We start from the raw sequence: 115343 nt of genomic DNA, 5'->3' as shown, positions 1-115343 counted from the left end.
TCGGAGCCAATGCGAAGGTGTGTCGCACCGGATCGGATGGCCGCTTCGAGGTCCTGGCTCATGCCCGCGGAAATGCCGGTAGCGTCCGGATACACGTCCGTCAGCCGGGCCGAGATTCGTGCAAGCTTCTCGAACGCGCGGACCGGATCCGCGCCGAGCGGGGCTACCGCCATGACGCCTGCGAGCCGAAGCCCGTCGGCGCCTGCCAGCCGCTCCGCCAGCACGGGGACGTCCGCAGGGAGCGCGCCGCCCCGGTGCCCGTCGGCGTCGTCGTCGAGGCTGACCTGGATGTAGCAGTCAAGCGGCCCGCGTCCGGTGCGCTCGTGTTCGGCGGCCATGGCTTTCGCCAGGGCCCCGGCGAGCTGGGGCCTGTCAACGGAGTGCACGGCGGAGGCGTACTTCACGACGGACTTGGCCTTGTTGCTTTGGAGCTGTCCGATGAAGTGCCAGCGGAGTCCAAGGTCGCCGAGTCCGGCCGCCTTGTCCGCGGCTTCCTGGTCCCGGTTTTCGCCGACGTCGGTGATGCCCAGTGACGCAAGCCGCCGAACGTCCTCGGCGGGGTGGAACTTGGTGACGACTATTAGCTGCGGCGCCGCGTCCTGCCTCCCGGCAGCCGCGACGGCGCCGTCGATCCGTTGCCGGACGGCGGCGAGGCGCTCCCGGAGCTGCGCCAGCCGGGGATCGGACTGCTCAGTCATCGATGCCCGCCACCGTCTTGTCAGCGAACTCAGTCCTGTCAGCGAACTCAGTCCTGTCCCCGGAACCGGTCCAGACCAGGCCGGCGAACCGTCCGGTGTGGGGGTCGCGGCGGTAGGAGAACAGTTCGTCGTCTTCGAGGGTGCAGCCGCCGGAGTACTCGACGGCCACGCCGGCTGCTTCCAGCTGGTGGCGGACTCCGGCCGGCAGGTCCAGTCCGGGCGTCCCGCGGGAGGTCTCGCACCAGGTCCCGGGGACGATCGTCCCAACCTCAGCCCGCATGTCGGCCGGAACCTCGTAGCACCGGCCGCAGACGGAGGGCCCGATCCACGCGCTGATCTCGTCGGCTCCGAGCTCCCGCATCCGGGCCACCGCGGCGGAAACCACTCCGGAGGCGACGCCGGGCCGGCCGGCGTGCACGACGCCGAGCACCGGCTCTCCCCCGGCGGCGCTGCCCACCAGGACCACGGGGACGCAATCCGCGACCATCACGGCCAGGGCGGCGCCGCGGGACACCATGGCATCCGCCGTCGGGACAGGAATGGCTGGAGCGGGATCGATGGTGGCGACCTCGCTGCCATGAGCCTGGTTCATGTACTGGAAACCACGGGCGCCCAGGCCCGCGGCCCGTTCAAGTTCGCGCCGGCGGCGCCGGACGTCCGCCGGATCGTCGCCGACATGAAGTGCCAGATTGCCGGCGGCGGCGTTGCTGAAAGCAACCCACACGCCAGGCCGGACTTCCGCCCGCCACGAAAACACTCGAAACCCCAAATCGCCGCCAAACTCTTGTACCGGACTTCGATCCTACGAGAAAGCACCATGGCACTGCCAACCGGCAGTGCCATGGTGCTTCGGGACCTTACTTCAGGAAGTCGGGGACATCCAGGTCATCCGAGTGGCGGCCGGACAGATCCGGTTCCACAACGGAGGGCAGGTCGACGTCGAATCCGGAGTCCGCCGGCACCGCGGACGGGCGCTGCTGGCCCCAGCCGCCGAGGCCGGACGCTCCGACCGTTGCGTGCAGCGGCTGGACGTGGGCCGAGGCGGGTGCCTGCGCGGGCGCCGGGGCCGGGGCTGCCGGGCGCTGCGGCGCGGTCTGCGGCAGTGACTGGTCCATGGACGGCGAGGTGGCCTTGACGTCGTCGAAGCCGGCTGCGATGACCGTGACGCGGGCTTCGTCACCGAGGGCGTCGTCGATGACGGCGCCGAAGATGATGTTGGCCTCCGGGTGGGCTACCTCCTGGACCAGGCGGGCCGCTTCGTTAATCTCGAACAGGCCGAGGTCCGAGCCGCCCTGGATGGACAGCAGGACGCCGTGTGCGCCGTCGATGGAGGCTTCGAGCAGGGGCGAGGCGATGGCGAGCTCCGCGGCCTTGACGGCACGGTCTTCGCCGCGTGCCGAGCCGATGCCCATCAGTGCCGAACCGGCACCCTGCATGACCGACTTGACGTCGGCAAAGTCGAGGTTGATCAGGCCAGGGGTGGTGATCAGGTCGGTGATGCCCTGGACACCGGACAGCAGGACCTGGTCGGCGGAACGGAACGCGTCAAGGACGGAGACGTTGCGGTCGCTGATGGAGAGCAGGCGGTCATTCGGGATGACGATCAGGGTGTCGACTTCGTCGCGGAGGGCGTCGATGCCGGCCTCGGCGGAGCCGGCGCGGCGGCGGCCTTCGAAGGTGAAGGGCCGGGTGACGACGCCGATGGTCAGCGCGCCGAGCGAGCGGGCGATGCGCGCCACGACGGGTGCGCCGCCGGTTCCGGTGCCGCCGCCCTCGCCGGCGGTCACGAAGACCATGTCTGCGCCGCGGATGACCTCTTCGATCTCGTCGGCGTGGTCCTCGGCAGCCTGCTTGCCGACCTCAGGGTTCGCCCCGGCACCCAGCCCGCGGGTCAGCTCGCGGCCGACGTCGAGCTTGACGTCGGCATCGCTCATCAGCAATGCCTGGGCATCGGTGTTGATGGCGATGAACTCGACGCCGCGGAGGCCGACTTCGATCATGCGGTTGACTGCGTTCACGCCACCGCCGCCGATGCCGACGACCTTGATGACGGCCAAGTAATTCTGCGGAGCTGCCACGTTACGTGTCCCTTGTTCGTGTTCTATTGCGAAAACTGATTGGAGTCGGACTTGAAGCCTTGAACGTTAACCTTCGAGTTGAAGGTTATAGTTATGTCAAGTAACTCATGTCTGGAACGGTATTTCCTATGTAGGGGACATTCAATAACCGGGGCCGCGTGTCGCGGGAATACCGGCCAAATAAAAAATGTGGTGCGTCCGGACGCTAGCGGGTGACAGGGTGCCGGGGCACGCTGACATCGTAGATCCGCACCGGGTTTTTCGGGTCGGCGGGAACCTTAAGGAGGGCGGCCAGGACCCGTGCCTTGAGTTCCTTCTCCCCCGCGTTTCCCCAGATGATAGTCTGCCCGTCAACAAGTTTAAGTTCGACGGCGTCCGCGGACTTTGCTGACGCGTCGGAAAGCTTGGCGAGCACGTCTGCCGGAAGAGCGCCCAGCACCCCCGTAATGGCGTGGAACAGCTCCGGAGCCAGGACGCCCTCGCCGGCGTCAATGACGGGAAGCGCCACCGAAGCGTCCTCCGTGGTGGCACTGAGCGGGATGCCCTCGGCGTCCACCAGTTGCAGGCCGTTCCCCTGCTTGAGCTTGGCCACCGGGACGCGCTCGGTGATGCGGACCGCCAGCGTGGCGGGCGGGCGCGCTTGGGTGGTCACCGCCTTGATCTGGACAAGCGGCTGGAGCAGGGCCGTGACGTCCGCGTCGCTGATCTGTGGCAGCGGCTTCCCCTCCAGCGGCGCCAGTGCCGCCTGCACCTGTTCCGCGCTGAGTAGCTTTGTGCCCTCCACGGTGACGGTCCGCAACGCCAGCACCGGAGTGTAGACGGCCGCCAGAACGATCGCCGCGACGAGCGCCGCCAGAACTCCGAGGGTGCTCAGGACGATCCTTTTCCGCCGCTTGGCCTTGGGCTCCGGGAAGGACAGAATGTTGTCCTGCTGCTTGTCAGGAGCACCGGAGGCAACGGCACGGCTGCCCGGCGCGGGTTCGGCCTTCGACGCCGAAATGACGTCCGCCGGCATTCCGCCCGGACGGTCCGGATCTGACCGGCGGACGCCGGCCTTGTACGTGGGGCGGCGGGTGCTAGCCACCGGCTGCTCCGGATTCCGGTGTCCCGGCCAGGGCTTCTACGATGAGCGGGCCGTAGGCGGTGACATCGCCGGCTCCGGCCGTCAGCACGATGTCGCCGGGGGATGCCGCGGCCACAAGGGCCTGAACAGCGTCCGCGCCCGGGCCCACGAGCCGGCCCCCGGGCCCAGGTGTTCGGCGATCAGCTGGCTGCTGACGCCGGGGATGGGGTCCTCACGAGCCGGATAGATGTCCAGCACCAGCGCCGTGTCCGCGGCGGTGAGCGCTTCGGCGAAGTCGCGGGCGAATTCGCGGGTCCGGGAAAACAGGTGCGGCTGGAAGAGCACATGCACCTTGTGCCCGCCGGCTACGGAGCGGGCGGCGGACAGCGCGGCGCGGACCTCGGTGGGGTGATGCGCGTAGTCGTCGTAGACGCGCACGCCGCGGCCCGCACCCTTGAACTCGAAGCGCCGCGACGCCCCTGAAAAGTGCGCGAGGGCTCCGGCCGCGGCCCCGGGATCGACGCCGAGTTCCAGCGCGACGGCGAACGCCGCGGCGGCGTTGAGCGCGTTGTGCCGGCCGGGAACCTGCAGGTCGACGCCGAACCGGCCCCCGGCGGTTTCGATCCGGACATCGCCGGGACCCCCGTCGTGCAGCTTCACTTCGGCGTCGTCGGCGGTGCCGTAAAGGACCACCCGGGTGTTGCCCCGCTCGAGCGTGCGCCGGGCCAGGGCCCTGGCGCCGTCGTCGTCCGCGCAGGCCACCAGGACGCCGTCGGCGGGCAGCAGTTCGGTGAAGCGGTCGAAGGAGGCGTAGACGGCTTCGGCGGTGCCGTAGTGGTCCAGGTGGTCGGGCTCGACGTTGGTGACCACCGCGATCTGCGGGCGGTAGTTCAGGAAGGACCCATCGGACTCGTCGGCCTCGGCGACGAAGATGCGCGAGCTGCCGGAGGCGGCATTGACGCCCAGCGCCGGGACGTTGGCGCCGATCGCGAAGGACGGATCGAGTCCGGCGCCCTGCAGCAGAACGGTAACCATCGACGTCGTGGTGGATTTTCCATGCGTGCCGGCAACGGTCACGACGACGTCGTCCGCCATTGTGGATGCCAGCGCCTCGGACCGGTGCAGCACGGGCAGCCCGGCGGACCGTGCCGCGGCCAGTTCGGGGTTGTCCGGACGGATCGCTGAACCGGCCACGACGGTTTGCGCGTCGCCGAGGTTGGCGGCGGCGTAGCCGACGTGGATCCGGGCACCGGCGGCGGCGAGCTCGGACATGACCGGGAGGTCCTTGGCGTCGGAGCCGCTGACCGGGAGGCCGCGGGCCACCAGGATGCGGGCGACGGCGGACATGCCCACTCCGCCGATGCCGATGAAGTGGACCCTGCCGAGGGACTCCTGCGGGCGCACGGCCTGCGGCTCCGGCTGGTTTTGGTGCTGGGTCATGGCGTTACCGCTTCCTGCTGTGCTGTTTCGAAGAGGCTGCCTTCGACGACGCTGCCGCTTCGAGGACGAGATCGGCCATCCGCCGGTCTGCGTCGCGAATGCCGAGCTCCCCGGCGCTGGTTGCCATCCCGGAAAGCCGCCCGCCGTCCAGGAGCAGCGGGATGATGTTCCGGCGCACCCACTCCGGGGTGAACGCGTTGTCCGCCACGATCAGGGCGCCGCCGGCGTCCACCAGTCCGGCGGCATTGAGGGCCTGCTCGCCGTTGCCGATCGGGAGCGGCACGAACACCGCGGGCACGCCGACGGCGGCCACCTCACAGACAGTCGCAGCTCCGGCGCGGGCCAGCAGCAGATCGGCGGCGGCGTAGACCGATTCCATCCCGTCCACGTATTCCACCTGCCGGTACCCGGGTGCCGCGAGCGGCTTGCCGTCGGCATCGTGGACTGACTTGTCCCGCCCGGTGAGGTGCAGGGTCTGGATCCCGGCTTCGGCGAGGGCACTGACGGAAGCCGCGATGGTCCGGTTGATGCTCTGGGCTCCCGAGGAGCCGCCGGTGACGATGAGCGTGGGCTGCCGCGGATCGAGGCCGAGCGCGGTCCGGGCAGCCGCCCTGGCCGCCGCACGGTCCAGGCCGGAGACCTCCCGGCGCATGGGCATGCCGACGTGGAGGGCTCCGGGGAGCCTGGTGCCGGCGAAGGCGACGGCGACTCGTGCGCCAAGCCGCGCCCCCACGCGGTTCGCGAGTCCCGGCCGGGTATTGGCTTCATGGACAACGATCGGAATGTTCCGTCGCCGGGCGGCGAGGTACATGGGCGTGCAGACGTATCCGCCGACGCCCACGAGCACATCGGCTCGGGCCTCGTCGAGGATCACCCCGGCCTGCTTCACGGCACCGGCGAGCCGGCCGGGTAGCCGGAGCAGGTCAAGCGACGGTTTGCGGGGAAAAGGGACCCGACTGATGGTGGCGAGATCCACCCCTGCGGCCGGTACCAGCCGGGCCTCCATCCCGTTGGGGGTGCCGACGGCGAGGAGCCGGGCGCCGGGACGGGCTTCCCGGATCGCGTGCGCGATGGCGAGGAGCGGGCTGATGTGCCCGGCTGTTCCGCCGCCGGCGAGGACGACGGACAAGGGCGACTCGGTACTCATGAAGGCTTATTTCCGCTTTCGTGCTGGGTTCTTGGGTGCTGGGTTCCGGGCCGGATTCCTGGCTGCCGGATTCTTCGGCGCAGGATTCGTCAGCGCAGGATTGGCCGGCGCGGGATAGGACGGCGCCGCGGTCTTCGGTGCCCCATGCTGCGGGGCGGGGCTGGATGGTGCGGTGTCCGCGTTCCGGGCGGCCCGGGCAGCGGCTCTTTTTCGAAGGGATCTGGCGAGGCCGGCCGGGCCGAACCGGAACATCCCCTTGGGCTGCATGCCGGGCGCCATCTGCGCCCGGGCCAGAGACAAGACTACGCCGATGGCGCAGAGCGACATCAGGAGGGCCGAGCCGCCGTAGGAAATGAACGGCAACGGGATGCCCACCACGGGAGCCAGGCCGGTGACGACCGCCATGTTGACGGTGGCCTGGCCGAGCAGCCAGACCATGATGGTCCCGGCAAGGACCCGGTGGAACATGTCCTTCTGCGCCACGACGACGCGGTAAATGGCGGTACCCAGGATACCGAACAGGACCAGGACGACGAGGGTGCCGATCAGGCCGAGTTCCTCGCCGATGATGGCGAAGATGAAGTCGTTGTGGGCCTCCGGAATCCAGCTGTACTTCTGCCGGCTCTGCCCCAGCCCCACCCCGAACCACCCGCCGGAGGCGAGACCGTAGAGGCCGTTGGTCGACTGGTAGTTCAGGTCCGAGCCGTCGGCGCAGGTCTGGCCGGTCCAGGACAGGATGCGGCAGACGCGGTTGGGGCTGGTGATGGCCAGCACGGCCGTGGCGGCGCCGAGTACGATCCCGCCGATGCCGAAGATGTAGAGCCGGACTCCTGCGAAGAAGAGTGCCGCGGCGGTGATCATCATGACGATCATGGCCGTACCGAGGTCGTTGCCGGCGAGGATGAGCCCGATGACGAGCGCCGCGACCGGGCCAACGGGAATCAGTGCGTGCTTGGACTGGCTCAGGAGCTTGGCCTTGGCGCCGAGTACCGTGGCCATCCAGAGCGCAAGGGCCAGTTTGGCCGCCTCGGATGGCTGGAACGTGAAGGGTCCGATGTCGATCCAGTTTTTGTTGCCCAGGGCGCTGCGCCCCATCAGGAGCACCAGGACGAGCAGGGCCAGCGCCAGGAGAATTGCCAGCCACGCGAACCGCTTGAGCCAGACGACATTGACCCGCGAGAGCAGGAACATGCAGAAGAGCCCGATGGCGGCGAACATGCCCTGCTTCATGGCAGCCGAGTAGGGCGACTCCCCCGCCGCGATGGCCTCCACGCTGGAAGCCGAAAGCACCATCAGAATCCCGATTGCGGTCAGTGCCAGCGTGGCGCCGAGGATCAGGTAATACGTCGAGCCGTTGCGGGACTTGCCCGTGCCTTCCAGCGCGGACCAGAATCCCCGCGACCAGCCGCGGGCCCTGCCCAGGGGCGAGAGCCGCTTGGCGGGCACCGGTCCGGCGGCCTGGCCCGGCGCACCGGGTGCTTTCCCGGATGGGGACTGGGCGGCGCCGGGCTTGGCCGGGGTGCGTGTGGGCGTGCTGACCATTGTTACTCCTCGCTGGTCTGAGCCTGCCCTTCCACGAGCTCGCGGACAGCTTCGATGAAGGCGTCGCCACGGTGAGCGTAGGAAGAGAACTGATCCATGGATGCAGCCGCCGGGGCCAGCAGCACAGTGTCCCCCGAAGCGGCCAGCTGCGCGGCCGCGGCGACGGCCTGGGCCATCACAGTCTCACCAAAAATCGGCGGTGGGCCTGCGTCGGCATGGGCCGGTCCGGCAGTCTGCACGTCTTCAGTCTGGCCCTTCGCCGGCCCGATCACGGGGACATCCGGCGCGTGTCGCTGCAGCGCGGACAGGAGGTCGCCGGAGTCGGTACCGATCAGCACCACTGCCTTGAGCCGCTTGGCCTGCTCCCGGACCAGCGCGTCGTAGTTGACGCCTTTGGAAAGCCCGCCGGCGATCCAGACGACGTGGTCGAACGTGGACAAGGAGGCGGCCGCCGCATGGGGATTGGTGGCCTTGGAGTCGTTGATCCAGAGCACGCCGTCGTGGCGGGCGACGACTTGGATACGGTGGTCGCCCGGCAGGTGGTTCAGCAGGCCCTGGCGGACCGCGGAGGGCTCCACCCCGTAGGCCCGGACCAGGGCGGCGGCGGCGAGGGCGTTGGCCACCATGTGCCGGGGGGCCACCGGGCCCAAGTCGGCGATGGGGGCCAGCTCCACGGCGCTGTCCTTGCGTTCGGCGATGAACGCGCGGTCCACCAGGAGCCCTTCCACGACGCCGACCATGCTGATCGCCGGGGTAAGCGTGGTGAAGCCCACGGCTCGGCACCCCTCCACTACTTCCGCTTCCTCCACCATGCGTTCGGTTTCGACCTGCTCCGCGTTGTAGACGCACGCCTTTTGGGTGTTCTCGTAGACCTTCGCCTTGTCGGCCAGGTAGGAGGCGTAGGAGCCGTGCCAGTCCACATGGTCTTCGGCGACGTTGAGGCACACACTGGCGACCGGCGACACGGAGTGGCTCCAGTGCAGCTGGAAGCTTGAGAGTTCGACGGCGAGGACGTCGTATTCCACCGGGTCCCGGAGGGCGTCCAGGATCGGCGTGCCGACGTTGCCGACGGCGAGGGCCTTGAGCCCGGCGGCCTGCAGCATGGACTCGGTCAGGCCCACCGTGGTCGTTTTGCCGTTGGTGCCGGTGATGGTCAGCCAGTCCGCGGTCTTGCGGCCTTGGCGTTCGCGGACCCGCCAGGCGAGTTCGACGTCGCCCCAGACAGGGATGTGCGCCCGTGCGGCGGATGCCAGCAACGACTGGTCCGGCCGCCAGCCCGGTGAGGTGACGATCAGATCCGGTTTTTCGCCGTCGATCTTGGGAACCGTGAGGACGGCTTCCTCGCCCAGCAGCACGTCCACGGCGCCGACGATCCGGAGCGTGTCCGCCTGCGCATGCGCCTTCGGGCTGGTGGCGGCGTCCACCACCACCACCCGGGCGCCGAGTTCGATCAGGGTGTCGGCGGCGGCGAAGCCGGAGACGCCGATGCCGGTCACGACCACGCGCAGGCCGGTCCAAGCCGAATCCCAGCTAACCAGGTCCTTCAGCCGGGGTGACGTGGTGAGCGCTGCGGGAATGGGGCCGGTCACAGGAGCACCACCCATTCGGCGTAGAAGATTCCGAGCCCCGCGGCGACGAACAGCCCGCAGAGGATCCAGAACCGGACAACGACGGTGACTTCCGCCCAGCCCTTAAGTTCAAAGTGGTGCTGGAGCGGGGCCATTTTGAAGAACCGCTTTCCCTTGGTGATCTTGAAATAGCCGACCTGGATGATGACGGACAAGGTGATCAGGACGAACAGGCCGCCAATGAAGCCGAGCAGCAGTTCGGTCCGGGAGAGGATCGCGAAGCCGGCGACGGCGCCGCCGATGGCCAGCGATCCGGTGTCTCCCATGAAGATTTTCGCCGGTGAGGTGTTCCACCAGAGGAAGCCCACCAGGGCGGCGCTGAGGATGGCAGCGAGCAGGGCAAGGTCCAGCGGGTCGCGGACGGAATAGCAGCCGCTGCCGGCCTGCCGCGGGGAGCCGCAGGCCTGGTTGCTCTGCCAGATACCTATCAGGGTGTAGGCCCCGAACACCATGATGGAGGCACCGGCGGCGAGCCCGTCGAGGCCGTCGGTGAGGTTCACGCCGTTGGTCGCCGCAGTGACGATCAGGTTCGACCAGAGCACGAACAGGATGGCGCCGAGCACGGTTCCGCCGAACGCCAGGTTCAGCCACGGGATGTCGCGGACCAGGGAGATCTGGGTGGACGCCGGGGTGAGCCCATTTTCGTCGGGGAACTGCAGCACCAGGACGGCAAACGCGATCCCGACGGCGGCCTGCAGGATCAGCTTGGCTTTGACGTCCAGGCCGAGGCTGCGCTGCTTGGAGATCTTGATGAAGTCGTCGAGGAATCCGACGAACCCCATACCGACCATGAGGAACAGCAGGAGCAGTGCCGAGGCGGAGGGGCCCGGTGAGGCCGGGTTGATCATCCACATGATCAGGTGGGTCAGCCCGTAGCTGGCGAGGACAGCGAGCACCACGATGGTGCCGCCCATGGTGGGGGTGCCGCGCTTGGTGTGGTGCGTGGTGGGGCCGTCATCGCGGATGAACTGCCCGTAGCTCTTGTGGACCAGGAGCCGGATGAACAGCGGGGTGCCCACGAGGGCAAAGAGCAGGGCCAGGCCGGAGCCCATCAGCAGTGCAATCACAGCAGCGCACTCCCTTCAGTGGCGGTTCCGGCCGGTTTTCCAGCCGCGGATTCGGCGGCATGGGCAGCAGCGCCGGCGGCGGGGCCGCCCGGGGCTTGTGGAGGCAATGCTATCCGATCGCCCAGGTGGCGCAGCCCGATGCTGTTCGAGGACTTGAAGAGCACGAGGTCCCCCGGCTGGAGTTCGGCCTGCAGGAGCTCGTAGGCCTCGTCGGCGGACTCGGTGAAGACGCATTCGTCGCCCCAGGATCCTTCGTTGACCGCGGACACGTAGAGCGACCGCGCTTCCCTGCCCACCACCACCAGCCGGGAGATGTTGAGCCGGACCACCTGGGTGCCGACGGCCATGTGCTCGCGGATGGAGTCCGGGCCCAGCTCGAGCATGGCGCCAAGCACCGCCCAGGTCCGGCGGCCCCGGCCGAGGTCGGCGAGGGTCCGCAGGGCTGCCCGCATGGATTCCGGGTTCGCGTTGTAGGCATCGTTGATGATGGTGACGCCGTCGGCCCGCTCGGTGCGTTCCATCCGCCACCGGCTCGCAGCTGTCTGCGCGCTCAGCGAGGCGGCGATCGCTGCCGGGGCGATGCCGGCGGCGTGGGCTGCTGCTGCCGCTGCCAGCAGGTTGCTGATGTGGTGGGCCCCGATCAGCCGTGAGCTGACGTGGTGGCCGGCGGTGTCGCCCGGCAGGAAGAGCTCAAACTCGGGGTTTCCGGAAACGTTCAGTTCAACGCCTTCGGCCCGGACATGCTCGGCACCGGCTCTGTATGTACCGGCTTCGCCGGGACGGCCGGCGCGGGCGGGCTGGGCGGAGTAGCCGAGAACGGCGGCGCCGGTACGCTCAGCCATGCCGGCGACGCGGGCGTCGTCCAGGTTCAGGATCGCGGTGCCTTCGGCCGGGAGGGCCTCGACGAGTTCGCCCTTGGCGATGACGATGTTCTCCACTCCACCGAATTCGCCGGCGTGCGCTGTGCCGACGCCAAGTACCACGCCGATGTCGGGGCGGACCATGTCCGCGAGGTAGCGGATGTGTCCGACACCGGTGGCGCCCATCTCGATCACGAGGTAGCGGGTGTCAAAGCCCGCTTTGAACACGGTCAGTGGAACGCCGACCTCGCCGTTGTAGGAGCCCTGCGGGGCGACCGTCTTGGCTCCAGAGCCGTTGTCGCCGTCGCTGCCGGCGGTGAGGATGCCGGCCAGCAGGTCCTTGGTGGTGGTCTTACCCGCGGATCCGGTGATGCCGATGACGGTCAGCGGTGCGCCTTCGGCGTTCCGGCGGGCCCGGATCCTGCGGACTGTCTCGGCGGCGAGGGCCCCCATGGCGAGGACGGAGTCCTGGACGACGACGGCCGGGTAGTTCCGGCCGTCGGCGTCGGCGACGTCGTGCTCCACAAGGGCCAGAACTGCGCCGCGTTCGAAGGCGGCGCCCACGAAGTCGTGTCCGTCGGCCGCCTCGCCTGGCTTCGCCACGTAGAGGGAACCCGCTGCGGCTTCACGGGAGTCGGTTACCACGGAGCCGGGCGTGATGCCCGGTTCAGCAGCCAGCCGGCCGTTGGTTATGTCGGCGATTTCCGCCGCTGTAAGTGCAATCATCTCGGTTTAGGACTCTATCCGCTGGTCTTGGAGAACGGTGAATCCCCGTGCTGTCAAGGCGGAGCGGAGCTCCACCCTGTCGTCGAGGGCGAAATTGACACCCTTGACTTCCTGCCACACTTCATGGCCCCGCCCCGCGACCAGGATGGTGTCCTCCGCCCCGGCGAGCTCAACGGCCCTCCGGATGGCGGCGTCGCGTGGGAAGACCTCGACAACCGTGCACCCCAGGCCCTCACGGTTCTTGGCCTCGAGGGCTCCGGCCAGAACGTCCGAGCGGATGCCCGCAGCATCCTCGTCGTGCGGGTCGTCGTCGCTGACAATGACGGTGTCCGCGAGCCGGGCGGCGATGGCGCCCATCGCCGGGCGCTTGCTCTGGTCGCGCTGACCGGTGGCGCCGAAGACGACGATCACCTTGGAGCCCGGAACAGGCGAGCGGACGGCTTCGAGGGCGCGGGCCAGGGCATCGGGGTTGTGGGCGAAGTCGACCACCGCGGCGGGTGCGGTGGAGATGAGCTGCATGCGGCCCGGAACCGCAACCGTGAAAGGATCCTTGGCGTCGAGGGCGGCCTGCACCGCGCCGGCGTCGTGCCCGCCCGCGAGCACCATGACCGTGGCGAGTGCGGCGTTGGCCACGTTGAAGCCGCCCGGAAGGCCGGTGTGCACGCGCAGGGCGGTACCGTTCCGGTGCTGCAGGGTGAAGTCGGTCCCCAGCCCCTGCGGCGACTGACCGGTGACCGTCCAGTCCGCTGCGGTTCCCCCGTCGACCTCGGCTGCCGGCGGCGCGGTGGAGAGGGTGGTGACCGGAACTCCGGCCGACGCCGCGAGCCTCCGGCCCCACTCGTCGTCGACGGTGATCACCGCGGCGCCGGCGCGCTCTGCCGTGAACAGCCGGGCCTTGGTCTGGAAGTACTCCTCCATGCTGCCGTGCAGGTCCAGGTGGTCCTGGGTCAGGTTGGTGAAGCCAACGACGTCGAACACGACGCCGTCCACGCGGTGGAAGGAAACGGCGTGCGAGGAGACCTCCATCGACGCGGCGTCAAGGCCGCGTTCGCGCATGAGGGCCAGCAGGGCATGGACATCGGTGGATTCCGGCGTCGTAAGCAGGCTTGGGATCGGCTCCCCGCCCGCGAGGATCTCGATGGTCCCGATCAGGCCGGTCTTCTGGCCGAGGGCACCCAGCAGGGCGTTGATGAAATAGGTGGTCGTCGTCTTGCCATTGGTGCCGGTGACGCCGAAGAGGGCCGGCGAGGCGGCGTCGCCGGTCTGGCCCTGGTAGATCAGGGCGGACAGGCGGCCGACCAGGCTGCGGGGTTCCGCGGCCAGCAGTACCGGGACGGAGATGTCGTTCGAGAGCGCCAGCAGCCGCGCGCCGGCGTCGTCAGTGAGCACTGCAGCGGCCCCGGCTTCCACCGCTTCGGAGACAAAGTCCGCGCCGTGCCGGGTGGCACCCGGCAGGGCGACGTACAGGTCGCCCTGCTGGACACTGCGGGAGTTCAGGGAGATTCCGGTGACCTCCACCGTGCCGGACGCGCCGGGAACGGTGACGCCGAATGACTGCCCGATGGTTGCCAACGGCACGGCGGCGACGGCAGTGGGCCGGAAAGCCGAGGTGGAATCCGGGCCGGACGGCGCGGCGGAATTCTCTGGGGCGTTGAGCTCTGACAAGGGAATCTCCGTTTGTGGTGCGAGTGGATCTGGTGCTGCGCACGGAGGATGCTCCGGCCCGCAGGCGTCGTATGGGTACTGAGTGCTGGGTGGTGCGGGCGCTACTTGGCGAACTGCGGCAGCCGGGCGGGCTCCCCGGTGGACGGCTGGACGTTGAACGTCCGCAGCGTCTGACCCATCACCGAGCGGAATACCGGGCCATTCGAGATGCCGTAGATATCACCCTTGGGCCGTTGCAGGACTACTCCAACAATAAACCGCGGATCGTCCATCGGCGCCATCCCCACCATGGAGGCGGTGAAACCGCAGAACCCCGATTTGCCGTCATCGCACGGCGACTGGGATGTGCCGGTCTTCGCGCCCACCCGGTAGCCGTCGATGCCGGCCTCCTTGATCTGGCCCTCTGTCACGGCACTTTCGAGGATGTCGCGGACCTGCTTGGCCGTGTCCTGGGACACGACCTGCCGCGGCTCCTGCGCCGGGACCTTTTCCTCGGTGCCGTCAGGGTTGATGTAGCTGTCGATCAGCCGCGGCTGGAGCATCACGCCGCCATTGGCAATGGTCTGGAAGGCGCGGACGGTCTGGAGCGTGGACTGGGAGACGCCTTGCCCGAACAGCACCGTGTATTCCTGCCGGCCGTCCCACTCGTCGGCCGGGGTCAGGATGCCGGTGGCTTCGGCCGGAAGACCGATCTGAGGGGCTTCCCCGATGCCAAACTTCTGCAGCCAGTCGTGGCGCTGGTCCTTGCTCAGCCGCTGCCCGGCCATGACGGTTCCGGTGTTCATGGACCAGCCCAGGATGCCGGCCAGGGTCCGCTGCTCGGTGCCGTGGACAAAGGCGTCGCTGAAGGTCTGGCCGTCCACCGTGTATGTCGGCGGAATGGTGAACGTGTCGAGCGGGCTGGACTTGCCCTCCTCGATCAGCGCCGAGGCGGTAATCATCTTCTCTACCGACCCGGGCTCATAGGCGGCGGTGACTGCCCGCACGCCGCGGTCCTCCGGGGCGGACTTTCCGGGGTCGTTGGGATCCGGGGTGTTGGTGTCCGCCATCGTGATGATGTTGCCGGTTTTGATGTCCGAGATGATGATGACGCCCCATTCGGCGCCGAGCTTGTCCCGCTGGCTTTGGATCGCCTGCTGCGCGAAATACTGGAGATCCGAGTTAAGCGTGAGCTTGATGTCCTTGCCGTTCACGGCCGGGGTCAACTGGTCCACACCTACCGGGATCCGCAGGCCGTCCGCGCCGATCTCGAAGAGCCGCTTGCCGGGCGTGCCCTTGAGGATCTCATCCTGGGTCTGCTCGAGCCCGGCCTGGCCGGTGGTGCCATCCCGCAGGAAACCCACAATTCCGCCGGCAACGGCCCCGTTCGGGTAGACGCGCTTGCTGGTCCCTTCGCTCACGAGCCCGGGGATCTGCAGTTTGGAGATCCGGTCCTCGATGTCCGGCTTCAGGTCCTTGGCCACGATGTAGTACCGCTTGGTGCCGGTGAGGGCGTCCCGGACGTCGTTCCGGTCCATGCCCAGCAGCCCGGCGAGCTCGGTGATGCCCTGCTCCCGGGAGACCTTGACGATCTCGTCTTTGCCCTCGTCGAGCCGTGGGAACGACTCGGTCTTGGTGTTGACGGTCTGGTCGACCACGATGTTGTACCGGATCACGCTGCTGGCCAGCACGGTGCCGGCGGAGTCCAGAATGCTGCCGCGTTCAGCCGGGAGTTCTATCGGTGTGAGGCGGTTGTTCAGTGCCGCCTCGGCCATGCCACCGACGTCGAGTCCCTGGACGAGGAAGAGCTTGCCGCCGACGACGAGCAGGAGCGTGAGCATGAGGCCGAGTCCGAGCCGCAGCCTGCGTGTGGCGCTCGGCACTTTAGCCTTGCGTGCCTTGCGGGTTTTCTGCGCCACGATGTTTCCTTGCTGCTTGCCTGGCTGGTGTTCGACCTGGTTACTGTCCCGGAACCCTCTGGGCGGGGGGCGGGACGGATCCGCCATGGAGTTCGACGGCAGGTTCGGCTGCGGCTGCCGGCGCGGCGGGTTTCGCCGCCGTGCGATCCGCCGCCGTGGCGGGGGCTGCAGCTGCTGCCGGAACGTCGGCCACGGGTTTGCGGTTCACGAGTGGCTCGTTGCTGGTGGGGGGCGGGACGACGGTGAGCTGGCCTGCGACGGCGGGCGCGGCGATGACGGCGCCCGGGGCGTCGCCCTTCACCGCGGCCTTGGCCTTGCCCGTGACGCTGAGGGTGGACAAGTCAATCTGGCCCTTGCCCGTGGAAGCGACCATGCCGAGCTCGGTCGCTTTGGCGGCCAGGTTCTGGGGGGCGTCGAAGTTCTGCACCTGCTGGGTGAGGTCCTGGTTCTGCTTGGTCAGGGTCAGCTGGTCGCTCCGAAGCTGGACCAGCTGGTACTGCGCGCTGGACACCGAGATGTTGAGGACCAGCACCACCATCAGCGCCACTGCGAGGATGCCGAAGCACAGCACCACAAACGGGGCGCGGCGCTTTCGCGGAACTGAACGGACCAGTGCAAGCGGAGTGCGGGCCTTGCGGGCCGGACCCGGGTTCAGCCCGGGCAGGGCCCGGGCGGTAGCGCCGGTGGACGCGGGGTATCGGTTGACGGCGGCGGTGCTCATGCGTCTCTCCTGGCTCTGATGCGTTCCACGGCGCGGAGCCTGGCGGAAGCTGCGCGCGGGTTTTCGGCGATTTCGGCGGCGGTGGGCACCTCCGTGCCCTTCGTGAGGGTCTTCAGTTCGGCCTTGTGCTCCTCGAGCTCCACCGGGAACCCCAGCGGGGCGGAGGATTTGGAGCCGGCCTGGAAGAAGCCTTTGACGATCTTGTCCTCGAGCGAGTGGTAGGACATCACGACGACGCGGCCGGTGACGGCGATGGCGTTGACTGCCGCGGGGATCGCGCGCTCCAGCACATCGAGTTCCTCGTTGACCTCGATCCGGAGCGCCTGGAACGTGCGCTTGGCAGGGTGTCCCCCGGTCTTCGCGGCACCGGCCGGGACAACCCCGCGGATCTGCTCGACAAGCTCACCGGTGGTGGCGAAGGGCTTCGCGGCGCGGGCGCTGACAATCCGGTTGGCGATCCGGCCGGCGAACTTCTCTTCCCCCCACTTCCGGATGATCCGGACGAGGTCCTCTTCGCTGTAGTTGTTGACGACGTCGGCGGCGGTCTGGCCCCGGCTGGTGTCCATCCGCATATCGAGCGGGGCGTCAAAAGAGTACGCGAAGCCGCGTTCCCGCTCGTCGAGCTGAAGGGAGGAGACGCCCAGATCCATCAGGACGCCGTGGACCTGGCTGAAGCCAAGGTCCTCCACGACCTCCGGGATTTCGTCGTACACGGCGTGGACCAGGTCAATACGATCGGCGAAGGGCTTGAGCCGCTCCCCCGCCAGGGCCAGTGCTTCCTCGTCACGGTCGATGCCGATCAGGTGGAGATCCGGAAACCGCTGGAGCATGGCTTCGGAATGCCCGCCCATGCCGAGCGTGGCGTCGATGACCACCGGGGTTTCGCCGCGGCCACGGGCGGCCTCGAAAGCAGGTGCCAACAAATTAATGCACCGGTCCTTGAGGACCGGTACATGGCGTTCGGACGTGGGCTTGGAGTGTGAGTCAGTCATGCCTGCGTCCTTTCCTTGTCGGGGGGCTTCCGGGTGTTCGCTGCGCTGCCGCGCGTACGGCTTCTTAATCCAGATCCCCATCCGCGCCTACCCTGCGTCCGCCTGGCTCCGGGGAAGTGAGCCAGGTGAACAGCCGGATGGGCGGCTGGAGATCTCGATCAAGAAACATGGCGTGCTGGTGGTCGCCGGGAGCTAGAGGATTCCCGGTATGGCGTCGTCGGTCTCCGAGAAGGCTGTTTCCTTTTCGGCCAGGTACTCATTCCAGGCTTGGGCGTCCCAGATCTCCGCTCGGGTTCCGGCACCGATAACGGCCAGTTCCCTGCCGAGTCCTGCGTATTCCCGGAGCGCCTGCGGAATCGTCACGCGCCCCTGCTTGTCAGGTACCTCGTCTGAGGCTCCAGAGAGAAAAACCCGGATGTAGTCACGCGCCTGCTTGTTGGAGATTGGCGCCTCCCGCATCTGCTCGTGAACCCGACCGAATTCCGCCTCACTGAAGACGTAGATGCAACGCTCCTGGCCCCTTGTGAGAACCAGCCCGCCGGCCAGTTCCTCGCGGAACTTGGCGGGAAGGATGATCCGGCCCTTTTCGTCCAGACGTGGCGAATGTGTGCCGAGAAACACGGCCCACCGCCTGTCTGATCGTAGGAAGCCCAACGTCCCCTGTGCTGCCACTACCCTCTTACGTCCTCCACATTACTCCACATCCCTCCACAGTCAACGACACGCGGCGGATATTTGACTCTTTTAGGGGCAGCAGAGCGGTTCCGTCCCCCGCCGGGGCAAGGAATCGCACCCGGTGGTGCAAAGTGGAGGAAATTTGGGGTCCGGCGGCCCGGAGTTCCGGGGCGTGTCCGCGAACCGGGCCGGTCGCGGGGTTCCGGAGTGCTAGGAACTGCCAAATCGCCCCGTTTAACGGCAAAAGACCCGCCGAAGCGGGTCTCTTGGTGCCTCCGGGTTGCCAAGGTGGTGGGGAATGGAGGCGGTTCCCGACGTCGGAGTCCCTAGGGGTCCCCCCGGTGCCGTTCGTCCCAGCGTTCCTCCAGGTTGCTCATGAATGAACTCCGTGACTTCCCGGGCTTTCCTGCGGTTCCACCGGACTTGCCCTTACCGGGAACGGAGCTGCGCATGGTCGCGAAGTAGACGCCCGCTCCCATTACCACAAATCCCAGTACCCCGACCGGAATGCTCTGGATGGTCACCCCAACCAGCAGGAGCAGGACGCCCGCCAGTGTGGCCAGCACCCCAATCACCAGGTGGCGGGTAGACCATGAACGTCCCGGATCCGAGCCCATTGAGCTGGCGAACTTGGGATCGTCCTCATGCAGCTGCTTCTCAAGTTGCTCAAGCAACTTCTGTTCGTGCTCCGAGAGCGGCATCACGACCTCCTTAAGTCGGCCAACGTCCAGACTTGACGTGGCCAGTGTCCCTAAACCCATAACGACCGGGATTCCGGAGAGGTTCCCGTTCGCCGTCATTGGCCGAATCGGGGCGTCCCCACGGGGTGTTCCTCGGTCCCTTTTGGGAGTTCTGCTGGTCACGCATCAGCCCGAACGCTCGTTCCAGTCGTTCCAAACTTTGTATATATAAGGATAGTTTGTTGCGGGCAGTTCTGAAAGACGCTGAACCAGTCCGCACGCCGGAACTGCTACCTGTGAGGCGGGTTGTCAGCCGGCATCCCGGCCGGGGTCCAGGAGTCGGGCGGGCAGCACTGATTTTGTTCCGAATTTTCGGGTCACGGCGTCCAGGGCCTGCTCGGCTGCGCGCCAGTTGTCGTCCCGGCGGTCCAGGCTCAATTGCAGCGGTGCCTGCGCCGCTTCCTCCAGCTGCTCGGCCCGGATGCCGACCAGCCGGACCGTCATCGGCCGGTCCCCAACGGATTCCAGGAGCTGCACTGCCACGGCATAGAGCAGCTGGGCGCTGTCGATCGGGGTGCCCACCGTCCGGCTGCGGGTAATGGTGGAGAAATCCGCATACCGCAGCTTGAGGGCAACGGTACGGGCGTGCATGCCGGCGCTGCGGAGCCGCTCGGCGGTGCGGTGCGACAGGCGCAGCAGTTCCCGGTGCAGCAGCGCGTCATCGGCCGTGTCCACCGCGAAAGTCTCTTCCGCCCCGATGCTTTTTTCCAGCCGCACCGGGGTTACCGGACGGGGATCGATCCCCCAGGACAGGTTGTAGACGTGTTCGCCGGAGGCACCGAGTGCCTTCCGAAGCGACGGCAGCGGCGAGGCGGCGACGTCCGCCACGGTGCGGATTCCCATCCTGGCCAGCACCTCAACGGTCTTGGCGCCGACGCCCCAGAGGGCGCTCACCGGCAGGCTGTGGAGATAAGGCACCGTCTCGTCCGGCCCGATCAGCAGCAGGCCGTCTGGCTTGCACCGGGTGGAGGCGATCTTGGCCACGAACTTGCTGGCCGCGATCCCCACGGACGCCGTGATCCCCAGTTCCGCATGGACCCGGGTCCTGATGAGCTCGCCGATCTCCCGGGGCGGGCCCAGCCGGCGGATTGCTCCGCCGACGTCGAGGAAAGCCTCATCCACGCTCAGCGGTTCCACCAGATCGGTGATCGAGCCGAAGATGGCCATGATCTGGCCGGACACCTCGTAGTACAGCTTGTGGCGCGGCTCGATGATGACGGCCGAGGGGCACATGCGCGCCGCGACCACCATCGGCATCGCTGAGCGCACGCCGAACTTGCGGGCTTCGTAGGAAGCGGAAAGCACGACGGACCGGTCCGCGGGGTACCCAACGATGACGGGCTTGCCCTTGAGGTTTGGCCGGCTGCGCAGCTCCACCGAGACGAAGAAGGCGTCCATGTCCACGTGCAGGATACTGCTGCGCCGGAGTTCGCGAAGGCTCGCTTCAAGCTGCTGTTTATCCTGGTCCGGCCCCACGGCATCAATCCTATGCCCCGGTACTGACTAAACTGGAGGCTGAATCCGGCGTCAACACCAGGAGGAAAGTCCCTGTGAAGGTTTTTGGAGAGCGCAAACGTGCTGCGGTTGCCGTTTTTGCGGCTGGCACCCTAATGGCCCTGGCCGCCTGCACGCCCGCCCCGGGGACCGCTTCCTCGACCGCCCCGTCAGCCCCTGCCGTCGCCTCGACCGCGCCGCCGACCACCACGGCCCCGCCCAGTCCTTCCGCCGAACCCGGCACCTCGGCCACGGTAGGGGCCCTGGTTCCGGGATTCCCGCAGCAGCTGTTGCCGCTGATGCCCGGCGCAAAGGTGGTCTCCAGCAGTTTCGACAAGACGACCGCGCCTGCCACGGTGGCACTGGTCGGCAGCATTCCGGCCCCGGCCGCCAACGTCCTGGCCTTTTACACGGCGCAACTGGAGGCTCAGGGCTTCAAAGCCGTCCCGGGCGAGACCGTGGGCTCCGTCCCGTCCAAGGATTTCCTGCGCGGTGACAACGAGACGGTCAACATTTCCGTGGTGGAAACCGCCGGCGTCTCAACCTTCACAATCGGCGCGAACGTCGCTGCCGAGTCCGTCAAGTGACTCTCGCGGAGCAGCTGCGCGTCGAGCAGACGGGCTACGTAGCCGCCGTCGCGGGCAAGCTCACCGATTTCCTGTCCACCCGCCAGGCCGTCATGTCCTCCATCTCCCAGGACATCGATCCGCTGATGGGCTCCATCTCCAACCTGGTCACCGGCGGCAAGAGGTTGCGGGCACTCATGTGCTACTGGGGCTGGCGCGGGGCGGGCGGGGAGCCCGGCGCCGGCGAAGTGGTCACAGCCGGGTCGGCCCTGGAACTGTTCCAGGCCGCCGCCCTCATTCACGACGACATCATTGACCGCTCCGACACGCGCCGAGGCGGGCCCAGTGTGCACCGGCGCTTCAGCGACCTCCACGAGACCCAGGGCTGGGCGCTGGACCGGGAACGGTTCGGCCACGCGGCGGCCATCCTCACCGGAGACCTGTGCTTGTCCTTCAGCGAGGAGTCGTTCACGGAAATCGGGGAGCGGGCCGCTTCGGGCAGCCGGGCACGGCTGATCTTCAACCTGATGCGTGCAGAGGTCATGGCCGGTCAGTACCTGGACATCCTGGAAGAGGTTGCCGGACCGCGGCGGGACCGGGCCGGCGCTGTCAGCCGGGCACAGTCGATCATCCGCTTCAAGTCCGCGAAGTACTCCACCGAGCACCCCCTGGCCCTGGGCGGGGCGCTGGCCGGCGCGTCGGACGAGCTGCTTCGCGGCTATTCGGCCTTTGCCCTCCCGCTGGGCGAGGCCTTCCAGCTTCGGGACGACGTGCTGGGCGTCTTCGGCGACCCGGTCACTACCGGCAAGCCTGCCGGGGATGATCTGCGCGAGGGAAAGCGTACTGTCCTGGTGGCGTTTGCCCTGGACCAGGCCACGCCGGCCGAATCGGCGTTCATCGATGCCCGGCTGGGGAACCCCGAGCTGGATGAGGCGGACATCGACGAAATCCGCCGCATCATCGTTGACTGCGGCGCACTGCACGCCACAGAGGTGTTGATTGAGGAGTTCGGACGCGCGGCCTTCGCGGCCCTCGATCTGCTGCCGCTGGAGGAGCTGCCCAAGACCGCGCTGCGCAAGCTGGCCGAGGCCACGGTCAGCCGAACGGCCTGACACGCCTCCAAGGGGACCGGGCTGCCCCCGGCGGGTCCGCAGACTCGCCGGGGAAAATGCGTGCTACCAGGCCAGGGACTGTGCCCGGCGGCGGATCTCCGTCTTGCGCCCTTCGCGGAGGGCGTCGATCGGGCGCCCGCGGAGCGACTCGTCCGGAGTGAAGAGCCAGGTGATGAGTTCCTCGTCCGAGTAACCTGCGTCCGACAGGACCACAACGGTGCCCTTAAGGCTCTCCACCGCGTGGCCGTCCTGGATGAATGCCGCGGGCACCGAACGAATCCGCCGGTCACCGATCCGCAGGGCCGCCAGGGCACGTTCATCGAGGAGCGCGTGGACCTTCGTAATGGAAACATTCAGAAGCTGGGCAACATCGGGCAGGGGCAGCCATTCGCCCACAAGGCTTTCTACAGTACTCACGGATCAAGATTGCCATGGCGGATGCTTCTGCGCCTAGTCGTGGCCCGGCGCCAACTGCCGCCGCCCCGGGCCTCGTGCGGACACCCGAGGGCCACCACGGCCAAAGGACCCTTGTAATGCCGTCCCGAATCAAGGCCCTATTAATCAGCACATTCTGCCCGACACTCCCGAAGTGTTTGTTTGCATAATGTCCGACTGTTCTTGTGCTAACCACCAATTCATGAGAGATTCACATAGATCACATTTGTAACAGCATTAACATTGGTCACACTGGTAACGCCAGTAACACCGGCCTGACCCGCAGCGTTCGCCGCTGAGAAGAGGATCTTTCCCATGACGACGTTCCGTTCGCCGAAGCACCCGGCGCGGCCCAGCCTGCCATTGATTGCGGCGACGACGGCGGCCCTTCCCGCAGTCGTCCTTTCCTCCCTGGCGGTTGCCCAGCCGGCGTCAGCGGAGTCCCGCACCCGGTCCATCCCGGCCACCCTGGCCGCGGCCATGCGCGCCCAGGCCCAGGCCGCAACCCAGCTGGTGTCCGCCCGCATTCCGTCCAGCTCGGTCTCGGCGGCCATCCCGAGTTCAATGCGTCCGGCCCAGGCCTCGGCCCCGGCCGAGTACACCATCGAGCGCGGCGACACCATCAGCGGAATCGCCGGGAAGTTCGGCCTGGACACGAACGCCGTGCTGTCCCTGAACAACCTGCAGGCCAACACCATCATCTACCCGGGGCAGAAGATCAAGCTTGGCGGGGACGCACCGGCAGAGGCTCCGGCGGCACAGCCGAGCGCACCGGCATCCACCGGTAGTTCCTACACCGTGAAGCCGGGCGACACCCTGGGCGCGATCGCAGCCCGGCATGGCGTCCAGCTCTCCGAGGTCTTCGGATGGAACGGCCTGAACATGGGCTCCATCATCTACCCGGGCCAGAAAATCCAGCTCGGCTCCGGCGGCACAGCCCCCGCCCCGGCAGCCCCGGCTCCGGTGGCGCCGGCTGCGACTCCGGCGGCCACCCCGGCCGCACCCGCCTCGGGTTCGTACACCATCAAGACCGGCGACACGCTCTCGGGAATCGCAGCCCGGAATGGCGTCAAGCTCGCCGACATCCTCTCCGCCAACCGGCTGACCATGAGCACCATCATCTACCCCGGCCAGAAGCTGGTGCTTGCCGGTGGGTCCATCGCACCGGCTTCGAGCCAGACTCCGGCGCCGAGCCAGCCTCCGGCGACGGTGACTCCGCTGGTGCCCAGCACCTTCCTTGGCTTCACCTACCCGGAAGCGGTGGTCAGCTCGGCCAACCAGAACAAGGCCTTGCTCAACGCCGCCCCGGTCCCGAGCCGGGAGCAGATGAAAGCCATCGTGGCCGATACGGCCCGCCGGATGGGCGTGGATTCCTCCCTGGCACTGGCCTTCGCCCATCAGGAGTCGGGTTTCGACCAGCGCGCGGTGTCCCCCGCCAACGCCATCGGCACCATGCAGGTGATCCCGTCTTCGGGCGAGTGGGCATCTGACCTCGTGGGCCGCCAGCTGAACCTGCTGGACCCCTACGACAACGCCACCGCCGGCGTCGCCATCATCCGCCAACTGGTCCGCACCAGCAGCGACCTGGACAACGCGATCGCAGGCTACTACCAGGGCCAGTATTCGGTCAGCACCAACGGGATGTTCGAGGACACCAAGCAGTATGTGGCCTCCATCAAGGCCCACCAGCAGAACTTCGGCTAGGTCCCGGGACAGGTCCACAGGATAGAGACGGAGCGGCCCCCCGGCGTTTCTGCCGGGGCTCCATGAAGGATAACGATACGGGTCCGGATCTCATGTTGATCCGGGCCCGTTTCCGTGCAACGTTTAGGATCGTAAGGTGCAGGAAAACACGTCGGACCCTCTCGTTGGCACCTTGGTGGATGGCCGGTACCTGATCCAGTCCAGATTGGCCAGCGGCGGCATGTCCACCGTCTATCTGGCTACGGACCGCCGGCTCGAGCGCGATGTGGCCCTCAAGGTGCTGCACCCGCACCTCGCCGGAGACCCCCAGTTCCTGGACCGCCTCGGGCGCGAGGCCAAGGCGGCGGCCCGGCTGTCCCACCCTCACGTCGTCGGGGTCCTCGACCAGGGCGAGGACGGCCGGATCGCGTACCTCGTCATGGAGTACATCAAGGGCCACACCCTGCGGGACGTTCTCAAGCAAAGAGGTGCGCTTCCGCCGCGCCTCGCCCTGGCCCTGATCGCCCCCGTGGTGGAAGGACTCGGTGCCGCCCATGCCGCCGGCCTGATCCACCGGGACATCAAGCCCGAAAACGTGCTCATCGCCGACGACGGCCGGATCAAGGTCGGGGACTTCGGACTTGCCCGGGCAATCTCCACTTCCACCAGCACGGGAGCCCTGATCGGTACGGTGGCGTATCTCTCCCCCGAACTGGTTCTGGGAAAGCAGGCCGACGCCCGCAGCGACATCTACTCCGTCGGCATCATGCTGTACGAGATGATCACCGGCCGGCAGCCCTTCGACGGCGAGGTGCCCATCCAGGTGGCCTACCAGCATGTCAACTCAACCGTGGGTGCCCCCTCGGAGCTGGTCCCGGGCCTGGCCGAGGAACTCGATGAGCTGGTGCAGTGGTGCACCGCGAACGATCCGGACAAACGGCCCGTGGATGGAAACACGCTGCTGTCCGAACTCCGGCACATCAGGACCAACCTGAGCGACGCCGAACTCGATCTCCAGCCTCCGGCGGCGCATCCGATTCTCCCCGCCGTGCCTCCGCCGCCCGGCCCGCCCGCCGTCGGCCGCCCCCCTGAGGGCGGCCGCGGGAACGTTGTCCCGAACGAGCCCGCGGACGACGGAGACCCGCATTCCCGGACCGAGGTGCTCGGCGGGACCCAACGGCCCACCGAAATCATCTCCCGCGGCAGCAATCCCACCACGGTGATGTCCGCGGCTCCGCGGCGCCCGGCCTACGGCCCGCTCTCCGCCCCGGACGAGGTTCCGGACCGGGACACCTACGGCGCCGACTCGTACGGCGACGACGGTCCTGGCCCAGCGGCGGGTCCCGCCAGCAAGCGCACCCAGCGCAAGCTGGACCGCGATGAGGAGAAGGCACGCCTGCGCGCCGCGGCCACCCCCGTCCGGAGCCTGCGTGCGGGCAATCCCCGACGCCGGGGGCTGCTGTGGATCCTGCTGCTGGTTCTTGCCGCGCTGCTCGCCGCCGGCGCCGGCTGGTTCTTCGGGATGGGCCCCGGCTCCCCGGGGACGATTCCGCAACTGGCCAACAAGACCGTGGCGGAAGCGCGGCAAGTACTGAAAACCGCCGGCTTCCAGTTCACCACCGAGGATGATGTCTATGACGACAACGTCTTGCCGGGGCTCGTCGTCGGATCAGAACCCGATGCCGGAGAGGTCATCCGCAAGTTCCAGACAGTGTCCCTCGCCGTCTCCAAAGGGCCCGAGCTGTTCCCGCTGCCGGAGCTGACCGGGAAGACCCTGGACGAAGCCAAAACAGCGCTCAACGGTGCCGGGATGGCCTTGGGCAAGATCACAGAGACATTCGACGAATCCGCGGCCGCCGGAACCGTCCTGGCCCAGGCCCCCGCCAACGGCACTCCCGCGAAGCACGGCACTCCGGTGGAGCTGACCGTCTCCAAGGGACCGCAGCCCATCCCGGTTCCGGATGTCCGCGGCCAGGAGCAGGAGGACGCGGTGAAGGCCTTGGAAACAGCCGGACTCAAGGCCGTGATCTCCCCGGAGACCGTCAATGACCGCAGGGTCCCCAAGGGCTCCGTGTTGGCCCAGGACCCGGCGTCCGGGAACCTGACCAAGGGCGGCGCCGTCACGCTCACCATTTCCAAGGGGCCGAAATTGGTCCAGGTTCCAGCGGTATTCCGGATGTCCGAAAAGGATGCAGAGAAGGTGCTCAGAGATGCCGGATTCGAGGTCGAAGTGAAGTACGCGTTCGGTGAACCCGTGCTCGGCATTGTTGCCGGTCAGGACAAGGTGGGGCTGGAGCCCGAGGGTTCGGTAATCACCATCACGGTCACGTGATTCACTCAGCCAAAAAAATCGGCCCCCGACGCTCGGCATTGCCGAACATCAGGGGCCGGTTCCTTGCTGGAAACCCTCAGCGCTTGGACAGGGCCCCTGCCACCAGGAAGGCCATTTCAAGGGACTGCATGTGGTTCAGCCGGGGATCGCAGACGGATTCGTAGCGGTCCAGGAAGGACTCCTGGTCCACCGGGTCGGCACCGCCGAGGCACTCGGCCACGTCGTCGCCGGTCATCTCCACGTGCAGTCCGCCCGGGACGGTGCCGAGGGCGTGGTGGACCTCGAAGAAGCCGCGCACCTCATCGATGACGTCGTCGAAGTTTCGGGTCTTGTAGCCGTTGGGCGAGGTGACCGTGTTGCCGTGCATCGGGTCGGTGACCCACAGGACCTGGGCGCCGGAGGCGGTCACGCGCTCCACCACGCGCGGCAGCTTCTCGCGGATATTAGCCGCCCCCATCCGGGTGATGAAGGTCAGGCGGCCCGGCTCGCGGTCCGGATCCAGTTTGTCGATCAGCCGCAGGGCGTCGTCGCCGCTCGTGGACGGGCCCAGCTTCACACCGATCGGGTTGCGCACGCGGGAGAGGAAGTCGACGTGCGCGTTGTCCAGCTCGCGGGTCCGCTCGCCGATCCAGAGGAAGTGCGCGGAGGTGTCGTACGGGAAACCGGTCCGCGAATCGATCCGGGTGAGGGCGCGCTCGTAGTCCAGCAGCAGCGCCTCGTGGCTGGCGTAGAACTCGACGCGCTTCAGCGCTTCGAAATCGGCCCCGCAGGAGGCCATGAACTTGATGGCCCGGTCAATGTCCCGCGCCAGCGACTCGTAGCGGGCGTGCGCCGGGTTCTCCGTGAAGCCCTTGTTCCACTGGTGCACCAGGCGCAGGTCAGCGAAACCGCCCTGGGTGAAGGCCCGGATCAGGTTCAGGGTGGAGGCGGAGGTGTGGTACGCCTTGAGCATCCGGCTGGCGTCGTGCGCGCGGGTCTCGGGGGTGAAGTCGTAGCCGTTGACGATGTCGCCGCGGTACGCCGGCAGCGTCACGCCGTCGCGGGTCTCGTCGTTGGAGGAGCGCGGCTTGGCGAACTGGCCCGCCATGCGTCCCATCTTGATGACCGGCATGGCCGCACCGTACGTCAGGACGACGGCCATCTGGAGGATGGTGCGGACGCGGGCGCTGATCTTGTCGGCCGTGGCGGCCTCGAACGTTTCCGCGCAGTCGCCGCCCTGGAGCAGGAACGCCTTGCCCTGTGCCGCAGCCGCGAGCCGCTCCCGCAGGATGTCCACTTCACCCGCGAAGACAAGCGGCGGCAGGACGGAGAGCTCCTTGACCGAGGCTTCGAAGACTGCCTGGTCCGACCAGCTCGGCTGCTGGGAGGCCGGCAGGTCCCGCCAGCGGTCCAGGCCGGGATAGTTGGCTGCACCGCTCTGGGCGGTGCTGGTCAGGGAAAAGGCCGAAGGCGCAGATAGCTCAGTCACACTCTAAGGATAGTTGCCTGCGAGGGTTCCCTGGAGCCGTCCGTCATTGACCGCCCGGAGGCCGTCACACACTACCGGGTGTTGCCCTGTCGCCCTTAGCTCCGTCTTCAGGCTTTCCGGTTACTTTTCCGGCTAGCCGAAGCTTGACGGCGGCGGCGTATTCGTCCACGTATTCCTGGCCGGAGAGCCGCATCAGGGCATACATGATCTCGTCAGTGACAGATCGCTGGATCAGCCGGTCATCTTCCATGCCGTAGTAACGGCTGAAGTCGAGCGGCTCTCCGAAGATCATCCCGATGCGCCGGATATTGGGCACCCGCTTGCCGATGGGCTGGACCTTGTCCGTTCCGATCATGGCCACCGGGACCACCGGGACCCGTGCCTGCAGGGCCAGCCGTGCCACGCCTACCTTGCCGCGGTACAGCCGCGCGTCCGGGCTGCGGGTGCCTTCGGGATAGATCCCCAGGAGCGAGCCGTTCTTCAGCACGGCCATGCCCGCGTCGAGCGACTGGGCCGAGGCCGCTCCCCCGGAACGGTCCATCGGCAGTTGGTTGGTCAGCCGGAAAAAGGCCGCCGTCAGTTTGCCCTTGATTCCCTTGCCGGTGAAGTACTCGGATTTTGCCAGGAACACAACGGGGCGGGGCACCATGAGGGGCATGAAAATGGAATCCGAGAAGGAGAGGTGGTTCGAGGCGATGATGGCCGCGCCCTCGCCGGGAACGTTATCCAGGCCCTTGACCCAGGGCCGGAACAGCGTCTTCAGCACCGGCCCGAGAACGAACGTCTTCATGAACCAATAAAACACGGGTGTACCTCTCCGGAAGGCGTCCGGCGGGCCCTTCGTCGGGTCCGGCCAGCACTTCAATGACACCCTACTCTAGTGAGTTTTGCGCCGAACAGTGACACCATGGGCACATGACCGGAAGCAGCACTCCCCTGGCGCCCGCAGCGTTCAGCTACCCCGGCCACGGCGCCAACGCGGGCATCGGGGTGGCGATCTGCCACGGCTTCACCGGCAGCCCCCTCAGCATCCTTCCCTGGGCCCAACATCTGGCCGACCAGGGCTTCGCCGTGTCCGTTCCGCTGCTGCCCGGCCACGGCACCGATTGGCGCGACCTTGCCCGCCACAGCTGGCAGGACTGGTACACCGCCTTCGAAACCGCATACCAGGAACTGGCCGCGGAAACCCGGGAGTGCTTCGTAGCGGGGCTCTCCATGGGCGGCACCATCGCCCTGCACGCCGCGGCCCGGCATCAGGTCGCCGGAGTCGCCGTCGTCAACCCGGGGCTGAGCTTCTACGACCGCAGGGTGCGGTACATCGGGTTGCTGAAGTACCTGCAGCGGACCACGGTCCCGGTCCAGGAACAGAACCCGACGGCGGCGCCCACCGAGGACGGCGACTACTCACTGACACCGCTGGCGGCCGTCCACCAGCTGAGCCGACTGTTCCGGGCCACAGTAAGGGAGCTCCCGGGCGTCGAGGCCCCGGCCCTTGTCTTCAAGTCGGACACGGACATCGTGGTCCCGCCGTCCTCCCTGGAGCTGCTCCGGCGCCGTCTTGGCTCCCGCGACGTGGAGGTGGTCCCGCTGCGGAACAGCGGCCACGTGGCCACGCTCGACGTCGATGCGCCGCTGATCTTTGAACATTCCAGCCGATTCTTCCTGCGGCACGCAGCCGCAGCGTCCGCGTCGGCTTCCCCGCCGTCGGCCACAACAGCACCGGAGAGCCCATGAGCACAAGCCCCGACCATACGCCGTTCAGCGCCCAGTTCACCGGCGCTGGCCCCCGGACCGGCGTCGTGCTGTCCCACGGCTTCACCGGCAGTCCGCACGGCGTCCGGGACTGGGCACGGTCCCTGGCCGACGCCGGCTACGCCGTACGGATGCCCTTGCTCCCCGGCCATGGCACAAGCTGGCAGGAGTTGGCCCGCACTCGGTGGCAGGACTGGCACGGCGCCCTCGACGCGGCGTACCTCGACCTGGCGGACGAGTGCGAGCACATCGTTGTAGCCGGCTTGTCCATGGGCGGTGCCCTGGCGCTCCGGATCGCTGCCACCCGTCCCGTGGCCGGCGTCGTGGTGGTGAATCCCGGTCTCGTGATTGACGACCCCCGCGCCCCGCTGGCCGGCATCCTCAAGCTCGTGCTCAAGAGCACACCGGCCATCGCCAACGACATCCTCAAGGAAGGGATCAATGAGGGCGCCTATCCCCGCACCCCGGTGGCCGCCGCGCATGAGCTCAACAAGATGTTCAAGGACACGGTGCGGCTGCTGCCACGGATCACCGCGCCGGTCCGGGTCTACCGCTCCGCCGTGGACCATGTGGTCTCCGATTCGAGCATGCTGGCGCTGCGCCGGGGGCTGACCCACGCCCCGCTGGAGGTCATCCGGCTCGAAAACAGCTACCACGTGGCTACCATGGACAACGATGCGCCCGAGATCTTCCGCGGCTCGGCGGAGTTTATCCGCTCGGCAGTTGCCGCCGGCACGCCGGACGCGGCCCACGCTAGCCCAAAGGACACGGCAGATGACTAGACCGGACCCCACCTCGCCGGATTCAGGGGCCAACCAGGACGACGCCGTCTGGCTGGACCTTGTGGCCAGGCTTGAAGGCGGCCCCGGCCCGGCAGACCCGAAGGACAAAGCAGCCGGCGACCCCGCCGGGGACGCCGCTCCGGCCCGGCCGTTCAGCGACTTCGACCCCCTGGGACTCTCCGGAGCCCCGCCTATCGAGCTCTCCGCCAAGGAACGGCTTGCCCGAACGCCGGACCCAACAGGCGGGCCGGGCCCGGGCTCCTCCGCCCGGGATTCTGCTGACGATCCGGAGGCTTTGGCCGGGCCCCGGGACTACGAGGCCGACGACGATGACGGTGCCTTCGTGCCGGAGGAGCCGCCCAGCCTGGCCGGCGCGGACCCGATGACAGTGCTGGCCTGGCTGGGCGCCGTCGGCGGCCCGATCGCCCTCCTGATGTCCGCCATGTTCTGGCGCTCCGCCCCGCTGATGGCCATCCTGGGTATCGTCGCGGCCTTTGCAGCGTCGGTGGTTTTTTTGATCATGAAGCTTCCGGGCGAGAAGGACGAGCACGACGACGGCGCCCGCGTCTAGAACGGGTCCTCCCTGGCTGTGCTGTTGCCGCGCTGTTGCCTTAGCTCTCCGGGCGCCTTAGCTGTGCATGCGGCTGCTGACCCGGGACAGGTCCGCTGCCCCGATCAGGCCGGCATTGGGACCGAGCGCCGCGAGTTCGATCCGCGCCGCCGGACGGAACCCCCGTCCGGTCAGGTTCCTGGCGAAGGCTTTCCGGGCCGGTGCCACGAGCAGCTCGCCGGCGTCGCAGAGGCCGCCGCCGATGACGAAGGTTCCCGGATCCAGCGCTGCGGCCAGGTTCGCCAGCCCCAGCCCGAGCCACTCGCCAACCTCTTCCAGGAGTTCGCGTGACGTGGGATCCCCGGCCTTGGCCAGATCCGTGACGATCACGCCCGTGATGCTGTCCACCCGGCCGTCCACGGCCTTGAGCAGCTCCTGGGCCACCGGCGAGTTGGCGGCCGCCAGCTCGCGGGCCTCCCGGCCGAGCGCATTGCCGGAGGCGTACTGTTCCCAGCAGCCGCGGTTGCCGCATTCGCACCGGTGGCCCCCGGGCAGAATGATCTGGTGGCCGAATTCCCCCGCCACGCCAAAGCGGCCGCGCTCCAGCCGACCGTCAATCACCATCGCGCCTCCGATGCCGGTGCCAAGCGTGATGCAGACCAGCCGGTTCTCCCCCCGCCCGGCCCCGAAGCGCCACTCCGCCCAGCCGGCCGCATCGGCGTCGTTGGTCAGCAGCACGGGACGGCGCAGCAGCCGCTGCAGATTGTCCCGCAACGGCTCATTGCGCCAGGCCAGGTGCGGGCTGAACAGCACCGTCCCGCCGTCGAGGTCCATCCAGCCGGCGGCACCGATCCCGACGGACCAGATCCGGTGCCCCCGGCCCAGTTCCTCGACGAGTTCCACGATGACCTGTTCCACTGCCCGGGGGTCATTGCCCGGGGTCGAGCGCCTGGCCTGGCTCAGGATCCTGCCCTCGGCGTCGACCACCCCGGCCGCGACTTTGGTGCCGCCGATGTCCACGCCGATGGCGAGACCTTTCCGCCCGAGCCTCAGGTGCTCACGCAGCCCCTGCCCCGCGACGGCTCCAGCGGTTCCCGCGGCCGCGCCGTCCCGGATCCGTCGCCGCCAGGCGGCAGGCCTGCGGTAGGGGGCGGGCTGCGGGCCGGGCATCGGTGTGTGCATGGTTCCATATTCTATTCGCCGGGCGGCCCGATTCCGCGGACCTCCCGGTCCAAGGCGCTGCCGGTCGAGACCTGTTTAACCATAAAGTTACCGGCGAGTAGTGGTACGGGACACAATCGGCGCAGCCACATACTAGGCTTAGCAATACCCGCTGCGGGTCTATGGATATCAGAGGAGCTATCGTGCGAGAAATCAGTGTCCCGCCACAGGTGATCGTCCCCCCGGAATGGAACGTCACGGACTTGGTGCTGCGCCAGGCCGCCAAGGCGTCGAATCCGGCCCTGTTCTCTCGCCTTGATGCTGCGGGCCAGTGGCAGGACGTCCGGGCCACTGATTTCATGGCCGACGTGTCACTGCTCGCCAAGGGCCTGATGGCCAGCGGCGTCGCCGCCGGCGACAGGGTCGGCATCATGTCCCGCACCCGGTATGAATGGGCGCTCATCGACTTCGCCATCTGGTTTGCCGGCGCCGTGTCGGTTCCCATCTACGAGACCTCCTCCCCGTCCCAGGTCGCCTGGAACCTGGGTGACTCGGGCGCCGTGGCCGCCTTCGGCGAATCCGCCCACCACGAGGACATCATCCGCCAGGCCGCGACGTCCGAAGGCCTGACCTCGCTGGCGCACGTCTGGCAACTCGAGGGCACCGGCCTGGATGAGGTCCGTGCGGCGGGCGCGGGGATCAGCGACGAAGAGCTGGAAGCCCGGCGCAGCACGGCGGGCCTGACAGACATCGCCACGATCATCTACACCTCCGGCACCACTGGCCGCCCCAAAGGCTGCGAACTGACGCACGGCAACTTCGTGGAGCTCTCCGAGAACGTGCTGGCCACCTCGCTCGGCCTCGTGGTGAACGAAACTGCCAAGACGATCATGTTCCTGCCGCTGGCGCACGTCTTCGCGCGCTTCATCTCGGTGCTGGCGGTGGCGGCCGGCGTCACCGTCGCGCACACCCCGGACATCAAGCACCTGCTGCCGGACCTGCAGAGCTACCAGCCCACCTTCATCCTCGCGGTACCGCGGGTCTTCGAGAAGGTCTATAACTCGGCCCTGACCAAGGCCGAAGACGGCGGCAAGGGTGCCATTTTCCACCGCGCCGCGGACACCGCGATTGAGTACTCGCGGGCCCGGCAGAGCGGCAAAGTCGGCCTCGGGCTCAAGGTCAAGCACGCGGTGTTCGACAAGCTCGTCTATGGCAAGCTCCGCGCCGCGATGGGCGGGCACGTGGCGCACGCCGTTTCCGGCGGCGGCCCGCTGGGCGAACGCCTCGGGCACTTCTTCCAGGGCATCGGCATGCAGATCCTGGAAGGCTACGGCCTCACCGAGACCACGGCCCCGGTCACGGTGAACACGCCGGAGCTGATCCGGATCGGCACCGTCGGCGCCCCGATTCCCGGGAACGCCGTCCGGATCGCGGACGACGGCGAAATCCTCGCCAAGGGCGTGTGCGTCATGCACGGCTACTACCAGCGTGACGACCTCTCCGGGGACGCTTTCGAGGACGGCTGGCTGCGCACCGGCGACATCGGCCAGCTGGACGAGCAGGGGTTCCTGACCATCACGGGCCGCAAGAAGGAAATCATCGTCACCGCCGGCGGCAAGAACGTCGTGCCTGCCCTGCTCGAGGACCAGATCCGCGCCGACGCGCTCGTCTCCCAGGTGCTCGTGGTCGGCGACAACCGCCCGTTCATCGGCGCCCTCGTCACCCTCGACGAGGAGGCCCTGCCCGGCTGGCTGAACCGCCACGGCCTGCCCGCGTCGACCAGCCTCGCTGAGGCGACCGGCAACGCGGTCATCAAGGCCGCGGTGCAGGAGCTCATCAATTCCGCCAACCAGTCGGTATCGCAGGCCGAAGCCATCAAGTCATTCCGCATTGTGCCGGCCGATTTCACCGAGGCTTCCGGCCACCTGACGCCGTCCATGAAGGTCAAGCGGGCCCAGGTCATGAAGGACTTCGAGGACGTGATCGAGGAGATGTACAGCTCCCCGCGTCCCACCCACGCGTAAAGACACCAGCAAGGGGACCCTCCGCCACACCGGCGGAGGGTCCCCTTTTTTCGTCCAGCTCCGGGCCGGAGCCCGGTGTTCAGGCCCCCGTTACTCGACGACCAGGAGCAGGTCCCCGCCCTGGACCTGTTCCACGGCGCTGATGGCGAGCCGCGACACGGTGCCGGCCACCGGCGTCGTGATCGAGGCTTCCATCTTCATGGCCTCGATCGTGGCGACGGTGTCGCCTGCCTTGACCGTGTCACCGGTCTTGACAGTCAGGGTGACGGCACCCGCGAAGGGGGCAGCCACCTGGCCCGGCTGGGTGGCGTCGGCGCGTTCGGCCGCCTTGACATTGCTGACCACGGAACGGTCGCGGACCACCACCGGGCGGGACTGGCCGTTGAGGGTGCACATGACGGTGCGCATGCCCTTCTCGTCCGGTTCGGAAACCGCTTCGAGCGAGGCGATCAGGCGGACGCCCTTCTCCAGCTCGATCTCATGTTCCGCGCCGCGCTGCAGCCCGAAGAGGTAGTCGCGCGTGTCCAGCACCGAGAGGTTGCCGTACGTTTCGACGCTCTTCAGGTAGTCCTTGGTCGGACCCGCGAAGAGCAGCCGGTTGAGGGTCTGCTGCCGCGTTTTGGAATCGGAGCCCAGCGCGGCGCTGTCCTCGGCACTGAGCTCGACGTCGCGGACCTTGACGGTGCGGCCCTGCAGCGCCTTGGTGCGGAAGGGTTCCGGCCAGCCCCCGGGCGGGTCGCCCAGTTCGCCGGAGAGGAATCCGATCACCGAGTCCGGGATGTCGTACTTCTGCGGGTTCTCGTTGAAGTCCGCGGGATCGGCATTGAGGCCGACGAGGTGCAGGGCGAGGTCGCCAACTACCTTCGAGGACGGCGTCACCTTCACGAGCCGGCCAAGGATCCGGTCCGCCGCCGTGTACATGTCCTCGATGGCTTCGAACCGCTCTCCGAGGCCCAGCGCCATTGCCTGCTGGCGCAGGTTGGAGAGCTGGCCACCGGGGATCTCGTGCTGGTAGACGCGTCCCGTGGGGCCCGGCAGGCCGGACTCGAAGGGTGCATAGACCCGCCGCACGGCTTCCCAGTAGGGCTCCAGCGCGCACACGTTCGCGAGGCTCAGTCCGGTGTCGCGCGGGGTGTGGGCCAGCGCGGCCACGAGCGCCGAGGCCGACGGCTGGCTGGTGGTGCCGGCGAGCGAGGCCGACGCCACGTCCACCGCGTCCACGCCGGCGTCCACGGCAGCCAGCAGTGTGGCCAGCTGGCCGCCTGCGGTGTCGTGGGTGTGCAGGTGGACGGGAAGGTCGAACCGTTCGCGCAGGGCACCGACAAGGCGCGCGGCGGCCGCCGGGCGCAGCAGCCCGGCCATGTCCTTGATGGCCAGGATGTGCGCGCCGGCGTCGACGATCCTCTGGGCCAGCTCGAGGTAGTAGTCGAGGGTGTAGAGCTTTTCGTCGGGATCCAGCATGTCCGCCGTGTAGCACAGGGCGACCTCCGCGACGGCAGTGCCTGTGTCGCGGACGGCCCGGATGGCCGGGGCCATCTGGTTGACATCGTTGAGGGCGTCGAAAATGCGGAAGATGTCGATGCCCGTTGCGGCGGCCTCATTAACGAATGCGACCGTGACCTCTTCCGGGTACGGCGTGTAGCCCACGGTGTTGCGGCCGCGCAGGAGCATCTGCAGGCAGACGTTCGGCAGCGCCTTGCGCAGCGCGGCCAGGCGGTCCCAGGGGTCTTCGCCCAGGAACCGGAGGGCGACGTCGTACGTAGCGCCGCCCCAGGCCTCGACGGAGAGCAGTTCCGGGAGGAGTTTGGACACGGCAGGGCCGGCCGCCACCAGGTCGCGGGTCCGGACCCGGGTGGCAAGCAGGGACTGGTGCGCGTCCCGGAACGTCGTGTCCGTGACGGCCACGGCGTCCTGGGCCCGCAGGGCCTGGGCAAACGCTTCCGGTCCCAGTTCCTGGAGCCGCTGGCGGGAGCCTGACGGGGCCGCGGAGTCGTCCGTCGCGGGCAGCTTGTCGGCGGGGTCGCTGTGGACCGTGAGCTCGCCGTTGGGCTTGTTGACGGTGACCTCGGCAAGCCAGGTCAGCAACTTGGTGCCGCGGTCCGCGGAGACCCGGGCCTTCAGCAGCTGGGGGCGTTCGTCAATGAACGAGGTGGCCACGTTGCCGGCCACAAAGTCGGCATCGTCGAGCACGGCCTGGAGGAAGGAGATGTTGGTGGACACCCCGCGGATGCGGAACTCCGCCAAGGCGCGGCGGGCCCGGGCCACGGCGGCCGGGTAGTCGCGGCCGCGGCAGGTGAGCTTGACCAGCATCGAGTCGAAGTGGGGGCTGATCTCGGCACCCGAGTAGACGGTGCCGCCGTCGAGCCGGACACCGGCGCCACCGGCGGAGCGGTAGCCGGTGATCTTGCCGACGTCGGGCCGGAAGCCGTTGGCGGGGTCCTCGGTGGTGATGCGGCACTGCAGGGCTGCGCCCTTGAGCTGGACGGTCTCCTGCGAGAGGCCCAGGTCCGCGAGGGTCTCGCCGGCGGCGATGCGCAGCTGGGCCTGGACGAGGTCGACGTCGGTCACTTCCTCCGTCACGGTGTGCTCGACTTGGATGCGCGGGTTCATTTCGATGAACACGTGCTGGCCGGCGCGCTCCCCGACCGTGTCGACCAGGAACTCTACGGTGCCGGCGTTGACGTAGTTCAGCGCCTTGGCGAACTTCACGGCGTCGCGGTAGAGCGCCTGCCGGATGCCTTCGTCCAGGTTCGGTGCCGGGGCGATTTCGATGACCTTCTGGTGGCGGCGCTGGATGGAACAGTCACGCTCGAAGAGGTGCATGACGTTGCCCTCGGCGTCGGCCAGGATCTGGACCTCGATGTGCCGGGGGCGCAGCACGGCCTGTTCGAGGAACATCGTAGGGTCACCAAAGGCGGCGTCTGCTTCACGCATTGCCGCCTTCAGGGCCTCGGGCAGGCCCTCCCGGGTATCCACGCGCCGCATCCCGCGGCCTCCGCCGCCGGCAACGGCCTTGGCGAAGATGGGGAAGCCGATCTCGTCGGCTGCGGCGATGAGTTCGTCGAGGTCCTTGGACGGCTGGCTGGACTTCAGGACGGGGACGCCGGCCTTGCGGGCAGCCTCAAGGGCGGCCACCTTGTTGCCGGCCAGTTCCAGCACCTCAGCGGGCGGACCCACGAAGGTGATGCCGGCTTCGGCAGCGGCCCGCGCCAGGCGCGGGTTCTCGGAGAGGAAACCGTAACCGGGGTAGATGGCATCGGCCCCGGACTCCTTGGCCACACGCACTACCTCGTCGACGTCGAGGTATGCCCGGACCGGATGGCCCTCTTCGCCGATCAGATACGCCTCGTCGGCCTTCTGGCGGTGGATCGAATTACGGTCCTCGTTGGGGAACACGGCTACAGTCTTGGCGCCGAGCTCGTAGCCGGCGCGGAAGGCACGGATCGCGATTTCGCCGCGGTTGGCCACCAGAATCTTGGAAAACATACTTCTCCTGCATCATTGCGGGCGTATCGGTAAGTGCTCACAGTGTCTAAGACCGGCGTAGCCAAACACAAATCATTGTGGCCACCATCACAGCATTATGCGTCACGTAGGACCCCTGCGCGCAAGACCGCCGGCCGGCCGGCGAGTGCTTCCGGACGATCTGCCGCCCCTCCACCCGATGAGACTGGAATCGACGGACGGTCAACATATGATGAGGGTGTGGGTGGCGCATGCTCGCCCCGGCTCCTTAGAACGCAGGAGCCGGCAGGACCCCGTCCCGGCAACCGGCGTTAGGTATTGGTTTTTCACGTGCAAGTAGTCAGCATCAGCAGCCTCAAAGGCGGTGTCGGTAAGACATCGGTGACCACCGGATTGGCGTCCGCAGCGATGGCCGCCGGCATCCCCACCCTCGTCGTCGACCTTGACCCCCATGCGGATGCGAGCACTGCCCTAGGAGTCCGGCCGACGGACCAGCTGGATATCGGCAGGATGCTCAAGGCACCCCGGCGCGCGCGCCTGGCCGAGAACGTCGTTCCCAGCGGCTGGGTGGAGCGGGCGGGAAACAACGGCTCCGCCCCCGCCGTACTGGATGTTGCCGTCGGTTCCGCCTACACCGGCATCTACGACCGGCCGGACCTTGGCCGCCGCGACCTGCGCCGGCTCTCCGCGGTGCTGGCCGGAGCCAGCGGCTACGAGCTGGTTCTGGTTGACTGCCCGCCGTCACTGAACGGACTCACCAGGATGGCCTGGTCCGCCAGCGACAAAGTCACCCTGGTGGCAGAACCCGGGCTTTTCTCCGTTGCCGGCACGGAGCGCACGATGCGGGCGATCCAGCTGTTCCGCAAGGAATTCGCCCCGAACCTGACCCCTGCGGGCATTGTCGCCAACCGGGTGCGCAGCGGTTCCGCCGAGCACACCTTCAGGCTGTCGGAGATGCAGTCCATGTTCGGTGACCTGCTTCTCGCCCCGCACATCCCGGAACAGGCCAACTGGCAGCAGATCCAGGGCGCTGCCCACTCCATTCACCACTGGCCCGGCGACTCGGCAAAGAACGCCGCGGCGCTGTTCGATGCGCTGCTGGCGAGCCTGCTGAAGTCCACCGGCAGCGTCCGCAACCGCAGCCAGCGTTAGGCCCGCTTCCGGCATCTGCGCCTGGACAGGCAGCAGCCGGGGACAGACAACAAAGGCCGCCTTCCGAAAGAAGGCGGCCTTTGCTGTGTGTGTCTGGGTTATCCAGGTCAGCCGGTCTTACGGGTGGCCCGGCGCTTGCTGAGTTCGTCGTCGGGGAAGGACTGGACCGCGGCGTGTTCGCTGGGAAGCGCCGCGAGGCTGCCCTCGACTTCACGCCAGACCCTGCCCACGGCAATACCAAAGACTCCCTGTCCGCCCTGCACGAGATCGATGACCTCGTCAGCCGAGGTGCACTCATAGACGCTGGCGCCGTCGCTCATCAGCGTGATCTGGGCCAGATCCTCGACGCCACGTTCGCGCAGGTGTTCAACGGCCGTGCGGATTTGCTGGAGTGAGACGCCCGTATCCAGGAGCCGCTTGACGACTTTGAGGACCAGGATGTCCCGGAAGCCATAGAGCCGCTGCGAGCCCGATCCGGCGGCACCGCGCACGGCGGGTTCAACGAGCCCGGTCCGGGCCCAGTAGTCCAGTTGGCGGTAGGTGATGCCGGCGGCCTTGCAAGCGGTGGGCCCGCGATAGCCCGCGTCTTCGTCCAGGACGGGAAGATCCTCGGTGAACAGCAGACCCTGGGCACCGCTGGCGGGTACGGCTACGCCAGCCGTCGAGGGGTGCTTGAGCTCGCCCGCTTCGCCTTTCGGACTCACGTGGATCCTCCTTGTCATGGCTCCCCGAGGGAAGGTGCAGCATCACCGGTCAGCTGACCGGCTGAGTTACCAACACACGGAGCAAAGATCATCCGTGTAATTAGCCGGGCTGCACATTCCAGTGTGACTTGCGCGGCTGTTGTATGCAATGGGAACTTGTACCTCCGACGTTAGGCCCGCCGAAGCCCAAGGTCAAAGACGTTCGGCTTATTCGGGGGGCGTGTCGAAAGTTTCATCCTCGACTTTAACCTTAACGGAGGCTGTTACCGGCTCAGCCGGCGAAGTCCTCGGGTTCGACGTCGTCGAGGAACTCGCGGAAGCGCCGCAGCTCGCCTTCTTCATCCACGGCCGGGCCGGGGTGGGTATCCTCGCCCTCGTCGTGTTCGGTGATGCGGACGCCGGCCTCGTCCATGACGGCGTCGGCGCACCAGATCCGGCATTTTGCGCGCAGCGCGAGGGCCAGCGCATCGGACGCCCGGGAGCTGACGGTGGTGCCGTTCTCGAACTGGAGCTGGCCATAGAAGATGTTGTCTTCCACCGCCACGATGTTGACACTGACGATGTTGTGCCCCAGGGACTCCACGACGTCCACCAGCAGGTCGTGGGTCATGGGCCGCGGCGGGACCACACCCTGCTGGGCCAGGGCAATGGCGCTGGCTTCCGGGGTGCCGATCCAGATCGGCACGTGGCGTTCCCCGTGGATCTCCTTAAGCAGGACCAGCGGCTGGTTGGACGGCAACTCGATCCGCACGCCTACAATCTCCACCTCGATCATCAGATGTCCATTCTCGAAATGCGGTCCTGGACCAGGGCCCGGTGCAGCGAGAGGCACAGCTCGCTAAGTTCCCGCGCAGCCTCGGCGGCGCGGGCCTGGGAGGCGGCGTCCTTCCGCGAGGTCAGGGTCGCCACCGCACGCTCCACGAGGCCGAATTCACGGTCGGCGGCTGCCTGGAAGGGCCGCAGGTGACGTGGTTCCAGGCCGTGGGTCTCCAACTGCACGCAGGCGCGGGCCACCTGGAGGGCATTTTCGTCGAACTTGCCGTTGACGTGTCCGATCAGGCCATAGCTCAACAGCGACTCAAGCAGGGGAACGCTGGCACCGGACTCGGTGCGGAGCTGTTCTTCGCTCAGCCGCCGCACCCGGTTCTGCAGCTCGGAGGCCAGTTCCGCGGACACGATCCGTGGAGAGACCGTGACGCCCGGGGGCAGGTTGTCCGGGCGTTCGCCGCGGTCGATCGCGTCAAGGTAGTCCTTGATGACCTTCAGCGGGAGGTATTGGTCGCGCTGCAAGGACAGCACGAAGCGCAGGCGCTCGACGTCGCTCTCCGCGTACTGCCGGTACCCGGCGGGTGTCCGCTGCGGGTTGATGAGGCCCTTTTCCTCAAGGAACCGGATCTTCGACGCGGTCATGTTAGGGAAATCGTCGCTCAGTTGAGCCAGGACTTCCCCGATGTTCAGGACCTGGGGTCCGCGCCGTTCCGCTTGTGCCATTGCCACAGGCAGCTACCCCGGAATCAGTTGTTGCCTGCTGCGCGGGCAGGGCTCAGGTAGAAGGTGAGGCGGAACTTCCCGATCTGCACTTCGTTGCCGGACTTCAGCTCAACGCTGTCGACGCGGTCATGATTTACGTAAGTGCCGTTCAAGCTTCCGGTGTCCACAACTTCGAAGCTGCGTGCCGTGCGGCGGAATTCGACGTGGCGGCGTGAAACCGTGACGTCGTCGAGGAAAATATCGGCGTCCGGGTGGCGGCCCGCCGTCGTGATATCTGAATCCAGCAGGAAGCGTGCGCCGCTATTCGGCCCGGAGTGGGCGATCAGCAGGGCGGAACCAAACGGCAACGACTCGACGGCCGTCCGCTCGTCGGCGGAAACCTTCGGAGGGATGGTGGGTTCGTCGCGCACCGGGGTGAGGTTGATCGACGTGGTCTCCGAAGCTTTCACTCCACGCGCGCCGCGACGGTCACCTGTGGCGTTCCGTTCGTGCCCAAACATTGAATCCTCCATTCGTTGCAGGTGTCCCGCCTGCAAACAACGCATGCCGTCCGGAAATGCCTGGCAGATCCGGTACGGCCCCGGGCGGGCCGTCGATCTAATTGCAACGGCCCGGCCCGTAGACCGTTTCCTTTAGCCTACCTGTTGTTCGTACTCCGACGCACTGAGGAGCGACTCGACGGCGTCGGGCTCGGCCAGCTTGATTTCAATCAGCCAGCCCTCGCCGTACGGATCCGAGTTGATCAGGGCCGAATCCGTATCCAGCGACTCGTTCCGGGACACCACTTCGCCCGAGACGGGGGCGTAGATGTCGCTCACACTCTTGGTGGATTCGACTTCGCCGACGACGTCGTTTGCCTTGATCGCGGTGCCTACTTCGGGCATCTGGGCGTAGACGACGTCCCCGAGGGCGTCCTGGGCAAAATCGGTGATGCCCACGCGCACGACTCCGTCGGCGTTCGGGGCCGAAACCCACTCGTGTTCTGCGGTGTAGGACAGCTCTTCGGGAATGATGCTCATGACGGGCCTTTCATCGGGTCAATCACCAATGTCACGGCGGCCAATCGAACTGCCCGCCGCTGAAAGTATAGGCAGATGCGGCCGGCGCCCGGGAGGACTCTGCCATGATGGTGCCATGACAGAACTTGCACAGGCAGCCGTTCTGAAAAGAGACGTGCGGGGCCTCGACAGCAAAGCCGATCAAGGCTAAGCCATGCCCGAGCTTCCGGAAGTGGCGGCCCTGACGGACTTTCTCGACGAGCACCTGCGCGGAGCCGCCGTCACAAAGATCCAGATCGCCTCGGTAGCGGTGCTCAAGACGGCCGATCCCCCGTTCTCCGAACTTGAGGGCCGGGCAGTGACCGGAGTCCGCCGCTTCGGCAAGTTCATCAGCATGGAGGCCGACGGGCTGTATTTTGTTTTCCACCTGGCGAGGGCCGGCTGGGTCCGCTTCACCGAGACCCCCACTGACATCCAGCTGAAAATGGGCAAGGGACCCATCGCGGTGCGGCTGTCATTCTCCGGCGCGTCCGGCCCGCTCGGCGTGGACCTGACAGAGGCGGGCACGAAAAAGGGCCTCGCGGTCTATGTGGTCCGGGACCCGCACGACGTTCCCGGCATCGCGGCGCTGGGACCAGATCCCTTCAGTCCAGGATTCGACGTCGATACCCTGGTGCAGATCCTTGGGTCCAGCTCCCAGCAGGTGAAGGGCCTGCTGCGGAGCCAGAGCGTGATCGCCGGCATCGGAAACGCCTACAGCGACGAGATCCTGCACGCAGCCAGGACATCACCCTTCGCGACTGCCAAGTCCCTGGACCGAAACGCGGTCCAGGGCCTATATGACGCCATCCACGGCATTTTGGGGACCGCCCTGCAGGACGCCCAGGGCAAGGCGCCGTCGGAACTCAAGGACGCCAAGCGCAGCCACATGAGAGTTCACGCCCGGACCGGCGAGGCCTGCCCGGTATGCGGGGACACGGTCCGGGAGGTCTCCTTCGCCGACACCGCCCTGCAGTATTGTCCGACGTGCCAGACGAAGGGAAAGATCCTGGCCGACCGCCGGACGTCAAAGTTCCTGAAATAGGGAGATGTCTCAACAGGGAGTGTCTCAATGATGCGAATGCTGATTATGGGCCCGCCGGGGTGCGGCAAGGGCACCCAGGCCGAACGGTTGTCCCGGCGCCTCGGCATGACCGGAGTGTCCACTGGCGAGGTCTTCCGCGACCACGTGAAGAACCGGACGCCGCTCGGCCGGGAAGTCAGCGTGCATCTGGACGCGGGCGACCTGGTGCCCGACACCCTGACGAACCGGGTGGTGCGTGATCGCCTGAACCAGGATGACGTCAGGGCCGGGTTCCTTTTGGACGGGTATCCCCGAAACACGGCGCAACTGGCTGAACTCGACATCATCCTTGCCGCCAACGGGCAGGAGCTGGACGTTGCACTCCAATTGACGGTTGACGATCCCGAACTCGTCCGCCGTCTGCTGCACCGCGCCACCATGACCGGACGTAGCGACGATACCGAGGACGTGATCCGGCACCGCCTGGAGCTATACCACCATGAGACCGAGCCCGTGGCCGCAGCCTACTCACGGCGCGGGATCCTCCTGAGCGTCGACGGCATGGGAAGCGAGGATGAGATCTTCGGCCGGCTGCTTGCGGCGCTCCGCGCAGCTTTCCCCGCGGCCATCCCCGATACCACCACGGCCGGTTAACAGCAAAAGGCCGCCTCCGGATTTCTCCGGAAGCGGCCTTTAGCCTGTGTCTTTGTTGGTCGGGCTGACAGGATTTGAACCTGCGACCCCTTGACCCCCAGTCAAGTGCGCTACCAAGCTGCGCTACAGCCCGTCAGTTCCGCCGTTCTCCGCCTCGATGTTATCTCCCGTATATCCAGGACATTCCATCTCTGCAGTCCGGCCGAACCACCTCCAAAAGCTTACACGATCCCGGAGGGTGCCTGTGACATTTTCAAGCCGTCACCGGTCAGGTGTGTCGAAATTAACGCTTCTTTCCGCGCTTTTCGCGGACGCGCATGTTGACCTCGATCGGAGTGCCCTCGAAACCGAAGGTCTCACGGAGCCGGCGCGTGATGAAGCGGCGGTAGCCCGGGTCCAGGAAACCGGTGGTGAACAGGACGAACTTCGGCGGACGGCTGGAGGCCTGCGTGCCGAACAGGATGCGGGGCTGCTTGCCGCCGCGGACCGGGTGCGGGTGCGCCGCGACCAGTTCGCCCAGGAACGCGTTGAGGCGTCCGGTCGGAATGCGCTTGTCCCAGCTTTCCAGCGCGGTGTCCAGGGCAGGGACCAGCTTGTCCTTGTGCCAACCGGTCAGCGCCGAAATGTTGACTCGCGGGGCCCACGCCACGTGGGCCAGGTCCTGCTCGATCTCCCGCTCCAGGTAGGTGCGGCGTTCGTCGTCGAGCAGGTCCCACTTGTTGAACGCGAGGACCATTGCCCGGCCCGATTCGATGGCCAGCTGCAGGATGCGGACGTCCTGCTCGCTCAGCACTTCGTCCACGGCGAGCAGTACGACGGCGACCTCGGCCTTTTCGAGCGCACTCTGGGTACGCAGCGAGGCGTAGAAGTCGGCGCCCTGAGCCATGTGCTGGCGGCGGCGGATGCCGGCGGTGTCGACGAAGCGCCAGGTGCGGCCGCCGAGTTCAATGAACTCATCGACCGGGTCCCGGGTGGTGCCGGCGGTGTTGTCCACCACCACGCGCTCGGAACCGGCGAGCTTGTTCAGCAGCGAGGACTTGCCGACGTTCGGCCGGCCGATTAGCGCGATGCGGCGCGGGCCGCCGGAGCGTTCCAGCCCTTCGATGGTCGAGAACTCGGGCAGCGTGTCCATGACGTGGTCCAGCAGGTCGGCAACGCCGCGGCCGTGGAGCGCCGAGACCGGGTACGGCTCGCCGAAGCCGAGGCCCCAGAGCGTGGCCGAGTCGGCTTCCTGCGCGAAGTCATCCACCTTGTTGGCCACAATGATGACCGGCTTCTTGGACTTGCGCAGCATCTTCACGACGGCTTCGTCCGTGGCGGTCGCGCCGACGGCGGAGTCGACGACGAACAGCACGGCGTCGGCGAGTTCCACGGCCATCTCGGCCTGTTCGGCGACACGGGCGTGGATGCCGCGGGCGTCGTGCTCCCAGCCGCCGGTGTCGACGACGGTGAAGTTCCGGCCGTTCCAGGTGGCCGAGTACATGACGCGGTCACGGGTGACGCCGGGGGTGTCTTCCACCACGGCTTCGCGGCGTCCGAGGATGCGGTTGACCAGGGTGGACTTGCCCACGTTGGGACGGCCGATGATGGCGAGGACGGGATCCAGTTTGACCGGACCGTCGAAGTCCTCGTCGTCGTAGTGGCCACTCAGGAGGGCGGCGTCTTCCTCGTCGAGATCGTAGTCGTCCAGGCCCGCCCGGAGCGAAGCCGCTCGGATCTCCGCTTCCTCATCGTCCAGGGCGGCAAGATGCTCTGCCACCTGGTCCGTGCCGGTGGGCGTGTATTCGTCTTCGCCGGCGCCAAAGTTGCCGGAGGTTTGAGTCGTATCGCTCATTGCACATTCCTTAGGTGGTGATCTGCCGGCGTCCCGGCTACTGCTTCATGACGTTCTTGCGGGGAATCCGCGTCGGGCAAGGGCTGCCCGCTGCCGGTGATGGAATCCTGGACATGGCGGGCCAGCGCGGCGCGGATCTCGGTTCCCGCCCTGTCCATTGAATCACGGCCGGTCTCGCCGGGACGGCGGCTCACATTCAAGGCTCCGCCGAAGCTGACATGCAGCCGCCGGCGCGGGCGGGGAACGGCATCCAGGTCCTCGCCGCTGACCCTGGTGCCGAGGATGGCCACGGGAACCACGGTGGCACCGGAGTTCAGCGCAAGCCAGGCGACACCGTTGCTGATGGCGGAGGCTTCGCCGCTCCCCCGTGTTCCCTCGGGGAGGATGCCGACGCAGCGGCCGGCCTCGAGCACGCGACGGGCCATGTGCAGGGCGGCACGGTCACCCGCGCGGTCAACGGCGAGCTGGCCCGAGGCGGTGAGCACCCGGCCCAGGAAGCCGGTGAACAGTTCCTTCTTGACCAGGATGTGCATCGGCCGGGGTGCGGCGCCGAACATGACCGGACCGTCCAGGAAACTGATGTGGTTTCCGGCGAAGATCACCGGTCCGGAGGCCGGGACGTTGGCCCGCCCCGTTACCGAAGTGCGGTAGACGACGTGGTCCAGGAGCCAGCCCACGGGCCGGCTCCAGGTTGTCGTCCACCGTCCCGGCAGTGCCGGTTGCGGCTCAGTCAAGGTTGGTGACCTTGTGGTTGCTGACTTTGTGGTTGATGACGCTGTCAACGATGCCGAGGGCGGCGTCGACGGTTTGCGTGAAGTCCAGGTCCGAGGAGTCCAGGGTGACGACGCCGTCGGCGGCCTGCGTGAAGTTCACCACAGTGGAGTCCTTGGCGTCGCGCTGGGTCACCTGGGCGGCGAGCTGCTCGGCGTTCTGGCTGCCGCCCAGCTGGATGCCCCGGCGGCGCAGGCGCGCTTCCTCGCTCGCGGTGAGCAGCATCCGTACTTCGGCGTGCGGCGCCACGACAGTGGTGATGTCCCGCCCCTCGACCACCATGCGGCGGTGGTGCAGTTCGATCATCTCCCGCTGGCGGCGGATCAGTTCGGTGCGGGCACCGAGGGTGGTGGCCACGGCACTCACGGCCGCGGAGATCTCCGGCTCCCGGATGGCGAGCGTAATGTCGACGCCGCCCACGCGGACGTACTCGTCCTGCGGGCTTGTGCTGATCTCCAGCGGCAGGTTCTCCGCTGCGGCCTCAACCGCGGCGCCGTCTTCGAGGTCCGTGCCGGAATCCAGGCAGAACCAGGTCAGGGCGCGGTACATGGCGCCGGTGTCGAGGTAGGCAAGCCTGAGCCGCCGCGCGACTTCCTTGCTGACGCTGGACTTGCCCGATCCGGACGGGCCGTCGATCGCCACGACAAGGCTCTTACCGGGGCGGACAACGTCCACCGTTTCTATGATTTCCTGTGTCATTACTGGAGTACCCGCCATCCGCGGTCGTTGAGGGCTTCGATTAATAGGTCATGCTTGTTGGGCAGGACGGAGATCTCCACCATGCCCACGTTCTGTCCCGAGGAATGGTCCAGGCGGAGGTCCTCGAGGTTAACGCCGATCTCGCCGATCTCCGTGAGGAGCCGGGCGATCTGGCCCGGGGTGTCATCCACCAGGACCGTCAGCCAGGAGTAGGCTTGCGGCGGTCCGCCATGCTTGCCCGGAATCCGGGACTGCCCGGCGTTGCCTTCGCTGATCAGCTGGGCCAGGTCAAGCCGGGCGCCGGGGGCGGTCGGGTTTTCCAGCGTGCCGATCAGGCGGTTCAGGTCTTCGCGGACCCCGTGCAGGATCCCGACGAGCTTGTCCGCGTTCGCACCCAGGATCTGGACCCAGAGCGTGGGATCGCTCGCGGCGATGCGGGTCACGTCCCGCAGGCCGTTCCCGGAGAGGGACAGCGCGTGCAAGGGAGTGCCCTGCAGCCGGCTGGCCACGAGCGAGGACATGATCTGGGGCAGGTGGGAGACAAGCGCCACGGCCTCGTCGTGTTCTTCGGCGGAGAATTCGGATACGACGGCGCCAAGGTCTGTCGCGAGGGCGCGGGCGGCCTGCAAAGCCACGGGGGAGGTTTCCGCAGCGGGACAAAGTACCCAGGGCATCGAGGTGAACAGTTCACCGCGGGCGGCTACCGGGCCTGACTTCTCCCGGCCTGCCATGGGGTGGGTCCCGACATAACGGCCGAGGTCTGTGCCCCGGCCGCGGAGCTCCGCCTGGATGTCCGCCTTGACGCTGGCGATGTCGACGACGGTCGCGTCCGGGTAGTCCTGCAAAGCCTGGGCGACGACGTCCGCAGTGACGTCCGGCGGGGCGGCGACCACGACGAGTTCAGGCCGTTCTGCGTCCAGGCGCGCCAAGGGCAGGCCGGCGCCGATATCGACGGCGACGGCCTGGTTGGTGGGCGAGGGATCGGAGAGGAACACGGACACGCCGCGGCCCCGCAGCCCCAGCCCGATGCTGGTGCCCAGGAGCCCAGTCCCGATGACCACGACCGGGCCATTCAGGTGGCCCCGGCCGTGGGTGCGGAAAGCAGACATACCTTTACAGCCCTACGGATGCCAGCAGGTGACCGACTTCCTGCTTGCCGAGGTTGCGGATGCTGCCCTGGCGCTGGTCTCCCAGGCCAATGGGCCCGACCTTGACGCGGACCAGGCGCAGAACCGGGAAGCCGACGGCGTCGAAGAGGCGCCGGACGATGCGGTTCTTGCCCGAGTGCAGGACGACCTCGATCAGCACGTGGCCCGGAGTCGAGTCGACGAGCTTGAAGGAGTCCACCGAGGCGAAGCCGTCCTCAAGTTCAACGCCGGCCTTGAGCTGGGCGCCGATGCCCTGCGGGAACGGCCCGCGGACCTGCACGAGGTAGGTCTTGGGCACTTCGTAGGAGGGGTGCGTGAGGCGGTTGGCGAGTTCGCCGTCGTTTGTCAGCAGCAGCAGGCCCTCGGTGGCGACGTCGAGCCGGCCCACGTGGAAGAGCCGTTCGCCGTGGCTGTTGCGGACGAAGTCGCTGATGCAGGGGCGGCCGTCCGGGTCTTCCATGGTGGAGACGACACCCTTGGGCTTGTTGAAGACCATGTAGACCATGTTCTCGTCCAGCTGGATGCGGAGTCCGTCCACGTGGACCACGGCGGTCTTCGGATCGACGCGGACGCCGAGCTCGGTGACGACCTGGCCGTCGACCTCGACGCGGCCTTCGGCGATCATTTCCTCGCAGACGCGCCGCGAGGCGACGCCGGCCGACGCCATGACCTTCTGAAGGCGGATGCCGTCCTGGTCATGCAGGTCGGACTGGGGCACCTCGGCGCGGGGTCCGCGCTTGCGGGCCGGCCGGCGCACGGGGCCGAGGTTCTGGCCGAAGCGTTCGCTGCCGAAGGCGCGGGCGGCAGCGGTCTTGGGTGCGCCGGTGCGCGGCTTGGGCTTGAGCGCACCGGGGGTGCCGGGGTCCTTGCCGAAGCCGGGCTTCCGGGCGCCGGGCTTGCGGGCGGCTGCCTTGCCGGTAAAGCCGCTGGGTTTCCGGTCGCCGGAAGCCGGCCGGTCGGTGGGTGCTCCGCCCGGGCCCTGCAGATCCGGATCGATGAAGGCCTCTTCGCGAGGCTTCGGGTGCTTGAAGGGGCGGTCTCCCCCGCCCTTGAAACCGGCTCCCGCGCCGCGGCTTGCGCCGCCCTGGGAATTGCGGCCGGCGCCGCCTTGTGCAGGGCGCCCGGCGCCCTGTGCGCCACGGCCGAAGCCTGGCGCTGAATTTTGTCCGGCGCTGTTTTTTCCAGCGCTGTTGTTTCCAGCACCGTTGCGTCCCGAACCGTTACGTGGTGAACCCTGGCGTCCCGCCTGTGTCATGACCCGTCCTTCGTTTGTGTTGACCGGCGCTGCTTGTCTCCCGACAATGCCCGCCAGCTCGGGCAAAATGCTTCTGCCCTCGTGGATACTCGTGCGCAGGCAGTCTTGCTGCCTACATTCTTCCTGCGTCGTAGAACTCTTCGATACCTTCGAGCCCCGGAAGATGGGGTGAAAGCTGCGGTAATTCCGCCACCGAGCCGATTCCCATACGTTCCAGGAAATACGACGTCGTGCGGTACAGGATGGCTCCGGACTCGGGATCTGTTCCCGAATCCTCAATCAGCCCCCGCTGCGTCAGCGTCCGCACGACAGAGTCAACGTTGACTCCTCGAATTGCAGACACCCGCGCCCTTGATACGGGCTGGCGGTAAGCGATGACGGCGAGCGTTTCGAGCGCCGCCTGCGTCAGCCTGGCCGTCTGTCCTTCCAGTACGAAACCGCCGACGATATCGGCGAATTCAGCCCGGGAATAGATCCGCCAGCCTCCGGCGATATTCCGCAATTCAAAACCCCGGGCGGTGGAGCTGAAACCGTTGCTGCTGGCTTCGTCCACATCCGGGGCATTAACAGTATAACCGTTATACTCCCGCTGCAGGTCCGCGAGCAGCCCTTCGACGACGTCGACCGTCAGATTCAGACCCGCCGCCAGCCCGGCGGCAGTGGCGGGTTCGTCGATTACCATCAGCACCGCCTCCAGCGCCGCGCGGGCGCCGCCCGGCAGACTGGCGAGGTCCGGGCCGTCGTCCTCGGCCCCGGACTGTGGCGGCTCGGTCCGAACCGGCTCGAAAGGCGTGTTCCTCAAGGCTGTTCCTCGTATTCTTCACTCAGGTTCTCGCTGCTCCACATCTCCGACCCGGCCGTCCAGTGGACGGTCAGGTCCCCCAGCGGCAGCAGCTGGTCGAAGGAGACGGCGCGGTCCCGGAACATCTCCAGCAGCGCCAGGAACCGGGCCACCACGACCAGGGAGGACTCGGCGTCGGCGATGAGCGCCCGGAAGGTCAGCGGGTTGCCCAGCCGCAGGCGGCGGCCGAGCAGTTCGGCCTGCTCCTTGACGCTGACGGGGCTTCCGTGGAGATGCGCCAGCCCTACCTCGGTCGGGGCGGCTTCCTTGGGCTTGAGCGCCGTCTCGGCCAGGGCGGCGAACTGTTGCGGGGTATGCCGCCAGATGAGTTCCGGCAGAAGCGCGGAGAAGTGCTCCTCGAGTGCCACCTGGCGCGGAAACCGGCGGCCTTCGAGCTCGAGCGTGGAACCCATCATGCCGGCGACCTGCTTGAAGGCCTTGTACTGCAGCAGCCGGGCGAAGATCAGGTCACGGGCTTCCAGCAGCGCGATGTCCTCCTCGTCCTCGACCTCGCCGGCGGGAAGCAGCCGGGCCGCTTTGAGGTCCAGCAGGGTCGCGGCGATGACCAGGAATTCGCTGGCCTCATCCAGGGCCCATTCCTCGCCAAGCGCCTGCAGGCCCTTGATGTATCTGATGAATTCATCGGTGACCGTGGCGAGGGCCACTTCGGTGATGTCCAGCTGGTGCTTGGATATCAGGCCCAGCAGGAGGTCGAAGGGGCCGGTGAAGTTGGCCAGCCGGACTTCAAAGCCCGGTTTCTTCACCGGTGCGTCCGCCGCGCTGCCCAGCTCCGCCGGTGCATTCAGCTCTGCCGGTGCATTCAGCTCCGCTGTGGGAGCGCCCGCCTCTGCCACGGACCTGGCTAGGGCGCGCCGCCGCGCGAAATAAGCTCTTTGGCGAGGTTGCGGTAGGCGTCGGCGCCGATGTGGTTGCCCGCGTAGCTGGTGATGGGCTCGGCCGCCACGGTGGCATCGGCAAACTTGATGGAACGCTTGATGACAGTTTCGAAGACTTTGTCGCCGAAGGCCTCCACAAGGCGGGAGATGACCTCCCTGCTGTGCAGCGTGCGGGCGTCGTACATGGTGGCGAGCACGCCGTCGACCTGCAGCCGCGGGTTCAGGCGGTCCTGGACCTTGTCGATGGTCTCAACAAGTAGAGCCACCGCGCGCAGGGCGAAGAACTCGCAGATCAGCGGAATGATGACGCCGTGGGCGGCCGTCAGCGCGTTGACGGTGAGCAGGCCGAGCGAGGGCTGGCAGTCAATGAGGACGACGTCGTAATCGTCCTCGACCTTCTTCAGTGCACGGTCAAGCACCTGTTCGCGGGCCACCTCATTGACCAGCTGGACCTCCGCGGCCGAGAGGTCGATATTGGCCGGCAGCAGGTCCACGTTTTCGACGCCGGTCTTGTGGATGGCATCGCGGATATCGACCTTGCGGTCCATCAGGACGTTGTAGACCGTGAGATCGAGTTCGTGGGGGTTGATGCCCAGCCCGGCCGACAGCGCCCCCTGCGGGTCGAAGTCGACAAGCAGCACCCGGCGGCCGTATTCGGCCAGGGCGGCGGCGAGGTTGATGGTGGACGTGGTCTTACCCACCCCGCCCTTCTGGTTGACCATCGCGATCACCCGTGCAGGGCCGTGGGATGACAGCGGCGCTGGCTCCGGAAAGTCGCGGTAGGGCCGCCCGGTGGGACCCATGACGGCGTCTTCCAGATCGAGTTCGGTGCCTTCCAGAGTTGCTGAACCCTGTTCGCTGCTCACGTATCTATCCACACTTTCGATGACGGTGATTGTGGTGCTTGATGCTGCTGACTGCCTGATATAGCTGCTTGATATACCTGCGCTGGACTTCCAGCGCCGATCTTATTCCTCCCAAGGTTACAGCGCCCCACACGGTATTCAACGGACCTTGACAGCCGCCATTGTTTGAGCCTTGACCCTCTGGTTGAGGTCGAGGGTTGCTGTGGAGGCGCGAAAAACCGCCCGGACGCGCTCTGCGTGTCCGGGCGGTTTTCTGTTGAACTACTGCGGGCCTAACCGGCTGCCCCGCGTCGGGGCTACGGCGTTACCGCAGGTCAGGCGGTGGCGGGGGCCGGCTGGGCCGGCGCTGCGGCCTCGTGGTGCATGCCGTGAGCCAGCATGGTCTGCTCGTCGAACGGTTCCTCGCCGGACAGCACCCGCTCAACCTGGTCGCCGTCGATCTCCTTGACCCAGGTGCCGATCAGGACCGTGGCCACGGCGTTGCCGGTGAAGTTGGTCAGGGCACGGGCCTCGGACATGAACCGGTCGATGCCGACGATCATGCCGACGCCGCCGAGCAGTTCCGGCTTGTGGGCCTGGAGGCCCGCTGCCAGAGTGGCCAGGCCGGCGCCGGTGACACCGGCCGCACCCTTGGAGGCGATGATCATGAAGATCAGCAGCGAAACCTGCGCACCCAGATCCAGCGGCGTGCCCATGGCGTTGGCGACGAACAGTGACGCCATGGTCAGGTAGATGGCGGTGCCGTCCAGGTTGAAGGAGTAGCCGGTCGGAACCGTGACGCCGACAACCGGCTTGGAGACACCGAGGTGTTCGAGCTTGGCGATGAGGCGCGGCAGCGCGGCTTCCGAGGACGAGGTGGAGAAGATGAGGAGGTATTCACGGGCCAGGTACTTCATGAGCCGGAAGATGTTGATGCCGGCCACGACCTGCAGCAATCCGCCGAGGATCACAACAATGAAGAGTGCGCAGGTGATGTAGAAGGCCAGCATGAGGGTGAACATGCTGACGATCGCCTGGAAACCGGTGGCGCCGACCACCGCGGCGATGGCGCCGAACGCACCGACGGGGGCCGCCCACATGATCATGATGAGGATACGGAACACGAGAGCCTGGCCATGGCCAATGGCCTTGAGGATCGGAGCGCCCTGCGGGCCCATCTTCTGGAGGGCGAAGCCGACCAGGATCGCAGCGAAGAGCGTCGGCAGCACGGGTATGTCGCCCGGAATGATACCCAGCAGGAAGTCGACGGTGCTGTCGGTGGCCGCCTTCTTGTTGGGGTCGTACGGGGTCAGGTTCAGCCCCTCGCCCGGGTGGATCAGGTTGCCCACGACCAGTCCGATGGCCAGTGCAAAGGTGGACATGACGATGAAGTAGCCCAGGGCCAGTCCGCCGACCATTCCGACCGTGGCGGCCTTCGCGATCGATCCGATGCCCAGCACGATGGTGCAGAAAATGATGGGCGCGATCATCATCTTGATCAGTTTGATGAAGCCGTCACCGAGCGGCTTGAGGGACTTGCCGACCTCGGGGAACAACAGGCCCACGAGGGCACCGAGGATCACGGCCACGATGACCGCTATGTACAGGTAATGGGACTTGTCCAGCCCCTTGCGCTTCTTGACCGTCGTCGCGGCCGGTGCCGTCGACTCTCCTCGTTGAGAGGCCATCGTGTTCTCCTTGGATAGGCTGGACGTCGGTGCTGCACAGGCTGTGGGCCCATCACGTCCGTTCTGCGTGTAAGTCCATCATTGGAGATGGAGTGACGCGCATCACCGTTGCGTTCATATTGGTCATGGAAGGGTGTTGATGATCCACCGCTGGAGCATCGCCCGCAGGCTCTTTGTTGCCCACTTGCTGTTCATGGTGGCCCTGACGGCCATCGTCGGCACGGCCACGTTCGTGGACGCGCGCGATCATGCCTATGAGGAGGCCGGCCGCCGCATGGCCGGCATCGCCGTCTCAGTGGCCGACACCCCCTTCGTGCTCGAGGCGGCGAGCGCCGCCGATCCGTCTGCGCTGCTCCAGCCCTACGCCCTGGACGTCATGGAGGATGCCGACGCGGACTTCATTACGATCATGGCCCCGGACCGGACCCGGTGGACCCACCCCCGGGACGAGGAGCTGGGCAGGCCGTATATCGGGTCGATCGAGGACGCCCTCAACGGCGAGGTGTTCACTGAGATCACCGCCGGGACCCTGGGCCCCTCGGTCCGCACGATTGCCCCGGTCAAGGATGCGGACGGCACAGTGCGGGCACTCGTTGCGGCTGGAGTTACGGTCCGCACCGTGGACATCGCCCTCTCCGGCAGGCTGCCCGCGCTCGTGGCCATCGGACTGGCCCTGCTCGCGGGCGGGTCGGTGGCATCGTGGTTACTGGAGCGGTACCTGCAGCGGGTCACCCGCGGCTGGGGTCCCGAGCAGCTGGCCCAGCTCTTCGCGTACTACGAATCCGTGCTGCATTCCGTCCGCGAGGGCGTGATCCTGATCGACTCCCGCGGCAAGGTGGTCATGTACAACGACCAGGCCGCCGAGCTGCTCGGGCTGACGAAGCGATCATCCAACGGCGGGACGGAAGGAAGCGCCGGGAGCAATGGCGATTCAGCCGCGGGCGGGAGCCAGCCGGCGCCGTCGATCGCGGAGCTTCCGCTGGCACCCAGCCTCAAGGAACTCTTTGAATCGGGGCGGACGGCGCTCGATGAGATCCACCTGACCGGCTCCCGGATCCTGGTCGTCAACCAGGGCCCGGCCGTGGGCCCTGGTTCGGCGGCGGGCCGGCAACGCGCGGCGGTCTTCGGCACCGTGGCCACCATCCGGGACCGCACCGAAATCGAGTCGCTTGGCAGCGAACTTGAAACCATGCGGACCCTCTCCGACGCCCTACGCGCCCAGACCCACGAGCACGCCAACCGGCTCCACACCATCGTCTCGCTGATGGAACTGGGAAGGGCGCCGGAGGCCCTGGACTTCGCCACCAAGGACCTGGAGCTCAGCCAGCGGCTGACGGATGACCTGGTGAGCTCCATCGAGGAACCCGTTCTTGGCGCGCTCATCATGGGCAAGGCAGCCGAAGCGCACGAACGGGGCGTGGAACTGATCCTGAACACCGGCGGCTCAACGGCTGTGACCGGACTGGCCGTCCAGGATCTCGTCGCCATCCTCGGAAACCTGCTGGACAACGCCATCGATGCCGCGGCCGAGGCGCCGGCGCCCAGGCTGGTGGAGCTGACCGTCGGGACCACGGGGTCGGCCCTCGTGATCGCGGTGGAGGACAGCGGCGCCGGAATTGATCCCGACGCCGTGGAGGACGTCTTCCGCCACGGCTTCAGCACCAAGACGCCGGGGCCGTTCGGGCGGGGGCTGGGCCTGGCCCTGGTCCGCCAGGCGGTGCAGCGCCTGGGCGGTACGATGACAATCACCAGCCCGGCAGGGGCTTTGTTCCGTGTCACGCTGCCGGTCACGGAAGAGGAAAAGCCATGAGCGACATCCGAGTCCTCGTCGTCGAGGACGAGCCGATTGCCGCAGCGGCCCACGCCGCGTACATCGACAGGCTGGACGGTTTCACCCTGGCCGGCTCCGCGCCCGACGGGCAGTCCGCACTGCGCCTGCTGACCGAATTTGCGGCGGCCGGCACGCCCGTGGAGCTGGTGCTGCTGGACATGAACCTCCCGGACCTGCACGGGCTCGACATCGCTCGACGGATGCGGGCGTCGGGACTTTACGTCGACATCATCGCCATCACCGCCGTCCGGGAGCTGAACATTGTCCGCAGCGCGGTGGCCACGGGGGTGGTCCAGTACCTCATCAAGCCGTTCACCTACGCGACCTTCGCGGACAAACTCGCCAGCTACCGGCAGTTCCGGCAGCAGCTGGCCTCCCCCGGCACCGGGCTCCCCGGGGCCGGCGCTTCCCAAAGCGATGTGGACCAGGCGTTTGCGAGCCTGCGGGCGCCGTCCGAGTTGCCGCTGCCCAAGGGCCTTGCCGTGTCCACGCTGGAATCCGTGCAGGACTTTCTCAAACTGCAGACCGGCGCGGTCTCCGCCAGCGAGGTGATGGAGGCGCTCGGCATGTCCCGCGTGACCGCCCGCCGCTACCTCGAGTATCTCGCCGACGCCGGAACGGTCTCACGCACGGCGCGCTACGGCGCGCCCGGCCGGCCCGAGAACGAATACCGCTGGACCCGGCCGCCGTCGTAAGCCTTCTGCTTAGTCCCCGCGTGCTTGGTCCCCGCGTGAAGCCGGGCGCAGGGTTCCGAGCAGCTGGTCGATCACCCCGGCGTCCTCGATGGTGGATGGCACCACGTACTCATCGCCGTCGGCGATCTGGCGCATGGTCTTGCGCAGGATTTTGCCCGAACGCGTTTTCGGGAGGGCCTCCACCACGGTGACGTGCTTGAAGTCCGCGACCGCCCCGATGTCCCGCCGGACCAGGGCGATCAGGTCCTTCACCAGAACGTCCTCCGGAACGTCCACCCCGGATTTCAGCACCACGTAGCCGCTGGGGCGCTGGCCCTTGAGCGGATCCGCGAGACCGATCACGGCGCATTCGGCCACCGCGGGGTGTTGCCCGATGACCTGTTCCATGGCGCCGGTGGAGAGCCGGTGCCCGGCCACGTTGATGATGTCGTCCGTGCGGCCCATGACAAAGACGTAGCCGTCCTCGTCCCGGTAGCCGGAGTCGCCGGTGGCGTAGTAGCCTTCGAACGCCTGCAGGTAGGACGAGACGAAGCGTTCGTCGTTTCGCCAGAGCGTCGTCAGCGTGCCAGGCGGCAGCGGCAGGCCCAGGACGATGTTGCCCTCCGTGCCGGCCTCGACGTCCGCGCCGGTACCGTCAACGATCGCGAGCCTGAACCCGGGCATCGGCACACTGGGTGAGCCGGCCTTGATCGGCAGGCCGCCGAGGCCGCGGGGGTTCGCGCAGATGGCCCAGCCCGTCTCTGTCTGCCACCAGTGATCCACCACCGGAACATCCAGGATCCGGGCGGCCCAGTGGAAGGTATCTGTGTCCAACCGCTCTCCGGCCGCGAACAGGGTCCGCAGGCTGGAGATGTCGTACTGACCGAGGAGCTGCGCCTCCGGGTCGGCTTTCCGGATGGCCCGGAGCGCAGTGGGAGCGGTGAACAGCACGTTGACCCTGTGGTCCCGGACCACCCGCCAGAACGCCCCGGCGTCGGGGGTCCCCACCGGCTTTCCCTCGTAGAGGACGGTGGTGGCACCTGCCAGCAGCGGCCCGTAGACGATGTAGGAATGTCCCACCACCCAGCCGACGTCGGAGGCCGTCCACATCACGTCACCGGGGCCGACGTCGTACAGGTTCTTCATGGTCCAGTTCAGTGCCACGGCATGGCCGCCGTTGTCCCGGACGACGCCCTTGGGGGCACCGGTGGTTCCCGAGGTGTAGAGGATGTAGAGCGGATCAGTCGCCTGGACGTTCACCGGCGCCGCGGGCCGGGCCCCGGCCATCTCAGCGTCCCAGTCCAGCCAGCCGGAGTGATCGGCCACCGAGGAGGCAAAGCCTTCCCGGCCCTTGACCAGCACCGCGGTCTCCGGCGTCCCGGCGAGGTCCAGGGCCTCGGCGACGGCGGGCAGGTATTCGATCCGGCGCGACGGCTCAAGGCCGCCGGATGCCGTCACGATTGCGGCGGGGGCTGCGTCCCTGATGCGGGCTGCCAACTCCTTGGGCGCGAAGCCGCCGAAGACCACGGAGTGCACGGCGCCGAGCCGGGCGGTCGCCAGCATCGCGATCGCCGCCTCGGGAATCATCGGCATGTAGATGACCACCCGGTCGCCTTTGCCCACGCCGCGGCTGCGCAGGACACCCGCGAACCTGGCCACGAGGTCCCTGAGTTCGGCATAGCTGTAGCGCTGCTGTGTGCCGAGCATGGCAGAGTCGTAGATCAGGGCGTCCTGCCCGCCCCGGCCTTCCTCCACATGGCGATCCAGGGCGTTATAGGACGTGTTCAGTTCACCGTCAGGAAACCAGTCGTAGAGCGGCGCCCGGCTGGAATCGAGGGCGCGCCGCGGCGGTGTGGACCAGGAGATGCTTTCCGCGGCCTCCAGCCAAAAGCCTTCGGGCTGGTCCCGGCTGCGCTCGTAGCTGTCCCGGTATTTGTTGGTAACCATGTGAATGCGTCCCGTCCACGACGATGTGATGGACCTCATGGTAGCCGCGTCGGGAGGCCTGACACAAGGGTTCTGTATACAGAGTAGCCCTTACGGCCACTGAAACGCGGGCTAATCTAGGCAAACAGCGGCTGCCTGTATACACTGGCATGGTACAAACTGCAGGTCAGCCAACGAAGGAGTCCGGATGCGCGCCAGCGACAAGGCCTATGCGGTCCTGCGCGACGACATCATCGAGTGGCGCCTCCTGCCCGGTACGGTGCTCGCGGAAGTGGAGCAGTCCGAGCGCCTCGGCATCTCGCGCACCCCGCTGCGGGAGGCACTGAGCCGGCTCACCGCGGAGGGCCTGACGACGACGGCCGGCGGCCGCGGCGTCGTCGTCACCGACATCTCGCTGGAAGACATCGACGAACTCTTTGAACTGCGTGAGACCCTCGAGGGCAAGGCCGCGGCGCTGGCCGCCGAACGCGGCGACCCTGCCACGTTCGAGCAGCTCCGCCGCGAGCTCCTGGAGGCCCCGGGACTCATCAGCGGGCAGGATCCCGCCTTGCACGACTACTACGGGCTGGTCGGGCGGCTGGACACAGCCATCGACGCCGCGATCTCCAACTCCTACCTCGCCCAGGCCATGCGCAGCCTCCGTGTCCATTTGGTCCGGGTCCGCAGGCTCGCCGCCGATGACGCGGCCCGGCTCACCGCCGCAGCCGCCGAGCATGCCGCCATCGCCGAAGCAATCGCCGCCGGCAACCCCCGGCTGGCCGAGGCCGCCACCACACTTCACCTGCACCGCAGCCTTTCCCACGTCAAAGCCACGCATACACCTCAGCAAAAGGAGCACCATGGTTAAGGAACACCACGTCCGCGTTTACAAGAGCGAGGAAAACCTGGGCCGCGAGGACCAGCTCGCCTACAAGATTGCGAAGGTGGCCGCCGATCCCGTGGCGGTAAGCGACGAAGTCACCGACATGGTGATCAACCGCGTCATCGACAACGCCTCGGTGGCCGTTGCCTCGCTCAACAGGGCACCGATCATCGCCGCCCGCGCACAGGCCCTGACCCACGGCCCCAGCACCGGCGGCAAGGGCGCCAAGGTCTTCGGCATCGAAGAGCGCGTCTCCCCCGAGTGGGCGGCCTGGGCGAACGGCGTAGCGGTCCGCGAACTCGATTACCACGACACGTTCCTGGCCGCGGACTACTCGCACCCGGGCGACAACATCCCGCCCATCCTGGCCGTGGCCCAGCACGTCGGTTCCAGCGGCCAGGATCTGGTCCGCGGCATCGCCACCGGCTACGAGATCCAGGTCAACCTGGTCAAGGCCATCTGCCTGCATGAACACAAGATCGACCACGTCGCGCACCTGGGCCCTTCCGCGGCCGCCGGCATCGGCACCCTGCTGGGACTCGACGTCGAGACGATCTTCCAGTCGGTCGGCCAGGGCCTGCACACCACTACCGCGACCCGGCAGTCCCGCAAGGGCGAGATCTCCACCTGGAAGGCCCACGCCCCGGCGTTTGCCGGCAAGATGGCCGTCGAGTCCGCGGACCGGGCCATGCGGGGCCAGACCTCCCCGGTGCCGATCTACGAAGGCGAGGACGGTGTGATCGCCTGGATGCTGGACGGTCCCGGCGCCAGCTACACCGTGCCGCTGCCCGAAGCCGGGGAAGCCAAGCGCGCCATTCTGGACACGTACACCAAGGAACACTCGGCCGAATACCAGGCCCAGGCCTGGATTGACCTCGCCCGCAAGCTCCACGGCGAACACCCCGAGGTCACCGACCCGGCCAACGTGGCATCGGTGCTCATCAAGACGAGCCACCACACGCACTACGTGATCGGTTCCGGCGCCAACGACCCGCAGAAGTACGATCCCACGGCGAGCCGCGAGACGCTGGACCACTCCATCCCCTACATCTTCACCGTTGCGCTGCAGGACGGCGCCTGGCACCACGTCGATTCCTATGCCCCGGAACGCGCGGGCCGTGCCGACACCGTGGAACTGTGGCACAAGGTCACCACGGTCGAGGATCCGGAATGGACCCGCCGGTACCACTCCCTGGACATCGCCGAGAAGGCCTTCGGCGGATCCGTGGAGATCACCCTGACGGACGGCACCGTCATCACTGACGAGATCGCCGTCGCCGACGCCCACCCGCTGGGAGCCCGGCCCTTCGCGCGTGAACAGTACGTGAACAAGTTCCGTACGCTTGCGGCGGGTCTGGTCGACGACGCGGAAATCGAGCGTTTCCTGGACGCTGCCGCCCGTCTCCCGGAGCTGGCAGCCGGCGAGCTGGACCAGCTCAACATCAAGGCGGCCGACGGCGTGATCGACCTGGCCGCGGCACCGAAGGGACTCTTCTGATGCTGTATTCCAAGGTCACGCCGGAGCAGAAGCGGATCCGGTTCCGCGAACTCCTGGCCTCCGGCACCATCGCCCAGTTCCCGGGCGCGTTCAACCCGCTTTCGGCACGGCTGATCGAGGAGAAGGGCTTCGCCGGGGTGTACATTTCCGGCGCCGTCCTGGCCAATGACCTCGGCCTGCCGGACATCGGGCTCACGACGCTGACCGAGGTCGCCACCCGGGCCGGGCAGATCGCCCGGATGACCGACCTGCCGGCAATTGTCGACGCCGACACCGGCTTCGGCGAGCCGATGAACGTGGCACGTTCTATCCAGGAACTCGAGAACGCCGGCCTGGCGGGTTGCCACATCGAGGACCAGTTCAACCCGAAGCGCTGCGGCCACCTGGACGGCAAGAACGTCGTGGACCTGGACACCGCCACCAAGCGGATCCGGGCGGCGGCCGACGCGCGGCGGGATCCGAACTTCCTGATCATGGCCCGCACCGACATCCGCGCCACCGACGGGCTGCAGGCCGCCCAGGACCGCGCCAAGGCGCTCGTGGAAGCGGGCGCGGACGCGATTTTCCCGGAGGCGATGAAGGATCTCAGCGAGTTCCAGGCGATCCGCGACGCCGTCGACGTGCCGATCCTGGCCAACATGACCGAATTCGGCAAGAGCGCGCTGTTTACGGTGGACGAGCTGGCCGGCGTCGGGGTCAACATGATCATCTATCCGGTGACGCTGCTCCGTAGTGCCATGGGCGCCGCTGAGCGTACTCTGGAATCGATTAGGGCCGACGGAACGCAGGAGGCACAGGTTGGAAACATGCTGACCCGTGCGCGTTTGTATGACCTCGTTGACTACGAGGCCTACAACCGCTTCGACACCGGGGTCTTCAATTTCCAGATTCCCGGCAAGTAAGCTCCAGATGATTTTCCGGCCCCGGCCGGCACAACAGGCGACAGGAACAAAGGAGTTTCAGCATGGCTGAACAAGACATCAAAAAGGGCCTCGCCGGCGTCGTGGTGGATTACACCGCGGTCTCCAAGGTCAATCCGGACACCAACTCGCTGCTGTACCGCGGTTACCCGGTGCAGGAGCTGGCCGCCAGGTGCAGCTTCGAGGAGGTTGCCTACCTGCTGTGGAACGGCGAACTGCCCACCCCGGAGCAGCTGGCCGAGTTCACCGCCCGGGAACGGGCGGGACGTCCGCTGGATCCGGTAGTCAAACAGGTGATCGACGCCTTGCCGACCACGTCCCACCCCATGGATGTCTGCCGGACGGCGGCCTCAGTTCTGGGGGCCCGGCACGAACTCGCGGAGGATTCATCGCGCGAAGCCAACCTGGCCAAGGCCATTGATCTGTTCGCGGCGATGCCGGCCGTCGTGGCCTACGACCAGCGGCGCCGTCACGCGGCGGGACGCAACATTGAACCCGTGGAGCCGCGCGAGGACCTCGGCTATTCCGCCAACTTCCTTTGGATGACGTTTGGCGAGGAGTCCGTGCCCGAGGTAGTCGACGCCTTCAACGTGTCGATGATTCTGTACGCCGAGCACTCCTTCAATGCCTCCACGTTCACGGCCCGGGTCATTACGTCCACGCTCTCGGACCTGCACTCGGCGGTGACCGGGGCTATCGGCGCTCTCAAGGGTTCGCTGCACGGCGGAGCCAACGAGGCCGTCATGCATACCTTCGACGAGATCGGCATCCGTCCGGAGGAGTCGCTCGAAGAGGCGGCCACCCGGGCCAAGGCCTGGATGGAGAACGCCCTGGCCCAGAAGAAGAAGGTCATGGGCTTCGGCCACCGCGTCTACAAGCACGGCGACTCCCGGGTGCCCACCATGAAGGCGGCCCTGGACAAGATGATTGCGCACTACGGCCGCCCCGAACTGCTGGGCCTGTACAACGGCTTGGAGACGGCGATGGACGAGGCCAAGGCGATCAAGCCGAACCTCGATTATCCGACCGGTCCCACGTACCACCTCATGGGATTCGACACAGCGACGTTCACTCCCCTGTTTGTCGCCAGCCGCATCACCGGCTGGACGGCGCACATCATGGAACAGCTGGACGCGAACTCGCTGATCCGCCCGCTGAGCGAATACAACGGCGTCGAGGAACGGCACCTGCCGTAGCTCTTTCTTTGCTGCAGCGAACGACGGCGGGCCGGTCACCCGGAAAGGTGGCCGGCCCGCCTCACTTTCCTACCCTTGTGCTGGCATCCTAATGCTCAGGATCATGTTCTTGAGTTTCTTGTACTCCTGAGTCCCCATGTATGCCTTTGCCTCCGCCATGCTTTGAAACACCGGCTCGTCCGGGCTTTTCGAGTCCCGGTCGGCGAACGACAGCGAGCCCCTGGGTGCCCCACTGACCACGGAATACATGAGGCAGCTGTCGGTGAGCTGCCCGCTGGACTTGTCCACGAGTCCCACTTGGTAGCTGAAGCCCTTTCCCACTGACGTTTGATCCAGTACCCGGTAGGAGAACCTGACTTTGGCTTGGTGCGCCCATTGCGCTGGCAGGGTCGGTATCCCCGAATCCAGCTCTGTCGCTTTGTACCCTTCCGGTCCACACGCCCCTCCGAGTCCGCCGCCCGCGCCGTGATAGAAGCGAGCCACCTTCTTGCCGGTCTCGTCTGTAATCTGGATTCCCGAGGCAGGAAAATCCGGAGTGCCTGCAGGCACGTCCTTGGCCGTCCAGCCGACGGGGAGCTTGAACGAAACATCAGCTGCTGCGTTCGTATATTCCTTTGAGGTTGGCCTTAGGGACAACGAGACGAGCATGCGTTTGGTGTCCTGATACTCCGGGGTGCTCATGTACGCTCTCGCATCGGCCACAGTGTCGAAGGCGAGCGAATTGCGCTGGCCGTCCGGAGTGAGCCAGATCGCGTCCCCAAAGTGGGCAAAAGGAACGTCGTCCGGGGCCAGGATGCCGTTATACAACCCGCAGGTGGTGGTGTCAGGAGCAAGCTCGATGTCAGTGAGGGCCACGGAGCCATAGACCTTGTCGCCCTGGACCACCCTGAACACGAAGGCGGACGGGCCGCGGGGAAATTCCTTGAGCTTCGCCGTCTTTTGGGAGATGTCGACCACCACAGAATCAAGGGTAGAGAAGGGCTTCGGCGCCGGACACGCTGGACCCGCGGCCCCGTCGTAGACCAGGTTCAGGGTGGCCATCGTTTTGCCAGCAGGATTCTTCACCTCAACCGTGTTGAACGCTCCCTCTCCGCCGAACTCCGGGGCTTCGGATACGGTCCACCCGGCCGGGTGCTCGAACGTAGCCTGACCGGTCGCGTCGGAGAACAAAGTCCACGGCACAGCAGGGGGAACCGGCACGGGCGTTGTAGTGGGCGTCGGTGTTGCTGTCGGCGTCGGGGTCCGCGTGGGCGTTGGCGTCGAAGCAGCTGTTGAGGAAACCGTGCCGGTGTTCGCCGGCTCGGGGGCGGTGGTGAGAGCCCCGAGGTTGGTGGCGACCAGGACCCCGGCGGTGACGGCGGCCGCTGCGAGGGTCAGGACACCCGCCAGCCTGGCCCGCTGGCGCTTGCGGTCCGCCAGAGCAGTGACGTTCGGCCGCAGGCTGTCGGTGAAGGCCGCCGGCTCGGCGAGCATCCGGCGCAGGGCCGCCTCGCCGTCGGGCACGGACGGATCGTTGTGTACGGGGTCCGTCGCGGAAATGAAATTCTTGATCGGATCCATCTCAGGCACCCATTTTCTGTGTGGTCGATTCAGCCGCGATCGAGGCGGCGCCCAGCGGCATGTGCTTTCGGAAGGCGGCCCGTGCCCGGTGCAGGCGGACCTTAGCGGCGGATTCGCTGCATTGCAGTACACCGGCAATTTCCGCGGTGCCTAAATCGTCCCAGTAGGCGAGCTGGAGAATTTCCCGGTCCTTTTCCCGCAGCCTGGCCAAAGCGTCCTGGACCGCGACATTGTCGGATTCATCGCCGAAGCGCACCACGGTGGCGGCGCGGAGCTTGTCCTGCAGCGCCTGCTGCCGGTCCCGGCTTCGGTAGGCATTGCCCACCAGGTTGCGGGCAATGGTCAGCAGCCAGGCCAGATCCGACCGCGGCTCATCCGCCCATTTTTGCCACACCACCCGGAAGACATCCGCGGCGAGTTCCTCCGCCATTTCGGCCGATTCCACCCGCCGCCGAACAAACCGGTAAACCCGCGGATAGCTGTCTTTGTGAATGGCGATGAACGCCAGTTCGCGCTCGGAAAGCACGATCTTCCCCCTGAAAAAGTAGTGTCCTGAGCTGCAGGCTATCTGTATTGTTTCCGGCCGGCCGGGAACGGTTACATTCCGGTGGAAAGTCTTTCGATCGACGCCACGGTCTCGTTGTCATCGTTCAGGACAACGACGACGTCGTGCGCCTCGCCGGCCAGGGCCGCCGGGAGCCAATGCGCAGCGTCCTGCCACATGCGCTGTAGCGGCAGGGACTCGGTGTCGAACCACAGTGGGGTTATCTCGAGGCTCTCGGTGGGCTCGCCTTGCCAACGACGGGTGGTGTAGAGCCGGCAGTACATATTCCACTCTGGCCGGGCCGGGAAGACGAACTCCACCACCCCGGCATGGGCCAGGTCCTCCTGGCGGACGACGATGCCGGCCTCTTCCCAGACCTCCCGGCAGACGGCCTCAGCGTCGCTCTCCCCCGCTTCGACATGCCCGCCGATGCCGACGATCTTGCCCGTGCCAAAGCCGGTCCGCTTGAGTCCCAGCAGCACCTCAGTGGAGCCCGGGGCCACATCGCGGAGCAGGAAACAGAGCGTGACTGGCGTGGACTTCATGTGCTCAACCCTATAGCTGCCGCAGGGTAGCGAAGCGGTCCGGCGGAGGGTGCCTTCCTGCCAGCCGCTGGTCGATCAGGCGGACTGCAGCACGAAGCTTTTAGGTAAGGGGTCATCGACTGCTGACCAGAAGTCGTCGTCAGTATCTAAATCAAACGCGGTGAATAGGTGCCAGTCCGGGAAGGGGTCGGTGGGCAGTTCCTGTTCGGGGTCGGGGCCGGGATCCTCGGGCAGGCCGGGGTCCGTGGGGAAGTAATGGTCCGGAAACTGCTCCGGTTCGATATCGGGCCCCTGCTCCAGGAGCGGGCCGGAGTCGAACAATGTGTCCATGTCCGTGTCCATGTCCATGTCCGTGTCCGTGTCCATGTCCGTGTCCGGGGTGTGGGTTGGCCAGTGGGGTGGTTCCCAGTCCTGGTGTTCGCTGGGGTAGTGGCGGCCGGTGGGTGAGGTCCATCCGGGTGGGGTGTTTTTACTGGCTGGGGTGGGTGTCCAGGCGGTGGTGTGTTTGAGGCGGTGGTGTTTGGGGCAGGGTTGGCCGAGGTTGGTGATGCCGGTGGTGCCGCCGTCGGCCCAGGCCAGGAGGTGGTCCGCGTCGTTGTCGAGGGAGTGGTTGCTGCAGCCGGGGAAGGGGCATTTGGCGTCGCGGAGGCGGAGCCAGCGGCGTTGGGGTGTGGTGAGGCGGTAGCTGGTCCGGCCGATTTCCAGCGGGGCGCCGTCGCGGGGGTCGGTGAGGACGCGGTAGAAGGAGTCGGCGCCGTCGGCCATCAGGCGCCGGGCCATGGACGGCGGGATCGGCCCGTACCCGTCCAGGATGGCGGGTTCCTCGGTAGCGCCCAGGAGGGACAGGACCGGGACGGTGATCAGGACCTGCGCCCGCGGCGACGGGACACCCCCGGCGGGTCCGTCGGCCGGGCCCCAGCCGCTACCGCCGGTTCCCCGGATCCCGGCTCTGCCGCCGCCGGTTCCGTCGGCCGTGCCCGCGTTGCTGGTGGTCCCGCTGGTCCCGCCGGTGGTACCGCTGGTGCCGTTGCTGGTGAGGAGCCAGGTGGCGGTGATGTCGGCGCGGACCTGGGGCAGGGTGCGGGCCTCGTGGGGCCCCTGGAGCGCGCGGGCGGCGGCCGTGGTCCGGTCCCAGATCCCGGCGGCGGTGTCGGCCGGGAGGTAGGCCGAGAGCCAGGCCATGCCGTCCCGGTCCGGGGTGTAGTCGACCCGGCGGTCCGCGGCGCTTCTGGTGTGGCGTGCCTCGATGCTGACCGGGTGGTGGCGTTCCCGCCAGGCCCGTGTCTTGGCGCGGAACCGGCCCGGAGTGAGGTCCCCGGCGAGGCAGCCGCGGGCCGGGTTCGGTGCGGCGGGGTCCAGGAAGTGCGCCTCGAGCGCGGCCGCCGCGCCGGGTTCCAGATTGGTGGTTTCGTCGACGAGGATCCGGGCGTGCTGCCAGGAGATGGTGCCGGCCTGCAGGGCGGCCAGGGTCAGCGGCAGCTCCGCCGTCAGGACCAGGGCTTCGGACAGGAGGGCTGCGGCGCTTCGTTCGCTGACGGTCAGGACGCAGGCGACCTCCGCGACCACGGCCATTTCCTGGGCGGTGTGCTCCTGCGGGGACGCCGCCGGTGGCGCCAGGGCCGCGGCGGCCTGGGCGTAGTCGGCGGCCAGGCGCACCTTCAGCGCCGCGAACCGGGCATCCACCCTGGCCAGCTCGGCGAGCCCGTCCAGGCAAGCATCGGCGAGATCCCGCAGCGGATCGGCGTCCCGGAGCGGATCAGAGCGGTCCGTGTCGGGACAGGCGATGGCAGCAAGCGAAGCAATGGACGCGGCGACGGCCGCCAGGGCCTCCCTGCTCTCCGTGCTCCACGCCGTCGTGCTTTCCATACCCACAGCATCTCAGGAGCCACCGACAATCTAGGGTGAGAGTGGCCAGGTGGCGACGGCGGCAACCGGTCAGACAGTGCCGGTCACCCCAGCCGCCGCTAGCCCAGCGCCCGGGGATGCGCGGCGGCGTAGATTTCCCGCAATGTATCTGCCGTTACGAGCGTGTACACCTGGGTGGTGGTGACGGAGGCGTGGCCCAGCAGTTCCTGGACCACACGGACGTCGGCTCCGCCTTCCAGCAGGTGGGTCGCGAAGGAGTGACGAAGGGTGTGTGGTGAGACGTCTTTCGTGATGTTGGCCTTCTCGGCGGCGGTCTTGAGGATGGTCCAGGCGCTTTGCCGGCTGATCCTGCCGCCACGTGCGTTCAGGAACAGGGCGGGGGTGCCCTTCCCCTTGGCTGCCAGCACTGGCCTGCCGCGGACCAGGTAAGCGTCCAGGGCCCTGGCCCCGAAGGACCCCAACGGGACCAGCCGTTCCTTGGAACCCTTCCCGAAGAGCCGGACGATCGCCGGTCCGGAGTCGCCCGTGGTCTCCTCGCCCTGCAGGGAAATATCGTCAACGTCCAGGCCGACGGCTTCGCTGATGCGGGCGCCGGTGGAGTACAGGAACTCCAGCAGTGCCCGGTCCCGCAGGCCCGTGGCCGTGTCCGCGCCGGCCGCCTCGAGGATCCTCGTGACTTCGTCGACGCTGATGGCCTTGGGGAGGCGTTTGCCGGGCATCGGCGGGTGCACATCGCTGGCGGGATCCGTGGCGGTAAGGCCTTCCAGTGCCCAGAACTTGTGCAGGCCACGGACGGCCACCACTGTCCGCGCCGCGGAGCGGATGCCGAGGGCGGATCCGCCGTCGGAGCCGTCGGAAAGCGCCTGGACGAAGGCGGTCACGTCGTGCCGGGTGATCTCGGCGGGATGCGTCCGGCCTGTCTGCACGAGGTGTTTGGCGTACCGCGAGAGGTCCCGGCGATAAGCGGAGAGGGTGTTGGCCGCGAGGCCGCGTTCCACGCCCATATGTTGCAGGTAGTCCGTCATGGCGCGGTCAATCGCTGTCGGCGGCCGGCCCGGAGCCTTGGCGGCCTGCTGCGGGGATTCTTGCGGATCTTCGTGCGGGCCGGGCGGCTCCGTCGCCGCCAGTTCCACCATCAGCGCTGGCTGGGGTGCGCGGGCCACGGCGCGTCGGCCGGGCGGAGTCCCTTGAAGTTGTCAGCACGGGCAGCCGTGGCGGCGAGGATCGCGACGACGGCGGAGGGGTTGTGCAGGCGTCCTTCCAACACCGAGGCGACGGCGTCCTCGAGCGGGGTCCAGTGCAGCTCGATCTCGGCTTCCTCGTCGGTGCGGACATGCAGTTCGTGACCGGGCACGTCACTCAGACCGCGGGCCAGGTATATCCGGATGGCCTCGCTGGAAGACCCGGGCGAATTGAAGAAGTCCACGAGGACATTCCACTCCGCCGCGACCAGATCCGCTTCCTCGGCCAGTTCGCGGGCAGCTCCGACGACAAAGTCCTCACCCTCGACGTCGAGCAGTCCCGCCGGGATCTCCCAGAGGTCCATCCCGACGGGGTGGCGGTACTGCTTGATCAGCAGCACTTCACCAGCGTCGTTCATCGGCAGGACGGCCACAGCGCCCGGGTGCTCGATGTAATCGCGGACGAGGGCGTCGCCGTCGTCGTTGAGCTGGAACGTGTCACTGACGACATCCCAGATCCGGCCTTGATAGACCGTCCGGGATGACAAAAGACGGCGCGGGCTCGGCTGATCCGAAACCTGCCGTGCAGCTTGGGGGCTTCGGACCTACCGGGCATCGCGCCGTCCTTCGAGTCAGTCGGGAGTTACTTGGACGCTACGGCCGATGACGGCTTCGCAACGGCCGGAGCGTCCGCGGCGGAAGCTTCCGTTGCCGGAGCATCCTTGGCTGCAGCACCCTGCGGGCCGTCAACGCGATTCTGGTGCACCAGGGCAGCCTTGACCAGACCGGCGAACAGCGGGTGCGGCCGGGTCGGGCGGGAGCTGAGCTCGGGGTGCGCCTGCGTGGCAACGTAGTACGGGTGGACCTCACGGGGAAGTTCCACGTACTCCACGAGCTTGCCGTCGGGCGACGTTCCGGAGAACACCAAGCCCTGCGCGGCGATCTGCTCGCGGTACTTGTTGTTGACCTCGTAGCGGTGGCGGTGGCGTTCGCTGACCACGGTGGCGCCGTAGGTCTCTGCCACAACCGAGCCCTCGTCCAGCTTGGCCTCGTACAGCCCCAGGCGCATAGTGCCGCCCAGGTCGCCCTTGCCCTCGACGATGTCCAGCTGCTCTTCCATGGTGGCAATCACCGGGTACTTAGAGTCCGGCTCAAACTCGGACGAGGAAGCGCCTTCAAGGCCGACGACGTTGCGGGCGTACTCGATCACCATGCACTGCAGGCCCAGGCACAGGCCGAGCACCGGGAGCTTGGTTTCGCGGGCGTACTTCAAGGCGCCCAGCTTGCCTTCGAGGCCGCGGATGCCGAAGCCGCCGGGAACACAGATCGCGTCCACGCCCTGCAGGGAGTTGACCGCGCCTTCCCGGGTTTCGCATTCGTCCGAGGGGACCCAGCGGATCTTCACCTTGGTGTCGTTCGCGAACCCGCCGGCGCGCAGCGCCTCGGTCACGGACAGGTAAGCGTCCGGCAGGTCGATGTACTTCCCGACCAGGGCCACCTCGACCTCGTGCTTGGGGTTGTGGACCGCTTCCAGGAGCTTGTCCCAGCTGGTCCAGTCAACGTCCTTGAAGGGAAGGTCCAGGGCGCGGACGATGTACGAATCCAGGCCCTGGGAGTGCAGGGTCTTCGGGATGTCATAGATGCTCGGGGCGTCGGGGCAGCCGATGACGGCGTCGATGTCGACGTCGCACATGCGGCCGATCTTGTCGCGCATGGGCTGCGGGACTTCGCGGTCCGAACGGATCACGATCGCCTCGGGCTGGATGCCGATGGAGCGCAGCGCGGCCACGGAGTGCTGCGTCGGCTTGGTCTTCAGCTCCTGCGACGGGCCGATGTACGGCACCAGTGACACGTGGAGGAAGAAGACGTTGCCGCGGCCGATGTCCTGGCGGACCTGGCGGGCGGATTCGAGGAACGGCTGCGACTCAATGTCGCCTACAGTGCCGCCGATCTCGGTGATGATGACGTCCGGGGCGTTCTTGCCCTCGGAGGGCAGCCGCATGCGGCGCTTGATTTCATCGGTGATGTGCGGGATGACCTGGACGGTGTCGCCGAGGTACTCGCCGCGGCGCTCCTTGGCGATGACCGTGGAGTACACCTGGCCGGTGGTGACGTTGGCCGAGCCTTCGAGGTTTTCGTCGAGGAAGCGCTCGTAATGGCCGACGTCGAGGTCCGTCTCGGCGCCGTCGTCAGTCACGAAGACTTCGCCGTGCTGGAAGGGGTTCATCGTGCCCGGATCCACGTTCAGATAGGGATCGAGCTTTTGCATTGTTACAGACAAACCGCGTGCCCGCAGCAGGTGACCGAGGCTCGAGGCCGTCAGTCCTTTGCCGAGCGAGGACGCCACACCACCGGTGACGAAGATGTGTTTGGTCGTCTTGGACGAGCCCGGGAACCGGGAATTTACACGGGAATTTGATCGCTGCACCACGGAGTTTGAGCCTATCATCATTTCAGCCTTCCAGGGGTCTGTTCGCGGCCAGCGGCGGTGATTGTCATCCCGGTTCCAGCCCGTCTCTGTAGGGTGTCAGGCCTGCTGCGGCAGGAGCCTGGCGTCGTCGAGGAGTTCCTGGGCGTGGGCCTGGGCGGATTCCGAGTCCTCCTGGCCGGCCAGCATCCGGGCCAGCTCGCGGACGCGCTCGTCCGCATCCAGGAGCTGGACGTCGCTGGAGGTGAAGCCGGTCGCGGTGGCCCCGTCCGCGCCGCGCACGGAGGTCTTGGTGACGCGGATGTGCTGGTCGGCGAAAGCGGCAACCTGGGGCAGGTGCGTGACCACGAGGACCTGGACGTGCCGGGCCAGCATCGCCAGGCGCCGGCCGATCTCGACGGCGGCGCGGCCGCCGACGCCGGCGTCGACCTCGTCAAAGACGAAGGTCGGCACCGGATCCACCGCGGCAAGCACCACTTCGATGGCGAGCATCACGCGTGAAAGCTCGCCGCCCGAGGCGCCCTTGCCGAGCGGGCGGGCGGGGGCGCCGGAGTGCGGCTGGAGCAGGAACGAGATGTCGTCGGCGCCGAACGGGCCCAGCTGCTCGCCCGGGTCGACGTTGATGACGAGCGTCGCATCCGCCATGGCCAGCGCTTTCAGCTCGGCGCTGACCCGCGCGGACAGGTCCTTGGCGGCTTTCTTGCGGATCTTGCTGAGGGCGGCCGCCTGCTTGCGGAGTTCGGCTTCGGTGCGGGTGACGTCGGCGTCCAGCGCTTCGATCCGGGTCGAGTCGTCCTGCAGTTCCTCGAACCGGGCCCGGGCCTCCTCGGCCCAGACCAGCACTTCGTCGATGCTCGGTGCGTACTTGCGCACGAGTTTGGCCAGGGCCGCACGCCGGTCCTCGATCTCGGCGAGCCGTTCCGGGCCCTCCGTGTCGAGGGAGGCCTGGTAGCTGGCCAGTTCGGTGGCGATGTCGTTGAGCAGGAAACCGACCTCGGCCAGCCGCGCCGCCGCGGATCCCAGCTCCTCGTCGTGTTCGGCCACGTGTTCGAGGGTGCGCTTGGCGGCGTCGACGAGGGCGGTGGCGTCGCTGCCGTCGCCGAAGTCCTCCGCGATGAGGGCCTGGTGCGCTGTGGTGGCCGCGATCCGGAGTTCCTCGACGTTGGCGAGCTTGACGGCCTCGGCCTTGAGCACCTCGTCCTCCCCCGGCTGGGGATCGACGGCGTCGATCTCCGCGAGGGCAACTTCCAGCGACTCCGCTTCGCGCAGGCGTTCCCGGGCCGCGCTGCGGAGCGAGTCCAGCTCGGCTAGGATCGCCTTCCAGTGCACGTGCAGTTCCTGGTAGGCCGCAAGGGTCCGGGCGAGGCCCTCCCCCGCGAATTTGTCCAGGGCCCCGCGCTGTGCCACCGGGCTCTTGAGCCTGATCTGCTCCGACTGGCCGTGGACCACCACGAGGGTTTCGCCGACCTCGGCAAGGACCCCTACGGGCGCCACCCGGCCGCCAAGGTAGGCGCGGCTGCGGCCGTCCGCACCCACACTGCGGGCGATCAACAGTTCGGCGGCGCCGTCGAACTCTTCGATGTCTGCACCGGCTTCCCGGGCGCGCGCCACGGCGGCGTGCCCGGAGTCCAGTTTCACAATCGCCTCGGCGGAAGCACTTTTCGCGCCGCTGCGCACCGCTCCGGCGTCGGACCGGGCGCCGAGCAGCAGCCCGACGGCGGTCACCACCATGGTCTTGCCGGCACCCGTTTCACCGGTCACCACACTCAGTCCCGGCCCGAGGGGCAGCGTCGCGTCGGTGATGACGCCGAGGTCGCGGATTCTCAGTTCTTCAAGCATGGGTCACTTCGCAGTCGAGGGATCAGTTGTTTCGCCGGGCCCGGCGTACGGTGGTCCAGCGTGCGGCGGAGTCGGCAGCGGGGGCATCGGCCGCGGTGTGCGGATGATCGGCACCGGACCGGTGTGGATGGCCGCGGCCTGCGGCATGGGGCCGCGCCAGCCCTGGATGGGGAGCTCGAACTTCCGGACCAACCGTCCGGAGAACGGGGTCTGGTGGGTGCGGGCCAGCCGGACCGGCGTGGCGGAGCGGGTGACTTCCACGCGGGCGCCGGGCGGCAGGTCCACGGAGCGCCGGCCGTCGCACCAGAGCACCCCCTGGGCGCCGGTCCGGTTGAGGATCTCGACGGCGAGCCGGGAACGGGGAGAGACCACCAGCGGCTTGGCGAAAAGCGCGTGCGCGCTGATCGGCACGATCAGCAGGGCCTCAACCTCGGGCCACACCACCGGTCCGCCGGCCGAGAAAGCGTAGGCCGTGGAACCGGTGGGGGTAGCCAGGACCACGCCGTCGCAGCCAAAGGATGTCAGCGGGCGCTCATCGACTTCGGTGACCACCTCGAGCATCCGCTCCCGGTTGCCCTTCTCGATCGCGGCCTCGTTGAGGGCCCAGGTGTGCCAAATCTTCTGCCCGCGGACCCAGACCTGCACGTCGATCGTCATCCGCTCTTCCACGGTGTACTCGCGGCTGGCGACCCACTCGACGGTCTGCGCCAGGTCCGCCCGTTCGCTTTCCGCCAGGAACCCGACGTGGCCCAGGTTGACGCCCAGCAGCGGCACATCCACTTCCCGGACGAGTTCGGCGGCCCGCAGGATGGTGCCGTCGCCGCCGAGGACCATGACAAGTTCGACGTCGGGCAGCTGCACGTGGTCGTGGAGGACCTCGACGGGGTGGTCCAGGCGGCCGAAGAACCGGACCATGTCGCCGAGCTCGGATTCCTGCATGACCGGGACAATGCCGGAGGCGTGGAGCTGCGCGCACGCTTCCCACGCGGCCTTGAGGGATTCCTCGCGGCCGGTGTGGGCAAGGATGAGGACACGCCTGCTCATCGGGTTCCGCCTTCTAGTGCTGCTCGTGCTTGGGCCAGATCGTTGCGATTAACGCAGCAACGGCTGCGTCCCGCTCCTCGATCTTAGGCAGGTCTGTCCCGATCCCGCGTTTTATCCACAGGAAGTACTCGACGTTTCCGTCCTGGCCGGGCAGCGGACTGCTCGCCAGGCCCTGCAGTTCCAGGCCGGCATCCATGGCGGCGGCGGCAACTTTGCTTACCGCCAGGCGGCGTTCCCGTTCCGAGGTGACCACGCCGGTTCGGCCCAGCCGGTCCTTGCCGATCTCGAACTGCGGTTTGACCATCAGGACGAGGTCTCCGCCGGGCTCGGTGCAGGCCGCCAGGGGTGCGACCACCAGGGTCAGGGAGATGAAGGACAGATCCGCCACCGTCAGGGCGACACGCCCGCCGATCTCGGCCGCCGTCATATAGCGGACGTTGAGGCCTTCGTGGACGGAGACCCGGGGGTCGCTCCGGATTTGCGGCACCAACTGGTCATGGCCGACGTCGACAGCCACGACGTGGTCCGCGCCGCGGCGGAGCAGGACCTCGGTGAACCCGCCAGTGGAGGCGCCGGCGTCGAGGCAGCGTTTGCCTGCCACCTCGACGGCGGGGAAAGCGTCCAGCGCACCGGCAAGTTTGTGCCCGGCACGGCTGACGTAGTTGTCCTCGTCGGTGGCAGCAACATCCAGTTCGGCGTCGTCCTGCACCTGGAGCGACGCTTTGGCCAGCACTTCGCCGCCGGAGCTGACTTTGCCTTCGGCAATAAGCCGAGCCGCGTGGGTGCGGGACCGCGCCAGCCCGCGGCCGACGAGGACCTGGTCAAGCCTGCTCATGATGCGGTGTCCCCAGCTTCGTTCAGCGCTTCCTTGAGATCCTGGTGCAGGCCGGCATAGACCTCACCGTGCTCGGAAACGGGCAGCTCTGGTAGTGTTCCCAGCCGTTCCAGCAGAACTTCCACGTCCGGGTCCGGGCCGACGGACCCCGCCGGGGTTGTTGGCCAGTCCACGCGGGCGGCCGCTGCAGCCTCCGGTACAGGGTTCTGTTCCGTCATGCTTCCACTCTAGTGATCCAGCCATTCGAGAACCGGCGCCAGCGCGCTGAGGGTCTCGGGCCTGGCGGCCCACCAGGCCGCGCAGGCGGCCCGCCAGGCATCCAGATCGGCGGGGTCACCACTCACGCGGACCGTCTGCCCGTCCACGAAGGCGGAGGCGGCGCCGCAAACATACCGGCCGGCGTTGTGCTCCACCGCCGGGTAGGGGCGGTAGAGATCGGTGAGGTCATTGATCAGGAACCCGGGCCGTTCGAGGGTCCGGGCAGCAAGGATGGTTTCCCGGGTGTCGACGCCGGTCAGCACGGCCACCGTCGCGAATCCGGCCCTGTTCCCGCCGAGGATGTCGGTATCGAGCCGGTCCCCGACGACGAGGGGCCGGTCGGCGGCCAGCCGTTTGGCGGCGGCGTGGAACAGCGGCGCCTCGGGCTTACCGGCGACGAGCGGGAGTTGTCCGGTAGCCGCGCTCACCGCCGCGACGAGTGACCCGTTTCCCGGGGCGATGCCCCGCTCCTGGGGAATGGACATGTCCGTGTTGGTGGCCACCCACAGCGCGCCGGCCGCCACTACATAGGCGGCCTCTGCGAGGTCTTTCCAGCCGACGTCGGGGTGGAATCCCTGCACGACGGCGACAGGATTTTCCGCTTCACTCCGGACCGGTACCAGCCCCACAAGTTCAATTTCGCGGGCCAGGGCGTCGCCGCCTGTGATCAGGACGCGGGCGCCGGCGGGCAGCAGCGAACCCAGCAGCTCTCCTGCGGCCTGCGAGGAGCTGACCACCTGATGGTCCTCCGCCGGGGCGCCCAGATCACGGAGGTGCTGCGCCACCTGCGCTGGAGACCGGGACGCGTTGTTGGTGACGTAGCCCAGGCCGACGCCGATGCCGGCGAGCCTGCGCAGGGACTCCACGGCTCCCGGGATGGCGTTGGGTCCTGCATAGACCACACCGTCGAGGTCGGCGAGCAGCGCGTCGAACTTTGAGATCAGATCATTGCCGTCCATGGGCTTCTAGTCCTCGGTGCGGTTCGGCTGGTCGGGGTCCGTTGCGTGGTCGGCGTCGAATTCGGCGGCGTCGTACTCGTCAGCAGCATCCTCTGCCGTGTCCTCGGACTCGTCGCCAGCCAGCACCTCGGAGCGGTCCAGGGCGTCCCGCTCCACGGAATCCTCATCCGACTCCGCGTCGTCAGCTTCGAAGAAGCCGGGCTCGACGTCGTCGGAACCTTCCTCGAGCGCAGCAAGTCCGGAGTCCGCTGCGGGCGTCTCCGCAATGCCGGCCACGGCCGCGGCCGTGGCCGCCCGGGGTGCGGACTCTTCGGCGGCAGCCGTCTTTTCGGCGGCCTGTTGGGCGACCAGCCGGCGCTGCTGTTCTTCCTCGCGGGCTTCCTCTTCCTCGTCCCAGCCGAGGTCGATGATGTCCGGTTCCTCGTCGCCACCAACGCCGAGCGCGTTCTCGGCGACGACTGCCTGGCGGTTCCACTTTTCGGCCTCCGGGGCGCGGCCGGCCGCCGTCAAGGCGTCCGCATAGGCACGGAAGAGGCGCGGGCTGTAGGAGAAGGCCCGGTTGATGTCCAGCTGTGCGATCTCCAGTTCCGAAACGGCGGCATCAAGCTGTCCCAGATCGGAGCGGGCTCCGGCGGCCACGATGGCCAGTTCCACCTTGCCGGGCGCGTCAAGATCCTTGGCCTCGTCCGAGCGCGCCATGTCGAGGGCGCGGTCCGGGCGTCCGAGGCCACGTTCGCAGTCTGCCATGACAGGCAGGTGCATGTTGGAGCCGCTGATACGGCGGTAGGTGCGGAATTCGCGGAGTGCCTCGCCATAGTGTCCGGCAGCGTATGCGGTCAGGCCGACGGCTTCACGGACAGCCGCGAGGCGCCCCCCGCGCCGGCTGGCAGCGAGGGCATGCTGGAAGGCAAGCTCGGGTTCGTCGTCGATGAGGCGTCCGGCCATCACGAGGTGGCGCGCCACCCACTCGGCGCTGTTGTCCTCCAGGGTCTTGATCTGGTGCTGGGTGCCGCGGTCCAGCTCCTTGCCCGTGACGTCGTCATCGATCTGGGGTGAGCGCTCACGGTCCGGGCGGTTGGCGCTCCGGAGATCCCGGGCGTTGGGGACGCGGACCGGACGGTCCTCGGCACGGTCGCGGCCGAACTGGCGCGGACCCGAGTCGCCGCCACGGTCGAAGCCGCGGGCCGGACGGTCGTCCCGGTCGAAGCTGCGGGCCGGACGGTCGTCCCGGCTGCCGAACGGCTTACGGTTGTCGCCGCCACTGAAGGGCTTGCGGTCACGGTCACCGGCACCGAAACTGCGACGCTCGCCGCCGCCTTCACGCGGGGCACGATCCCCATACGGCTTACGGTCACGGTCACCGCCACCACTGAAGGGCTTGCGATCGCGGTCACCGCCACCACTAAACGGCTTACGATCGCGGTCACCACCACCGAAGCTGCGACGCTCGCCGCCGCCTTCACGCGGGGCACGATCACCAAACGGCTTGCGGTCCCGGTCACCGCCGGCGGTGAACGGCTTGCGATCGCGGTCACCGCCACCACTAAACGGCTTACGGTCACGGTCACCGCCACCGAAGCTGCGACGCTCGCCACCACCTTCACGCGGGGCACGATCACCAAACGGCTTACGGTCACCGGCACCACTGAACGGCTTACGGTCACCGCCACCACTGAACGGCTTACGGTCACCGCCACCGAAGCTGCGACGCTCGCCGCCGCCTTCACGCGGGGCACGATCACCAAACGGCTTACGGTCACCACCACCAGTGAACGGCTTACGGTCACCGTCCCGCGCCGGACGGTCACCCGACGGCTTGCGGTCACGATCGTTGAAGGGAGGGCGGGAACCTTCCGAGCCGCGGTCCTCCCGTGCCCGGAAGCCTCGGGGGTCGCCTCCCGAGTTGTTGGTTCCGCGGAAACCACCCCCGCCGGTGTTTCGTCCGCCTCCGAAGTTGCCGCGGTCTTTTCCGCCGCGATTGCCGTCGTTGTGCTCAGCCATGCTGGATTCCTCCTGTTATGAGCTGACCACTGGCGCAATCGCAGCCGCTCTGTTCCGTGTTTCGTTTCCTACGCAACCCGAAATCAAGCGCTTCGAAGTCCGTACATCTCCTCCAATTCTAGGCGAGTACCCCCCGCCCGGCTAACGGCATCGCACCGTAGCGCCGTCCCGGTGGGAAGTGTCACAAAATGCCCGCCTTCGGCTTCGACGACGGCGGGAGGTCCACCGCTGCCGGCGTCACCCCTGCAGGGTCAGCACCCCTCGGGCGATACTTTCCGCGGAATGTGCCGGATCGCCGTCGTAGGGCTCCTGCGAGATATCAACGATCGGATACTGGGCCAGGTCCAGGCCGGAGGGAAGAACGAACACGCCGGCCTGATCCCCCAGCACACCCAGACTGACCATTTTGGACAAGTCCGACGAACCCACCCAGACCTCCCGGAAGCCCGGCAGGGGTTCATCCGGGAGACGGATCACCAATTGCCGCGAACCGTCGGCCAGCCGTTGCACCACTGCGTCGCCGCTGGAAGAGTGTGACGCCAACGGCTGCAGTGACGCCTCAGCCAGCAGCACGGCAGCTGGTTCTGTCTGCGTTGGCGCCGAAATCGTGGGGCCGCTGAGCGGGGGTCCGGCTGGCCCAAGAATGCTCGCCGCCGTCCAGGCCCCGATGACTAGCCCTGCGGCGGTTCCGGCAGCGACCCCCAAAATCCACAGACCGGGACGCGCGCCGGACCGGATGTTGCTGGGGCGCAAGGGCGTTGGCGCTACTAATCCGGATGTGTCGTCCGGCCTCGCGCCGGAAGTCTCGTTGCTGGACGTCCGGCTGCCGGCATCGGCAATAACGCTCACGGGATCCGCCGCCAGGGACGGGGAGAGCTCGAGTGCTGCATGGATGGCGGCCCAATTGTGGCTGCCGGGTGCTTGGAGTTGCACCGTATTGGGGTCGGTGGTGGCAACGAGCACGATGTCCTGCAAGGACTTCAGAGTCTCTGCACACTCCCGGCACTGCTCAACATGTAGGGTGGCGTCCTCGCCGAGGTCCTCACCGAGCGCCAGAAGACTGAGCTGCTCGTCATCAAGGTGTGCCATGTTCCACCTCCAGGCGGGCCCGCAATCGGGTGAGGCTTCGCCGAATGTGGCTCTTGACCGTTCCAAGCGGGAGTTGCAGGCGCGATGAGATCTGATCGTGGGTCAAGTCCTCATAAAACGCCAGGTGCATGATTGCCCTCTGTGGATCCCCTAGCCGCTCAAGTTCATCTTCCAACGTTATGCGATCCGCAACGGCCTCGACGTCCTTTGCCTCGACAGTCGCGGCTGGGTCGCTGACGAGTTGCAGGGCGGACTGTTCGAGGTCATGCTGCCGAGAGCGCGCGGACAGCGCATCGTTGATCGCATTCCTGGTGATTCCGATCAGCCATGCCGGCAGCCGGGATGCGTCGGGGCGATAACTTGTCCTCGACTTCCAGGCCCGGATAAAGACCTCCTGGGTTACGTCATCGGCGCTGGCACGCTCCCTCAGGGATCTCAGGGCCAAGGTGTGAACCAAAGGACTCATCTTCCGATATGCCTCGGCGAGGGCATGTTCATCTCCGGCGGCAAACGCACGATCGAGGGCCACATCCCAACCGTGCGCGGCAGCCTCCATCGGATGCTCCTTAGAGCGGCAGCGAGCCCTGTCGAACGCCATTATGCCCCGCCCCGGGCTGACCCGCAACGGTGAAATAACGTCCATGGGCGGAAGCGGGGCCGCGGTCATCGCGGCCCCGCTGCCCGAACAAACAGCGGCCAAATGACCTGCGCGGAGCTCAGTCGTCGTGTTTGCTGCCCGACCGGAGGTCCACCACCTGGACCGCGATGCCGAGGTTGTTGTCGGCGAGGCTGCCCCAGGCATAGACAATGGTGTTCTTCCCCTCGGTGACCGGGACATCGGCGGGCCCGAGCACCGGGTTGGTGGACCGCGCCGGTGCAACCGAAGCCGAGACCGTTCCTGCCTTGAGGATGAGCTTCCTCTGATGGGAGTTGGTAAGGCCCTTGACCACGGCCTTTCCACCGGCGAGGACGTCGACGGCCGGTGCTGCGGCGACGTGCCGGACTGTCAGCTTTCCCTCTCCATCCGGGCTCGGCGAGATGCTATTGCGGAAAAGGGTAGCCGTCGGGGTGCCGTCAGCTTTGAGGTGCGCCACGGCTGTGTAGTTCCGGCCATCCTCCAGGTCCACTCTGACTGGGCCGATCACCGGGTTGTCGGCGCTAGTGGCGTCTGCCCCGGTAATTGCGATTTTGTGGTGCCCGTCGGGGACTTCCAGCGGGCCGGCCAACGTGCCCGACTTGAAGTTGTCAAGCGTTAACTTGCCGTCGACCCAAACATCCACGGTGAGACCGGGGACGCCGTGCAAGACGGACAGCCTCGCTGTGTCGTTATGCCTGTCACCAGCTTGGGCAGGACCTGCCACGGCGACTCCAGCCAGAAGGGTCAATACTCCGGCGGCTGCAGAGAGTGATTTACGCATTTCAAGCTCCTCATCGAGGCCCGCATGCGGGCGGTGTGTGCTGACACCCCTTACTACCGAGCGGAGGGCGGGCTTAGATGCACCGGGCCGCAAATTTTTCTGCGGACTTGGACGTAGGCCGTACTACGCCGCTTGGTGGCCAGCCGGAACCTCCACCACGCCCGCGGCTTGGATGTACCGTGGGGGACCTATGACTTCTTTGAATCAATTCCTGACGGCATACGACGAACAACTCCGGACAGATGCGGAGACCCCAGGCGCGATCGCCGTTGAGCGGCTGGGGCCCCTGCGCCTCGTGACGTTCGCAGGAGGTCGGGGCTTCGTGACCTATCAGGACCTCGATGGAGCCAGCGCACAAAGGATTACACAGTGGGTGGTCGAAGCACTTGCCGTCTACCGCAAAGATCCCGCGATCGTGCGCGTGGAGTGGAAAACCCGTGGTCATGATCACGCGCCAGGACTCCATGACGCGCTATTGCGGAACGGCTTTGAGCCTGATGAGACTGAGTCGATCATGATCGGGGAAGCCACCGCGTTGAATGTGGATGTGCAACTCCCGCCCGGGGTCAGCCTCCACAGAGTGACTGAAGAACAGGACATCCGCGCCATGAGCGCAATGCAGGATAACGTCTTCGGCGAGCCTGTCTCCGATGACAACGCCGAAGGGCTGCTGCGTCGGGTCGAACACGACGACGGCATGGAACTCTGGGTTGCCGTATACCAGGGGAGGATTATCAGCGCGGGCCGCCTCGAGCCGGTCGCGGAAACAGAATTCGCAGGCATTTGGGGCGGGGCCACCGTCGAGGGATGGCGTGGTCAGGGCATCTACCGGGCTGTCACAGCGGCTCGGGCTCGATCTGCACTGAAAATGGGCAAGACACTCATCCACAGCGATTCAACTGCATACTCCCGCCCGATCCTGGAAAGGTCTGGCTTGGTCCGAGTGTCGACGACAACCCCCTACCGCTGGCGGCGCTGAAGCCCCGACAGCCGGCCGGCGGACCGCTCGGCCCTTCAACGCCGTCGCCAGGGCTGGGGGCTCCGGGGTGTTAAATGGCTCAGGCCCCGACGTTTGTGTCGGGGCCTGAGGCTTAATGTTTGTCCGGCGGTGACCTACTCTCCCACACCCTCCCGGGTGCAGTACCATCGGCGCTGTGGGTCTTAGCTTCCGGGTTCGGGATGGGACCGGGCGTTTCCCCCACGCTATGACCGCCGTAACCCTGTTACCCGTCCCCCGGGCGCCTGGGCGTGGGGGTGGGAAATCTTCGTGGTTACAACAGGTGCTCCCGCCCTTTGGGGGCGGGGGTGGTGTTGTTATTCAGTTGTGGTTTTCTTGTTCCCGTGGCAACAAAGCCGGCGGGACCGGGTTTGTTGGTTGGGAACCACATAGTGGACGCAAGCAGTCTTGTTTCTTTGTACCACCCCCTGGGTGCGAACCCCTTTTGAACGGGTTCGCGGGGTGGTGTGTGGTGTAAGTTATCGGCCTATTAGTACCGGTCAGCTTCACGAGTCGTTAGTCCTCGCTTCCACATCCGGCCTATCAACCCAGTGGTCTGGCTGGGGGCCTCTCACACACAAGGTGTATGGAAATCTCATCTCGAAGCGAGCTTCCCGCTTAGATGCTTTCAGCGGTTATCCCATCCGAACGTAGCTAATCAGCGGTGCACTTGGCAGTACAACTGACACACCAGAGGTTCGTCCGTCCCGGTCCTCTCGTACTAAGGACAGCCCTTCTCAAATTTCCTGCGCGCGCAGCGGATAGGGACCGAACTGTCTCACGACGTTCTAAACCCAGCTCGCGTACCGCTTTAATGGGCGAACAGCCCAACCCTTGGGACCTACTCCAGCCCCAGGATGCGACGAGCCGACATCGAGGTGCCAAACCATGCCGTCGATATGGACTCTTGGGCAAGATCAGCCTGTTATCCCCGAGGTACCTTTTATCCGTTGAGCGACGGCCATTCCACAATGTACCGCCGGATCACTAGTCCCGACTTTCGTCCCTGCTCGAGATGTCTCTCTCACAGTCAAGCTCCCTTGTGCACTTACACTCGACACCTGATTGCCAACCAGGCTGAGGGAACCTTTGGGCGCCTCCGTTACTTTTTAGGAGGCAACCGCCCCAGTTAAACTACCCATCAGGCACTGTCCCTGACCCGGATTACGGGCCGAAGTTAGATGTCCAAAGTGACCAGAGTGGTATTTCAACGATGACTCCACCCGAACTGGCGTCCGGGCTTCAACGTCTCCCACCTATCCTACACAAGCCACTCCGAACACCAATACCAAACTATAGTAAAGGTCTCGGGGTCTTTCCGTCCTGCTGCGCGTAACGAGCATCTTTACTCGTACTGCAATTTCGCCGAGTTTATGGTTGAGACAGCGGGGAAGTCGTTACTCCATTCGTGCAGGTCGGAACTTACCCGACAAGGAATTTCGCTACCTTAGGATGGTTATAGTTACCACCGCCGTTTACTGGGGCTTGAATTCTCAGCTTCGCCTTGCGGCTAACCGGTCCTCTTAACCTTCCAGCACCGGGCAGGAGTCAGTCCGTATACATCGTCTTGCGACTTCGCACGGACCTGTGTTTTTAGTAAACAGTCGCTTCCCCCTGGTCTCTGCGGCCCCTGCACGCTCCGGACAGCTAGTGTCCATCACGATGGGGGCCCCCCTTCTCCCGAAGTTACGGGGGCATTTTGCCGAGTTCCTTAACCATAATTCTCTCGATCGCCTTAGTATTCTCTACCTGATCACCTGTGTCGGTTTGGGGTACGGGCGGCTAAAACCTCGCGTCGATGCTTTTCTCGGCAGCATAGGATCACCAAATCCCCCCATACGGGGGTCCCATCGGGTCTCAGGCATCATGAACGGCGGATTTGCCTACCGTTCGCCCTACATCCTTAGACCGGGACAACCATCGCCCGGCTTGGCTACCTTCCTGCGTCACACCTGTTAATACGCTTGCCTCCCAGGATCAGGTCCCGCGCTCCACCAAAACCCTTCCACCACAAGGGCGGTCGGGCAGGTCTCGGGCGGTTAGTATCCCCTGTTCAGCATGGGCGGTTTTTCGCCGGTACGGGAATATCAACCCGTTGTCCATCGACTACGCCTGTCGGCCTCGCCTTAGGTCCCGACTTACCCAGGGCAGATTAGCTTGACCCTGGAACCCTTGATCATTCGGCGGACGGGTTTCTCACCCGTCTTTCGCTACTCATGCCTGCATTCTCACTCGTGTAGGCTCCACCGCTGGTTTACACCGCGACTTCACTGCCCACACGACGCTCCCCTACCACTCCAGACGCCTGAACCACGAAGGCTAGGCTAATGTCTGAAATCCACAACTTCGGCGGTGTACTTGAGCCCCGCTACATTGTCGGCGCGGAATCACTTGACCAGTGAGCTATTACGCACTCTTTTAAGGATGGCTGCTTCTAAGCCAACCTCCTGGTTGTCTTCGCAACTCCACATCCTTTCCCACTTAGCACACGCTTAGGGGCCTTAGTTGGTGGTCTGGGCTGTTTCCCTCTCGACTATGAAGCTTATCCCCCACAGTCTCACTGCTGCGCTCTCACTTACCGGCATTCGGAGTTTGGCTGACGTCAGTAACCTTGTAGGGCCCATTAGCCATCCAGTAGCTCTACCTCCGGTAAGAAACACGCAACGCTGCACCTAAATGCATTTCGGGGAGAACCAGCTATCACGAAGTTTGATTGGCCTTTCACCCCTACCCACAGCTCATCCCCTCCATTTTCAACTGAAGTGGGTTCGGTCCTCCACGACGTCTTACCGTCGCTTCAACCTGGCCATGGGTAGATCACTTCGCTTCGGGTCTAGATCACGCCACTGCAACGCCCTATTCAGACTCGCTTTCGCTACGGCTTCCCCACACGGGTTAACCTCGCGACGTAACACTAACTCGCAGGCTCATTCTTCAAAAGGCACGCCGTCACAACTACAAGGTTGCTCCGACGGATTGTAAGCACACGGTTTCAGGTACTGTTTCACTCCCCTCCCGGGGTACTTTTCACCTTTCCCTCACGGTACTGGTCCGCTATCGGTCATTAGGGAGTATTTAGGCTTATCAGGTGGTCCTGACAGATTCGCACGGGATTTCTCGGGCCCCGTGCTACTTGGGATACTTCACCAGGCGGTACACAACATTTCGGTTACGGGGCTCACACCCTCTCTGGCCGGCCTTTCAAGACCGTTCACCTATGCCTGTACTACTCACCCCACTGTCCCGGCAGAGACAGAATGGGAAGTCCCACAACCCCGACCATGCAACGCCCGCCGGCTATCACACATGGAACGGTTTAGCCTGATCCGCGTTCGCTCGCCACTACTGACGGAATCACTATTGTTTTCTCTTCCTGCGGGTACTGAGATGTTTCACTTCCCCGCGTTCCCTCCACGCACCCTATGTGTTCAGATGCGGGTCACCAGGCAGCTCGCGCCCCTGGCGGGGTTTCCCCATTCGGACACCCTGGGATCACAGTCCGGTTATCGACTCCCCCAGGCTTATCGCAGATTCCTACGTCCTTCTTCGGCTCCTAATGCCAAGGCATCCACCGTGTGCTCTTAAAAACTTGACCACAAAAGATCAAAAACGCTATTTCGAGAGAACCATGAAAACCACCCGGACACCACCACCACAACCCAAAGGGCCACAGCACGCAGTACCCGGACAGATCCAGGTTCATATTCTTGGAAATTGCTTCTTATAAAAGATGCTCGCGTCCACTATGTAGTTCTCAAACAACAACCCCGTACCACACACCCCACACGAACCCCCACAAAAAGGGGGGCCAAACCGTGCGCTCGGTGCAGCCAGGAAACCAGAAACAAACCAGCCCCGGAAGTTACCTCCCGGTCCTGTTGTCTCAGGACCCAACAGTGTGCCAAACACTACCCAGCGGAAACATTCCGGCCGCGTTCCAGGACCACCCCGCCATGATGACTCACAGTCAGGGGATCCGTACTAGCCGCCGGCATGTGCCGCCAGGCACCTATCTGCTGATATTCCACCCGTGAGCACCCGCCGCAGAACAAACGTCTGCGCAACGGGCGTACTCCTGACAACCCCACCACACGGGCATGTGCCCGGCAGGGTGGTTGTAGGTGCTCCTTAGAAAGGAGGTGATCCAGCCGCACCTTCCGGTACGGCTACCTTGTTACGACTTAGTCCCAATCGCCAGTCCCACCTTCGACAGCTCCCTCCCACAAGGGGTTAGGCCACCGGCTTCGGGTGTTACCAACTTTCGTGACTTGACGGGCGGTGTGTACAAGGCCCGGGAACGTATTCACCGCAGCGTTGCTGATCTGCGATTACTAGCGACTCCGACTTCATGGGGTCGAGTTGCAGACCCCAATCCGAACTGAGACCGGCTTTTTGGGATTAGCTCCACCTCACAGTATCGCAACCCTTTGTACCGGCCATTGTAGCATGCGTGAAGCCCAAGACATAAGGGGCATGATGATTTGACGTCGTCCCCACCTTCCTCCGAGTTGACCCCGGCAGTCTCCTATGAGTCCCCGCCATTACGCGCTGGCAACATAGAACGAGGGTTGCGCTCGTTGCGGGACTTAACCCAACATCTCACGACACGAGCTGACGACAACCATGCACCACCTGTAAACCGACCGCAAGCGGGGCACCTGTTTCCAGGCGTTTCCGGTTTATGTCAAGCCTTGGTAAGGTTCTTCGCGTTGCATCGAATTAATCCGCATGCTCCGCCGCTTGTGCGGGCCCCCGTCAATTCCTTTGAGTTTTAGCCTTGCGGCCGTACTCCCCAGGCGGGGCACTTAATGCGTTAGCTACGGCGCGGAAAACGTGGAATGTCCCCCACACCTAGTGCCCAACGTTTACGGCATGGACTACCAGGGTATCTAATCCTGTTCGCTCCCCATGCTTTCGCTCCTCAGCGTCAGTTAATGCCCAGAGACCTGCCTTCGCCATCGGTGTTCCTCCTGATATCTGCGCATTTCACCGCTACACCAGGAATTCCAGTCTCCCCTACATCACTCTAGTCTGCCCGTACCCACCGCAGATCCGGAGTTGAGCCCCGGACTTTCACGGCAGACGCGACAAACCGCCTACGAGCTCTTTACGCCCAATAATTCCGGATAACGCTTGCGCCCTACGTATTACCGCGGCTGCTGGCACGTAGTTAGCCGGCGCTTCTTCTGCAGGTACCGTCACTTTCGCTTCTTCCCTACTGAAAGAGGTTTACAACCCGAAGGCCGTCATCCCTCACGCGGCGTCGCTGCATCAGGCTTGCGCCCATTGTGCAATATTCCCCACTGCTGCCTCCCGTAGGAGTCTGGGCCGTGTCTCAGTCCCAGTGTGGCCGGTCACCCTCTCAGGCCGGCTACCCGTCGTCGCCTTGGTGAGCCATTACCTCACCAACAAGCTGATAGGCCGCGAGTCCATCCAAAACCACAATAAAGCTTTCCACCCCCCAGCATGCGATGAGGAGTCATATCCGGTATTAGACCCAGTTTCCCAGGCTTATCCCAGAGTTAAGGGCAGGTTACTCACGTGTTACTCACCCGTTCGCCACTAATCCCCCCACAAGTGAGGTTCATCGTTCGACTTGCATGTGTTAAGCACGCCGCCAGCGTTCATCCTGAGCCAGGATCAAACTCTCCGTTGAAGTAAAACAAAAACAGACACAACCACCACCCCCGGGAAAACGGGAGAAAATGGCCGCACAAAATTTGAAACCAGCTGTAAAAACCAGACCACACCACGGGGTGGCACAATCCAGTCAATTCAACCAATTAATAATAAATTGGTATCAACAAACTTGGCACACTATTGAGTTCTCAAACAACAGACACATTCGAATACTTGTCGAAACAATCCATTTGAATTTCAATGAATTACTTTGTTTCGCTTTCCTTCGCTGCGATGTTTACAGCTTATTTCATTCATATTCACTTTGCAAATCCGGGATATTCTCTCGAAATTCGCTTGCGAAACGAATCCGCCCAGCAAAATTCGAAGCAATTTTTCATATCTGCGCCGAGCGCAGATGAAATTGCTTCTCTATTTTAGTGGGGGTTGGCCACCACTCAGCGGTGGCGACTCAGAAGACATTACACGCTCCTCCCCGGCCGTGCAAATCAGCGGGGAGGAGCGTGCGGATGACGCCTTGGGCTGCGGAAGACGCCTGCTAGGCCGCGTAGACTTCCACCGTGGCCAGGTTCTTCTTCCCCCGGCGCAGCAGCAGGTACCGGCCGTGGAGCAGCTGGCTGGAGTCAACGACCGCCTCGGGGTCAGACACCTTGGTGTTGTTGACGTACGCTCCGCCCTCGCCGACCGTCCGGCGCGCGGCGGACTTGCTCGCCGAGAGCCCCGAGGCCACCAGCAGTTCGATGATCCCAAGGGAAGCCGCATCTACAGTGGCGGACGGCAATTCGGAGGTTGCCGCCTTGAGCGTTGCCTCGTCCAGGACCGTGAGGTCTCCGTTGCCGAAGAGCGCGGCGGACGCGGCGATGACTTTCTCCGTGGCGTCCACACCGTGAACGAGGGAGGTCACTTCGTACGCCAGCTTCCGCTGCCCTTCGCGGGCGAAGGGGCGTTCTGCAACGGACGCCTCCAGGGCTTCGATTTCGGCGCGGCTCAGGAAGGTGAAGATCCGGAGGCGGGCCACGACGTCGTTATCCGCCGTGTTGAGCCAGAACTGGTAGAAGGCGTACGGGCTGCACATCTCGGGATCGAGCCAGATGGCATTGCCCTCGCTCTTGCCGAACTTGGTGCCGTCGGCGTTCGTGATGAGCGGTGTCCCCAATGCGTGGACGTGCTTGCCCTCGACCTTCCGGATTAAGTCGGTGCCGCTGGTCAGGTTGCCCCACTGGTCCGAGCCGCCGGTCTGGAGGACGCAGCCGTAATCGCGGAAGAGCTGGAGGTAGTCCATGCCCTGCAGGATCTGGTAGCTGAACTCGGTGTAGCTGATTCCCTCGTCGGAATTCAGGCGGTTGGCAACAATGTCTTTTTTGATCATGGTGCCCACACGGAAGTGCTTGCCGATTCCGCGCAGGAAGTCGATGGCGCTCAGCGGGGCGGTCCAGTCCAGGTTGTTGACCATCCGGGCGGCGTTGTTTCCCTCGAAACTGAGGAAGCGCTGGACCTGTGCCTGAAGTTTGCCTACCCATTCAGCGACAGTCTCGGGCGTGTTCAGGACGCGCTCGGCGGTCTGCCGGGGGTCACCGATCAGGCCAGTGGATCCGCCGACCAAGCCGAGCGGCTTGTGGCCGGCGAGCTGGATGCGCCGCATGAGCAGGAGCTGGACCAGGTTTCCGAGGTGCAGGCTGGGCGCTGTCGGGTCGAAGCCGCAGTAGTACGTAATGGGGTCGCCGGCGAGGAGCTTTTCCAGCTCCGCCTCGTCCGTGGACACGTGGACAAGGCCGCGCCATTTCAGCTCCTGCCAGATATTGGCGAAGCTGGGGTCGTTCTGCTGGGGACGGGGATCATTTTGCTGGGACACGCAATCTAAGTTAGCAGGATCAGGACCTGCCCAGCGCGTGTTACCAGCGGGAGCACGGCATCCCCGAGGCCAGACTGCCGGGCCCGGGGCCGGTCCGGCTCGCCACCCGGCAGCCGGCCGCGACGGCGGCCGGCCGATCCGGCTCGCCACCCGGCAGCCCGCCGCGACGGCGGCCGGCCGCGCGTCAGTCTTCGATGCCCGCAGGGATGCCGGCCGCAGCGATGAGCCGCAGCCGCTGGGTGGGCCTTGTCATGGCAACGTAGAGGTCGCCGACGCGTCCGTGTTCGTGGTTGAGCATGGCCGACGGCTCCAGCACCACGACGCCGTCGAACTCCAGGCCCTTGGCCTCGCGGGGGCTGATCACGACGATGTCCTGCACGTAACTGCCGGCATCGGTGCCGACACGGCGGCCGTAGACGGCGCGCAGCGCGGCGATGGCCTCCGGGAGAAGGTTTCCGTCGGCGATGACGGCCAGCAGGCCGCCGTCGAGGGCGTCCAATTCCTCCGGGAGCACTTCCACGAGCTTGCGGACGATCTGGTCCGGCTGGACACGGTCGATGACCGGGGACCAGCGTCCCTCGCGGACCGCCTTGGGCGCCGATACAACCAGCCCCGCTGCGTTGGCCATCCGGGCGGCCGCTTCGGCGATCTGGGACGGTGTCCGGTAGTTGACGGTGAGTTCCTCAAGCTGCCAGCGGTCCCCGAACATTGGGGCGAGGGCGCTTTGCCAGGAATTTGCGCCGGCAACGGAACTCGTCTGAGCGATGTCGCCAACGATGGTGAACGATTTCAGCGGGCAACGGCGGACCAGCAGGCGCCACTGCATCGGCGACAGCTCCTGCGCCTCGTCCACCACGATGTGCCCGAAGGCCCAGTTGCGGTCGGTCGTGGCGCGCTCCGCGGCGGTCAGCCGGGTCTCGCGCTCCTGGTTCTGGTCCACGAGGTCTTCGGCGGAGATCAGCACATCCACCCCGGCGGTTTCCATGTTGACCAGGGTCTGCTTCGCGTTGGCGAGATCGCGGGCACGGTCGTGTTCCTGCTGGGCCAGTCCCCTGCCGGCCGCCGCGTCAAGCTCGCCGAGCAGCTCGGCGGCTTCGTCCAGCAGCGGCACGTCGGCCTCGGTCCACGGCGCATCGGCGGACCGAAGCAGCATGGCGCGCTCGGCGGCGCTGAGGTTCGGCGTGCAGGCCTCCAGAAGATCCGGCTTGCTCAGCAGCTCCGTCACGAGCTTCTCGGGCGTCATCGGCATCCAGCAGAGGTTCAGCGCGACGCGGACGTCCCGGGCGGAGCGGACATCCTCGGCAAGGTAGGAGCGGTCTGCGTTGTTGCCGATGTTGCCTGCCTCAACCAACTCGGTCATCTGTTCGGTGAGCTCGCGCAGCAGGATCTTGACGAACGATACGCGGGCCTCGTTGTGCGGCTTCCCCGTGGCGCGCGCCCTGTCGCGGGCACGGCGGACCTGGCGTGGAGTCAGCAGCAGCTTCCGCCCGTCGACTTCGAGGACCCGGTTTCCGGCCGGGAGGCGCTGCCGGTTGGCCACGGCGTTCGCCACCACCTGGGCCATGTCCAGCCGCCCCTTGATGGCGGCCACGGCTGGTTCCGGCTCGGCGACCGCGTGGATGCCGGGCATCAGGCGGCCGACGCTTGCCATCACAACGCCAGTCTCGCCGAGGGAGGGCAGCACCCGTTCGATGTACTTCATGAAGGACGACGACGGGCCCACGAGGAGCACCCCGGCGGTCTTGAGGCGTTCGCGGTGGGTGTAGAGCAGGTAGGCGGCGCGGTGCAGCGCGACGGCGGTCTTGCCCGTACCAGGGCCGCCCTGGACCACGAGCGCGCCGGAGATGGAGGACCGGATGATCCGGTCCTGCTCGGACTGGATGGTCCCCACGATGTCCGACATCCGGCCGGTCCGCTTGGAGTTGAGCGCCGCCAGCAGGGCGCCTTCGCCCTGCAGCGAATCGTCGTCGGAGAGCATGTCCGCGTCGAGCACGTCATCCTCGATCGCCTTGACTTCCCGGCCCTGCAGGATCAGGTGCCTGCGCCGGCGGACACCCTGCCGGTCGAAGGCGGTGGCCTGATAGAAATGGCCGGCCTCCGGGGCACGCCAGTCCACCATGAGGCGCTGCAGGTCCTCGGTTGTCAGCCCGATGCGGCCGATGTACTGTGCCTCCCCCGAATCGAGGTCGAGCCGGCCGAACACCAGCCGGTCGTCGACGGCGTCAAGCTGCGCCAGCCGGTCCTCGTACATCGCGGCAAACGCGTCACGCTCGGAGACGTTCTGCATGGTGCCCACCGCACCGGCGCGGCGGACCTGGGCCAGCTGGGCGCGCTTCTCTGCCCGCAACTCGTCCAGCCGGGCATAAAGTCCGGCCACGTAGTCGCGTTCATGGGCCAAATCAGCGTGGTGCATCGAACGTTCCCCTATCGAAAAAGACAGACCAACCATTCTACAACCATTTCGGTAAACGCTGGCATGTGTCCGTTTGTGCAGGCATTCTACCGAGGCGGGAGGAACGGTCCAGCTATACGCGCAGGAGGGACCGGACCTGCAGCCCTGCCAGGGCGGCGCGGCCAGGCAGGTCCTCGAGTTCAAGAACCACACCCACGCCGGCCACCTGGATGCCGCAGCGTTCGAACAGCCCTACTGCTGCCCCCAGGGTGCCGCCGGTGGCGAGGACGTCGTCCAGGATGAGCACCCGGCTGCCCGGGGCGAGGTCGGTGGTGTGCAGCTCCAAGGTGGCCTTGCCGTATTCCAGGGCGTAGTCCTCCGAAACCACTTCGCGCGGGAGCTTGCCGGCCTTGCGGACCGTCACGACCCCCGTACCGGTGGCGTAGGCAGCGGCCGCGGCCAGCAGGAAACCGCGCGCTTCCACGCCGGCGACGGCGTCGAACTGGCCCCGGAACGGCGCCACCAGGGCCTCAACGACAGCCTTAAACGCGGCTCCGTCCGCGAAGACGGGCGTCAGGTCTTTAAAGTTGATGCCCGGTTTGGGGTAATCGGGGATGGTGGCGCAGAGGCTGCTGATCAGCTCATCCACCGGTGTTGCGTTCGTCGTCTGGTTCGGGTCCTGCTGGCGTTGATTCACGCATCAACCTTACTGGCAGGGATCAGCGGGCCCGCGTCCGCACTTTGCCCGCCTTGTAGCGGGAGACGGTGGGGTCGCCGGTCAGCCAGAAGCGCCAGGGATAATCGTGCGTCCCGCCGGCGCCGGAGACTCCGACCCGGGGGCCCGAGCTGATGTCCTCCGCCGGGGCCTGCGGCAGCTCCAGGTGGAACGGGGTGCCGAGCGCATCCCGGCCGCTGTCCGCCGTCGTCAGTCCGAGCGCGGTGGCCAGCCGGGCCGGTCCGCTGGCCAGGTCCTTGGGAAATTTCGACGTCGGGCGCCGGGAGAGTGCCAGTTCCTCCCCCGCCACCACCTCACCGGCGCGCAGCAGCAGCGCCGAGGCCAGGCCAACCGGTCCGCAGACGATGTTGGCGCAATGGTGAAGGCCGTAGGTGAAGTAGACATAGAGGTGTCCTGCCGGGCCGAACATCGGCGCATTGCGGGCCGTCGCGCCGCGGAAGGTGTGTGATCCCGGGTCGGGGTGCAGGGAGTCGTGCGGACCGAGATAAGCCTCCACCTCGGTGATCCGCACCGCTACCGTGCCGTCGCGCCCCTCGTGCGTCAACACTGCCCCCAGCAGCAGCGGCGCCACCTGCCGGGCATCGGCGGAAAGCAGTTCGCGAACGCTGGAAGTCATAGTCCGACTTTAACAAACGGCGCACCGCACCCTCCACCCCCGTGTCCGATTTCCGCTAGCAGCCGCCTCGCGATGCTGGCAGGATGAACCCATGGACTTCTGGCAGCGCTACCGGGCAATCGACGCCCGGGACACCCGTTTCGACGGGCAGTTCTACACGGCGGTCCGGACCACCGGCATCTACTGCCGGCCCTCCTGCCCCGCCCGGACCCCCAAAGCCGGTAACGTCACTTTCTACGAGACCTCCGCGGCGGCGCACGACGCCGGCTACCGGGCCTGCAAGCGCTGCCTGCCGGAGGCAGTTCCGGGCACGCCCGCGTGGAACCTCCGCTCGGACATCGCGGGCCGGGCCATGCGGCTGATCAATGACGGCGTGATCAACCGCGACGGCGTCGAAGGGCTCGCAGCCCGGCTGGGCTATTCGTCGCGGCAGCTGAACCGAATCCTGAGTTCTGAATTGGGCGCGGGTCCGCTTTCGCTGGCCCGGGCCAGCCGGGCCCAGACCGCCCGGACGCTGCTGGTGTCCACAGCGATGAAGGCCGCCGATATCGCGTTCGCCGCTGGCTTCAGCAGCGTGCGCCAATTCAACGAAACGATCGGCGAGGTCTTCGCGATGACGCCGTCCGCACTGCGGGCCACCGCCCGACACCACCGGGGCCCAACCCCGGCCGCGGTCTCGTCGACGGCACTGACCTTGAATCTGCCGTATCGGGAACCATTCGACCCGGGTATCTTCGATTTCCTCGCCGTCCGCGCCATCCCCGGGATCGAGGAAGGCACCCCGCATTCCTACGCCCGAACCCTGCGGCTGGCCCACGGTGACGCCCGGTTCCGGGTGGACTACGACGCCGCGGCGGCGGGCCGGCCCCTTGTCCTCACGATCGGGGCCGTCGACCTGCGGGACCTGGCCTCGCTGCTCAGCAGGGTCCGCCGCTTGCTGGATCTGGACGCCGACCCGGTCGCGATCGATGCGGCCCTGGCCGCGGATCCGCGGCTCGCGGCTCGCGTCGCCGCTGCACCCGGCATGCGGATGCCGGGCGCAGTGGACCCGCAGGAGCTGCTGGTCCGGGCCATGATCGGGCAGCAGATCACTGTGGCGGCCGCCCGGACGGCCCTGGTTCAGCTGTCCCAGGCCGGGAGCGCGAGCCTGGTGCCCGCCGACGGCCTGGGCCGCATCTTCCCGACGGCGGCGCAGATTGCGGACACCGGATTCGAACTGCTCCGGGGCCCGCAGCGCCGGATCGATTCCGTCCGCGGGGCCGCAGCGGCGATGGCGTCAGGAGACCTGGATTTCGGTTACGGCGACGACCTTCCCCGGCTTGAAACCAAGCTGCTCCCGCTCGCCGGGGTCGGGCCCTGGACGGTCGGCTATGTCGCGATGCGGGTGATCGGGGCGCCGGATGTTTTCCTTGCCAACGATGCGGCGGTGCGGAACGGCATCCGGTCCCTTGGAAATCTCCCGGACAACACGGGGCTGCACCCCGATTTCCGTGAGCTCAGCCCGTGGCGGTCCTACGCCACCATGCACCTCTGGCGCGCGGCAGCAGAGGCCCAGGCCGCCGCCCGCACAAAGACCCCCATCCCGAAGAAAGTGACGCCATGAAAGCCCAGTTGTTGACCATGTCCACCCCCGACGGTCCCTTCACCATCATTGCCAGGGACGGCGCGGTGCTGGCGTCGGGCTGGACCGCCGTTCCGGGCGAACTGACCGGCCAGATCCATCCTGAGCTGCTTCCAGGTGAATACGAGCCGGTCACGGACCTCGGCACCATTTCAGCCGCCGTCGAGGAGTTCTATGCGGGCAATCCTGCCCCCGCCATGGACGTTCCCGTCGTGCAGAAATCCGGCCCGTTCCGCAACCACGCCTGGGAAATGCTCCGGACCGTGACGCCGGGACGCCCTGTGACGTATACGGAATATGCGGAACTGTCCGGGAACGTAAAGGCGGTCCGGGCCGCGGCCAGCGCCTGCGCGTTCAACGCGGCGGCGCTGTTCGTGCCCTGCCACCGGGTCATCCGGACCGACGGCAGCCTGGGCGGCTTCCGTTGGGGCCTGGCCATCAAGGAGAGCCTGCTGGACCGGGAACGCCAGACAGCACTGGCCGAGCTTAAGTAGGCCGCCCGCCGCGCCTGGTGGCGCCTATTTGTTGACGTTGGTGACGGGCGTCCCGGCCGGCCAGGGCAACAGTTCCGGAAGGTCGACGCCGTCGGCCGCTGCCGTGGCGCGCAGGCTCCCGAGGGTGGGCGTGCGGCCGGCGAGCCACGCGGCGATGTCGGTAAGCATTCCGTTGATGACCGTCGACGTGCCGCCGGGTGTTCCGATGGCCACCGCGGGCAGGCCGAGCGGCTGAAGCACGAACCGTTCGCCGTCGGGCACCCGCGCGGCGAGGAAGTCGAAGAGCTGCTCGCAGAACGGTCGGCTCCAGGTTTCGGGGCCGCGGCCCGTGCCGAGGTCGGTGGCGTGGATGACGAGTTCGCGCCAAAGCGCCAGCCCGCCGTCGAACACGACTCCCCCGCGGTACGTGATGGGCCGCTTCCAGCCCGCGCCGTCGAGGGAGTCGAAGGCGCGCAGGGCCCTGGCCAATGCTGAGTCGAGGTCGGCCCGGTGTTCCGCCAGGCTGTGTCCGGCGGCCAACTCGATGGCCCGCGTGCGGCCCTCGACGCCGCCGTCGTACAGCTCGATGTTTTCGCCGCGGGCCGCGTATTCCAGCTGGCGGGCCATCGCATTGGCGATGCCTGTGAGGTGGGCCAGCACGTGTCCCCGGGTCCAGCCCGGCAGCTCGGAGGGCGCCTCGACGTCCTGTTCGGTCAGTTTCGCGACGATCCCGGCCACGACGTCGGCGGCGCGGCGGAGTTCGTCCAGCAGTTGTTCCGGTGTGATTGGGGTCATGGCGCCATCCTAGCCGAGCAACCGGGCTAATCGGGATTAACCCAGCTCGTCCGGGCCGTAGCGGTGGCGGATGTGCCGGCGGTCGTGCCGGGCCTGCCAGAATTCAATCTCGCGGGGCCGGACCGCGTAGAGCTGCCAGTCCGGATTGTCGCTGCCGTCCGCGCCGGGCCTGGCGTGCCAGTCGGCCGCGGAGGCTTCGGCGGAGAGCTCCGTCACCGGGCCAGCCACCCGGACCTGCCGGCCCTGCTGCTGCCAGTAGAAGTTCAACGCCGCGTGCGGATTGGCCGTCAGTTCGTGGCCCTTGCGGGAGGTGCGGGAGGTCGCAAAGAGCCAGCCGGCGTCGTCGATGTCCTTCAGGATCAACATCCTGGCGGACGGGCGGCCATGTTCGTCCGCGGTGGCGAGGCTGCAGGCGTTGGGCTGCTGGACGCCGGCCGCCAGCGCCTCGTCAAGCCACTGCCGGAACAGATCCGCCGGATCGGCGGGCGCCGCGGACGGATCGAAGTCCGGCAGTGCTTCGGGGAAGTCCGGCAGGGACCGCAGCAGTTGGCGGAACGTTTCGCTCATGCACCCACCTTAACCACCGCGAGATGACACTTGACGGCAGTGTTTGCGAAAAACATCGCCGCGAAGTGTCATCTCGCGCACCCTAAGGGATCGCTAGCCCGCGTACTCCCGCACGCCGGCGAGCTCGCCCTCAAGGGCCAGCAGCTGGCGCTCGACGGCGGCCGGGGCGGTGCCGCCCTGGGAGTTCCGGCTGTTGAGCGAACCCTCAGTGGACAGAACCGTGCGGACCTCAGGCGTCAGGTGCTCCGAGATGGCGGCGTACTCTTCGTCCGTCAGGTCCCAGAGCTCGACGCCGCGGCTTTCGGCCTGCTTCACGGCGGCTCCGGAGAGCTCGTGCGCTTCGCGGAACGGAACACCCTGCCGGACCAGCCATTCGGCGATGTCCGTGGCCAGCGCGAAGCCCTGCGGTGCCAGCGATTCCATCCGTTCGGTGTTGAACGTCAGCGTTGCGATCATGCCGGACACTGCCGGGAGCAGGACCTCCAGCGTGTCGGCGGCGTCGAAGACCGGTTCCTTGTCTTCCTGCAGGTCCCGGTTGTACGCGAGCGGCAGGCCCTTCAGCGTGGCCAGCAGCCCGGTGAGGTTGCCGATCAAGCGGCCGGCCTTGCCGCGGGCCAGTTCCGCCACGTCCGGGTTCTTTTTCTGCGGCATGATCGAGGAGCCGGTGGAGTAGGAATCGTGCAGGGTGACGAAGGAGAACTCCTTCGTGGCCCACAGGATCACTTCCTCCGAGACCCGGGAAAGGTCCACGCCGATCATGGCCGTGATCCAGGCGAACTCGGCGAAGACGTCGCGGGAGGCGGTGCCGTCGATCGAGTTGTGCGTCGCCGAGAAGAAGCCCAGGTCCGCGGCGACGGCTTCAGGGTCCAGGCCCAGCGAGGAGCCCGCGAGGGCGCCTGAGCCGTAGGGCGAGACGCCGGCGCGCTTGTCCCAGTCCTGGAGCCGCTGCACGTCGCGCAGCAGCGCCCAGGCGTGGGCCAGCAGGTGGTGGCTGAGCAGCACCGGCTGGGCGTGCTGGAGGTGGGTGCGCCCGGGCATGGCCACACCGTGGTGCGCCCTGGCCTGGTCCACCAGGGCGTCGACCGTGGCGAGCACGCCGCGGGCGATGATCCGGGCGTGGTCGCGCAGGAACATCCGCCCCAGTGTTGCCACTTGGTCGTTGCGGGAGCGTCCCGCCCGGAGCTTGCCGCCCAGCTGCGTGCCGGCGCGCTCGATGAGGCCGCGCTCCAGCGAACCGTGCACGTCCTCATCCGAGTCCGCCGGCAGGTAGGCGCCGGAAGCGACGTCGTCGTCCAGGCGGCCCAGGGCGTCCAGCATGCCTGCGAGCTCGGCGTCGTCCAGCAGCCCGGCCTTGTGCAGCACGCGGGCGTGCGCCTTGGACCCGGCGATGTCGTAGCGGGCGAGCCGCCAGTCAAAGTGGGTGGACTTGCTCAGTGCCGCGAGGGCGTCCGCGGGGCCGCCGGCGAACCGGCCGCCCCACAGCGCGCCCTCATTTGTCCCCGAGCGCACCCCAGCCTCGCTTCGCTCGACTGGGGACCCCTGCGCTCGTGGGCCCTGCTCCTCCGTCACTGACCTGCGACCCGGAGGTCACGGCTGGAGGCAACCTTGGCGGACATGCCCCACAGCTCGATGAAGCCGCGCGCCATCGACTGGTCGAAGGTGTCGCCGGTGTCGTAGGTGGCGAGGTCGAAGTCGTAGAGCGAGGTCCCGGAGCGGCGTCCGTTGACGATGGCCTGGCCGCCGTGCAGCACCATGCGGATATCGCCGGTGACGTACTTCTGCGTGTCCTCGATGAAGGCGTCGAGGGAGCGCTTGAGCGGGGAGAACCACTGGCCGTCGTAGACCAGCTCGGACCAGCGCTGGCCGACGGTCGCCTTGAAGCGGGCCTGCTCGCGTTCGATCGTGATGTCTTCGAGGTGCTTGTGCGCGGTGATGAGCGCCATGGCGCCCGGGGCCTCGTAGATCTCGCGGGACTTGATGCCCACGAGGCGGTCCTCGACGACGTCGATGCGGCCGACGCCCTGGGCGCCGGCGCGCCGGTTGAGTTCCTTGATGGCCTGCAGCGGGGTGACCTTGACGCCGTCGATCGCCACCGGAACGCCGGCTTCGAAGGAGATGGTGACCTCATCCGGGGCCGGCGGGAATTCCGGGGCGGCGGTGTAGTCGTAGATGTCCTTGGTAGGGGCGTTCCAGATGTCCTCGAGGTAGCCGGTTTCGACGGCGCGGCCCCAGACGTTCTGGTCGATGGAGTACGGGTTCTTCTTGGTGGTCTCGATCGGCAGTCCCTTTTCCTCGGCGAAGGCGATGGCCTTGTCGCGGGTCAGGGCGAGGTCGCGGACCGGTGCGATGCACTTCAGGTCCGGGCCGAGGGTCTGGATGCCGACTTCGAAACGGACCTGGTCGTTTCCCTTGCCGGTGCAGCCGTGGGCCACGGTGGAGGCGCCGAATTCTCGGGCGGCCTTGACCAGGTGCTTGACGATCACCGGGCGCGAGATGGCCGAAACCAGCGGGTAGTGGCCCTGATAGAGGGCGTTAGCCTTCAAGGTGGGCATGCAGTATTCGTTGGCGAATTCGTCGCTCGCGTCGGCCACGTAGGCCTCGACGGCGCCGCAGCCCAGGGCACGCTGGCGGATCGTCTCCAGCGACTCGCCGCCCTGTCCGACGTCGACCGCCACGGCGATGACCTCGGCGCCGGTGGCTTCACCGATCCAGCCGATGGCTACGGAAGTATCCAGGCCACCGGAGTAGGCCAGCACAATACGCTCAGTCACTTCAAATGCTCCTTAGTTGTTTTGTTGATTCGAGTTGTCAGGAAAACTGTTTGCTGAAAGCCTGTCACATCGCCGGGGCAGGCCGAGCAGGAAAAGCTAGTGGCTGCCGCCCGCCGTCGTTTACTCACTGGCTGGTTTCCTCGGCCAGCTGCAGGAAGCGCGCCGCGAGGGCCGCGCCGCCGAGCGGATCCCGGGTGACGAGCAGCACGGTGTCGTCCCCGGCGATGGTCCCCAGGATCGAGGGCATCACGGAGTGGTCGATCGCGAGGGCCAGGAAGTTGGCCGCACCCGGCGGGGTCCGGAGCACCACGATGTTCGCGGACGCTTCGGCCGTCACGAGGAGTTCCCCGCAGAGCCGGGCGAGCCGGGAGTCGAGGATTTCCTGGGTGACGCCGCTCTTGGCCGCGCGCTCCCCGCCCTCCCCCGGAACGGCGTAAACGAGCACACCGTCTTTGCCGCGGACCCGGACCGCCCCGAGTTCCACGAGGTCCCGGGACAGGGTGGCCTGGGTGACCTGGACGCCGTCATCCGCCAGTAGCGCAGCCAGCTCGGCCTGCGAGCGGACCGACTCACCGGTCAGGATGGCGGTGATCCGCGCCTGCCGGGCGGTCTTGGTGGCGGGGCTGGCCCCAGGAGTTGCCGGTTGGGCGGACATCAGACCGGCCTGTGGACCGGGGGCAGCCCGTCCACCACGGCGAGGCCGGAGCGGTGCATCAGCCAGGCCATCAGCGCCTTCTGCGCGTGCAACCGGTTTTCGGCCTCGTCCCAGACCACTGACTGCGGGCCGTCGATGACGCCGGCGGCGATCTCGTACCCCCGGTACGCCGGCAGGCAGTGCAGCACGACGGCGTCCGGCGCCGCGAGCTGCATCGCCGCCTCGTCAACAGCGTAGTCGCGGAACAGCTTGAGCCGGGCTTCCTTCTCGTCCTCCTGGCCCATCGACACCCAGGTGTCGGTGGCGACGACGTCGGCACCGCGCAGGGCCTCGGCGGCGTCGACGGTGATGAGTACCGATCCGCCGGTTTCCGCGGCGCGTTCCTCGGCCGCGGCGATGATCTCCGCGGACGGCAAGTAGCCCTCGGGACCGGCGATCCGGACATGCATGCCCGCCGTGACGCCGGCGAGCAGGTAGGAGTTGGCCATGTTGTTGGCGGAGTCGCCGAGGTAGCTCATGGTGAGGCCCCGGAGTGATCCCTTGTGTTCCTTGATGGTCAGCAGGTCGGCGAGCAGCTGGCAAGGATGGTAGTCGTCACACAGGGCGTTGATCACCGGAACCTTCGAGTTCTCCGCCATCGCGACGAGGCCGGCATGCGCCCCGGTGCGCCACACGATGGTCGACACCATCCGGTTCAGCACCCGGGCGGTGTCCTCGACAGACTCCTTGTGGCCGATCTGCGCCTCGCCCGGGTTGATGATGAGCGCGTTGCCGCCCAGGTCCGCGACGCCGGCAGCAAAGGAGACCCGGGTCCGGGTGGAGGTCTTGTCGAAGATGACGGCGACGGTCTTGCGTCCGCTGGCGGCGGCGGCGTAGGGCTGCACGCTGTAGGGCGCGGCCTTCAGCCGGACCGCGAGTTCGAGGACTTCGGCCTGTTCGGCCGGGCTGAGGTCTGTGTCCTTGAGGAAGTGGCGGGTCTGGCTCTTCGAAATTTCAGTCGCGTTCACTGGGCGTCCTTTGCGGTCTGGAGGAGGGCGGGCAGCGCGGCGAGGAAGCGGTCCGCCTGGCCGGTGGTGAGGATCAGCGGCGGGGCCAGACGGATGGTGCGCGGGCCGGGGCTGTTGACGATGAAGCCGGCCTCGAGTCCTGCGGTGACCACGGCGGGGGCGACGTCGGCGTCGAGGTCGAAGCCGATGAGCAGGCCCTCGCCGCGGACCTCGGTCACGCCGTCGAGCGTGGCGAGGCCGGCGCGCAGGTAGTCCCCCAGCTCGCGGACGTGGGCCAGGACGTGCTGGTTTTCGAGGACGTGCAGGGTGGCAAGCGCAGCGGCGGTTGCCACCGGGTTGCCGCCGAAGGTCGAGCCGTGCTGGCCCGCGGACAGCAGCGAGGACACGTCCGGGCCGAACGTGACGAGGGCGCCGATCGGGAAGCCGCCGCCCAGGCCCTTGGCCAGGGTCACGGCGTCGGGCACGATTCCGGCGTCCTCACTGGCAAGCCACTTGCCGGTGCGGCCGATTCCGGTCTGGACCTCATCGATGATGAGCAGTGCCCCGGCGGCGCTGGTGGCGTCGCGGGCAGCCTGCAGGTAGCCGGCAGGGAGCGGCCGGACGCCGGCCTCGCCCTGGATCGGCTCGAGGAAGACCGCCGCCGTGGTGCTGTCCACTGCGGCGCGCAGCGCCTCGATGTCGCCGAACGGGATATGCACGACTCCGCCGGGCAGCGGCGCGAACGGGGCCCGGTAGGCCTCCTTCGCGGTGAGCGCGAGGGCGCCCATGGTGCGGCCGTGGAAGGCCCCTTCCAGGGCGATGATCTTGGTGCGCGGCTTCTCTGCCGGGCCAGCGTTCCGGCGGGCCAGCTTGAAGGCGGCCTCGACGGCCTCGGTGCCGGAGTTGGCGAAGAACACCTTGGAGCCAGCCGGCGCCTTGGACAGTTCCAGCAATTTTTCGGCGAGGGCGATCTGGGTGGGGCTGGTGAAGAAGTTGGAGACGTGGCCGAGAGTGGCCAGCTGGCTCGAGATCACCGAGGTGACGAAGGGGTGCGCGTGGCCGAGGGCGTTGACGGCGATCCCGCCGAGCAGGTCCAGGTACTCTTTTCCGTCGGCGTCCCAGACGAGGCAGCCGGAGCCCCGGACCAGAACCCGTTGCGGGGTGCCGAAGACGCCCAACAGCGAGGAGGAGTAGCGGGAGAGCCACTCGGCTCCGCTGCGGCTGGAAACGATTGTGGTTGCGGCAGCCTCCGCAGCGATGGGGGCCCCGCCCGTCCCCGGCCTCACCCCCTCCTCGCCAGCTCGAACGGGGACGCCGGAGGCCGGGGGCCCACCGCGGTGCCCGACCACACCCAGCCCCCCATCGCTGCTGCGGCCTTCAGCGGAATGGCTCAGTTCAGTGCTGCTCACTATGCGTTCACTTCCTCGTCCGGGACGACCTGCGTGCCGATGCCCGCGGTCGTGAAGGTTTCCAGCAGCATCGAGTGGGCGAGGCGCCCGTCGACGATGTGCGCGCGTTCCACTCCGCCCTCGACGGCCCGGAGGCAGGCCTCCATTTTCGGGATCATGCCGGACTCCAGGCTCGGCAGCAGCTCGCGCAGCTCGGAGGCTGTCAGCGAGGAGATCAGCGAGGAGCGGTCCGGCCAGTTCGCGAAGAGACCCTCGACGTCCGTGAGGATCACCAGCTTGGAAGCGCCCAGCGCTTCGGCGAGGGCCGCGGCGGCGGTGTCCGCGTTGACGTTCAGGACCTGCCCGGTGGTCTGAGCTTGTTTTGCTCCCATGTCGAGGCTTCCGTCATCGGCAATCTCCGGGGCCACCGTCGAAATCACCGGGATCCGCCCGGCCGCGATGATATCCAGGATGCCCTCGGGGTTCACGCCTACGACTTCGCCGACAAGGCCCAGGTCTATCTGTTCACCGTCCACCACGGTGCCCGTGCGGACGGCCCGGAGCAGGCCGCCGTCCTCTCCCGACATGCCCACGGCGTAGGGGCCGTGGGAGTTGATCAGGCCCACGAGCTCACGGCCAACCTGGCCGGTGAGGACCATGCGCACCACGTCCATGGCCTCGGGGGTGGTGACCCGGAGGCCGCCCTTGAACTCGGATTCGATCCCTAGCCGGCTGAGCATGGCGTTGATCTGGGGACCCCCGCCGTGCACCACCACAGGGTGGATGCCGACGTGGTGCAGGAAGACGACGTCCTCGGCGAACGCGCGGCGCAGTTCATCGTTGACCATGGCGTTCCCGCCGTACTTGATCACCATGGTGGTGCCGGCGAAGCGCTGGATCCAAGGCAGTGCCTCGATCAGCGTGCCGGCCTTGTTCTGGGCGTCGGCCATGGAGGTGTTCTCGCGTGTCTGGGTGTTCATACTGTTCGTCCTTCTGTACGTCCTTCTGTTCGTCCTTTCAGGCGGTCAGCTGGAGTAGGCGCTGTTCTCATGGACGTAGTCGTGCGTGAGGTCGTTGGTCAGGATGGTGGCTTCGGCGTCGCCGGACTGCAGGTCGATTTCGACGATGACCTCGCGCGGTTCAAGATCCACGAGGCTGCGGTCTTCGCCGATGCTGCCGTTGCGGCAGATCTGCACACCGTTCATGGACACGTTCAGCCGGTCGGGTTCAAAGACCGCGTCCGTGGTGCCGACGGCCGAAAGCACGCGGCCCCAGTTGGGGTCCTTGCCGAAGATGGCGGTCTTGAAAAGGTTCGAGCGGGCCACGGCGCGGCTGACGGTTTCCGCGTCCCGCTCACTGGCAGCGTTGAAGGTGCGGATCGCGATGTCGTGGCTCGCGCCCTCGGCGTCGCCGATCAGCTTGCGGGCCAGTTCCGCACAGACCTGGGTGAGGCCCTTGCCGAACTCAACGCCGGACGGCACGGCTCCGGACGCGGCCGAGGCCAGCAGCACCACGGTGTCGTTCGTGGACATGCAGCCGTCCGAGTCTGCCCGGTCGAAGGTCACCCGGGTGGCGTCGCGGAGGGCGACGTCGAGCATGTCCGGCTGGACGTCGGCGTCGGTCGTCAAGACCACCAGCATGGTGGCAAGGCCGGGAGCGAGCATGCCGGCACCCTTGGCCATGCCGCCGATGGTGTAAACGTTTCCTGCGGCGTCCATCCCGGTGTAGACAGCCTGTTTGGACACGGAGTCTGTCGTCATGATCGCCGTCGCCGCGTCGGCTCCGCCGTCGGGGTTCAGTGCTGTCGAGGCGGCACCGATGCCGGCCTGGATCTTGTCCATCGGGAGCTGTTCCCCAATGAGGCCGGTGGAGCAGACGAATACGTCGGTGGCGGAAACGCCGAGCGACTCGGCGGTCTTCTCCGCCGTGGTGTGGGTGTTCTGGAAGCCCTGCGGGCCGGTGCAGGCGTTCGCGCCGCCGGAGTTCAGGATGACGGCGTCGACGCGGCCGTCCTTGACGACCTCGCGGGACCAGTGCACCGGCGCTGCGGCGACCCGGTTGGAGGTGAATACGGCCGCGGCGGCCTTGGAAGGTCCGTCGTTGACGACGAGGGCCAGGTCAGGGTTGCCGGAGGCCTTCAGCCCGGCGGTGACGCCGGCGGCGCGGAATCCTTGCGGGGCGGTGATGCTCACGGTGCAACTCCCTGCAGTTCGAGGCCGGCCGTTTCCGGCAGGCCCAGGGCAATGTTCATGGACTGCACGGCGCCGCCGGCGGTCCCCTTCGTCAGGTTGTCGATGGCGCAGGTGACGATGACGCGGCCGGTGTGTTCATCGAATGCCAGCTGCATCACAGCGTGGTTGGACCCCTGCACCGACTTGGTGGCGGGCCACTGGCCCGCGGGGAGCAGGTGAACGAAGGGTTCGTCGTCGTAGGCCTCGCTCCAGGCGCTGCGCAGTTCCTCGGCCGTGACGCTGCGTCCTGGCCGGCGCCGCACCCTGGCGGTGGCGGTGGTGAGGATGCCGCGGCTCATGGGGGCCAGCGTGGGCGTGAAGGAGACCGTGACCGGCCCGCGGGCGGCCTTGGACAGGCCCTGCTCGATCTCCGGGGTGTGCCGGTGTCCGCCGCCGACGCCGTACGGGCTCATGGAGCCCATGACCTCGGAACCGATGAGGTTGACCTTGGCTGCTTTGCCGGCCCCGGACATACCGGAGGCGGATACGATCACGACGTCGTCTGCCTCCAACAGGTCGTTGCTGAAGCCGGGAGTGAGGGCCAGCAGGGCCGACGTCGGGTAGCAGCCGGGGACGGCGATTCGGGTGGCGCCGCGGAGTGCTTCGCGCTGGCCGGGCAGTTCGGGCAGCCCGTAGGGCCAGGATCCGGCGTGCGATGATCCGTAGAATTTTTCCCAGGCGGCCGGGTCCTCCAGGCGGTGGTCTGCTCCGGCGTCAATCACCACCGTGCCGGGCGGGAGCTGGGCCGCGATCTCTGCCGAGGTGCCGTGCGGGAGTGCAAGGAACACGACGTCGTGGCCGGACAGGTTCTCCACCGTGGTGTCTTCAAGGATCCGGCTGGCCAGACCATGGAGATGCGGCTGCAATTGCCCTAGTCTGGAACCGGCGTTGCTGTGCGCCGTGATGGCGCCGATCGAAACGTGGGGATGACCGGCCAGGAGCCGCAGCACCTCGCCGCCGGCATAACCGCTCGCCCCGGATACGGCAACAGAAATAGTCATGGCTCCGACTATACAGCAAGACTATGCATAGGTGTCGATATTTATGCATACACTCGGCGTGTCCCGGCATGCCCCCGAGGAGCAGCCCCCAGTACGTCCAAGCCCAGAGAGGGGCCTACGCTGTAAATCTACAGCGTATGCTTAGCAGAGGGTGATCCAGACCGCGCAGTCCGAATGTCGGCTGCAGCGTTGCCCGTGACAGTTACGAGGCACCCGCTACATGACCACCACCGCCACGCCGGAGCGCCCCAAAACGCGCGTCCGGCAAACCAACGCCGTCGTCCTGAGCTATTCCGAGCTCCTGAAGAGCGTGAAGGCGGCCGGCCTGCTCGAACGCCGCGTCGGTTTCTACATCACGGTGTTTTCCGTCCTGGCCCTCTTGATGACCGCCACCTGGTTCGGCTTCGCCCTCATCGGCGACAGCTGGTTCCAGCTCCTGATCGCTGCCGCCCTCGGCGTCCTCTGCACCCAGCTGAGCTTCCTCGCCCATGAGGCCGGCCACCGCCAGATCTTCGCATCCCGCCGCGCCAACGACTGGGCCGCCCGCCTGCTCGCCACGTCGGTAGCCGGGATCAGCTACTCCTGGTGGGAGCAGAAGCACGGCGCCCACCACAACCACCCCAACGTCATCTCCAAAGACCCGGACATTGCCACCGGCGCGATCGCGTTCCACCCCGAGGGCGCCGCCACCCGGCAGGGACGCTTTTCCTTCCTGACCCGTAAGCAGGGCTGGTTCTTCTTCCCGCTGCTGTTCCTCGTGGGCCTGGGCCTCCAGATCGATTCGATCAAGTTCATCCTCCGCCGCGCCAAGGTCACCCACCGCTGGGTCGAAATCCCCATCCTCGCGGTGCGGTTGAGCCTTCTTCCGGTGCTGGCGTTCACCTTCCTGCCGCTGGGCATGGCCTTTGCCTTCATCGGCATCCAGCTGGCCGTTTTCGGTTTCTACATGGGCGCTTCCTTCGCCCCGAACCACAAAGGCATGCCGGTGCTGCCGGCGGACAGCCGGGTGGACTTCTTCAGCCGCCAGGTCCTGACTTCCCGGAACATTTCCGGCGGCCGTTTCATGGACATCCTGCTCGGGGGCCTCAACCGGCAGGCGGAGCACCACCTCTTCCCGGACATGGCCCGCCCCCAGCTGGACAAGGCCGCCGTGATCGTCCGCGAGTACTGCGCCAAGCACCAGGTTCCGTACACCGAAACGACGCTGCTGCAGTCCTACGGCATCATCGTCCGCTACCTCAACGACGTCGGTCTTGCCGCGGGCCGGCACTTCGAATGCCCGATGGCTACCGTGACCCGCCGCTACTAAAGCGGCCGCTCTCCGGCGGCCAGCAGGCCACTCGATAGCGTTTGACCCGAAGTGACGGCCGGATTCCGGCCGTCACTTCGTCGTTGGTGCGCATGTCCCTAGGATGGACCGAGGATCCGGCCAGGAAATCCCCGGCCGAAGAAGGAGACGCAAATGATGCATGCAATCGTCGCCCGCCAGGCGGGAGGACCCGAGGTCCTGGAGCTGGCCGAGGTGGAGCGTCCGGAACCCGGTCCCCGCCAGTTGCTCGTGAAGGTCGCCGCCGTCGGCGTGAACTTCATCGACACCTACAAGCGCAGCGGAGCGTACAAGGTGGCCTACCCCTTCACTCCCGGGTCCGAGGCGGCCGGCACGGTCGAGGAGGTCGGCGAGGGCGTCTCCGTATTCTCCCCCGGCGACCGGGTGGCCACCGCGGAGGCCGCGAACTGCTACGCCGGGTACGTCCTCGTCGACGAGGACAAGGCGCTGCCGGTTCCGCGCGGTGTTGACGATTTCACCGCGGCCGCCCTCCCGCTGCAGGGGATCACCGCGCATTACTTGATCAACTCCTCGTACCGGGTCGAGCCCGGCCAGACCGTGCTGCTCCACGCGGGAGCCGGCGGTGTCGGCCTGCTGTTGATCCAGCTGCTCAAGGCCAAGGGCGCCCGCGTCATCACCACCGTCTCGACGGACGACAAGGAGCAGCTGGCCCGCGATGCCGGCGCCGACCATGTGCTGCGCTACGAGGGCTTCTCCGCACGGGTGCGGGAACTGACCGACGGGACCGGCGCAGATGTGGTGTACGACGGCGTCGGCAAGGACACCTTCGATGGTTCCCTCGCCGCGCTCCGCATCCGCGGCACGCTCGTGCTCTTTGGTGCCGCCTCCGGTCCGGTCCCACCGCTCGATCCGCAGCGGCTCAATTCCGGCGGTTCGCTGTACCTGACCAGGCCGACGATAGGCCACTTCCTCCTCAACCCGCAGGAACGCCGGTGGCGCTCGGATGAGGTCTTCGCCGCCGCCGCCAGCGGCGCCCTGAGCGTGCGGATCGGGGCCCGCTACGACCTCGCCGACGCGGCCCGTGCCCACGAGGACCTCGAACAGCGCCGCACCTCCGGCAAGGTCATTCTGGTTCCGTAGTCTCCGGACCCGGCAAGCAAGAAAAGACTCCCCGCGGCCTACTGGCCGCGGGGAGTCTTTTGAGTCCGGGAGTGCGTCAGCGCTGGACGGCTCCGAAGCGCTCATGGGCAACTGCCACGGCGCTTTCGCGGGCGGCGGACGCTTCGTCAGCCGTCAGCGTGCGGTCGTCGGCACGGAAGCGCAGACTGAACGCCAGCGATTTCCGGCCCTCCTCAATCCCTTTGCCCGCGTAGACGTCAAAGAGCGCGACGTCTTCCAGCAGTTCGCCGGCGCCCTCGCGCAGGGCGGCGAGCACCTCTTCAGCCGGAACCTCGCGGGGCACCACGAGGGCGACGTCCTGTGTGGCCACGGGGTAGGTCGAGATGTGCTTGGCAACGATCACGTCCGCGGCGGCCTCGAAGAGGGCGTCGGCGTTGAACTCGAGCGCCACTGAGCGAGCCGGCATGTCGTGCGCGGCCAGCAGCTTCGGGTGCAGTTCGCCGGCGTAGCCCACAACTTCGCCGGTACGGAGCGCCAGCTGCGCGGCACGTCCCGGATGGAAAGCCTGGTGGCGTCCCTGGCTGATCACGATGTCTACGCCGAGCACGTCGCCGGCGAGCCGGGCGATGTCGAGGGCGTCCGCCCAGTCCCAGGCACGCGGCGCGTGCCCGGCGGCCGCCGGGGAATCGTGCCCGGTCAGCACGGCCGCGAGGAACAGCGGCTGGTCCGGGACGCCGTCGTACAGGGCATCGAGCACCTCATCGCCGGGCTTGGCGCCCAGCGGCGGGATCGAGGCTGTGCCGAGCGTCTCCCCCGGCAGGAAGACCAGTCCGGCCTCGAACAGTGCCAGGTCGCGGAAGCCGCGGGAGTGGTTCCGCTTGGCCGTATCGATCAGGCCCGGCAGGATCGAGGTCCGCAGGTAGCCGTGCTCCTCGCTGATCGGGTTGGCGAGTTTAAGCGCCTTGCGCGCCACGCCTTCCTCGGGGCCACCGAAGGTGTCGTTGGCGGCCTTGGAGACGAAGGGGTAGGCCAGGACTTCGGTCAGGCCGGCGTCGGCCAGGGCCTGGATCAGGCGCCGGCGCTGCTGCTGGACGCGGGTCAGGCCGCGGCCCGGAGGCGCCACCGGCAGGGACGCCGGGATCTTGTCGTAGCCGACGAGCCGCGCGATTTCCTCGGAGAGGTCCTCCTTGGTGTCCAGGTCATTCCGCCAGCTCGGGGCAGTCACCGTCCAGCCGTCGGCGGCTGTCACCACGACGGCGCCGAGGTCCTCGAGTGAGGTGACGATCTGTTCTGCGCTGAAGTCGATGCCGATCCGCTCTGAGGCGAAGGCCGCGGGCAGTTCGACGGTGACGGCGTCCGGTGCGGTCCCGACGTCGGTCCCCTCAGCAGCGGCGGTGCCGCCGGCGAGCTCGACGAGGAGGTCGACGGCGCGCTGGGCGGCGAGGTGCGCGACGTGCCAGTCCACGCCGCGCTCGAATCGCTTGGACGCCTCGGAGGGCAGCTTGTGCCGGCGGCGGGAGCGTGCGATCGAGACTTCCTCGAAGTGCGCCGCTTCAATGAGGATGGTCGACGTCGCATCGCTGACCTCGGTGGAGGCACCGCCCATCACACCGGCAACGCCGATGGGTCCTGAGCCGTCCGTGATCAGGAGGTCCTCGGCGTCGAGCGCGCGTTCCTTGCCGTCCAGGGTCCGAAGCTTCTCCCCCGCGACGGCGCGGCGCACCACGATCTCGCCGGAGAGCTTGTCCTGGTCGTAGAAGTGCAGCGGCTGCCCGAGTTCGAGCATGACGTAGTTGGAGATATCGACCGGCAGCGAGATGGAGCGGATGCCGGCGAGCCGGAGCCGGGAGGACATCCAGGCCGGGGTGGGCCGGGTAGCGTCCACGCCGTGCACAGTGCGGGCCACGAAGCGGTCGCAGCCGGGCTTGCCGTAGATCGGGGCGTCGTCGTTGAGCTTGACGCCATAGCCGCCGGTCAGCGCCTCCGGGGCCTGCACCTTTGCGGCGGGGTCGGTAAAGCCGGTGCCGGTGGCGTGGGCGTATTCGCGGGCCACACCACGGATCGAGAACGCGTAGCCGCGGTCCGGGGTGACGTTGATTTCCGCGGCCTGGTCGTAGAGGCCGAGGAGCTCCATCGCATCGGTGCCAAGCTCCGGGTCCAGCCCGATCCGGGAGAGCACCAGGATACCGTCGTGGTCCTCACCGATGCCGAGCTCGCGGACGGAGGCGATCATGCCCGCCGAGAGGTGGCCATAAGTTTTCCGCGCGGAAATCCGGAAGTCTCCGGGCAGCACGGCGCCGGGAAGGGTCACCACCACCTTGTCGCCCTCAACGAAGTTGTGGGCACCGCAGATGATGCCCTGCACGCCGGACGGGTCGATGCCATCGCCGGTCAGGCTCTGCGCCTGGCCCTCCGGGACCACCCGGACCTGGCACCAGTTGATGGTCTTGCCGTTGGTCTGGGGCTCCTTGACGATGGTGAGCACCTGGCCCACCACGACGGGGCCCTGCAGGCTGTCCGTGGGGCGGTGGACCGCTTCTTCCTCAAAACCAACTTTGACCAGTTCGGCCATAACGTCCTCGGCCGTTGCACCGGCCGGTACCTGTGCGAATTCTCGCAACCAGGAAAGGGGGATACGCACGGTTAGATCTCCATCCCGAAGTGCTCGCTGAAACGTACGTCGCCTTCGATCATGTCGCGCATGTCGCCGACCTCGTTGCGGAACATGAGCGTGCGCTCGATGCCCATGCCGAAAGCAAAACCTGAATAAATGTCCGGATCGATGCCGGCAGCGCGGAGCACGTTGGGATTGACCATGCCGCAGCCGCCCCATTCGATCCAGCTGGGCCCGCCTTTGGCCCCCGGGTGCCAGATGTCCAGCTCCGCAGAGGGCTCGGTGAACGGGAAGTAGTTGGGGCGCAGCCGGATCTGGGCCTCGTCGCCGAACATCTGGCGGGCGAAGTGCTCCAGCGTGCCGCGAAGGTCCGCCATGTTGAGCTTCTTGTCGATGGCCAGGCCTTCGAACTGGTGGAACACCGGGGTGTGCGTGGCGTCCAGTTCGTCGGTGCGGAATACCTTGCCCGGGCACAGCACGTAGATCGGCAGTTCGCGTTCCAGCATGGAGCGGACCTGCACCGGGGAGGTGTGCGTGCGCATCAGCAGGTGGGCTTCGGGCGGCTCCACGAAGAAGGTGTCCTGCATTTCGCGGGCCGGGTGGTCCGGCTTGAAGTTCAGCGCGTCGAAGTTGAACCATTCCGATTCGACCTCGGGACCTTCGGCAATCTCCCAGCCCATCCCGACGAAGATGTCGGCGACGCGTTCCTGCAGGGTGGACAGCGGGTGGCGGGCACCGGCCTTGCGGCGGCGCGGAGCAGCGGTGACGTCGACGGTCTCCTCGACGAGGATCCGCGCGTCGTTCTCGGCCTCGAGCTCGGCGGTGCGGTCCGCGAGCGCCTTGTTGACGCGGCCACGGGAGCCCCCCATGAGCTTGCCGGCGGCGGCCTTCTGGTCCTTCGGCAATCCGCCGATCTCACGGTTGGCGAGGCTCAGCGCGGACTTTTCCCCGGTGTGCGCGAGACGCACGGCCTTGAGTTCATCGAGGGTGGAGGCGGCGGCAATGGCGGCGACGGCCTGGTCTACGGCGGCGGTGATGGCGGCTTCATCCAGGGGATTCGGGACGCCGGCGCCCGGCAAAGTTTCAGTCATCTACTGTTCTTAGCTACGAGTCGGTTCATGCCAAAGGCACGGCGCCATCAAAAGTGCTCTGACGCTGGACTTTGACAAAGGGCAGGGCGCGCCGGAACCGTCCGGCGGGCGCTCCCCTCCAGTCTAGTTGAAGGCACTCCAGTTAAAGGGACCCTCGGCGCCCGAACGGAACGGAGCGTCCGCAGGCCTCCCCGGGGCCGGTTTCCCCGGCTAGCATGGCCCCATGAAGTCCGGACAACGGCTGCGCCAGATCGCGAACGTTCTGAACGGGTCGACCCCGCTGGGTTTGCTGCTCGCTGCGTCCGCGCGCACCCCCGTCCGCCGCGGTCCCCGGGGCCTGTTGATCGCCACGGGCTACCGCTGGCGGCTGCCGTTCGCCGGGGCCTTCACTGTCGGCAACGTGGTGCTCTTCCGGGCCGGACCGGACCGGGCACTGGCGGACGCGGTCCTGCTCCGGCACGAGGAACGCCACAGCACCCAGTACGCCTGCCTGGGGGTGCCCTTCCTGGCGCTGTATTTCCTCGCGGCCGGCTGGTCCGTCCTGCGGACCGGCAACCCCGGTTCGGCCAACATCTTCGAGCGGCACGCGGGACTGCAGGCAGGCGGCTATCCGGATCCCAAGTCCGCAACAACCATCACGGCACGGCGCGGCATGCCGGGGCGCCGTGTCCCGCGAGCGGAACGAGGCATGACATGACGGAGAGCCCGCGGAGTATTTCGGTCAGTGGTGCCGGCAGCGCCGACGCCGCACCGGACCTGCTCACCCTCCTGGTCGGCGTCGAATGCCGCCGCGAAAATGTCGGCGACGCGTACGGGGGCGCCGGACGCGTCTCCGCCGCGATCACGGCGGCGCTCCGGGGCGGCGGCGTGGACAACAGGGACATCAGCACGTCCGGGCTCAATGTCCGCGCCGAAGTCAACTGGCAGGAGGGCCGGGGGCAGACCGTGTCCGGCTATCTGGCCTCCAGCGTGCTCCGCGTGCGGATCCGTGAGCTGGCGGCGTCCGCCAGGATCATCGCCGAGACCGTGGCGGCTGGCGGCAACGACGTCCGGCTCAACGGCCTCGAACTTGGCTTCGCGGACCCCGCCGCCGTCACGGCCCGCGCCCGGCAGGCGGCCTGGGCCGACGCCCTAGCCGCGGCGGAGCACCTGGCATCCCTTGCCGGAGCCCGCCTCGGCAAAGTGCTGTCCATCGCCCAGCAGCCGGGCTATCCGGCGCCCATCCCGGTTGCCGGGATGCAGCGCGCCGTCGCCACGGATTCGCTCACGGTCGAGGCCGGCGAGTCCAGCGTGAGCGCAACGGTGGACGTCGTCTGGGAACTTCTCGACTACGTCCGCGGCCCGTTGACGCGGTAGTTTGCCGCCGAATCACCGGATGGAATGCTTGACTTTCATTCGAACATAGATTCGAATGTAGGCATGAGATGGGACGCACAGGCACTCACCCCGGCCGGCACGAAAACGGGCCCCGAACCCGGGGACGGTCCCCTGGCTGGCGCTGGCATTGATGTGGATCGAGGATCCACGGCGGCCCCCGCCACCGATGCGCTCCTGCCGCTGCTGGGGCTGGTGCGTTCCGTATCCACGCCTGAGTTTGCCGGGGTCACCTTCCATGAGGTCACCGCCAAATCGGTGCTCAACAAGGTGGTCGCCGGTTCCCGGATGCCGTTCGAGTGGACCATCAACCCCTACCGCGGCTGCAGCCACGCCTGCGTCTACTGCTTTGCCCGCAAGAGCCACACCTACCTGGACTTCGACGCCGGGCTGGATTTCGACAGCCAGGTGGTAGTCAAGATCAACGCTCCGGAGGTCCTGCGCCGGGAACTCGCAAAACCGTCCTGGGGCCGCCAGCACGTTGCCCTCGGCACCAACACCGATCCCTATCAGCGGGCCGAGGGCCGCTACCAGCTGATGCCGGGCATCATCGGGGCCCTTGCCGATTCCGGCACTCCCCTGTCCATCCTGACCAAGGGCACCCTGCTCTCCCGGGATATCCCGCTCCTGAAGCATGCCGCCGCCCAGGTTCCCGTGGGGGTGGGCATCTCGCTCGCCATGACCGACGAGCACCTGGCCGAGGCCGTGGAACCCGGCACGCCCGGGCCCCGGGCACGGCTGAAGCTCATCTCCAGGTTGCGGGACGCGGGGCTCCCCTGCGGAGTCATGGCCATGCCCATCCTGCCGTGGCTCTCGGACAGTGACGAGGCGCTGGATTCCCTGTTCGGCTCCCTCGCGGCGGCCGGCGCCACCGGGGTCACGGCCGGCGCCCTGTACCTCAAGCCAGGAACGCGCGAATGGTTCATGCAGTGGATCGCACGGGAGCACCCCCAGCTCGCGGGGAAATACCGTCGGCTCTACGGCGGCGGTTCCTATGCCTCTAAGGAGTACCGGGCCTGGCTCGCCGGCCGCATCCGCTTCTTTAAGGCCCGGCACGGCTTTTCCGGCTCGCACGGCTTCAGCCACCGTGATCTCAACGGCAATCCCACCCCCGATGACCCCCGGGACGAGGAAGCCCAGTACCCGGCCGGCAGCATCCCCCAGACGGCGAACGTCTCCGGGCAGCACGGACCCCACGCCGCCAGGGCAGCCCAGCCGACCCTTTTCTGAACCGGCACGGTTCCGAACTCGGCCTGTTCCGAACCGGCACGTTCCGAACCGGCCTGTTCCGAACCGGCCCGGTTCCGAACTGGGCCTGTTTCCGAGGGGCGCCGCCAGCTAGAGCGCCTTGACCGCGCCCAGGACCTTGGTGAGCGAGTCTTTCGCGTCCCCGAAGAGGAGCGTGGTCTTTGGGTCATGCAGCAGCTCGTTCTCGATCCCAGCGAATCCCGGACGCATCGAGCGCTTCAGGAACACCACCTGGCCGGCCTGGGCGACTTCGAGGATCGGCATTCCGTAGATGGGAGCCCCCGGAGTGGACTTTGCTGCAGGGTTGACCACGTCGTTGGCCCCGACCACCAGGGCGACGTCGGTGTTCGCGAATTCCGGGTTCACTTCCTCCAGCTCCCGGAGCGCCTCGTAGGGCACGTTGGCTTCGGCCAGGAGCACATTCATGTGCCCCGGCATGCGTCCGGCCACGGGATGGATCGCGAAGACCACCTCGATGCCGCGGGCTTCGAGTGCGGTCGCGAGCTCGGCAATGGTGTGCTGGCCCTGCGCCACGGCGAGCCCGTAACCGGGGACGATCACGACACGCTGGGCGTAGCCGAGCTGCACGGCCACGTCCTCGGGCGAGGAGGAGCGCACCGGGCGGTCGCTCTGCAGAGTGGAGCCCGCCGTCGACCCGCCGCGGAACGCCCCGAACATGATGCCCCCCACGCCACGGCCCATGGCGGAGGCCATCACCTTGGTCAGGATGGTGCCGCTGGCTCCCACAAGCGTCCCGGCGACGAGCAGGAGCACATTGCCCAGCACGATCCCGGAGGCCGCCACCGCCAGCCCCGTGAAGGCGTTGAGCAGTGAGATGACGATGGGCACGTCGGCGCCGCCGACGGGCAGGACCAGGAGCAGCCCGGCCGCAAGGCCCAGCACCAGCACCGCCGGCGCCCAGCCCGCAAAGCCGGTGACGATGACCAGGCCGCCGGACGTGACAGCGCCGGCCAGGGTAGCGGCCATGACCACGGGCATCCCGGAAAAGAGCAGCGGGCGGGTGCTGATCAATTCCTGCAGCTTGCCCACGGTCACGGCGGAACCGGCAAAGGACACCGCCCCGACCAGCATGGTGAAGACCACCGCCAGGCGCACCCAGGGGCTGTCGCTGTGGCCGAGCTCCAGCACCGCAACGAGGGCGGCGGCCCCGCCGCCGACCCCGTTGAACAGCGCGACCAGCTGCGGCATCTGGGTCATCTGCACGCGCCGGGCCACCGGGACGGCAACGGCAGAACCGGCGGCGATGGCGGCCAGGATGAGCGGGATATTCTCCAGCTTCGCGGAGACGAAAACGGTGGCCACGGCCACGAGCGCGCCGGCGGCGCCGATGGCATTGCCGCGGCGCGCGGTCCTTGGTGAGCTGAGGCCCTTGAGCGCGAGGATGAAACAGACGGCCGCCGCCAGATAGAACAGCCCCGTCCATTCGGGGGCGAGGAGGCTCATGTGCCGTCCTCCCCCGCGGCTCCCCCGGAGCGGGGCCTGACGCCCGGCCTGGCCGCCTTGTGGCCGCCGAACATCTCCAGCATCCGGTCCGTCACCACAAATCCGCCGACCAGGTTGGCCGTCGCC

95 protein-coding genes, 1 tRNA gene, 3 rRNA genes and 1 pseudogene (2 of these 100 only partly in view) are annotated in these 115343 nt (G+C 67.0%); 25 read left to right on the top strand and 75 right to left on the bottom strand.

Translation table 11 applies throughout. From position 1 onward, the window contains the following. The 17 genes and pseudogenes from OM977_RS07525 to dinB all read right to left on the bottom strand — a co-directional run. Window positions 1-698 carry the 5' portion of a YggS family pyridoxal phosphate-dependent enzyme gene (locus OM977_RS07525; protein WP_264356868.1) on the bottom strand. It extends 31 nt beyond the left edge of the window, so 698 of the gene's 729 nt are visible here — the first part of the coding sequence; its start codon is at window positions 696-698; its stop codon lies beyond the left edge, outside the window. After that, window positions 691-1455, bottom strand: coding sequence for a polyphenol oxidase family protein (locus tag OM977_RS07520; RefSeq protein WP_264356867.1), 765 nt, complete (start codon window positions 1453-1455; stop codon window positions 691-693). The genes OM977_RS07525 and OM977_RS07520 overlap by 8 nt, the downstream gene beginning before the upstream one ends. A gap of 100 nt (window positions 1456-1555) precedes the next feature. Further along, complete coding sequence (gene ftsZ / locus OM977_RS07515) at window positions 1556-2776, bottom strand: cell division protein FtsZ (RefSeq protein ID WP_264356866.1); 1221 nt, start codon at window positions 2774-2776, stop codon at window positions 1556-1558. Between the two features lie 205 nt (window positions 2777-2981). Beyond that, window positions 2982-3860, bottom strand: a complete 879-nt coding sequence (locus tag OM977_RS07510; protein WP_264356865.1) for an FtsQ-type POTRA domain-containing protein — start codon at window positions 3858-3860, stop codon at window positions 2982-2984. Beyond that, window positions 3853-5279 (bottom strand): annotated as a pseudogene (gene murC / locus OM977_RS07505) (UDP-N-acetylmuramate--L-alanine ligase). Before murC ends, OM977_RS07510 begins: the two are co-directional and overlap by 8 nt. Window positions 5280-5283: 4 nt before the next feature. Further along, window positions 5284-6426 (bottom strand): undecaprenyldiphospho-muramoylpentapeptide beta-N-acetylglucosaminyltransferase, encoded by a 1143-nt coding sequence (gene murG / locus OM977_RS07500; protein ID WP_264356864.1) that lies wholly within the window; start codon window positions 6424-6426, stop codon window positions 5284-5286. 6 nt (window positions 6427-6432) lie between these two features. Continuing rightward, on the bottom strand, window positions 6433-7968 hold the full coding sequence (gene ftsW / locus OM977_RS07495) for a putative lipid II flippase FtsW (protein ID WP_264356863.1): 1536 nt from the start codon (window positions 7966-7968) through the stop codon (window positions 6433-6435). A 2-nt stretch (window positions 7969-7970) separates the two neighbouring features. Then, window positions 7971-9572, bottom strand: a complete 1602-nt coding sequence (gene murD / locus OM977_RS07490; RefSeq protein WP_264356862.1) for a UDP-N-acetylmuramoyl-L-alanine--D-glutamate ligase — start codon at window positions 9570-9572, stop codon at window positions 7971-7973. Continuing rightward, the gene (gene mraY, locus OM977_RS07485) at window positions 9554-10663 is read right to left on the bottom strand and encodes a phospho-N-acetylmuramoyl-pentapeptide-transferase (protein WP_264356861.1); all 1110 of its coding nucleotides are present in this window, start codon (window positions 10661-10663) and stop codon (window positions 9554-9556) included. Before mraY ends, murD begins: the two co-directional genes overlap by 19 nt. Beyond that, window positions 10660-12249, bottom strand: a complete 1590-nt coding sequence (locus OM977_RS07480) for a UDP-N-acetylmuramoyl-tripeptide--D-alanyl-D-alanine ligase (RefSeq protein WP_264356860.1) — start codon at window positions 12247-12249, stop codon at window positions 10660-10662. Before OM977_RS07480 ends, mraY begins: the two co-directional genes overlap by 4 nt. A gap of 6 nt (window positions 12250-12255) precedes the next feature. Then, a complete protein-coding gene (locus OM977_RS07475; RefSeq protein WP_264356859.1) occupies window positions 12256-13914 on the bottom strand; it encodes a UDP-N-acetylmuramoyl-L-alanyl-D-glutamate--2,6-diaminopimelate ligase in 1659 nt (552 codons plus the stop codon). A 101-nt stretch (window positions 13915-14015) separates the two neighbouring features. Beyond that, window positions 14016-15812, bottom strand: coding sequence for a peptidoglycan D,D-transpeptidase FtsI family protein (locus OM977_RS07470; protein WP_264356858.1), 1797 nt, complete (start codon window positions 15810-15812; stop codon window positions 14016-14018). Between the two features lie 40 nt (window positions 15813-15852). Then, complete coding sequence (locus OM977_RS07465; protein ID WP_264356857.1) at window positions 15853-16533, bottom strand: hypothetical protein; 681 nt, start codon at window positions 16531-16533, stop codon at window positions 15853-15855. Then, complete coding sequence (gene rsmH, locus OM977_RS07460; RefSeq protein WP_264356856.1) at window positions 16530-17525, bottom strand: 16S rRNA (cytosine(1402)-N(4))-methyltransferase RsmH; 996 nt, start codon at window positions 17523-17525, stop codon at window positions 16530-16532. The genes OM977_RS07465 and rsmH overlap by 4 nt, the downstream gene beginning before the upstream one ends. Before the next feature lie 192 nt (window positions 17526-17717). Beyond that, window positions 17718-18146 (bottom strand): division/cell wall cluster transcriptional repressor MraZ, encoded by a 429-nt coding sequence (gene mraZ, locus OM977_RS07455; protein ID WP_264356855.1) that lies wholly within the window; start codon window positions 18144-18146, stop codon window positions 17718-17720. A gap of 380 nt (window positions 18147-18526) precedes the next feature. Further along, on the bottom strand, window positions 18527-18901 hold the full coding sequence (locus OM977_RS07450) for a DUF3040 domain-containing protein (protein ID WP_264356854.1): 375 nt from the start codon (window positions 18899-18901) through the stop codon (window positions 18527-18529). Window positions 18902-19189: 288 nt separating this feature from the next. After that, the gene (gene dinB / locus OM977_RS07445) at window positions 19190-20416 is read right to left on the bottom strand and encodes a DNA polymerase IV (protein ID WP_264356853.1); all 1227 of its coding nucleotides are present in this window, start codon (window positions 20414-20416) and stop codon (window positions 19190-19192) included. 74 nt (window positions 20417-20490) lie between these two features. Here dinB and OM977_RS07440 point away from each other — a divergent pair, with 74 nt between their 5' ends. Both OM977_RS07440 and OM977_RS07435 read left to right on the top strand, forming a co-directional pair. Beyond that, window positions 20491-21021 (top strand): hypothetical protein, encoded by a 531-nt coding sequence (locus OM977_RS07440; protein WP_264356852.1) that lies wholly within the window; start codon window positions 20491-20493, stop codon window positions 21019-21021. Next, window positions 21018-22112 (top strand): polyprenyl synthetase family protein, encoded by a 1095-nt coding sequence (locus OM977_RS07435; RefSeq protein WP_264356851.1) that lies wholly within the window; start codon window positions 21018-21020, stop codon window positions 22110-22112. The genes OM977_RS07440 and OM977_RS07435 overlap by 4 nt, the downstream gene beginning before the upstream one ends. A 63-nt stretch (window positions 22113-22175) precedes the next feature. Here the strand turns inward: OM977_RS07435 and OM977_RS07430 are convergent, their stop codons facing one another. Further along, window positions 22176-22529, bottom strand: coding sequence for an Rv2175c family DNA-binding protein (locus tag OM977_RS07430; protein ID WP_264356850.1), 354 nt, complete (start codon window positions 22527-22529; stop codon window positions 22176-22178). Between the two features lie 333 nt (window positions 22530-22862). Here OM977_RS07430 and OM977_RS07425 point away from each other — a divergent pair, with 333 nt between their 5' ends. Beyond that, entirely contained in the window at window positions 22863-24251 is a 1389-nt protein-coding gene (locus OM977_RS07425) for a lytic transglycosylase domain-containing protein (protein WP_264356849.1), read from the top strand. Between the two features lie 136 nt (window positions 24252-24387). Further along, window positions 24388-26562, top strand: coding sequence for a Stk1 family PASTA domain-containing Ser/Thr kinase (locus OM977_RS07420; protein ID WP_264356848.1), 2175 nt, complete (start codon window positions 24388-24390; stop codon window positions 26560-26562). A 76-nt stretch (window positions 26563-26638) separates the two neighbouring features. Here the strand turns inward: OM977_RS07420 and OM977_RS07415 are convergent, their stop codons facing one another. Continuing rightward, window positions 26639-28030 (bottom strand): class II 3-deoxy-7-phosphoheptulonate synthase, encoded by a 1392-nt coding sequence (locus tag OM977_RS07415; protein WP_264356847.1) that lies wholly within the window; start codon window positions 28028-28030, stop codon window positions 26639-26641. A 64-nt stretch (window positions 28031-28094) separates the two neighbouring features. After that, window positions 28095-28835 (bottom strand): lysophospholipid acyltransferase family protein, encoded by a 741-nt coding sequence (locus OM977_RS07410; protein ID WP_264356846.1) that lies wholly within the window; start codon window positions 28833-28835, stop codon window positions 28095-28097. A 110-nt stretch (window positions 28836-28945) separates the two neighbouring features. On the opposite strand from OM977_RS07410, the gene OM977_RS07405 reads away from it, so the two are divergent. The 3 genes from OM977_RS07405 to OM977_RS07395 are packed head-to-tail and all read left to right on the top strand — an operon-like array spanning window position 28946 to window position 31135. Next, window positions 28946-29764 carry an alpha/beta hydrolase gene (locus OM977_RS07405; protein WP_264356845.1) on the top strand — a complete coding sequence of 273 codons (819 nt, stop codon included), beginning with the start codon at window positions 28946-28948 and terminating at the stop codon, window positions 29762-29764. Next, window positions 29761-30564, top strand: a complete 804-nt coding sequence (locus OM977_RS07400) for an alpha/beta hydrolase (protein ID WP_264356844.1) — start codon at window positions 29761-29763, stop codon at window positions 30562-30564. Before OM977_RS07405 ends, OM977_RS07400 begins: the two co-directional genes overlap by 4 nt. Beyond that, on the top strand, window positions 30557-31135 hold the full coding sequence (locus tag OM977_RS07395; protein ID WP_264356843.1) for a hypothetical protein: 579 nt from the start codon (window positions 30557-30559) through the stop codon (window positions 31133-31135). The genes OM977_RS07400 and OM977_RS07395 overlap by 8 nt, the downstream gene beginning before the upstream one ends. 57 nt (window positions 31136-31192) lie before the next feature. On the opposite strand, the gene OM977_RS07390 is transcribed toward OM977_RS07395, so the two are convergent. Beyond that, a complete protein-coding gene (locus OM977_RS07390; protein ID WP_264356842.1) occupies window positions 31193-32296 on the bottom strand; it encodes an ROK family glucokinase in 1104 nt (367 codons plus the stop codon). 182 nt (window positions 32297-32478) lie between these two features. On the opposite strand from OM977_RS07390, the gene OM977_RS07385 reads away from it, so the two are divergent. After that, on the top strand, window positions 32479-34299 hold the full coding sequence (locus OM977_RS07385; RefSeq protein WP_264356841.1) for an AMP-dependent synthetase/ligase: 1821 nt from the start codon (window positions 32479-32481) through the stop codon (window positions 34297-34299). A gap of 90 nt (window positions 34300-34389) precedes the next feature. Here OM977_RS07385 and OM977_RS07380 read toward each other — a convergent pair whose 3' ends face one another. Continuing rightward, complete coding sequence (locus tag OM977_RS07380) at window positions 34390-37785, bottom strand: pyruvate carboxylase (protein WP_264356840.1); 3396 nt, start codon at window positions 37783-37785, stop codon at window positions 34390-34392. A 309-nt stretch (window positions 37786-38094) separates the two neighbouring features. On the opposite strand from OM977_RS07380, the gene OM977_RS07375 reads away from it, so the two are divergent. Beyond that, on the top strand, window positions 38095-38916 hold the full coding sequence (locus tag OM977_RS07375; protein ID WP_264356839.1) for a ParA family protein: 822 nt from the start codon (window positions 38095-38097) through the stop codon (window positions 38914-38916). A gap of 107 nt (window positions 38917-39023) precedes the next feature. Here OM977_RS07375 and OM977_RS07370 read toward each other — a convergent pair whose 3' ends face one another. The 5 genes from OM977_RS07370 to gcvH all read right to left on the bottom strand — a co-directional run bounded on the left by OM977_RS07370 (window position 39024) and on the right by gcvH (window position 42130). Then, a complete protein-coding gene (locus tag OM977_RS07370; RefSeq protein WP_264356838.1) occupies window positions 39024-39620 on the bottom strand; it encodes a MerR family transcriptional regulator in 597 nt (198 codons plus the stop codon). A 271-nt stretch (window positions 39621-39891) separates the two neighbouring features. Continuing rightward, window positions 39892-40395, bottom strand: a complete 504-nt coding sequence (locus OM977_RS07365; protein ID WP_264356837.1) for a bifunctional nuclease family protein — start codon at window positions 40393-40395, stop codon at window positions 39892-39894. Next, the gene (gene ftsR / locus OM977_RS07360; protein ID WP_264356836.1) at window positions 40395-41111 is read right to left on the bottom strand and encodes a transcriptional regulator FtsR; all 717 of its coding nucleotides are present in this window, start codon (window positions 41109-41111) and stop codon (window positions 40395-40397) included. The genes OM977_RS07365 and ftsR overlap by 1 nt, the downstream gene beginning before the upstream one ends. Before the next feature lie 23 nt (window positions 41112-41134). Then, on the bottom strand, window positions 41135-41611 hold the full coding sequence (locus OM977_RS07355; protein ID WP_264356835.1) for an FHA domain-containing protein: 477 nt from the start codon (window positions 41609-41611) through the stop codon (window positions 41135-41137). 132 nt (window positions 41612-41743) lie between these two features. Next, window positions 41744-42130 (bottom strand): glycine cleavage system protein GcvH, encoded by a 387-nt coding sequence (gene gcvH / locus OM977_RS07350; protein ID WP_264356834.1) that lies wholly within the window; start codon window positions 42128-42130, stop codon window positions 41744-41746. Between the two features lie 193 nt (window positions 42131-42323). Between gcvH and OM977_RS07345 the strand changes: the two genes are divergently transcribed. Continuing rightward, on the top strand, window positions 42324-43193 hold the full coding sequence (locus OM977_RS07345; RefSeq protein WP_264356833.1) for an Fpg/Nei family DNA glycosylase: 870 nt from the start codon (window positions 42324-42326) through the stop codon (window positions 43191-43193). A 27-nt stretch (window positions 43194-43220) separates the two neighbouring features. Then, a complete protein-coding gene (locus tag OM977_RS07340) occupies window positions 43221-43826 on the top strand; it encodes an adenylate kinase (protein WP_264356832.1) in 606 nt (201 codons plus the stop codon). A gap of 56 nt (window positions 43827-43882) precedes the next feature. Here the strand turns inward: OM977_RS07340 and OM977_RS07335 are convergent. From OM977_RS07335 to OM977_RS07290, 10 genes are all read right to left on the bottom strand, one after another. Continuing rightward, window positions 43883-43959: transfer RNA gene (locus tag OM977_RS07335), tRNA-Pro, on the bottom strand. Window positions 43960-44109: 150 nt separating this feature from the next. Beyond that, on the bottom strand, window positions 44110-45660 hold the full coding sequence (der, locus tag OM977_RS07330) for a ribosome biogenesis GTPase Der (protein ID WP_264356831.1): 1551 nt from the start codon (window positions 45658-45660) through the stop codon (window positions 44110-44112). Continuing rightward, window positions 45657-46394 carry a lysophospholipid acyltransferase family protein gene (locus OM977_RS07325; RefSeq protein ID WP_264356830.1) on the bottom strand — a complete coding sequence of 246 codons (738 nt, stop codon included), beginning with the start codon at window positions 46392-46394 and terminating at the stop codon, window positions 45657-45659. Before OM977_RS07325 ends, der begins: the two co-directional genes overlap by 4 nt. After that, window positions 46387-47130 carry a (d)CMP kinase gene (gene cmk, locus OM977_RS07320; protein ID WP_264356829.1) on the bottom strand — a complete coding sequence of 248 codons (744 nt, stop codon included), beginning with the start codon at window positions 47128-47130 and terminating at the stop codon, window positions 46387-46389. Before cmk ends, OM977_RS07325 begins: the two co-directional genes overlap by 8 nt. Further along, window positions 47130-48239, bottom strand: a complete 1110-nt coding sequence (locus tag OM977_RS07315; protein WP_264356828.1) for a prephenate dehydrogenase — start codon at window positions 48237-48239, stop codon at window positions 47130-47132. Before OM977_RS07315 ends, cmk begins: the two co-directional genes overlap by 1 nt. A gap of 4 nt (window positions 48240-48243) precedes the next feature. After that, window positions 48244-49533: a pseudouridine synthase gene (locus tag OM977_RS07310; protein ID WP_264356827.1), complete on the bottom strand. Its 1290-nt coding sequence runs from the start codon at window positions 49531-49533 to the stop codon at window positions 48244-48246. 112 nt (window positions 49534-49645) lie between these two features. Further along, window positions 49646-50215 (bottom strand): SMC-Scp complex subunit ScpB, encoded by a 570-nt coding sequence (scpB, locus tag OM977_RS07305; RefSeq protein ID WP_264357344.1) that lies wholly within the window; start codon window positions 50213-50215, stop codon window positions 49646-49648. A gap of 116 nt (window positions 50216-50331) precedes the next feature. Next, a complete protein-coding gene (locus OM977_RS07300; protein WP_442960706.1) occupies window positions 50332-51228 on the bottom strand; it encodes a segregation and condensation protein A in 897 nt (298 codons plus the stop codon). Window positions 51229-51236: 8 nt separating this feature from the next. Further along, a complete protein-coding gene (locus OM977_RS07295; RefSeq protein ID WP_264356826.1) occupies window positions 51237-52136 on the bottom strand; it encodes a ParA family protein in 900 nt (299 codons plus the stop codon). 314 nt (window positions 52137-52450) lie between these two features. Beyond that, the gene (locus tag OM977_RS07290; protein ID WP_264356825.1) at window positions 52451-53803 is read right to left on the bottom strand and encodes a cation:dicarboxylate symporter family transporter; all 1353 of its coding nucleotides are present in this window, start codon (window positions 53801-53803) and stop codon (window positions 52451-52453) included. Between the two features lie 139 nt (window positions 53804-53942). On the opposite strand from OM977_RS07290, the gene OM977_RS07285 reads away from it, so the two are divergent. Further along, window positions 53943-55613: a sensor histidine kinase gene (locus OM977_RS07285; RefSeq protein WP_264356824.1), complete on the top strand. Its 1671-nt coding sequence runs from the start codon at window positions 53943-53945 to the stop codon at window positions 55611-55613. Continuing rightward, window positions 55610-56329 (top strand): response regulator, encoded by a 720-nt coding sequence (locus OM977_RS07280; protein WP_264356823.1) that lies wholly within the window; start codon window positions 55610-55612, stop codon window positions 56327-56329. Before OM977_RS07285 ends, OM977_RS07280 begins: the two co-directional genes overlap by 4 nt. Before the next feature lie 9 nt (window positions 56330-56338). Here OM977_RS07280 and OM977_RS07275 read toward each other — a convergent pair whose 3' ends face one another. Then, the gene (locus OM977_RS07275; RefSeq protein ID WP_264356822.1) at window positions 56339-58255 is read right to left on the bottom strand and encodes a propionyl-CoA synthetase; all 1917 of its coding nucleotides are present in this window, start codon (window positions 58253-58255) and stop codon (window positions 56339-56341) included. A 187-nt stretch (window positions 58256-58442) separates the two neighbouring features. Here OM977_RS07275 and OM977_RS07270 point away from each other — a divergent pair, with 187 nt between their 5' ends. The 4 genes from OM977_RS07270 (at window position 58443) to OM977_RS07255 (ending at window position 62731) form a co-directional block, all read left to right on the top strand. Next, window positions 58443-59102 carry a GntR family transcriptional regulator gene (locus tag OM977_RS07270; RefSeq protein ID WP_264356821.1) on the top strand — a complete coding sequence of 220 codons (660 nt, stop codon included), beginning with the start codon at window positions 58443-58445 and terminating at the stop codon, window positions 59100-59102. Beyond that, window positions 59095-60615 carry an MmgE/PrpD family protein gene (locus OM977_RS07265; RefSeq protein ID WP_264356820.1) on the top strand — a complete coding sequence of 507 codons (1521 nt, stop codon included), beginning with the start codon at window positions 59095-59097 and terminating at the stop codon, window positions 60613-60615. The genes OM977_RS07270 and OM977_RS07265 overlap by 8 nt, the downstream gene beginning before the upstream one ends. Continuing rightward, the gene (gene prpB / locus OM977_RS07260; protein WP_264356819.1) at window positions 60615-61517 is read left to right on the top strand and encodes a methylisocitrate lyase; all 903 of its coding nucleotides are present in this window, start codon (window positions 60615-60617) and stop codon (window positions 61515-61517) included. Before OM977_RS07265 ends, prpB begins: the two co-directional genes overlap by 1 nt. 62 nt (window positions 61518-61579) lie before the next feature. Then, window positions 61580-62731 (top strand): bifunctional 2-methylcitrate synthase/citrate synthase, encoded by a 1152-nt coding sequence (locus OM977_RS07255; RefSeq protein WP_264356818.1) that lies wholly within the window; start codon window positions 61580-61582, stop codon window positions 62729-62731. Window positions 62732-62800: 69 nt separating this feature from the next. On the opposite strand, the gene OM977_RS07250 is transcribed toward OM977_RS07255, so the two are convergent. The 16 genes from OM977_RS07250 to OM977_RS07175 all read right to left on the bottom strand — a co-directional run bounded on the left by OM977_RS07250 (window position 62801) and on the right by OM977_RS07175 (window position 80298). Further along, entirely contained in the window at window positions 62801-64300 is a 1500-nt protein-coding gene (locus OM977_RS07250; protein ID WP_264356817.1) for a hypothetical protein, read from the bottom strand. Beyond that, the gene (locus tag OM977_RS07245) at window positions 64293-64817 is read right to left on the bottom strand and encodes an RNA polymerase sigma factor (RefSeq protein WP_264356816.1); all 525 of its coding nucleotides are present in this window, start codon (window positions 64815-64817) and stop codon (window positions 64293-64295) included. Before OM977_RS07245 ends, OM977_RS07250 begins: the two co-directional genes overlap by 8 nt. A 71-nt stretch (window positions 64818-64888) precedes the next feature. Next, window positions 64889-65380: an 8-oxo-dGTP diphosphatase gene (locus OM977_RS07240; protein WP_264356815.1), complete on the bottom strand. Its 492-nt coding sequence runs from the start codon at window positions 65378-65380 to the stop codon at window positions 64889-64891. 75 nt (window positions 65381-65455) lie between these two features. Beyond that, complete coding sequence (locus tag OM977_RS07235) at window positions 65456-67246, bottom strand: HNH endonuclease signature motif containing protein (RefSeq protein ID WP_264356814.1); 1791 nt, start codon at window positions 67244-67246, stop codon at window positions 65456-65458. Between the two features lie 98 nt (window positions 67247-67344). Continuing rightward, window positions 67345-68271, bottom strand: coding sequence for a site-specific tyrosine recombinase XerD (gene xerD, locus OM977_RS07230; RefSeq protein ID WP_264357342.1), 927 nt, complete (start codon window positions 68269-68271; stop codon window positions 67345-67347). Window positions 68272-68381: 110 nt separating this feature from the next. Beyond that, window positions 68382-68975, bottom strand: coding sequence for an NUDIX domain-containing protein (locus OM977_RS07225; RefSeq protein ID WP_264356813.1), 594 nt, complete (start codon window positions 68973-68975; stop codon window positions 68382-68384). A 95-nt stretch (window positions 68976-69070) separates the two neighbouring features. Beyond that, on the bottom strand, window positions 69071-70876 hold the full coding sequence (locus OM977_RS07220; protein WP_264357341.1) for a CTP synthase: 1806 nt from the start codon (window positions 70874-70876) through the stop codon (window positions 69071-69073). A gap of 78 nt (window positions 70877-70954) precedes the next feature. Continuing rightward, window positions 70955-72694, bottom strand: a complete 1740-nt coding sequence (gene recN, locus OM977_RS07215) for a DNA repair protein RecN (RefSeq protein ID WP_264356812.1) — start codon at window positions 72692-72694, stop codon at window positions 70955-70957. 3 nt (window positions 72695-72697) lie between these two features. Next, window positions 72698-73738, bottom strand: coding sequence for an NAD kinase (locus OM977_RS07210; protein WP_264356811.1), 1041 nt, complete (start codon window positions 73736-73738; stop codon window positions 72698-72700). 13 nt (window positions 73739-73751) lie between these two features. Then, complete coding sequence (locus OM977_RS07205; protein WP_264356810.1) at window positions 73752-74573, bottom strand: TlyA family RNA methyltransferase; 822 nt, start codon at window positions 74571-74573, stop codon at window positions 73752-73754. Continuing rightward, the gene (locus OM977_RS07200; protein WP_264356809.1) at window positions 74570-74791 is read right to left on the bottom strand and encodes a hypothetical protein; all 222 of its coding nucleotides are present in this window, start codon (window positions 74789-74791) and stop codon (window positions 74570-74572) included. Before OM977_RS07200 ends, OM977_RS07205 begins: the two co-directional genes overlap by 4 nt. 9 nt (window positions 74792-74800) lie before the next feature. Then, window positions 74801-75790 carry an HAD-IIA family hydrolase gene (locus OM977_RS07195; protein ID WP_264356808.1) on the bottom strand — a complete coding sequence of 330 codons (990 nt, stop codon included), beginning with the start codon at window positions 75788-75790 and terminating at the stop codon, window positions 74801-74803. A gap of 6 nt (window positions 75791-75796) precedes the next feature. Beyond that, window positions 75797-77791, bottom strand: coding sequence for a hypothetical protein (locus tag OM977_RS07190; RefSeq protein ID WP_264356807.1), 1995 nt, complete (start codon window positions 77789-77791; stop codon window positions 75797-75799). A 237-nt stretch (window positions 77792-78028) separates the two neighbouring features. Continuing rightward, window positions 78029-78880, bottom strand: a complete 852-nt coding sequence (locus tag OM977_RS07185; RefSeq protein WP_264356806.1) for an anti-sigma factor — start codon at window positions 78878-78880, stop codon at window positions 78029-78031. Further along, a complete protein-coding gene (locus OM977_RS07180) occupies window positions 78867-79436 on the bottom strand; it encodes an RNA polymerase sigma factor (protein ID WP_264356805.1) in 570 nt (189 codons plus the stop codon). The genes OM977_RS07185 and OM977_RS07180 overlap by 14 nt, the downstream gene beginning before the upstream one ends. Before the next feature lie 160 nt (window positions 79437-79596). After that, complete coding sequence (locus OM977_RS07175; RefSeq protein WP_264356804.1) at window positions 79597-80298, bottom strand: DUF4397 domain-containing protein; 702 nt, start codon at window positions 80296-80298, stop codon at window positions 79597-79599. A gap of 190 nt (window positions 80299-80488) precedes the next feature. Here OM977_RS07175 and OM977_RS07170 point away from each other — a divergent pair, with 190 nt between their 5' ends. Then, entirely contained in the window at window positions 80489-81277 is a 789-nt protein-coding gene (locus tag OM977_RS07170; RefSeq protein WP_264356803.1) for a GNAT family N-acetyltransferase, read from the top strand. A gap of 121 nt (window positions 81278-81398) precedes the next feature. Here OM977_RS07170 and rrf read toward each other — a convergent pair. The 7 genes from rrf to OM977_RS07135 form a co-directional block, all read right to left on the bottom strand. Continuing rightward, window positions 81399-81515: ribosomal RNA gene (rrf, locus tag OM977_RS07165) — 5S ribosomal RNA — on the bottom strand. 249 nt (window positions 81516-81764) lie between these two features. After that, a 23S ribosomal RNA gene (locus OM977_RS07160) occupies window positions 81765-84890 on the bottom strand. Window positions 84891-85427: 537 nt separating this feature from the next. Beyond that, window positions 85428-86951, bottom strand: a 16S ribosomal RNA gene (locus OM977_RS07155). Together the 16S, 23S and 5S rRNA genes form the textbook arrangement of a ribosomal RNA operon. A 522-nt stretch (window positions 86952-87473) precedes the next feature. Beyond that, window positions 87474-88787 carry a tyrosine--tRNA ligase gene (gene tyrS / locus OM977_RS07150; RefSeq protein ID WP_264356802.1) on the bottom strand — a complete coding sequence of 438 codons (1314 nt, stop codon included), beginning with the start codon at window positions 88785-88787 and terminating at the stop codon, window positions 87474-87476. A 184-nt stretch (window positions 88788-88971) separates the two neighbouring features. Next, window positions 88972-91200, bottom strand: a complete 2229-nt coding sequence (locus OM977_RS07145; protein ID WP_264356801.1) for a HelD family protein — start codon at window positions 91198-91200, stop codon at window positions 88972-88974. Window positions 91201-91312: 112 nt separating this feature from the next. Continuing rightward, a complete protein-coding gene (locus OM977_RS07140) occupies window positions 91313-91876 on the bottom strand; it encodes an adenine phosphoribosyltransferase (protein WP_264356800.1) in 564 nt (187 codons plus the stop codon). A gap of 22 nt (window positions 91877-91898) precedes the next feature. Next, window positions 91899-92531, bottom strand: coding sequence for a DNA-3-methyladenine glycosylase (locus OM977_RS07135; protein ID WP_264356799.1), 633 nt, complete (start codon window positions 92529-92531; stop codon window positions 91899-91901). 91 nt (window positions 92532-92622) lie between these two features. On the opposite strand from OM977_RS07135, the gene OM977_RS07130 reads away from it, so the two are divergent. Next, window positions 92623-94134, top strand: coding sequence for a DNA-3-methyladenine glycosylase 2 family protein (locus OM977_RS07130; protein WP_264356798.1), 1512 nt, complete (start codon window positions 92623-92625; stop codon window positions 94132-94134). Beyond that, complete coding sequence (locus OM977_RS07125) at window positions 94131-94646, top strand: methylated-DNA--[protein]-cysteine S-methyltransferase (protein WP_264356797.1); 516 nt, start codon at window positions 94131-94133, stop codon at window positions 94644-94646. Before OM977_RS07130 ends, OM977_RS07125 begins: the two co-directional genes overlap by 4 nt. Window positions 94647-94670: 24 nt before the next feature. On the opposite strand, the gene OM977_RS07120 is transcribed toward OM977_RS07125, so the two are convergent. From OM977_RS07120 to argC, 10 genes are all read right to left on the bottom strand, one after another. Next, entirely contained in the window at window positions 94671-95420 is a 750-nt protein-coding gene (locus OM977_RS07120; protein WP_264356796.1) for a maleylpyruvate isomerase family mycothiol-dependent enzyme, read from the bottom strand. 36 nt (window positions 95421-95456) lie between these two features. Further along, on the bottom strand, window positions 95457-95987 hold the full coding sequence (locus tag OM977_RS07115; protein WP_264356795.1) for a pyridoxine/pyridoxamine 5'-phosphate oxidase: 531 nt from the start codon (window positions 95985-95987) through the stop codon (window positions 95457-95459). A gap of 93 nt (window positions 95988-96080) precedes the next feature. After that, window positions 96081-97496: an argininosuccinate lyase gene (gene argH, locus OM977_RS07110; protein ID WP_264356794.1), complete on the bottom strand. Its 1416-nt coding sequence runs from the start codon at window positions 97494-97496 to the stop codon at window positions 96081-96083. A gap of 56 nt (window positions 97497-97552) precedes the next feature. Continuing rightward, window positions 97553-98758, bottom strand: coding sequence for an argininosuccinate synthase (locus tag OM977_RS07105; protein ID WP_264356793.1), 1206 nt, complete (start codon window positions 98756-98758; stop codon window positions 97553-97555). A gap of 124 nt (window positions 98759-98882) precedes the next feature. Beyond that, complete coding sequence (locus OM977_RS07100; RefSeq protein WP_264356792.1) at window positions 98883-99413, bottom strand: arginine repressor; 531 nt, start codon at window positions 99411-99413, stop codon at window positions 98883-98885. Continuing rightward, the gene (gene argF / locus OM977_RS07095) at window positions 99413-100420 is read right to left on the bottom strand and encodes an ornithine carbamoyltransferase (protein WP_264356791.1); all 1008 of its coding nucleotides are present in this window, start codon (window positions 100418-100420) and stop codon (window positions 99413-99415) included. The genes OM977_RS07100 and argF overlap by 1 nt, the downstream gene beginning before the upstream one ends. After that, window positions 100417-101658, bottom strand: a complete 1242-nt coding sequence (locus OM977_RS07090) for an acetylornithine transaminase (protein ID WP_264357340.1) — start codon at window positions 101656-101658, stop codon at window positions 100417-100419. Before OM977_RS07090 ends, argF begins: the two co-directional genes overlap by 4 nt. 149 nt (window positions 101659-101807) lie before the next feature. Next, window positions 101808-102767, bottom strand: coding sequence for an acetylglutamate kinase (gene argB, locus OM977_RS07085; RefSeq protein WP_264356790.1), 960 nt, complete (start codon window positions 102765-102767; stop codon window positions 101808-101810). Window positions 102768-102812: 45 nt separating this feature from the next. Further along, window positions 102813-103979 (bottom strand): bifunctional glutamate N-acetyltransferase/amino-acid acetyltransferase ArgJ, encoded by a 1167-nt coding sequence (gene argJ / locus OM977_RS07080; protein WP_264356789.1) that lies wholly within the window; start codon window positions 103977-103979, stop codon window positions 102813-102815. Further along, window positions 103976-105019 (bottom strand): N-acetyl-gamma-glutamyl-phosphate reductase, encoded by a 1044-nt coding sequence (gene argC / locus OM977_RS07075; RefSeq protein WP_264356788.1) that lies wholly within the window; start codon window positions 105017-105019, stop codon window positions 103976-103978. Before argC ends, argJ begins: the two co-directional genes overlap by 4 nt. 220 nt (window positions 105020-105239) lie before the next feature. Between argC and OM977_RS07070 the strand changes: the two genes are divergently transcribed. Beyond that, window positions 105240-106328 (top strand): fatty acid desaturase family protein, encoded by a 1089-nt coding sequence (locus tag OM977_RS07070; protein ID WP_264356787.1) that lies wholly within the window; start codon window positions 105240-105242, stop codon window positions 106326-106328. Between the two features lie 153 nt (window positions 106329-106481). Beyond that, complete coding sequence (locus OM977_RS07065; RefSeq protein WP_264356786.1) at window positions 106482-107447, top strand: quinone oxidoreductase family protein; 966 nt, start codon at window positions 106482-106484, stop codon at window positions 107445-107447. Between the two features lie 76 nt (window positions 107448-107523). Here the strand turns inward: OM977_RS07065 and pheT are convergent, their stop codons facing one another. Together pheT and pheS are read right to left on the bottom strand one after the other, a co-directional pair. Further along, a complete protein-coding gene (pheT, locus tag OM977_RS07060; RefSeq protein WP_264356785.1) occupies window positions 107524-110067 on the bottom strand; it encodes a phenylalanine--tRNA ligase subunit beta in 2544 nt (847 codons plus the stop codon). 2 nt (window positions 110068-110069) lie between these two features. Beyond that, a complete protein-coding gene (gene pheS, locus OM977_RS07055) occupies window positions 110070-111131 on the bottom strand; it encodes a phenylalanine--tRNA ligase subunit alpha (RefSeq protein ID WP_264356784.1) in 1062 nt (353 codons plus the stop codon). Between the two features lie 223 nt (window positions 111132-111354). Between pheS and OM977_RS07050 the strand changes: the two genes are divergently transcribed. The 3 genes from OM977_RS07050 (at window position 111355) to OM977_RS07040 (ending at window position 113735) form a co-directional block, all read left to right on the top strand. Then, window positions 111355-111828: a hypothetical protein gene (locus OM977_RS07050; protein ID WP_264356783.1), complete on the top strand. Its 474-nt coding sequence runs from the start codon at window positions 111355-111357 to the stop codon at window positions 111826-111828. After that, window positions 111825-112487 carry an SIMPL domain-containing protein gene (locus OM977_RS07045; RefSeq protein ID WP_264356782.1) on the top strand — a complete coding sequence of 221 codons (663 nt, stop codon included), beginning with the start codon at window positions 111825-111827 and terminating at the stop codon, window positions 112485-112487. The genes OM977_RS07050 and OM977_RS07045 overlap by 4 nt, the downstream gene beginning before the upstream one ends. A gap of 63 nt (window positions 112488-112550) precedes the next feature. Further along, complete coding sequence (locus tag OM977_RS07040) at window positions 112551-113735, top strand: Rv2578c family radical SAM protein (protein ID WP_264356781.1); 1185 nt, start codon at window positions 112551-112553, stop codon at window positions 113733-113735. A 108-nt stretch (window positions 113736-113843) separates the two neighbouring features. On the opposite strand, the gene OM977_RS07035 is transcribed toward OM977_RS07040, so the two are convergent. Continuing rightward, the gene (locus OM977_RS07035; RefSeq protein WP_264356780.1) at window positions 113844-115217 is read right to left on the bottom strand and encodes an NAD(P)(+) transhydrogenase (Re/Si-specific) subunit beta; all 1374 of its coding nucleotides are present in this window, start codon (window positions 115215-115217) and stop codon (window positions 113844-113846) included. Continuing rightward, window positions 115214-115343, bottom strand: partial view of an NAD(P) transhydrogenase subunit alpha gene (locus OM977_RS07030; protein WP_264356779.1) — the end only. Its footprint extends 206 nt past the window's final position; 130 of the gene's 336 nt are visible here — the last part of the coding sequence; its start codon lies beyond the right edge, outside the window; its stop codon occupies window positions 115214-115216. The genes OM977_RS07035 and OM977_RS07030 overlap by 4 nt, the downstream gene beginning before the upstream one ends.

The sequence above is a fragment of the Pseudarthrobacter sp. MM222 genome (genome assembly GCF_947090775.1).
In the GTDB taxonomy this organism is placed as follows: Bacteria; Actinomycetota; Actinomycetes; order Actinomycetales; family Micrococcaceae; genus Arthrobacter.
Note: the sequence above shows the minus strand (reverse complement) of the source record. Positions and strands in the feature narration are given on the sequence as shown.

What these genes read in the sequence shown, in the direction of transcription:
- xerD (WP_264357342.1), bottom strand. Translation starts at nt 68,271, where the DNA reads ATGACGGACTACCTGCAACATATGGGCGTGGAACGCGGCCTCGCGGCC.
- OM977_RS07465 (WP_264356857.1), bottom strand. Translation starts at nt 16,533, where the DNA reads ATGAGCACCGCCGCCGTCAACCGATACCCCGCGTCCACCGGCGCTACC.
- ftsW (WP_264356863.1), bottom strand. Translation starts at nt 7,968, where the DNA reads ATGGTCAGCACGCCCACACGCACCCCGGCCAAGCCCGGCGCCGCCCAG.
- OM977_RS07270 (WP_264356821.1), top strand. Translation starts at nt 58,443, where the DNA reads ATGCGCGCCAGCGACAAGGCCTATGCGGTCCTGCGCGACGACATCATC.
- ftsR (WP_264356836.1), bottom strand. Translation starts at nt 41,111, where the DNA reads ATGGCACAAGCGGAACGGCGCGGACCCCAGGTCCTGAACATCGGGGAA.
- der (WP_264356831.1), bottom strand. Translation starts at nt 45,660, where the DNA reads ATGAGCGATACGACTCAAACCTCCGGCAACTTTGGCGCCGGCGAAGAC.
- OM977_RS07135 (WP_264356799.1), bottom strand. Translation starts at nt 92,531, where the DNA reads ATGACTTCCAGCGTTCGCGAACTGCTTTCCGCCGATGCCCGGCAGGTG.
- OM977_RS07265 (WP_264356820.1), top strand. Translation starts at nt 59,095, where the DNA reads ATGGTTAAGGAACACCACGTCCGCGTTTACAAGAGCGAGGAAAACCTG.
- OM977_RS07240 (WP_264356815.1), bottom strand. Translation starts at nt 65,380, where the DNA reads ATGAAGTCCACGCCAGTCACGCTCTGTTTCCTGCTCCGCGATGTGGCC.
- gcvH (WP_264356834.1), bottom strand. Translation starts at nt 42,130, where the DNA reads ATGAGCATCATTCCCGAAGAGCTGTCCTACACCGCAGAACACGAGTGG.
- OM977_RS07395 (WP_264356843.1), top strand. Translation starts at nt 30,557, where the DNA reads ATGACTAGACCGGACCCCACCTCGCCGGATTCAGGGGCCAACCAGGAC.
- murG (WP_264356864.1), bottom strand. Translation starts at nt 6,426, where the DNA reads ATGAGTACCGAGTCGCCCTTGTCCGTCGTCCTCGCCGGCGGCGGAACA.
- OM977_RS07405 (WP_264356845.1), top strand. Translation starts at nt 28,946, where the DNA reads ATGACCGGAAGCAGCACTCCCCTGGCGCCCGCAGCGTTCAGCTACCCC.
- OM977_RS07280 (WP_264356823.1), top strand. Translation starts at nt 55,610, where the DNA reads ATGAGCGACATCCGAGTCCTCGTCGTCGAGGACGAGCCGATTGCCGCA.
- OM977_RS07045 (WP_264356782.1), top strand. Translation starts at nt 111,825, where the DNA reads ATGACGGAGAGCCCGCGGAGTATTTCGGTCAGTGGTGCCGGCAGCGCC.
- OM977_RS07285 (WP_264356824.1), top strand. Translation starts at nt 53,943, where the DNA reads ATGATCCACCGCTGGAGCATCGCCCGCAGGCTCTTTGTTGCCCACTTG.
- OM977_RS07425 (WP_264356849.1), top strand. Translation starts at nt 22,863, where the DNA reads ATGACGACGTTCCGTTCGCCGAAGCACCCGGCGCGGCCCAGCCTGCCA.
- OM977_RS07400 (WP_264356844.1), top strand. Translation starts at nt 29,761, where the DNA reads ATGAGCACAAGCCCCGACCATACGCCGTTCAGCGCCCAGTTCACCGGC.
- OM977_RS07365 (WP_264356837.1), bottom strand. Translation starts at nt 40,395, where the DNA reads ATGATCGAGGTGGAGATTGTAGGCGTGCGGATCGAGTTGCCGTCCAAC.
- scpB (WP_264357344.1), bottom strand. Translation starts at nt 50,215, where the DNA reads ATGGTAATCGACGAACCCGCCACTGCCGCCGGGCTGGCGGCGGGTCTG.
- OM977_RS07040 (WP_264356781.1), top strand. Translation starts at nt 112,551, where the DNA reads ATGAGATGGGACGCACAGGCACTCACCCCGGCCGGCACGAAAACGGGC.
- argB (WP_264356790.1), bottom strand. Translation starts at nt 102,767, where the DNA reads ATGAACACCCAGACACGCGAGAACACCTCCATGGCCGACGCCCAGAAC.
- OM977_RS07235 (WP_264356814.1), bottom strand. Translation starts at nt 67,246, where the DNA reads ATGGAAAGCACGACGGCGTGGAGCACGGAGAGCAGGGAGGCCCTGGCG.
- rsmH (WP_264356856.1), bottom strand. Translation starts at nt 17,525, where the DNA reads ATGACTGACTCACACTCCAAGCCCACGTCCGAACGCCATGTACCGGTC.
- OM977_RS07310 (WP_264356827.1), bottom strand. Translation starts at nt 49,533, where the DNA reads ATGACACAGGCGGGACGCCAGGGTTCACCACGTAACGGTTCGGGACGC.
- OM977_RS07120 (WP_264356796.1), bottom strand. Translation starts at nt 95,420, where the DNA reads ATGACCCCAATCACACCGGAACAACTGCTGGACGAACTCCGCCGCGCC.
- OM977_RS07255 (WP_264356818.1), top strand. Translation starts at nt 61,580, where the DNA reads ATGGCTGAACAAGACATCAAAAAGGGCCTCGCCGGCGTCGTGGTGGAT.
- OM977_RS07145 (WP_264356801.1), bottom strand. Translation starts at nt 91,200, where the DNA reads ATGCACCACGCTGATTTGGCCCATGAACGCGACTACGTGGCCGGACTT.
- OM977_RS07190 (WP_264356807.1), bottom strand. Translation starts at nt 77,791, where the DNA reads ATGGCTGAGCACAACGACGGCAATCGCGGCGGAAAAGACCGCGGCAAC.
- OM977_RS07345 (WP_264356833.1), top strand. Translation starts at nt 42,324, where the DNA reads ATGCCCGAGCTTCCGGAAGTGGCGGCCCTGACGGACTTTCTCGACGAG.
- OM977_RS07450 (WP_264356854.1), bottom strand. Translation starts at nt 18,901, where the DNA reads ATGCCGCTCTCGGAGCACGAACAGAAGTTGCTTGAGCAACTTGAGAAG.
- cmk (WP_264356829.1), bottom strand. Translation starts at nt 47,130, where the DNA reads ATGACACAGGAAATCATAGAAACGGTGGACGTTGTCCGCCCCGGTAAG.
- OM977_RS07065 (WP_264356786.1), top strand. Translation starts at nt 106,482, where the DNA reads ATGATGCATGCAATCGTCGCCCGCCAGGCGGGAGGACCCGAGGTCCTG.
- OM977_RS07115 (WP_264356795.1), bottom strand. Translation starts at nt 95,987, where the DNA reads ATGAGCGAAACGTTCCGCCAACTGCTGCGGTCCCTGCCGGACTTCCCC.
- OM977_RS07200 (WP_264356809.1), bottom strand. Translation starts at nt 74,791, where the DNA reads ATGACGGAACAGAACCCTGTACCGGAGGCTGCAGCGGCCGCCCGCGTG.
- OM977_RS07130 (WP_264356798.1), top strand. Translation starts at nt 92,623, where the DNA reads ATGGACTTCTGGCAGCGCTACCGGGCAATCGACGCCCGGGACACCCGT.
- OM977_RS07125 (WP_264356797.1), top strand. Translation starts at nt 94,131, where the DNA reads ATGAAAGCCCAGTTGTTGACCATGTCCACCCCCGACGGTCCCTTCACC.
- argC (WP_264356788.1), bottom strand. Translation starts at nt 105,019, where the DNA reads ATGACTATTTCTGTTGCCGTATCCGGGGCGAGCGGTTATGCCGGCGGC.
- OM977_RS07290 (WP_264356825.1), bottom strand. Translation starts at nt 53,803, where the DNA reads ATGGCCTCTCAACGAGGAGAGTCGACGGCACCGGCCGCGACGACGGTC.
- OM977_RS07390 (WP_264356842.1), bottom strand. Translation starts at nt 32,296, where the DNA reads ATGCACACACCGATGCCCGGCCCGCAGCCCGCCCCCTACCGCAGGCCT.
- OM977_RS07480 (WP_264356860.1), bottom strand. Translation starts at nt 12,249, where the DNA reads ATGATTGCACTTACAGCGGCGGAAATCGCCGACATAACCAACGGCCGG.
- recN (WP_264356812.1), bottom strand. Translation starts at nt 72,694, where the DNA reads ATGCTTGAAGAACTGAGAATCCGCGACCTCGGCGTCATCACCGACGCG.
- OM977_RS07275 (WP_264356822.1), bottom strand. Translation starts at nt 58,255, where the DNA reads ATGGTTACCAACAAATACCGGGACAGCTACGAGCGCAGCCGGGACCAG.
- OM977_RS07315 (WP_264356828.1), bottom strand. Translation starts at nt 48,239, where the DNA reads ATGTCTGCTTTCCGCACCCACGGCCGGGGCCACCTGAATGGCCCGGTC.
- OM977_RS07180 (WP_264356805.1), bottom strand. Translation starts at nt 79,436, where the DNA reads ATGGAGGCTGCCGCGCACGGTTGGGATGTGGCCCTCGATCGTGCGTTT.
- OM977_RS07100 (WP_264356792.1), bottom strand. Translation starts at nt 99,413, where the DNA reads ATGTCCGCCCAACCGGCAACTCCTGGGGCCAGCCCCGCCACCAAGACC.
- OM977_RS07035 (WP_264356780.1), bottom strand. Translation starts at nt 115,217, where the DNA reads ATGAGCCTCCTCGCCCCCGAATGGACGGGGCTGTTCTATCTGGCGGCG.
- murD (WP_264356862.1), bottom strand. Translation starts at nt 9,572, where the DNA reads ATGGGTGGTGCTCCTGTGACCGGCCCCATTCCCGCAGCGCTCACCACG.
- OM977_RS07340 (WP_264356832.1), top strand. Translation starts at nt 43,221, where the DNA reads ATGATGCGAATGCTGATTATGGGCCCGCCGGGGTGCGGCAAGGGCACC.
- OM977_RS07070 (WP_264356787.1), top strand. Translation starts at nt 105,240, where the DNA reads ATGACCACCACCGCCACGCCGGAGCGCCCCAAAACGCGCGTCCGGCAA.
- prpB (WP_264356819.1), top strand. Translation starts at nt 60,615, where the DNA reads ATGCTGTATTCCAAGGTCACGCCGGAGCAGAAGCGGATCCGGTTCCGC.
- OM977_RS07170 (WP_264356803.1), top strand. Translation starts at nt 80,489, where the DNA reads ATGACTTCTTTGAATCAATTCCTGACGGCATACGACGAACAACTCCGG.
- OM977_RS07380 (WP_264356840.1), bottom strand. Translation starts at nt 37,785, where the DNA reads ATGTTTTCCAAGATTCTGGTGGCCAACCGCGGCGAAATCGCGATCCGT.
- OM977_RS07205 (WP_264356810.1), bottom strand. Translation starts at nt 74,573, where the DNA reads ATGAGCAGGCTTGACCAGGTCCTCGTCGGCCGCGGGCTGGCGCGGTCC.
- pheS (WP_264356784.1), bottom strand. Translation starts at nt 111,131, where the DNA reads ATGACTGAAACTTTGCCGGGCGCCGGCGTCCCGAATCCCCTGGATGAA.
- OM977_RS07220 (WP_264357341.1), bottom strand. Translation starts at nt 70,876, where the DNA reads ATGATAGGCTCAAACTCCGTGGTGCAGCGATCAAATTCCCGTGTAAAT.
- OM977_RS07175 (WP_264356804.1), bottom strand. Translation starts at nt 80,298, where the DNA reads ATGCGTAAATCACTCTCTGCAGCCGCCGGAGTATTGACCCTTCTGGCT.
- OM977_RS07185 (WP_264356806.1), bottom strand. Translation starts at nt 78,880, where the DNA reads ATGGCACACCTTGATGACGAGCAGCTCAGTCTTCTGGCGCTCGGTGAG.
- OM977_RS07355 (WP_264356835.1), bottom strand. Translation starts at nt 41,611, where the DNA reads ATGTTTGGGCACGAACGGAACGCCACAGGTGACCGTCGCGGCGCGCGT.
- OM977_RS07210 (WP_264356811.1), bottom strand. Translation starts at nt 73,738, where the DNA reads ATGAGCAGGCGTGTCCTCATCCTTGCCCACACCGGCCGCGAGGAATCC.
- OM977_RS07050 (WP_264356783.1), top strand. Translation starts at nt 111,355, where the DNA reads ATGAAGTCCGGACAACGGCTGCGCCAGATCGCGAACGTTCTGAACGGG.
- OM977_RS07195 (WP_264356808.1), bottom strand. Translation starts at nt 75,790, where the DNA reads ATGGACGGCAATGATCTGATCTCAAAGTTCGACGCGCTGCTCGCCGAC.